The 113,039-nt window shown below is 74.0% G+C and carries 104 protein-coding genes, 1 tRNA gene and 1 pseudogene (2 of these 106 cut by a window edge); 67 read left to right on the top strand and 39 right to left on the bottom strand.

From position 1 onward, the window contains the following. The 8 genes from E7Z53_RS13160 to E7Z53_RS13125 form a co-directional block, all read left to right on the top strand. A protein-coding gene (locus E7Z53_RS13160) for an ABC transporter substrate-binding protein (protein WP_176337940.1) crosses the window boundary here: on the top strand, positions 1–1,164 show its 3' portion. It extends 153 nt beyond the left edge of the window; only the last 1,164 of its 1,317 coding nucleotides appear in the window; its start codon lies beyond the left edge, outside the window; it ends in the stop codon at positions 1,162–1,164. Between the two features lie 64 nt (positions 1,165–1,228). Then, positions 1,229–2,350, top strand: coding sequence for a carbohydrate ABC transporter permease (locus E7Z53_RS13155; RefSeq protein ID WP_017832100.1), 1,122 nt, complete (start codon positions 1,229–1,231; stop codon positions 2,348–2,350). Beyond that, complete coding sequence (locus E7Z53_RS13150) at positions 2,347–3,243, top strand: carbohydrate ABC transporter permease (RefSeq protein WP_017832099.1); 897 nt, start codon at positions 2,347–2,349, stop codon at positions 3,241–3,243. The genes E7Z53_RS13155 and E7Z53_RS13150 overlap by 4 nt, the downstream gene beginning before the upstream one ends. Next, on the top strand, positions 3,243–4,697 hold the full coding sequence (locus E7Z53_RS13145; RefSeq protein ID WP_095651043.1) for a GH1 family beta-glucosidase: 1,455 nt from the start codon (positions 3,243–3,245) through the stop codon (positions 4,695–4,697). The genes E7Z53_RS13150 and E7Z53_RS13145 overlap by 1 nt, the downstream gene beginning before the upstream one ends. A 41-nt stretch (positions 4,698–4,738) precedes the next feature. Next, on the top strand, positions 4,739–5,758 hold the full coding sequence (locus tag E7Z53_RS13140; RefSeq protein WP_176337939.1) for a LacI family DNA-binding transcriptional regulator: 1,020 nt from the start codon (positions 4,739–4,741) through the stop codon (positions 5,756–5,758). A gap of 73 nt (positions 5,759–5,831) precedes the next feature. Beyond that, a complete protein-coding gene (locus E7Z53_RS13135; RefSeq protein ID WP_217905755.1) occupies positions 5,832–6,893 on the top strand; it encodes a Gfo/Idh/MocA family protein in 1,062 nt (353 codons plus the stop codon). Positions 6,894–6,969: 76 nt separating this feature from the next. Further along, a complete protein-coding gene (locus E7Z53_RS13130) occupies positions 6,970–8,073 on the top strand; it encodes a CPBP family intramembrane glutamic endopeptidase (RefSeq protein ID WP_095651046.1) in 1,104 nt (367 codons plus the stop codon). A 9-nt stretch (positions 8,074–8,082) separates the two neighbouring features. Continuing rightward, a complete protein-coding gene (locus tag E7Z53_RS13125; RefSeq protein WP_176337938.1) occupies positions 8,083–9,402 on the top strand; it encodes a M18 family aminopeptidase in 1,320 nt (439 codons plus the stop codon). 136 nt (positions 9,403–9,538) lie between these two features. On the opposite strand, the gene E7Z53_RS13120 is transcribed toward E7Z53_RS13125, so the two are convergent. Continuing rightward, a complete protein-coding gene (locus E7Z53_RS13120; protein ID WP_126346537.1) occupies positions 9,539–10,996 on the bottom strand; it encodes a glyceraldehyde-3-phosphate dehydrogenase in 1,458 nt (485 codons plus the stop codon). 210 nt (positions 10,997–11,206) lie between these two features. Here E7Z53_RS13120 and E7Z53_RS13115 point away from each other — a divergent pair, with 210 nt between their 5' ends. Genes E7Z53_RS13115 through E7Z53_RS13095 form a run of 5 tightly spaced genes read left to right on the top strand, consistent with a single transcriptional unit; the run spans position 11,207 to position 15,508 of the window. Next, positions 11,207–12,136 carry a carbohydrate kinase family protein gene (locus E7Z53_RS13115; RefSeq protein ID WP_035925929.1) on the top strand — a complete coding sequence of 310 codons (930 nt, stop codon included), beginning with the start codon at positions 11,207–11,209 and terminating at the stop codon, positions 12,134–12,136. A 38-nt stretch (positions 12,137–12,174) separates the two neighbouring features. Next, positions 12,175–12,693 (top strand): YbhB/YbcL family Raf kinase inhibitor-like protein, encoded by a 519-nt coding sequence (locus tag E7Z53_RS13110; protein WP_035925930.1) that lies wholly within the window; start codon positions 12,175–12,177, stop codon positions 12,691–12,693. 14 nt (positions 12,694–12,707) lie between these two features. Beyond that, a complete protein-coding gene (locus E7Z53_RS13105; RefSeq protein WP_242630419.1) occupies positions 12,708–13,586 on the top strand; it encodes an HAD family hydrolase in 879 nt (292 codons plus the stop codon). Positions 13,587–13,596: 10 nt separating this feature from the next. After that, entirely contained in the window at positions 13,597–14,421 is an 825-nt protein-coding gene (locus E7Z53_RS13100) for a glycerophosphodiester phosphodiesterase family protein (protein WP_035925932.1), read from the top strand. 40 nt (positions 14,422–14,461) lie between these two features. Next, positions 14,462–15,508, top strand: a complete 1,047-nt coding sequence (locus E7Z53_RS13095; protein WP_035925933.1) for an enoyl-CoA hydratase/isomerase family protein — start codon at positions 14,462–14,464, stop codon at positions 15,506–15,508. A gap of 24 nt (positions 15,509–15,532) precedes the next feature. On the opposite strand, the gene E7Z53_RS13090 is transcribed toward E7Z53_RS13095, so the two are convergent. Next, positions 15,533–16,111 (bottom strand): hypothetical protein, encoded by a 579-nt coding sequence (locus E7Z53_RS13090; RefSeq protein ID WP_035925937.1) that lies wholly within the window; start codon positions 16,109–16,111, stop codon positions 15,533–15,535. A gap of 271 nt (positions 16,112–16,382) precedes the next feature. Between E7Z53_RS13090 and E7Z53_RS13085 the strand changes: the two genes are divergently transcribed. Both E7Z53_RS13085 and E7Z53_RS13080 read left to right on the top strand, forming a co-directional pair. Next, the gene (locus E7Z53_RS13085) at positions 16,383–17,738 is read left to right on the top strand and encodes a phosphoribosyltransferase (RefSeq protein WP_176337979.1); all 1,356 of its coding nucleotides are present in this window, start codon (positions 16,383–16,385) and stop codon (positions 17,736–17,738) included. Beyond that, positions 17,735–19,048, top strand: a complete 1,314-nt coding sequence (locus E7Z53_RS13080; RefSeq protein ID WP_176337937.1) for an erythromycin esterase family protein — start codon at positions 17,735–17,737, stop codon at positions 19,046–19,048. Before E7Z53_RS13085 ends, E7Z53_RS13080 begins: the two co-directional genes overlap by 4 nt. Before the next feature lie 20 nt (positions 19,049–19,068). On the opposite strand, the gene E7Z53_RS13075 is transcribed toward E7Z53_RS13080, so the two are convergent. Further along, positions 19,069–19,587, bottom strand: a complete 519-nt coding sequence (locus E7Z53_RS13075; protein ID WP_176337936.1) for a hypothetical protein — start codon at positions 19,585–19,587, stop codon at positions 19,069–19,071. Positions 19,588–19,871: 284 nt separating this feature from the next. Between E7Z53_RS13075 and E7Z53_RS13070 the strand changes: the two genes are divergently transcribed. From E7Z53_RS13070 to E7Z53_RS13055, 4 genes are all read left to right on the top strand, one after another. Continuing rightward, positions 19,872–20,288: an Hsp20/alpha crystallin family protein gene (locus E7Z53_RS13070; RefSeq protein ID WP_031282283.1), complete on the top strand. Its 417-nt coding sequence runs from the start codon at positions 19,872–19,874 to the stop codon at positions 20,286–20,288. A gap of 163 nt (positions 20,289–20,451) precedes the next feature. Beyond that, positions 20,452–20,883 carry a universal stress protein gene (locus E7Z53_RS13065; RefSeq protein ID WP_035925940.1) on the top strand — a complete coding sequence of 144 codons (432 nt, stop codon included), beginning with the start codon at positions 20,452–20,454 and terminating at the stop codon, positions 20,881–20,883. A 76-nt stretch (positions 20,884–20,959) separates the two neighbouring features. After that, positions 20,960–21,388 (top strand): universal stress protein, encoded by a 429-nt coding sequence (locus E7Z53_RS13060; protein WP_017832081.1) that lies wholly within the window; start codon positions 20,960–20,962, stop codon positions 21,386–21,388. A gap of 85 nt (positions 21,389–21,473) precedes the next feature. Further along, on the top strand, positions 21,474–21,902 hold the full coding sequence (locus tag E7Z53_RS13055) for a universal stress protein (RefSeq protein ID WP_017832080.1): 429 nt from the start codon (positions 21,474–21,476) through the stop codon (positions 21,900–21,902). Between the two features lie 9 nt (positions 21,903–21,911). On the opposite strand, the gene E7Z53_RS13050 is transcribed toward E7Z53_RS13055, so the two are convergent. The 5 genes from E7Z53_RS13050 to E7Z53_RS13030 form a co-directional block, all read right to left on the bottom strand. Continuing rightward, positions 21,912–23,801: a heavy metal translocating P-type ATPase gene (locus E7Z53_RS13050; RefSeq protein WP_126346531.1), complete on the bottom strand. Its 1,890-nt coding sequence runs from the start codon at positions 23,799–23,801 to the stop codon at positions 21,912–21,914. Next, positions 23,798–26,221 (bottom strand): phosphoenolpyruvate synthase, encoded by a 2,424-nt coding sequence (gene ppsA, locus E7Z53_RS13045; RefSeq protein ID WP_176337935.1) that lies wholly within the window; start codon positions 26,219–26,221, stop codon positions 23,798–23,800. The genes E7Z53_RS13050 and ppsA overlap by 4 nt, the downstream gene beginning before the upstream one ends. Before the next feature lies 1 nt (position 26,222). Continuing rightward, positions 26,223–26,648, bottom strand: a complete 426-nt coding sequence (locus E7Z53_RS13040; protein ID WP_176337934.1) for a four-helix bundle copper-binding protein — start codon at positions 26,646–26,648, stop codon at positions 26,223–26,225. Positions 26,649–26,685: 37 nt separating this feature from the next. After that, complete coding sequence (locus tag E7Z53_RS13035) at positions 26,686–27,087, bottom strand: hypothetical protein (RefSeq protein WP_017832076.1); 402 nt, start codon at positions 27,085–27,087, stop codon at positions 26,686–26,688. A gap of 149 nt (positions 27,088–27,236) precedes the next feature. Then, a complete protein-coding gene (locus tag E7Z53_RS13030; protein ID WP_017832075.1) occupies positions 27,237–28,595 on the bottom strand; it encodes a uracil-xanthine permease family protein in 1,359 nt (452 codons plus the stop codon). A gap of 182 nt (positions 28,596–28,777) precedes the next feature. Between E7Z53_RS13030 and E7Z53_RS13025 the strand changes: the two genes are divergently transcribed. Next, entirely contained in the window at positions 28,778–29,839 is a 1,062-nt protein-coding gene (locus tag E7Z53_RS13025) for an iron-containing redox enzyme family protein (protein WP_176337933.1), read from the top strand. Next, positions 29,836–30,147: a CDGSH iron-sulfur domain-containing protein gene (locus E7Z53_RS20815; protein ID WP_369597987.1), complete on the top strand. Its 312-nt coding sequence runs from the start codon at positions 29,836–29,838 to the stop codon at positions 30,145–30,147. The genes E7Z53_RS13025 and E7Z53_RS20815 overlap by 4 nt, the downstream gene beginning before the upstream one ends. A 3-nt stretch (positions 30,148–30,150) precedes the next feature. Here E7Z53_RS20815 and E7Z53_RS13015 read toward each other — a convergent pair whose 3' ends face one another. The 5 genes from E7Z53_RS13015 to E7Z53_RS12995 form a co-directional block, all read right to left on the bottom strand. Beyond that, positions 30,151–31,035 (bottom strand): ABC transporter permease, encoded by an 885-nt coding sequence (locus E7Z53_RS13015; RefSeq protein WP_081994338.1) that lies wholly within the window; start codon positions 31,033–31,035, stop codon positions 30,151–30,153. Then, complete coding sequence (locus E7Z53_RS13010; RefSeq protein ID WP_035925956.1) at positions 31,032–32,213, bottom strand: ABC transporter substrate-binding protein; 1,182 nt, start codon at positions 32,211–32,213, stop codon at positions 31,032–31,034. The genes E7Z53_RS13015 and E7Z53_RS13010 overlap by 4 nt, the downstream gene beginning before the upstream one ends. After that, positions 32,210–32,962 (bottom strand): ABC transporter ATP-binding protein, encoded by a 753-nt coding sequence (locus E7Z53_RS13005; RefSeq protein WP_369597986.1) that lies wholly within the window; start codon positions 32,960–32,962, stop codon positions 32,210–32,212. The genes E7Z53_RS13010 and E7Z53_RS13005 overlap by 4 nt, the downstream gene beginning before the upstream one ends. Further along, positions 32,938–34,029: an acyl-CoA dehydrogenase family protein gene (locus tag E7Z53_RS13000; protein ID WP_052132862.1), complete on the bottom strand. Its 1,092-nt coding sequence runs from the start codon at positions 34,027–34,029 to the stop codon at positions 32,938–32,940. Before E7Z53_RS13000 ends, E7Z53_RS13005 begins: the two co-directional genes overlap by 25 nt. Positions 34,030–34,154: 125 nt before the next feature. Continuing rightward, on the bottom strand, positions 34,155–34,688 hold the full coding sequence (locus E7Z53_RS12995) for a DUF4242 domain-containing protein (RefSeq protein ID WP_017832068.1): 534 nt from the start codon (positions 34,686–34,688) through the stop codon (positions 34,155–34,157). A 226-nt stretch (positions 34,689–34,914) separates the two neighbouring features. Here E7Z53_RS12995 and E7Z53_RS12990 point away from each other — a divergent pair, with 226 nt between their 5' ends. Beyond that, positions 34,915–35,613: a metal-dependent transcriptional regulator gene (locus E7Z53_RS12990; RefSeq protein WP_176337932.1), complete on the top strand. Its 699-nt coding sequence runs from the start codon at positions 34,915–34,917 to the stop codon at positions 35,611–35,613. On the opposite strand, the gene pgm is transcribed toward E7Z53_RS12990, so the two are convergent. After that, positions 35,603–37,237 (bottom strand): phosphoglucomutase (alpha-D-glucose-1,6-bisphosphate-dependent), encoded by a 1,635-nt coding sequence (gene pgm, locus E7Z53_RS12985; protein WP_095651057.1) that lies wholly within the window; start codon positions 37,235–37,237, stop codon positions 35,603–35,605. The genes E7Z53_RS12990 and pgm overlap by 11 nt on opposite strands. Before the next feature lie 174 nt (positions 37,238–37,411). Here pgm and E7Z53_RS12980 point away from each other — a divergent pair, with 174 nt between their 5' ends. Then, a complete protein-coding gene (locus E7Z53_RS12980; RefSeq protein ID WP_017832065.1) occupies positions 37,412–37,603 on the top strand; it encodes a hypothetical protein in 192 nt (63 codons plus the stop codon). Here the strand turns inward: E7Z53_RS12980 and E7Z53_RS12975 are convergent. Then, positions 37,600–39,111, bottom strand: a complete 1,512-nt coding sequence (locus tag E7Z53_RS12975; RefSeq protein ID WP_176337931.1) for an amidase — start codon at positions 39,109–39,111, stop codon at positions 37,600–37,602. The two genes, E7Z53_RS12980 and E7Z53_RS12975, sit on opposite strands and share 4 nt — an antisense overlap. 137 nt (positions 39,112–39,248) lie before the next feature. On the opposite strand from E7Z53_RS12975, the gene E7Z53_RS12970 reads away from it, so the two are divergent. Together E7Z53_RS12970 and E7Z53_RS12965 are read left to right on the top strand one after the other, a co-directional pair. Beyond that, a complete protein-coding gene (locus E7Z53_RS12970) occupies positions 39,249–39,671 on the top strand; it encodes a hypothetical protein (RefSeq protein WP_017832063.1) in 423 nt (140 codons plus the stop codon). Positions 39,672–39,940: 269 nt separating this feature from the next. After that, positions 39,941–40,894, top strand: coding sequence for a hypothetical protein (locus tag E7Z53_RS12965; RefSeq protein ID WP_176337930.1), 954 nt, complete (start codon positions 39,941–39,943; stop codon positions 40,892–40,894). Positions 40,895–41,044: 150 nt separating this feature from the next. Here the strand turns inward: E7Z53_RS12965 and gabT are convergent, their stop codons facing one another. The 4 genes from gabT to E7Z53_RS12945 all read right to left on the bottom strand — a co-directional run bounded on the left by gabT (position 41,045) and on the right by E7Z53_RS12945 (position 47,451). Then, positions 41,045–42,388, bottom strand: a complete 1,344-nt coding sequence (gabT, locus tag E7Z53_RS12960; protein ID WP_109222231.1) for a 4-aminobutyrate--2-oxoglutarate transaminase — start codon at positions 42,386–42,388, stop codon at positions 41,045–41,047. A 162-nt stretch (positions 42,389–42,550) separates the two neighbouring features. After that, positions 42,551–44,089 carry an NAD-dependent succinate-semialdehyde dehydrogenase gene (locus E7Z53_RS12955; RefSeq protein WP_017832060.1) on the bottom strand — a complete coding sequence of 513 codons (1,539 nt, stop codon included), beginning with the start codon at positions 44,087–44,089 and terminating at the stop codon, positions 42,551–42,553. A gap of 296 nt (positions 44,090–44,385) precedes the next feature. Beyond that, positions 44,386–45,927, bottom strand: coding sequence for a PucR family transcriptional regulator (locus tag E7Z53_RS12950; RefSeq protein WP_176337929.1), 1,542 nt, complete (start codon positions 45,925–45,927; stop codon positions 44,386–44,388). A 54-nt stretch (positions 45,928–45,981) separates the two neighbouring features. Next, positions 45,982–47,451: an APC family permease gene (locus tag E7Z53_RS12945; RefSeq protein ID WP_176337928.1), complete on the bottom strand. Its 1,470-nt coding sequence runs from the start codon at positions 47,449–47,451 to the stop codon at positions 45,982–45,984. 218 nt (positions 47,452–47,669) lie between these two features. Here E7Z53_RS12945 and E7Z53_RS12940 point away from each other — a divergent pair, with 218 nt between their 5' ends. From E7Z53_RS12940 to E7Z53_RS12930, 3 genes are all read left to right on the top strand, one after another. Beyond that, entirely contained in the window at positions 47,670–48,005 is a 336-nt protein-coding gene (locus E7Z53_RS12940; RefSeq protein WP_017832057.1) for a rhodanese-like domain-containing protein, read from the top strand. Continuing rightward, the gene (gene pheA, locus E7Z53_RS12935) at positions 48,002–49,003 is read left to right on the top strand and encodes a prephenate dehydratase (protein WP_176337927.1); all 1,002 of its coding nucleotides are present in this window, start codon (positions 48,002–48,004) and stop codon (positions 49,001–49,003) included. The genes E7Z53_RS12940 and pheA overlap by 4 nt, the downstream gene beginning before the upstream one ends. Positions 49,004–49,147: 144 nt before the next feature. Continuing rightward, on the top strand, positions 49,148–49,474 hold the full coding sequence (locus E7Z53_RS12930; RefSeq protein ID WP_144836452.1) for a hypothetical protein: 327 nt from the start codon (positions 49,148–49,150) through the stop codon (positions 49,472–49,474). A 27-nt stretch (positions 49,475–49,501) separates the two neighbouring features. Here the strand turns inward: E7Z53_RS12930 and E7Z53_RS12925 are convergent, their stop codons facing one another. Next, positions 49,502–50,443, bottom strand: coding sequence for a diacylglycerol/lipid kinase family protein (locus E7Z53_RS12925; protein WP_035925994.1), 942 nt, complete (start codon positions 50,441–50,443; stop codon positions 49,502–49,504). A 160-nt stretch (positions 50,444–50,603) separates the two neighbouring features. Between E7Z53_RS12925 and serS the strand changes: the two genes are divergently transcribed. Then, positions 50,604–51,908 carry a serine--tRNA ligase gene (gene serS, locus E7Z53_RS12920; RefSeq protein WP_017832053.1) on the top strand — a complete coding sequence of 435 codons (1,305 nt, stop codon included), beginning with the start codon at positions 50,604–50,606 and terminating at the stop codon, positions 51,906–51,908. Positions 51,909–51,982: 74 nt separating this feature from the next. Further along, on the top strand, positions 51,983–52,984 hold the full coding sequence (locus tag E7Z53_RS12915; protein ID WP_017832052.1) for an HAD family hydrolase: 1,002 nt from the start codon (positions 51,983–51,985) through the stop codon (positions 52,982–52,984). 10 nt (positions 52,985–52,994) lie between these two features. Here E7Z53_RS12915 and E7Z53_RS12910 read toward each other — a convergent pair whose 3' ends face one another. Then, positions 52,995–54,419 (bottom strand): dihydrolipoyl dehydrogenase family protein, encoded by a 1,425-nt coding sequence (locus tag E7Z53_RS12910; RefSeq protein ID WP_176337926.1) that lies wholly within the window; start codon positions 54,417–54,419, stop codon positions 52,995–52,997. 149 nt (positions 54,420–54,568) lie between these two features. Between E7Z53_RS12910 and E7Z53_RS12905 the strand changes: the two genes are divergently transcribed. From E7Z53_RS12905 to E7Z53_RS12890, 4 genes are read left to right on the top strand one after another with little or no spacing between them, the layout of a single operon-like run. After that, the gene (locus E7Z53_RS12905; protein WP_017832050.1) at positions 54,569–55,210 is read left to right on the top strand and encodes an ABC transporter permease; all 642 of its coding nucleotides are present in this window, start codon (positions 54,569–54,571) and stop codon (positions 55,208–55,210) included. A 4-nt stretch (positions 55,211–55,214) separates the two neighbouring features. After that, on the top strand, positions 55,215–56,444 hold the full coding sequence (locus tag E7Z53_RS12900; RefSeq protein WP_176337925.1) for an ABC transporter ATP-binding protein: 1,230 nt from the start codon (positions 55,215–55,217) through the stop codon (positions 56,442–56,444). Continuing rightward, complete coding sequence (locus E7Z53_RS12895; RefSeq protein WP_241482850.1) at positions 56,441–57,253, top strand: ABC transporter permease; 813 nt, start codon at positions 56,441–56,443, stop codon at positions 57,251–57,253. Before E7Z53_RS12900 ends, E7Z53_RS12895 begins: the two co-directional genes overlap by 4 nt. Beyond that, positions 57,250–58,230 carry a glycine betaine ABC transporter substrate-binding protein gene (locus tag E7Z53_RS12890; protein ID WP_035926006.1) on the top strand — a complete coding sequence of 327 codons (981 nt, stop codon included), beginning with the start codon at positions 57,250–57,252 and terminating at the stop codon, positions 58,228–58,230. The genes E7Z53_RS12895 and E7Z53_RS12890 overlap by 4 nt, the downstream gene beginning before the upstream one ends. On the opposite strand, the gene E7Z53_RS12885 is transcribed toward E7Z53_RS12890, so the two are convergent. The 4 genes from E7Z53_RS12885 to E7Z53_RS12870 all read right to left on the bottom strand — a co-directional run bounded on the left by E7Z53_RS12885 (position 58,188) and on the right by E7Z53_RS12870 (position 64,175). After that, complete coding sequence (locus tag E7Z53_RS12885) at positions 58,188–58,850, bottom strand: hypothetical protein (RefSeq protein ID WP_176337924.1); 663 nt, start codon at positions 58,848–58,850, stop codon at positions 58,188–58,190. The genes E7Z53_RS12890 and E7Z53_RS12885 overlap by 43 nt on opposite strands. Positions 58,851–58,902: 52 nt before the next feature. Next, positions 58,903–59,565 carry a hypothetical protein gene (locus tag E7Z53_RS12880; RefSeq protein ID WP_126349843.1) on the bottom strand — a complete coding sequence of 221 codons (663 nt, stop codon included), beginning with the start codon at positions 59,563–59,565 and terminating at the stop codon, positions 58,903–58,905. Further along, the gene (locus tag E7Z53_RS12875; RefSeq protein WP_035926015.1) at positions 59,562–63,191 is read right to left on the bottom strand and encodes a TM0106 family RecB-like putative nuclease; all 3,630 of its coding nucleotides are present in this window, start codon (positions 63,189–63,191) and stop codon (positions 59,562–59,564) included. The genes E7Z53_RS12880 and E7Z53_RS12875 overlap by 4 nt, the downstream gene beginning before the upstream one ends. A gap of 456 nt (positions 63,192–63,647) precedes the next feature. Beyond that, the gene (locus tag E7Z53_RS12870) at positions 63,648–64,175 is read right to left on the bottom strand and encodes an inorganic diphosphatase (RefSeq protein ID WP_017832043.1); all 528 of its coding nucleotides are present in this window, start codon (positions 64,173–64,175) and stop codon (positions 63,648–63,650) included. Between the two features lie 234 nt (positions 64,176–64,409). On the opposite strand from E7Z53_RS12870, the gene dacB reads away from it, so the two are divergent. From dacB to E7Z53_RS12770, 20 genes are all read left to right on the top strand, one after another. Beyond that, on the top strand, positions 64,410–65,864 hold the full coding sequence (gene dacB / locus E7Z53_RS12865; protein WP_176337923.1) for a D-alanyl-D-alanine carboxypeptidase/D-alanyl-D-alanine endopeptidase: 1,455 nt from the start codon (positions 64,410–64,412) through the stop codon (positions 65,862–65,864). A 45-nt stretch (positions 65,865–65,909) separates the two neighbouring features. Beyond that, a complete protein-coding gene (locus tag E7Z53_RS12860) occupies positions 65,910–67,091 on the top strand; it encodes a zinc-dependent metalloprotease (RefSeq protein WP_176337922.1) in 1,182 nt (393 codons plus the stop codon). A gap of 126 nt (positions 67,092–67,217) precedes the next feature. After that, positions 67,218–67,697, top strand: a complete 480-nt coding sequence (locus E7Z53_RS12855; RefSeq protein ID WP_035926022.1) for a hypothetical protein — start codon at positions 67,218–67,220, stop codon at positions 67,695–67,697. Then, on the top strand, positions 67,694–68,809 hold the full coding sequence (gene tilS, locus E7Z53_RS12850) for a tRNA lysidine(34) synthetase TilS (RefSeq protein WP_017832039.1): 1,116 nt from the start codon (positions 67,694–67,696) through the stop codon (positions 68,807–68,809). The genes E7Z53_RS12855 and tilS overlap by 4 nt, the downstream gene beginning before the upstream one ends. Further along, positions 68,799–69,350 carry a hypoxanthine phosphoribosyltransferase gene (hpt, locus tag E7Z53_RS12845; protein ID WP_017832038.1) on the top strand — a complete coding sequence of 184 codons (552 nt, stop codon included), beginning with the start codon at positions 68,799–68,801 and terminating at the stop codon, positions 69,348–69,350. The genes tilS and hpt overlap by 11 nt, the downstream gene beginning before the upstream one ends. Before the next feature lie 194 nt (positions 69,351–69,544). Continuing rightward, positions 69,545–71,665 carry an ATP-dependent zinc metalloprotease FtsH gene (gene ftsH, locus E7Z53_RS12840; protein ID WP_035926025.1) on the top strand — a complete coding sequence of 707 codons (2,121 nt, stop codon included), beginning with the start codon at positions 69,545–69,547 and terminating at the stop codon, positions 71,663–71,665. A gap of 12 nt (positions 71,666–71,677) precedes the next feature. Further along, positions 71,678–72,433, top strand: a complete 756-nt coding sequence (folE, locus tag E7Z53_RS12835; protein WP_176337921.1) for a GTP cyclohydrolase I FolE — start codon at positions 71,678–71,680, stop codon at positions 72,431–72,433. Positions 72,434–72,437: 4 nt separating this feature from the next. Beyond that, complete coding sequence (gene folP / locus E7Z53_RS12830) at positions 72,438–73,382, top strand: dihydropteroate synthase (protein ID WP_017832035.1); 945 nt, start codon at positions 72,438–72,440, stop codon at positions 73,380–73,382. Next, a complete protein-coding gene (gene folB / locus E7Z53_RS12825; RefSeq protein ID WP_017832034.1) occupies positions 73,379–73,840 on the top strand; it encodes a dihydroneopterin aldolase in 462 nt (153 codons plus the stop codon). Before folP ends, folB begins: the two co-directional genes overlap by 4 nt. Before the next feature lies 1 nt (position 73,841). Continuing rightward, positions 73,842–74,372: a 2-amino-4-hydroxy-6-hydroxymethyldihydropteridine diphosphokinase gene (gene folK / locus E7Z53_RS12820; RefSeq protein ID WP_017832033.1), complete on the top strand. Its 531-nt coding sequence runs from the start codon at positions 73,842–73,844 to the stop codon at positions 74,370–74,372. 12 nt (positions 74,373–74,384) lie between these two features. Beyond that, a complete protein-coding gene (locus E7Z53_RS12815) occupies positions 74,385–74,954 on the top strand; it encodes a DUF3180 domain-containing protein (protein WP_017832032.1) in 570 nt (189 codons plus the stop codon). A gap of 10 nt (positions 74,955–74,964) precedes the next feature. Further along, the gene (locus E7Z53_RS12810) at positions 74,965–75,477 is read left to right on the top strand and encodes a PH domain-containing protein (protein ID WP_031282261.1); all 513 of its coding nucleotides are present in this window, start codon (positions 74,965–74,967) and stop codon (positions 75,475–75,477) included. After that, on the top strand, positions 75,474–77,000 hold the full coding sequence (locus E7Z53_RS12805; RefSeq protein ID WP_176337920.1) for a PH domain-containing protein: 1,527 nt from the start codon (positions 75,474–75,476) through the stop codon (positions 76,998–77,000). The genes E7Z53_RS12810 and E7Z53_RS12805 overlap by 4 nt, the downstream gene beginning before the upstream one ends. After that, on the top strand, positions 76,997–77,953 hold the full coding sequence (locus E7Z53_RS12800; protein WP_035926031.1) for a Rossmann-like and DUF2520 domain-containing protein: 957 nt from the start codon (positions 76,997–76,999) through the stop codon (positions 77,951–77,953). Before E7Z53_RS12805 ends, E7Z53_RS12800 begins: the two co-directional genes overlap by 4 nt. Further along, positions 77,950–78,837 carry a pantoate--beta-alanine ligase gene (gene panC, locus E7Z53_RS12795; RefSeq protein WP_176337919.1) on the top strand — a complete coding sequence of 296 codons (888 nt, stop codon included), beginning with the start codon at positions 77,950–77,952 and terminating at the stop codon, positions 78,835–78,837. Before E7Z53_RS12800 ends, panC begins: the two co-directional genes overlap by 4 nt. A gap of 44 nt (positions 78,838–78,881) precedes the next feature. Next, positions 78,882–80,405, top strand: coding sequence for a lysine--tRNA ligase (lysS, locus tag E7Z53_RS12790; protein ID WP_176337918.1), 1,524 nt, complete (start codon positions 78,882–78,884; stop codon positions 80,403–80,405). A gap of 75 nt (positions 80,406–80,480) precedes the next feature. After that, complete coding sequence (locus E7Z53_RS12785; RefSeq protein WP_017832026.1) at positions 80,481–80,696, top strand: hypothetical protein; 216 nt, start codon at positions 80,481–80,483, stop codon at positions 80,694–80,696. Between the two features lie 261 nt (positions 80,697–80,957). After that, a complete protein-coding gene (locus tag E7Z53_RS12780) occupies positions 80,958–81,290 on the top strand; it encodes a histone-like nucleoid-structuring protein Lsr2 (protein ID WP_017832025.1) in 333 nt (110 codons plus the stop codon). A gap of 304 nt (positions 81,291–81,594) precedes the next feature. Beyond that, the gene (locus tag E7Z53_RS12775) at positions 81,595–84,159 is read left to right on the top strand and encodes an ATP-dependent Clp protease ATP-binding subunit (RefSeq protein ID WP_035926045.1); all 2,565 of its coding nucleotides are present in this window, start codon (positions 81,595–81,597) and stop codon (positions 84,157–84,159) included. Positions 84,160–84,291: 132 nt separating this feature from the next. Then, positions 84,292–84,819 (top strand): amino-acid N-acetyltransferase, encoded by a 528-nt coding sequence (locus E7Z53_RS12770; protein ID WP_035926048.1) that lies wholly within the window; start codon positions 84,292–84,294, stop codon positions 84,817–84,819. Here E7Z53_RS12770 and E7Z53_RS12765 read toward each other — a convergent pair. Next, the gene (locus E7Z53_RS12765; protein WP_176337917.1) at positions 84,803–85,780 is read right to left on the bottom strand and encodes an A/G-specific adenine glycosylase; all 978 of its coding nucleotides are present in this window, start codon (positions 85,778–85,780) and stop codon (positions 84,803–84,805) included. The two genes, E7Z53_RS12770 and E7Z53_RS12765, sit on opposite strands and share 17 nt — an antisense overlap. 120 nt (positions 85,781–85,900) lie before the next feature. Here E7Z53_RS12765 and E7Z53_RS12760 point away from each other — a divergent pair, with 120 nt between their 5' ends. Continuing rightward, complete coding sequence (locus E7Z53_RS12760) at positions 85,901–86,560, top strand: hypothetical protein (protein WP_167508911.1); 660 nt, start codon at positions 85,901–85,903, stop codon at positions 86,558–86,560. Positions 86,561–86,576: 16 nt separating this feature from the next. Here the strand turns inward: E7Z53_RS12760 and disA are convergent, their stop codons facing one another. Genes disA through E7Z53_RS12745 form a run of 3 tightly spaced genes read right to left on the bottom strand, consistent with a single transcriptional unit; the run spans position 86,577 to position 89,524 of the window. Beyond that, entirely contained in the window at positions 86,577–87,653 is a 1,077-nt protein-coding gene (gene disA / locus E7Z53_RS12755; RefSeq protein WP_031282255.1) for a DNA integrity scanning diadenylate cyclase DisA, read from the bottom strand. 7 nt (positions 87,654–87,660) lie between these two features. Beyond that, on the bottom strand, positions 87,661–89,088 hold the full coding sequence (gene radA, locus E7Z53_RS12750) for a DNA repair protein RadA (protein ID WP_035926054.1): 1,428 nt from the start codon (positions 89,086–89,088) through the stop codon (positions 87,661–87,663). 49 nt (positions 89,089–89,137) lie between these two features. Beyond that, entirely contained in the window at positions 89,138–89,524 is a 387-nt protein-coding gene (locus E7Z53_RS12745) for an ArsR/SmtB family transcription factor (RefSeq protein WP_017832018.1), read from the bottom strand. Between the two features lie 84 nt (positions 89,525–89,608). On the opposite strand from E7Z53_RS12745, the gene arsB reads away from it, so the two are divergent. The 3 genes and pseudogenes from arsB (at position 89,609) to E7Z53_RS20390 (ending at position 91,562) form a co-directional block, all read left to right on the top strand. Then, complete coding sequence (gene arsB / locus E7Z53_RS12740; RefSeq protein WP_109222215.1) at positions 89,609–90,700, top strand: ACR3 family arsenite efflux transporter; 1,092 nt, start codon at positions 89,609–89,611, stop codon at positions 90,698–90,700. Further along, positions 90,678–91,115: pseudogene (locus E7Z53_RS20395) on the top strand (arsenate-mycothiol transferase ArsC); the annotation flags it as partial. The gene arsB and the pseudogene E7Z53_RS20395, both read left to right, overlap by 23 nt. 18 nt (positions 91,116–91,133) lie before the next feature. Then, positions 91,134–91,562 (top strand): arsenate reductase ArsC, encoded by a 429-nt coding sequence (locus tag E7Z53_RS20390; protein ID WP_255219573.1) that lies wholly within the window; start codon positions 91,134–91,136, stop codon positions 91,560–91,562. Positions 91,563–91,590: 28 nt separating this feature from the next. On the opposite strand, the gene E7Z53_RS12730 is transcribed toward E7Z53_RS20390, so the two are convergent. Then, positions 91,591–92,739 (bottom strand): FUSC family protein, encoded by a 1,149-nt coding sequence (locus E7Z53_RS12730; protein WP_017832015.1) that lies wholly within the window; start codon positions 92,737–92,739, stop codon positions 91,591–91,593. 303 nt (positions 92,740–93,042) lie between these two features. Here E7Z53_RS12730 and pstS (E7Z53_RS12725) point away from each other — a divergent pair, with 303 nt between their 5' ends. The 4 genes from pstS (E7Z53_RS12725) (at position 93,043) to pstB (ending at position 97,239) form a co-directional block, all read left to right on the top strand. Further along, positions 93,043–94,158: a phosphate ABC transporter substrate-binding protein PstS gene (gene pstS / locus E7Z53_RS12725; protein WP_035926066.1), complete on the top strand. Its 1,116-nt coding sequence runs from the start codon at positions 93,043–93,045 to the stop codon at positions 94,156–94,158. 175 nt (positions 94,159–94,333) lie between these two features. Continuing rightward, the gene (pstC, locus tag E7Z53_RS12720; protein ID WP_017832013.1) at positions 94,334–95,269 is read left to right on the top strand and encodes a phosphate ABC transporter permease subunit PstC; all 936 of its coding nucleotides are present in this window, start codon (positions 94,334–94,336) and stop codon (positions 95,267–95,269) included. Next, on the top strand, positions 95,269–96,402 hold the full coding sequence (gene pstA / locus E7Z53_RS12715) for a phosphate ABC transporter permease PstA (protein ID WP_017832012.1): 1,134 nt from the start codon (positions 95,269–95,271) through the stop codon (positions 96,400–96,402). Before pstC ends, pstA begins: the two co-directional genes overlap by 1 nt. 57 nt (positions 96,403–96,459) lie before the next feature. Then, entirely contained in the window at positions 96,460–97,239 is a 780-nt protein-coding gene (gene pstB, locus E7Z53_RS12710; RefSeq protein WP_095650878.1) for a phosphate ABC transporter ATP-binding protein PstB, read from the top strand. A gap of 139 nt (positions 97,240–97,378) precedes the next feature. On the opposite strand, the gene E7Z53_RS12705 is transcribed toward pstB, so the two are convergent. From E7Z53_RS12705 to glsA, 4 genes are all read right to left on the bottom strand, one after another. Continuing rightward, positions 97,379–98,395: an inorganic phosphate transporter gene (locus E7Z53_RS12705; protein WP_176337915.1), complete on the bottom strand. Its 1,017-nt coding sequence runs from the start codon at positions 98,393–98,395 to the stop codon at positions 97,379–97,381. A gap of 4 nt (positions 98,396–98,399) precedes the next feature. After that, complete coding sequence (locus tag E7Z53_RS12700) at positions 98,400–99,014, bottom strand: DUF47 domain-containing protein (protein ID WP_095650880.1); 615 nt, start codon at positions 99,012–99,014, stop codon at positions 98,400–98,402. Between the two features lie 291 nt (positions 99,015–99,305). Next, positions 99,306–99,950, bottom strand: a complete 645-nt coding sequence (locus tag E7Z53_RS12695; RefSeq protein WP_017832008.1) for a hypothetical protein — start codon at positions 99,948–99,950, stop codon at positions 99,306–99,308. A gap of 43 nt (positions 99,951–99,993) precedes the next feature. Continuing rightward, the gene (gene glsA / locus E7Z53_RS20810; protein WP_017832007.1) at positions 99,994–101,865 is read right to left on the bottom strand and encodes a glutaminase A; all 1,872 of its coding nucleotides are present in this window, start codon (positions 101,863–101,865) and stop codon (positions 99,994–99,996) included. Positions 101,866–101,999: 134 nt separating this feature from the next. Here glsA and E7Z53_RS12685 point away from each other — a divergent pair. Then, positions 102,000–102,072 (top strand) — tRNA-Lys (locus E7Z53_RS12685). A gap of 108 nt (positions 102,073–102,180) precedes the next feature. Here E7Z53_RS12685 and E7Z53_RS12680 read toward each other — a convergent pair. Together E7Z53_RS12680 and E7Z53_RS12675 are read right to left on the bottom strand one after the other, a co-directional pair. Next, the gene (locus tag E7Z53_RS12680; protein ID WP_035926082.1) at positions 102,181–102,465 is read right to left on the bottom strand and encodes a hypothetical protein; all 285 of its coding nucleotides are present in this window, start codon (positions 102,463–102,465) and stop codon (positions 102,181–102,183) included. A 165-nt stretch (positions 102,466–102,630) separates the two neighbouring features. Next, positions 102,631–102,885 carry a hypothetical protein gene (locus E7Z53_RS12675; protein WP_017832005.1) on the bottom strand — a complete coding sequence of 85 codons (255 nt, stop codon included), beginning with the start codon at positions 102,883–102,885 and terminating at the stop codon, positions 102,631–102,633. A 162-nt stretch (positions 102,886–103,047) separates the two neighbouring features. On the opposite strand from E7Z53_RS12675, the gene E7Z53_RS12670 reads away from it, so the two are divergent. Beyond that, positions 103,048–103,272 carry a hypothetical protein gene (locus E7Z53_RS12670; RefSeq protein WP_017832004.1) on the top strand — a complete coding sequence of 75 codons (225 nt, stop codon included), beginning with the start codon at positions 103,048–103,050 and terminating at the stop codon, positions 103,270–103,272. Here the strand turns inward: E7Z53_RS12670 and E7Z53_RS12665 are convergent. Both E7Z53_RS12665 and pstS (E7Z53_RS12660) read right to left on the bottom strand, forming a co-directional pair. Then, complete coding sequence (locus E7Z53_RS12665; protein WP_176337914.1) at positions 103,269–104,351, bottom strand: ArsO family NAD(P)H-dependent flavin-containing monooxygenase; 1,083 nt, start codon at positions 104,349–104,351, stop codon at positions 103,269–103,271. The genes E7Z53_RS12670 and E7Z53_RS12665 overlap by 4 nt on opposite strands. A gap of 23 nt (positions 104,352–104,374) precedes the next feature. Further along, positions 104,375–105,523: a phosphate ABC transporter substrate-binding protein PstS gene (pstS, locus tag E7Z53_RS12660; protein ID WP_052132873.1), complete on the bottom strand. Its 1,149-nt coding sequence runs from the start codon at positions 105,521–105,523 to the stop codon at positions 104,375–104,377. 120 nt (positions 105,524–105,643) lie between these two features. Here pstS (E7Z53_RS12660) and E7Z53_RS12655 point away from each other — a divergent pair, with 120 nt between their 5' ends. Beyond that, entirely contained in the window at positions 105,644–106,936 is a 1,293-nt protein-coding gene (locus E7Z53_RS12655; protein WP_052132874.1) for a DUF2254 domain-containing protein, read from the top strand. A gap of 9 nt (positions 106,937–106,945) precedes the next feature. Here the strand turns inward: E7Z53_RS12655 and E7Z53_RS12650 are convergent, their stop codons facing one another. After that, positions 106,946–108,472: an MFS transporter gene (locus E7Z53_RS12650; RefSeq protein WP_176337913.1), complete on the bottom strand. Its 1,527-nt coding sequence runs from the start codon at positions 108,470–108,472 to the stop codon at positions 106,946–106,948. A 160-nt stretch (positions 108,473–108,632) separates the two neighbouring features. Here E7Z53_RS12650 and E7Z53_RS12645 point away from each other — a divergent pair, with 160 nt between their 5' ends. Together E7Z53_RS12645 and E7Z53_RS12640 are read left to right on the top strand one after the other, a co-directional pair. Beyond that, positions 108,633–110,429, top strand: a complete 1,797-nt coding sequence (locus tag E7Z53_RS12645; protein WP_109243844.1) for an AMP-binding protein — start codon at positions 108,633–108,635, stop codon at positions 110,427–110,429. Between the two features lie 577 nt (positions 110,430–111,006). Beyond that, positions 111,007–113,039, top strand: partial view of a RecQ family ATP-dependent DNA helicase gene (locus tag E7Z53_RS12640; protein WP_126346517.1) — the 5' portion only. It continues 154 nt past the right edge of the window; the window shows 2,033 of its 2,187 coding nt (coding positions 1–2,033); it begins with the start codon at positions 111,007–111,009; its stop codon lies off the right edge, out of view.

Below are 113,039 nucleotides of genomic sequence, written 5' to 3'. Positions count from 1 at the left end.
GACGACCTCTACGGCGAGTACGAGGAGCTGAACCCGGGCGTGACCATCAAGGCCACGAACATCGACCGCGGCTCGAACGCGCGCACGGACGCCTTCACCAAGATCGCCGCCGGGTCCGGGCTCAGCGACGTCACCGCCATCGAGGAGGGCTGGCTCGGCTCGATCATGGAGGTCTCCGACCAGTTCGTGGACCTCAACGAGCACGGCGCGGCCGACATCAAGGACAACTGGGTGCCGTGGAAGTTCGAGCAGGGGACCGACCCGGAGGGCCGCGTCATCGGGTACGGCACCGACATCGGCCCCCAGGGCCTCTGCTACAACGGAAAGCTCTTCGAGGAGGCCGGTCTGCCCAGCGACCGCGAGGAGGTCGCGGAGCTCTTCGGCGGCGACGACGCCACCTGGGAGACCTACTTCGAGCTCGGCCGCGAGTACCAGGAGACCACGGGCAAGGCCTGGTACGACCAGTCCGGCTTCGTGTGGAACTCGATGGTCAACCAGCTCGACGAGGGCTACTACACCGCCGACGGCGAGCTGAACGTGGAGGGCAACGAGCAGCTGCGCGAGCGCTTCGACCTGCTCGCCGCGGGCACGCTGGACGGCCTCTCCGCCAACCAGACCCAGTTCGACTGGGGCAACGGCCAGGCCTTCGTGGACGGCTCCTTCGCGACCTTCGTCTGCCCCGGCTGGATGCTCGGCACCATCGAGGGCCAGCTCGAGTCCGCCGGCGGCGGCGAGGGCAGCGGGTGGGACTTCGCCGACGTCTTCCCGGGCGGCGCCTCCAACTGGGACGGCGCGTTCCTCTCCGTCCCGGAGACCTCCGAGCACCCGGAGGAGGCGGCGAAGCTCGCGGCCTGGCTCACCGCGCCCGAGCAGCAGGTCAAGCAGTCGGCCAAGGCGAACAACTTCCCCAGCACCATCGAGGCCCAGGAGAAGCTGGTCGAGGACGCCGAACCGAACCCCGTGTTCAACGACGCACCCACCGGGGTGATCCTCGCGTCCCGCGCCGAGGGGGTCGTCGCCCAGTTCAAGGGCCCGCACGACTCCGTGATCCAGGAGAACGTCTTCCTGCCGCCGCTGAAGCGCCTCGACGCCGGGACCGCCACGGCCGACGAGGCCTGGGACGAGGCCCTCGCGCTTCTCGACGACCTGGTCGTCAACAACTAGCAGGACCCGGCCACGGGGCCTCCGGAATCCGCCGGAGGCCCCCTCACGGAAGCGCGAGACCCTCATGACCACGACAGCCCACCGCCCCGCCGCCGCGGCGCCCGCCGCGCCGGCGCCGAGTCCGCCCAGGCCGACCCGCAGACAGCGGCTCATCGTCCTGGACCTGAAAGCCTCCCCCTACCTGTACATCGCGCCCTTCTTCGTCCTCTTCGGAGTGGTGGGGCTCTTCCCGCTCGGGTACACGTTCTTCGTCTCGCTCTTCGACTGGCACCTGCTCACCGGCCGGGGCGAGTTCGTGGGGCTGGGCAACTTCACCGAGGTGCTGCGGGACCGGTTCTTCTGGAACTCGCTGTTCAACACGGTGAGCATCTTCCTGCTCTCGAGCATCCCGCAGCTGGCGGCCGCGGTGCTGATCGCGGCGGTCCTGGACCAGAACCTGCGCGCCAGGACGCTGTGGCAGATGAGCGTGCTGCTGCCCTACGTGGTCACCCCGGTGGCCGTGGCCATGATCTTCACGAACATGTTCGGCGAGCAGTACGGGCTCATCAACAACATCCTCGGCAGCTTCGGGGTCGACCCGATCCTGTGGAAGAACGAGACGCTGCCCAGCCACATCGCCATCGCCGCCATGGTCAACTGGCGCTGGACCGGCTACAACGCGCTGATCCTGCTCGCGGCGATGCAGGCGGTGCCCCGTGACCTGTACGACGCCGGCGCGATCGACGGCGCGGGCCCTCTCCGCCGGTTCTTCAGCATCACCCTGCCGAGCATCCGTCCCACGATGGTGTTCGTGGTCATCACGACCACCATCGGCGGCCTCCAGATCTTCACGGAGCCGAGGCTCTTCGACCCCGTGGCCGCGGGCGGCACGCAGCGCCAGTTCCAGACCACGGTCCTCTACCTCTGGGAGATGGCCTTCCAGCGGCAGAACTTCGGCAAGGCCGCGACCATCGCCTGGCTGCTATTCCTCCTCATCCTGCTCTTCGGCCTGGTCAACTACCTGGTCTCGCGCCGCATCGCGACGGCGTCCGACGGGGGGAGGCCGCCGCGCAGGACCGGGCGCGGGGCCGGTCGGCGGCGGAGGCCGCGTGCGGTGGACGCCGTCGTCCCCGACGCGGCGGCGAACACCGGCACCGGCGCGCCACGGGCGGCCGCAGCACCGACGACCACGAGGAGGACACGATGACCGTCACCGGCGCACCCACGAGGACCAGGACGCGGCGGCCGCGGGCGGTGCCCGTGCGCCGGCGGATCTTCGGGGACGGGCACCGCCCCGGCTTCCTCACCTACGGCCTGCTGTCCGCGTTCTTCCTGGCCAGCGCCTATCCGCTGTGGTGGTCGGTGATCATCGGCAGCCGCTCCAACGAGGCCCTCGGGCGCACCTGGCCGCCGCTGCTGCCGGGCGGCAACTTCTGGACGAACGTGGGCGAGGTCTTCGACACCATCCCCTTCTGGCTGGCCCTCGGCAACAGCGTGCTCATCTCGGGGATCATCACCGTCTCGGTGGTCACGTTCTCCACCCTCGCCGGGTACGCGTTCGCCAAGCTGCGGTTCAAGGGGCGCGACGGCCTCATGGTCGCGGTCGTCGCGACCATGGCCATCCCCACGCAGCTCGGCATCATCCCGCTGTTCATGCTCATGCGCGAGCTCGGCTGGACCGGCGAGATCGGGGCGGTCGTCGTGCCCACCCTCGTCACGGCGTTCGGCGTGTTCTTCATGCGCCAGTACCTCGTGGACGTCATCCCCGACGAGCTCATCGAGTCGGCCCGGATGGACGGGGCGTCGATGATCTCCACCTTCTGGCACGTCGCGCTCCCCGCGGCCCGCCCGGCCATGGCCATCCTCGGCCTGTTCACCTTCATGACGGCGTGGACCGACTTCCTGTGGCCGCTGCTCGTCCTCGACGCGAGCAACCCCACCCTGCAGACGGCGCTGAGCCAGCTGCAGTCGGCCCGCTACGTGGACTACTCGATCGTCCTCGCCGGCGCCGTCATGGCCACGCTTCCCCTCCTGGCGCTCTTCGCCGTCGCGGGCAGACAACTCATTTCCGGAATCATGCAAGGAGCAGTGAAGGGCTAATGCCGAACAACGCAGAAGACGCAGCCGTGCACCACCGCAGCTGGCCCGAGGGCTTCCTCTGGGGCTCGGCCACCGCCGCGGCCCAGGTGGAGGGCGCCGGGCACGAGGGCGGCAAGGAGGACTCCGTCTGGGACGCCTTCGCCCGTCTGCCGGGCGCCGTGGCCAACGGCGACACCCTGGAGGACGCCGTGCAGCACTACCACCGGATGCCCGAGGACGTGCGGATCATGAAGGAGCTCGGGCTCGGCTCCTACCGCTTCTCCACGAGCTGGGCGCGGGTGCGTCCCGGTGACCGGGCCCCGAACCCCGAGGGCCTGGACTTCTACTCCCGCCTGGTCGACGAGCTGCTCGAGGCCGGCATCCTGCCCTGGCTGACCCTGTACCACTGGGACCTGCCGCAGGCGCTCGAGGAGAAGGGCGGGTGGGCCCACCGGGACACCGCGCACCGTTTCGTCGAGTACGCCGACGACGTGCACTCGGTGCTCGGCGACCGGGTGCGGCACTGGACCACGTTCAACGAGCCCTTCTGCTCGTCGCTGCTCGGCTACGCGGCCGGGGTCCACGCGCCCGGCCGGCAGGACCCCCGGGCCGCCGTCGCCGCCGTGCACCACCAGCACCTGGCCCACGGCCTCGCGGTCGAGCACCTGCGGTCCCGCGGTGCCGAGCACCTGGGCATCACCCTCAACCTCAGCAACTCGATCCCCCGAGACCCCTCGGACCCGGTGGACCTCGACGCGGCCCGGCGGTTCGACTCCCTGCAGAACCGCCTCTTCCTGGACCCCATCCTGCGCGGCGCGTACCCCGAGGACACCCTCGCGGACCTGGACCGGTTCGGCCTCCGCGATCTCGTCCGGGACGGTGACCTCGCGACCATCGGGGCGCCCCTCGACTTCCTCGGCGTGAACCACTACCACGACGACCTCATCAGCGGGCACCCGGAGTCCTCCGGCGGCGACGGCCACTCCGGCGGCGCCAGCCGCCCCACGTCCTCGTGCTGGATCGGCTCCGAGGACATCGCGTTCCCGAGCCGCGGCCTGCCGCGCACGGCGATGGACTGGGAGGTGAACCCGGACGGGCTGCGGAAGCTCCTGGTGCGCCTGGGCGAGGAGTACCCCGCGCTCCCGCCCCTGTACGTCACCGAGAACGGCGCCGCCTACGACGACGTCGTCAGCGACGACGGCGCCGTCCACGACACGGAGCGCACCGAGTTCGTCCTCGGCCACATCGCGGCCGTGGGGGAGGCCATCGACCAGGGCGCGGACGTCCGCGGCTACTTCGTGTGGTCGCTGCTGGACAACTTCGAGTGGTCGTGGGGCTACGGCAAGCGCTTCGGCGTGGTCCGGGTGGACTACGGGACGTTCGAGCGCACGGTCAAGGACAGCGGTCGCGCCTACGCCGGGGTCATCGCCGCCGCCGCGGACCGCACGCCGGTGGCCCCGTCCACGGGCGCCTAGCATTGATGCCAGCCCACCCGCCGAGAGCACCGGAGATGATCATGACGCAGCGCGCAGGCGGCCCCCGGCCCGTGCCGACGCTCGAGATGGTGGCCGCGCTGGCCGGGGTCTCGCGGGCGACCGTGTCCCGGGTGGTGAACGACTCGCCCAGCGTCGACCCCGAGCTGGCGCAGTCGGTGCGGAAGGCCATCGAGGCCCTCGACTACACCCCGAACCGGGCGGCGCGTTCGCTGGCGAAGCGACGGGCCAACTCGGTCGCCCTGATCATCCCGGAGTCCACGTCCAGGGTGTTCGCGGACCCGTTCTTCACGACCGTGGTCCAGGGCATCGCGATGTACCTGACGGACACCGACTTCACCCTGAACATGGTCATCGCGTCCGAGGCGAAGCCCGAGAAGACCCGCAGCTTCCTGCTCGGCGGCAACGTGGACGGTGCCCTGGTGGTCTCGCACCACAGCGGCGACCACTCGTGGACCCACCTCTCGGGGTCGCTGCCCATGGTGTTCGCGGGTCGCCCGCTCGTCGGCGCCGAGGACGCCTACTACGTGGAGGTCGAGAACGAGGCCGCTGCCTGCAGCGCCACCCGGCTGCTCACCGCGAGCGGGCGGCGGAGCATCGCGACCATCGCCGGGCCGCAGGACATGCCCCCGGGCATCGACCGGCTGGCGGGCTGGCGGACCGCGGTGCGGGAGGCCGGGCTGGACGACCAGCTGGTGGAGGTGGGCGACTTCACGCTCGCCTCGGGGGCCCGGGCCATGCAGCGGCTGCTGGACCGCGGCCGGCCGGTCGACGCCGTGTTCGCCGCGAACGACCAGATGGCGGCCGGGGCGTACACCGTGATCCAGGGCCGCGGCCTGCGCATCCCGGAGGACATCGCCGTGGTGGGCTTCGACGACGACTCCTTCGCGACGTCGGTGACCCCGGCGCTGACCACGGTGAACCACCCGATCGTCGAGCTCGGCCGGAAGATGGCCGAGACCCTCGTCGACATGATCGAGGGCCGGCCGACGGACCGGGTGACCATCATGTCGACCTCGCTCGTGCTCCGGGACTCCGTCTAGTCCTTCCCGCCCCGAGCCGGGCGACGCCCCGGCGCCGTCGTCGGCGTCCCCGGATCCTCCCCGAAAGGCCACCATGCACCCTCCAGCCCTCCCCGCCCCGGTGGCGGGCGACGACCCCGCGACGGCGACCGGCCGTCCCATGCACTGGGGCGTCGTCGCCACCGGGTCGATCGCCGGCCGCGTGGTCCAGGACCTGGCGCTGCTCGACGACGCCGTGCTCTCGGCCGTCAGCTCCCGCTCCCGGTCCTCCGCCGAGGCGTTCGCCGAGCGCTTCGGCGCGGCCCGGAGCCACCACGACCACGACGGCACCACCGGCTGGGAGCGCCTCGTCGCGGACCCCGCCGTGGAGGTCGTCTACGTCGCCACGCCCCACGCCCAGCACCACGCGGTGGCCCGCGCGGCCCTCGAGGCCGGCAAGCACGTGCTCTGCGAGAAGCCGCTGACCATGAACGCCCGGGAGGCGGGGGAGCTGCGGGAGCTCGCCCGGGCGCGCGGGCTGTTCCTCATGGAGGCGGTGTGGACGCGCTTCCTGCCGAGCTTCGGGCGCGCCCTCGACATCGTCCGTTCCGGCGAGATCGGCCGGGTCCGCTGGCTCCAGGCGGACCTCGGCGCCCCGGTTCCGTACGACCCCGGGTCCCGGCTCTGGGATCCCGCGGCGGGCGGAGGGGCCCTGCTGGACCTCGCCGTGTACCCGCTCACCTGGGCGCTCGCGGCGCTCGGCGCACCGGCCGGCCTCACGGCCCACGGCGTCCTCCACGAGGACGGCGTGGACCTGCACAACGGCCTGACCCTCACCTGGGCGGACGGGGCGCACGCCCACCTCACCACGTCCATCGAGACGGACTGCCCGGGCACGGTGACCATCAGCGGGACGGACGGCTGGCTGCGCACCGGGGCGCCCCTCTACCACCCCGGTGAGCTCGTGGTCCGGTCCGGGGGAGCCGCGCCGCGGACCGAGCGCTTCCGGGCCGCCGGGCACGGCTTCGCCCACGAGCTGCGGGAGGTGAACCGGTGCCTCCAGGCCGGCCTGACCGAGAGCCCGCGCATGCCGCTCGCGGACACCGTGCTGGTGCTGGAGCTGCTCGACGACGCGCGCCGGCAGATGGGCCTGCGCTACCGCAGCGACCTGCCCTGACCGGCGGGCGCCACGACGGGGCGCCCCCGAACTGTCGCGTGTCCGGAAGGGACCGGCTGCGGATACCGTGGGAGGCATGACCACGCGCGCCGCCCCCTGGAGGCAGGGATCCCTCGACGACGACCCCTCGGGCCCCGGGCCCCGGCTCCTGCCGTACCACCGGCTCGGCCACGCCGACCCCGACCACCGGTGGTGGAAGCCGCTCGTGGAGCTGCTGCTCTTCGGCGCCTTCTACGGGGTGCTGGCCATCGTGTTCGGCATCGTGTGGGCCGTGGGGCTCGTGGCCGTGCGCGGCGAGGAGGCCCTGGACGAGGTCTTCCTCGGGGGCACGGAGCTGGACATGATGGACCCGGCGATCTTCTTCATGCTGTTCTTCTCCCTGGTCCTCATGATCCCGGCGCTCCTCGCGGCCCGGGCCATCACGGGCCCCCGCCCCCTCGGGCTGCTGCTGTCCGTGACGGGACGGCTGCGCTGGGGCCTCCTCGGCCGGTGCCTCCTCGTGGCCCTTGCCGTCTACGCGGTGGGCCAGGCGGCCGCCCTCCTCGTGGAGTACGCGCTGCTCGGCTCGCTGACCGCCCCGCAGCCGGTGGAGGGCTTCTGGTGGCTGATCGCCATGATCGTGCTGGTGGTCCCGCTGCAGTGCGCGGCGGAGGAGCTCGTCTTCCGGGGCTACCTGCTGCAGACCGTGGGACGGTGGCTGCGCCGGCCCGTGTTCGCGATCCTGCTGCCGGTGCCCCTGTTCACGTTCGGGCACCTGTACGACGCCTGGGGGCTGCTGGCGGTCGCGGTCATGGCGGTCGTCGCCGGCTGGCTGACCTGGCGCACCGGCGGGCTCGAGGCGGCGATCGCCCTGCACGTGGTCAACAACGTCATCGCCACGCTCTTCGGCGCGCTCGGCCTGGCCGACCCGGACGCCGAGGAGTCGTCCTGGGTGGCCCTCGCCCTCTCGGCGGGCCTGCAGCTGCTCTTCGCGTGGCTCGTGGTCCGCGGTGCGCGCCGGCGCGGCGTGGAGGTGACCCGGACCGTGCACCCGCCGGGGCCGGCCCTCCTCCTCGCGGCCGGCCCCGGACCCGGTGGGGAGGGCCGTGGGCCCGGAGCCTGGGTGTGCCCCGGCCCGCCCGCCTGTCCCGGCCACTGGGCGGGACAGGCGCCCGGGCGAGCGCCCCAGCACCTTTCGTAGACTGACGGCATGGAACCCCGCACCACAGTCGACCCCCGGTCCGCCGTCGAGGACCTCGGCCGCTACGTGATGGAGTCGCCGAGCTCCTTCCACGCCGCGCACGCCGCCGCCGCCCGGCTGGAGGAGGTGGGCTTCGTCCGCCTCGACGAGACGGAGGACTGGGCCCGGACCGGCGTCCGCGGGCGGCGCTACGTGCTCCGCGACGGGGCTGTCATCGCGTGGGCCACCCCGGCGGAGGTCCCGCCCGCGGCGGGGTTCCGGATCCTCGGCGCGCACACCGACTCGCCGGGCTTCAAGCTCAAGCCGAGGCCCACCACCACGGCCCACACCTGGCACCAGGCCGGGGTCGAGACCTACGGCGGGGCGCTGCTGAACTCGTGGCTGGACCGCGAGCTGCGCCTGGCGGGCCGGCTCGTGGTCCGCGGGACGGACGGCGCCCCGGTGGAGCACCTGACCGCCACCGGCCCCGTGGCCCGCATCCCGCAGCTCGCCATCCACCTGGACCGCGAGGCCAACAAGGGCCTGCAGCTCGACCGCCAGCAGCACGTGCAGCCGATCTGGGGAGTGGGGCAGCCGGAGGACGCGGACGTCCTCGCGCTGCTGGCCGAGCACGCGGACGGCGGGCCCGTGGACCCGGCCCGCATCGTCGGCTACGACGTGGTGCTGGCGGACGCCCAGCCCCCCGCCGTGTTCGGGCAGGGCGGGACGCTGTTCGCCTCCGGGCGGCTGGACAACCTGTCCTCCGTGCACGCCGGGCTGAGCGCGCTCGCCCGCGAGGCCGAGGCGGTCGAGCAGGGCCGGCACATCGCGGTGCTCGCCGCGTTCGACCACGAGGAGATCGGCTCCCGCACCCGCTCCGGCGCCGCGGGACCGTTCCTCGAGGACGTGCTGGTGCGCATCGGTGAGGGCCTGGGCCGCTCCGCCGCCGAGCACCGGCGCTCCCTGGCCGGGTCCGTGTGCCTGTCCGCCGACGCCGGGCACCTGGTGCACCCCAACTACCAGGGCCACCACGACCCCGTGAACCAGCCGGTGCCGGGGGCGGGGCCGCTGCTGAAGATCAATGCGGACCAGCACTACGCCACGGACGCCGTGGGCGCCGGGATCTGGGCCGAGGCCTGCGCGCGCGCCGGTGTGGGCTACCAGGAGTTCGTCTCCAACAACCGGGTGCCGTGCGGGTCCACGATCGGGCCCATCACCGCGGCCCGGCTGGGGGTGCGCACGATCGACGTCGGCATCGGCCTGCTGTCGATGCATTCGGCCCGGGAGCTGTGCCACGTGGACGACGTCGCGGCCCTCGGGGCGGTCGCGGGGGCCTTCTACACCGCCTGACCCGCCGCGCCGCCGTTCGAGGGGCGCCGTCTGCTCGACCTGCTGCGCGAGGGGTCGCCACTGAACGGTGCGAGTCGGTCGTTCCGTTCGGTGGCGACCCCTCGGCGCGGACGGTTCGCTGCCGGCGAGGGGCGGCTCAGCCGGGGATCGACGCCGTGCCGACCGCGACCCGCTCGGCCGGGAACTGCGGCATCGCGATGTCCGCCATCCGGGCGAGCACCCGCACGACCTGGCAGGAGTAGCCGAACTCGTTGTCGTACCAGACGTAGAGCACCAGCGAGCTCCCGTTGACGATCGTCGCGAGACCGTCGACGACGCCCGCGCGGCGGGAGCCCACGAAGTCGGTGGACACGATCTCGGGGGAGTCGGTGTAGTCGATCTGCTTGCGCAGGGACGAGTTCAGCGAGATGTCCTTCAGGTACTGGTTGACCGCGTCCTCGGACTCCGGGGCCTGCTCGAGCTGCAGGTTGAGGATGGCCATGGACACGTCCGGGGTGGGGACGCGGATCGCGTTGCCCGTCAGCTTGCCGGCCATCTCCGGCAGGGCCTTGGCCACGGCCTTCGCGGCGCCGGTCTCGGTGATGACCATGTTGAGGGCGGCGGAGCGGCCCCGGCGGTCGCCCTTGTGCCAGTTGTCGATGAGGTTCTGGTCGTTGGTGTAGGAGTGGACCGTCTCCACGTGGCCCTGCGCGATGCCGTACTTGTCGTGCAGGACCTTCACGACCGGGGTGATCGCGTTGGTGGTGCAGGACGCGGCGGACAGGATGGTGTCCTCCGCGGTGATGACGTCGTCGTTGACCCCGCACACGATGTTCTTCAGGTCGCCCTTGCCCGGTGCGGTGAGCAGCACCTTGGCCACGCCCTTGGCCTGCAGGTGCTTCGAGAGCCCGGCCTCGTCGCGCCACACGCCCGTGTTGTCCACGACGATCGCGTTGTCGATCCCATAGGCGGTGTAGTCGATCTCGGTGGGGTCGTTCGCGTAGATGAACTTGATGGCCACCCCGTTGGCCGTGATGACGTCGTTCTCCTCGTCGACGTGGATGGTCCCGTCGAACTTCCCGTGCACCGAGTCGCGGCGCAGGAGGGAGGCGCGCTTGACCAGGTCGTTGCCCGGCTTCTTGCGCACCACGACGGCGCGCAGGTTCAGGCCGGTGCCGTCGTTGCGGTTGATGAGGATGCGGGCGAGCAGGCGGCCGATGCGGCCGAACCCGTAGAGCACCACGTCCTGGGACTCCGGGGAGTTCTGGGCCCTGCGGTCCACCACGGGGGCGAGCTCCTCGCGCAGGAACGACTCGAGGTCCTGGTCCGACTCCTGGGCGAGCCGGTTGAGCTTGCCGAGGTCCACCGCGCAGGTGCCGAGGTTCAGCCCGGACATGGCCTCGAGCAGGCGGGTCGTGTCCTCGAGGGGCAGCTCCTCGCCGTCGATCCGGCGGGCGAAGCGGTGCGCCTTGATGATCTGGGTGACGGACTTGTGCACCAGGGAGCGGCCGTAGACCGTCGGCACGACCTTGTTCTCACGGTGCAGGCGTCCGACCAGGGGGACGATGCCCTCGGCGAGCGACTCGCGGTCGGCCCAGCTTTCAGGAGTGCTCAAGAATGACTCTCTTCCTCGGCCGGGGACGTCATCGTGTCCGGCCGTGACGTGCCGCGCCTCGTTGCGCGGTCGGGTGCGCGCCGCTGCGGTTCGCGCAGGACGCCGCCCTCCATTCTAGGGGCACCGGGGGCGGGAAGGGCTCCCGTTACGGGCCCGGCGGGCCGGTCCGGTGCCGGGGGCGGCGGGGCCGGCGGGTGCTACCGTGAGAGCATGCTGACGGTCATCGGTGAGGCGCTCGTGGACGTGGTCTCGAAGCGCGGCCAGGAGCCCCGCGCGCACGCCGGGGGAAGCCCCATGAACGTGGCCGTGGGCCTGGCCCGGCTCGGCCACGAGGTCCAGTTCCTCGGCCGCTACGGCGAGGACGAGTACGGCACGCAGGTCGAGGCGCACCTGCGGGACAACGGCGTGCTCCTGCCCTTCGACGCCGACACGCGGCCCACCTCCGTGGCCGAGGCCGTCATCGGGGAGGACGGCGCCGCGACCTACGACTTCCAGCTCGACTGGTCCCTGGACCTCTCGGACGAGCAGCTGGCCGAGCTGCTCCGGGACACCTCCCTGCTGCACGTCGGGTCGATCGGGGCGATGCTCGAGCCCGGCGCCTCGAAGGTCCTGCACGCCGTGGAGCAGGCCCACCGCTCGGCCCTGATCTCCTACGACCCCAACTGCCGGCCGTCCATCATCCCGGACTCCTCGGACGCCCGGGCCCGGGCCGAGCAGCTCGTGGCCCTCGCCGACGTCGTGAAGGCCTCGGACGAGGACCTCCTGTGGCTGTACCCCCACCGCAGCGTCGAGGAGAGCGCGGGCGCCTGGCTCAAGGCCGGCGCGGAGCTCGTCGTCGTCACCCGCGGGCCCCTGGGGCCCTGGGCCCGCACCCGCGCCACCGGGCCGCGCGGGGTGGAGGTGCCCGCCGCCCGCACCACGGTCGTGGACACCGTGGGGGCCGGGGACTCCTTCATGGCCGCGCTGCTCGGCTGGCTCACCGACCACGGCTACACGGGCGCGCCGGCCCGCGAGCGGATCGACAACCTGGACGAGCAGCAGGTCGGCGAGCTGCTGCGCTACGCCGCCGCGGCGGCCGGCGTCACGGTCTCCCGCGCCGGCGCGGACCTGCCCCGCAAGGACGAGCTGCCCGCGCCCTGACCCGCCCCGACCCCACCCGTCCCGTCCAAGGAGAGCCCGTGCCCGAGCGCGACCCGTACGCCGACCTGCCCGACCTGCCGAGCTTCACCCTCACCTCCGAGGACATCTCCGACGGCGGCCCGCTCGCCCCGGCCCAGCTCTCGGGCATCATGGGCGCCGGCGGCCAGGACGTGTCCCCGCAGCTGAGCTGGTCCGGGGCCCCGGAGGGCACGAAGAGCTACGTGGTCACGGTCTTCGACCCGGACGCCCCCACCCCCAGCGGCTTCTGGCACTGGTGCCTGTCCAACATCCCCGCCGACGTCACCTCCCTCGCGCGCGGCGCGGCGTCCGACCCTCCGGCCGGGGCGGTCAAGCACCGCAACGACGGCGGCACCGACGAGTACGTGGGCGCCGCCCCGCCCCCCGGCCACGGGCCGCACCGCTACATCGTGTGCGTGACCGCGGTGGGCGAGGAGCAGATCGACGTCGACGAGAGCGCCAGCCCCGCCGTCGTCAACTTCCAGCTCTTCAGCTCCGGGATCGCCCGCGCCTGCCTCACCGGGACGCACGAGGCCTAGGTGGCAGAACACCCGTGAGCCCTGATCCGGAGGTCCCCGGGACGGCGCCGATCCGGATGATCGCCAGCGACCTCGACGGCACCGTCCTGGGGCACGACTTCCGCTTCCGCCCGCGCACCGTCGACGCGATCCACGCCGCCCAGGACAGCGGCATCCACGTGGTGTTCGTGACGGGCCGGCCCATGCGCTGGCTCGACCCGCTGCGCGAGCAGCTCGGCCACGAGGGCGTGGTCATCTGCTCGAACGGGGCGGTGGTCTACGACCTCAGCGCCGACCTGGTCGTGGAGTCGAGCCTGTTCCCGGCCCGGGACGCCTTCGCGGTCATGGACGAGGTCGCGGCCCGGCACCCCGGCACGCTGTTCGCGGCGGAGACCCTCGAGGGGGTCTTCACGGACCACGGGTGGGCCAGGACCGACCGGATGGAGGTCGGCGCCCCCCTGGTCGGGGCGCTGCGGGACCGGCTGCCGGAGGACCAGGGGCTGGTGAAGTTCCTGGCCAAGCTGGACACCGCCGAGCCGCAGGAGTACTTCCGGGCGCTCGCCGAGCTCGTGGCCGGCCGGCTGTCCGTGACGCACTCCGTGGCGGCGGCCCCGCTCGTGGAGATGGGGCAGAAGGGGCTCACCAAGGCGCGCACCCTCGAGCAGTACGCGGCCGAGCGCGGCATCCGCCCGCACGAGGTGATGGCCTTCGGCGACATGCCCAACGACCTCGAGATGCTCACGTGGGCCGCCCACGGCTACGCCATGGCGAGCGGGCACCCCGCGGTCGCGCGGGCCGTGGGCCGCACGGCCCCGCCGTTCGAGGAGGACGGGGTGGCCCAGGTGATCGAGGCCCTGCTGCGCGGCGGCCGACCTGGCGCGTCATGGGCGGGACAATCCGCTACCACGGGGTAACAATAGGGGGGTGACCCCTCCAGCGCACCGGCGCGACGCCCCCGCAGCCCTGGCCCACCGCGGTTTCTGCCGGGACGGTGCCGAGAACACCCTCGACGCCTTCCGGGCGGCCCGGGACCTCGGCTACGAGTGGATCGAGACGGACGTCAACACGACGGCCGACGGGGTGGTCCTGTCCTTCCACGACGAGACCCTCGACCGCGTCACCGGCGGCAGCGGGAAGGTCTCCGCCCTGACCTGGGCGCAGATCAGGGCCGAGCGCGTCGCCGGCGTCGGGCGCATCCCCCGCTTCGCCGACCTGCTGACGGAGCTCCCCGAGCTGAAGTTCAACGTGGACGTCAAGGACGAGGCGTCCGTGGCGGCCCTGCCGGCGCTGCTCCACGAGCTCGGCGCCGTGGACCGGGTGCGGGTGACCTCCTTCTCCGAGAGCCGCCGGCGCCGCACGCTGCGGCGGATCCGCGAGCTGGACGGCCGGACCGTGCCCACGTCCTCCGGCAAGGAGGGGATGCGCCTGCTGCTCGTGTGCTCGTGGCTGGGCGGGCCCACCTGGCGTCTCGCGCGGCGGGCGGCCGCCCGGTGGATCGAGCCGTTCGACACCGTGCAGATCCCCCGCCGGTACCGGGTGCGGGGCGGGGCCGAGGTCCAGCTCGTGACCCCCCGCTTCCTGGACTTCGCCCACCGGCACGGCATCGACGTGCACGTGTGGACCGTCAACGAGACGGCCGAGATGGCGGAGCTGCTCGAGCTCGGGGTCGACGGGATCGTCACCGACCGGGCCGACCTGCTCGCCTCCCTCCTGGCGCAGCGTGGACAGTGGCCGCCCTCCGGCGTGTGAGCCGTGGCACGACGGCGCGGCCCGTGGCAGGGTGGGAGCCATGACCGACACCGCCACGACCGGCACCGCGCAGCACGTCCTGACCGAGGTCCGCAACGGCACCGGACACATCGTGCTCAACCGGCCCCGTCAGCTCAACGCCCTCACCGCACAGATGTACCGGGACCTCAAGGCCGCGCTCGACGCGTGGCGGGACGACGACGCCGTGCGCCACGTGCTCGTCACCTCGGCCTCCCCGCGGGCGTGGTGCGCCGGCGGCGACATCCGGGAGGTCCGCGACGCCGTGCTCGCCGGGCGGACGGAGGAGGCCACGGGGGTGTTCGCCGTCGAGTACGCCCTCGACTGCCTGATCGCGGACTACCCCAAGCCCTACGTGGCGCTCATGAACGGGATCTGCATGGGCGGCGGCATGGGCATCTCCGTGCACGGTTCCCACCGCGTGGTGGGTCCCTCCACGGTCATGGCGATGCCCGAGACGAAGATCGGCTTCTTCACCGACATCGGCGCCTCCTGGTTCCTGCCGCGCGTCTCCCGGCCGGACCACCGCGGCGAACCGGGCCTGGCCGTGGGCCGCTGGCTCGCCCTCGGCGGGCAGCGGCTCGGCGGCGCGGACGCCGTCGCCCTCGGGCTGGCCGACGTCCTCGTGGCGGACGAGGACTTCGAGGCCCTCGCCGGGGCCGTGGTGGAGGAGGGCCCGGAGGACGCCCTCTCCCGCTTCGCGCGCGAGCCCGAGCCGTCCTCCGTGGTGGCGCGGTGGGAGGAGATCGAGGAGCGCTACGGCGCCCCGACCCTCGAGCAGATCGTCGCCGCCGCGCCGGAGGACCTCGCGGGGATGAGCCCCTCCTCGCTGGTGCGCACCTTCGAGCTGCTGGAGCGCGGCGCGGCCGACGACAGCGTGCGCTCCTGCCTCGAGCGGGAGCTGCGCCTCGCCGCGGACACGATCGCCCGCCCCGACTTCGCCGAGGGCGTGCGGGCGGTCCTCGTGGACAAGGACAACCGGCCGGCCTGGGAGCACGCCTCCGTCACGGACGTCGACGTCGCGGCCGTCCGGGCCGTGCTCGACGAGAAGCTGCCGCTGCCCCGCTGACCGGCCGGCACCGGCCCGGCGCGCTCAGCGGCGGGACGGGTGCTTCCCGTTGTCGCTGACCACCGGCCGGGGAGGACCCCACCGGTCACCGGCCGGGGTGGGGCGGTCCACGAACCGGCGGTAGCCGAGGTACAGCACCACGGCCAGCGCCACGGTGACCACGGCGAACGAGGCGACGGTGTCCTGCGAGACCAGGCTGCGGACCACGCTGTGCAGCAGCGTGAACAGACCGCCGAGCAGCACGCCGTGGGCGAGCACCGGCCGGCGCCGCTCCACCGCCAGGCTCGCCCCCAGCAGCACGACGGACGCGACCAGGGCGATCACGCCGACGTCGCGGCTGTACCGCATGTGCTCGACCTCCCACGCCCCCCGTTCGCGCTCGTAGGCCGCCCACTGCTGCTGCTCCTCCGGGGCGAGCTCGCGGGTCTCCCGCGCCATCGCGACCGCCGGGGGCGGCGCGGGCTCCTCCGGGCCGGGGTGGACCGTGGCGACGCCGAGACCCACGAACAGGGCCAGCAGCAGCCCCAGGAAGAACGTGTAGACCGTCCGCATGACCCTGCCGTCCGTGCGGTCCTCGGCGCTGTCCTGCGTGCGGTCCTTCATGCGGCGTGCTCCGTCTCCCCCGCCGGTGCGGGACGTCCGTCCAGGGCGCCCGGGTCCGCGGCCGGCCGGCCGCCGGGGCGTGCTCACATTGTGGGGCGGGCCTGCTCCGTTGTCCACGTCCGTCACCTGGCCCGCGGGCCTTCCACCGTGTTCCCCGCCTGCCTACGCTGGAGTCCTCCGCGGCGGCCCACGGGACCCGGGGGCGCGAACGGAGCCGGGCGAGCACCGGAGGGCGGTGGGCCGCGCGCCCGCCGGAGAGGCGGTGGGGACCATGGTGGTCTTCGAGAACAGGGTCGAGGCCGGGCGGCAGCTGGGGAAGCGGCTGAGGTCCCTGCGCGGGCAGGACGTGGTGGTGCTGGGGCTGCCCCGCGGCGGGGTGCCCGTGGCCCACGAGGTGGCCCGCATCCTGGACGCGCCGCTGGACGTCATCGTGGTGCGGAAACTGGGGGTCCCCTCCCAGCCCGAGCTGGCCATGGGCGCCATCGGGGAGAAGGGCGCCCGCGTGCTCGACGAGCGGACCCTCCAGTACTTCGGGGTGACGGACGCGCAGCTCGAGCAGATCGAGGCGCGGGAGCGGGCCGTGCTCGAGGCGCGGACGGCGCGCTTCCGGGAGGGCCGGGAGCGGGTCGATCTCACCGGGCGGACCGCCCTGGTCGTCGACGACGGCATCGCCACCGGCTCCACGGCCCGCGTGGCCTGCCGGATCGCCCGCCAGCTGGGCGCCGCGCGCGTGGTGCTGGCCGTCCCGGTGGCCCCGCAGGAGGCCCTGGGCCGGGTGGTGGAGGCGGACGAGGTGATCTGCCTCGCGACCCCGCCGTACTTCACGGCCGTCGGCTACCACTACCGGGACTTCTCCGCCACCGAGGACGACGAGGTGGTGGCCCTGCTGGACGCCGCCCGGCGCCGCCACCAGCCGGAGCTGCCCGCGCCGCCCCGGGCGGGGCCGGCCGCGCACGGCTATCCGGTCGACGCCGACGTGCGCATCCCGGCCGGGAGGGAGCAGCTCGAGGCGCACCTGCACCTGCCGGCGCCCGGCGCCGGGGTGGTGGTCTTCGCCCACGGCAGCGGCAGCAGCCGGCGCAGCCCGCGGAACCAGTACGTGGCCTCCGTCCTGCAGCAGGCGGGGCTCGGCACCCTGCTGCTCGACCTGCTCACCCCCGGGGAGGAGACGGACCGCGGCAACGTCTTCGACATCGGCCTGCTCGCCGAGCGGCTGCTCCTGGCCACGGCGTGGCTGCGCGAGCAGCCCGGTTCCGCGGCGTCCCCGGTCGGGTACTTCGGGGCGAGCACCGGCGCCGGCGCCGCCCTGTGGGCCGCTGCCGAGCCCGGCGCGTCCATCGCGGCCGTGGTCTCCCGCGGCGGCCGGCCGGACCTCGCGGACGAGCGGCTGCGCTCGGTGCAGGCACCCACCCTGCTGATCGTCGGCAGCGAGGACTCCGAGGTGCTCGGCCTCAACCGGTGGGCGCAGGAGTCGATGCGCTGCCCCACCCGGCTGGCCGTGGTGGAGGGCGCCACGCACCTCTTCGAGGAGCCCGGCACGCTCGCCGAGGCCGCCGCGCTGGCCCGGGACTGGTTCCTGCGCCACCTCTCCCCGGCCGGGGAGCACGGCGACGGGACGTCCCGGTGAGCCCGCTCGGGCGCGGCCCCTCCCGGGAGGCCGGGGTCCTCGCGGAGATCCGCTCCCTCGCCCAGCCGCTGGAGACGGCGCAGGACCTCGACCCGCTCGTGGAGCGCTGCGCCGGCGCCCGGTTCGTGTGCGTGGGGGAGGCGTCCCACGGCACGCACGAGTACTACCGGTGGCGGGCCCTGCTCAGCCGCCGGCTCATCGAGGAGCACGGCTTCACCTGGATCGGGGTCGAGGGGGACTGGCCGGACTGCTGGCGGATCGACCGGTGGGTGCGCGGCGAGGCGGACCAGGACCTCGACGCCCACGGCGTCCTCGCGGGCTTCGAGCGCTGGCCCACGTGGATGTGGGCGAACGAGGAGGTCGCCGAGTTCCTCGACTGGCTCCGGGAGGAGAACGCCCGCCGGGCCGGCCACGAGCAGGTCGGCTTCTACGGCCTGGACGTCTACTCGCTGTGGGACTCGCTGCGGGAGATCATCGGCTGGCTCGGGACGAGCGCCCCCGAGGCGCTGCCCGCCGCGCTGCAGGCGTGGCAGTGCTTCGTCCCCTTCCACGAGGACCCGCACCGCTACGCGTGGCGGACGCGGATCGTGCCCGAGAGCTGCGAGGCCGACGTCGTCGCCCTCCTCGCCGAGGTGCGCCGGCGCACCATGGACCGGACGGCCGGGGACCCCGCCGCGTTCGACGCCGCCCTCAACGCCATGGTGGCGGTCGACGCCGAGCGCTACTACCGGACCATGGTGCGCGGCGACCGGCAGTCCTGGAACGTGCGGGACGAGCACATGGCGGACACCGCGGACCTGCTCTCCCGCCACCACGGGCCCGGTGCCAAGGGCCTGGTGTGGGAGCACAACTCCCACGTGGGGGACGCCCGGGCCACCGACATGTTCGACGCCGGGCTGGTCAACGTGGGTCAGCTGCTGCGCGAGCGCCACCCCGCGCACGAGGTGGTGCTGGTCGGCCTCGCCTCCTGGACCGGCACGGTGGTCGCGGCGGAGGCGTGGGGCGCGGCCGAGGAGGTGCTCGCCGTCCCGCAGGCACGTGCCGGCAGCCACGAGGACCTCCTGCACCGGGCGCTGGAGGAGGACGCGGTGCTCGTCTTCGGCCGCGACCGCTCCGGGCCCTGGCTCTCCGGGAGGTTCGGCCACCGGGCCGTCGGGGTGGTGTACCACCCGTGGCGCGAGGCCGGCAACTACGTCCCCACCCGCATGGGGGAGCGCTACGACGCGCTGCTGTGGTTCGGGACGACCGCCGCCCTGCGGCCCCTGCACCACGAGGCCCCGCCCGAGGAGCCCGAGCCGACGGGCTTCTAGAGGCGTCCCGGCGGAGCGGCTCAGACGCCGCTCTGCTCCCGGTGCGCCTCCTCGGGCGCGCCAGCCGGGGGACGGTCCTGGAAGAAGCGCCGGTGGCCGAGGACCAGCACCACCGCCAGGCCCACGCTCACGGCGACGAACGTCATGGTGGTCTCGCTGGAGGCGAAGCTGCGGCCGATGGCGTAGATCAGGGTGAACAGCCCGCCCAGCATCACCCCGTTGGTCAGCACCCTGTTGCGATTCTCCAGCACGAGGCTGAGACCGAGCAGCACCACGGAGGCGCCCAGGGCCACGACCGCCACGTCGCGGCTGTAGCTCTGCTGCTCCTCCTGCCACTGCCGCCACTGCCGGTCGTTCTCCTCCAACTCCGCGCGCTGCTCCTCGGTCGGAGCGCCCCCCTCGGGCACGAACTCCATCCCCGCGGTCGACTCCGGCATCTCCGGCCCCGGATAGAACGTCTGGATCCCCAGGCCCACGAACAGGGCCAGCAGGGCCCCCAGGAAGAACGTGTAGACGATCTTCATCACGTTGTTGTCCACCGCGGACACCCCGCTCTCTCCCGGTCCCCGGGGTGGCCGCCGGACGGCGACAGAACCCGTGGGGATGCCCCGATTATCGCCCTGTCGCAGCTGCGAATCCAGTGTCCCCGGGGGCCGGTGGAGCGGGCCCCCGTCATCATGCGTCCCGGACCCCGCGGCCCTTACGCGCCCGGTCGGCGGTGTCTACGCTTGAAGGGTCGAGGCGGACCGCACCGGTCCCGCCGGCCGTCCGGGACGACGTCCCGGACGGCCGCGGCACCGGTGCCACGGGAAGGAGTCAGGTCATGGCCGGATTGATGCGCAGGGAGGGGCTGGAGATGCTCGAGCCCCTCCGACGCCTCCTGGAGGGGGACGTCGAGGCCTCCTGGCCCCGTGTGGAGGAGTACCGGGACGGCGACACCGTGGTGATCCGGGCGGAGCTGCCCGGCATCGACCCCGAGCAGGACGTGGAGCTCACGGTGGCCGACGACGTGCTCCACCTGCGGGCCGAGCGCAGGGAGCGGACCGAGCACAAGGACAAGGGCGGTTACCGCTCGGAGTTCCGCTACGGCTCGTTCTCCCGCGCCCTGCCGCTGCCCGCCGGGTGCCGGGACGAGGACATCAGCGCCGCGTACCGCGACGGCGTGCTGGAGGTGCGCGTGCCCGTCGCCGGGCACGTCGAGCCGCCCGCGACCCGGAAGATCCAGGTCACCCGCGGCTGAGGACGCCGCGCGCCGCCCGTGCGACGGCAGGCGGGACGGGGCGGTGCCGCCCGTCGGCCGTCATGCGGGCCCCGGGACCGGGGATCCGTTGTGACGGACCTCACCGGGTCCTATCGTGGAGACAGGCGGACCGGCCGGCCCGCCGGGAACAAGGGGGAACACCATGGGCGAGCCGTCGTCCGGAGGCCGGATCGTCGTGGGAGTCGACGGGTCCGGGTCGTCCAAGGCCGCGCTCCGGGAGGGAGTGCGGCTCGCCGAGGCCCTGGGCGCACCGCTCGAGGCCGTCATGTGCTGGGAGGACCCGCTGCTCTACGAGAGCTACCGCGTGGTGGACCCCGAGGAGTTCCGCCGCGGCAGCGAGCAGCTGTTCGAGAGCACCCTCGAGGAGGTGTTCGGGGAGCAGCGCCCGGCGAACCTGACCACCCGGCTCCTGCGCGGCCAGCCCGCCGCCCGGCTCATCGAGGAGAGCGAGGAGGCCCGGATGCTCGTGGTGGGCCGGCGGGGAACGGGCGGGGTGCTGGGGATGATCCTCGGCTCCGTCTCCTCGGCCCTCGTCTCCCACGCCAAGTGCCCCGTCCTCGTGGTGCGGCACTGAGCGGTCCGCCAGGTTCCTGGCGGCCGGAGCGCGCCCCGGGCACGGACCGCGGGCGCCGGAACGAAGGAGCTCGGCCATGGAGACACCGTCACAGCAGCGGATCCTCGTCGGCATCGACGGATCGGACTCCTCGAAGGAGGCCCTCCGGGCGGGGGACAGGATCGCCCGCGCCCTGGGCGTCCCGCTGACCGCCCTCATGTTCTGGGAGGGGCCGCCCCTCTACGAGGGCTGGGAGACCGTCGACCCGGACCGGCCGCCGGCCGGCAGCGTGGAGCTGCTCCGCTCGACGGTCGCCGACGTGTTCGGCGCGGACCCCCCGGAGCACGTGCGCGCCGAGCTGCTCCACGGACGGGCCGCGGCCCGCCTGGTCGAGGAGAGCGAGAACGCCCTGATGCTGGTGCTCGGGCGCCGCGGCCACGGAGGCCTGCGGGGCTCGGCCCTGGGCTCCGTCTCCAACGCGTGCATCGACCACGCCCACTGCCCGGTGCTGGTCGTCCGGCACTGACCGGCCGGCGCCGGCCACCCGGCGCGGGCCACGCGGCACCGACAGGCCGGCTCCCGGCAGCCGGCCCGGACAAGGAGGTTCGGTCATGAACGCACCGACGGACCAGCGGATCCTCGTGGGGATCGACGGCTCGGAGTCCTCGATGGAGGCCCTGCGGCTCGCCGCGAGGCTCGCGGAGGCCCTCGACGCCCCGCTCGAGGCGATCGCGTGCGCGGGGGACCCCACCGTGCTGGACGCCGAGCTCCTCGTCGACGAGGAGGCGCTGCGCGCCAACCACGAGCGGATCCTTGCGCGCACGGTCGCGGCCGTCTTCGGGGAGGACGTCCCCGGCCGCCTGACCACCACGGTGACGCACGGCCGCCCGGCGGGCCGGCTCATCACGGAGAGCGAGACCGCGCAGCTGCTCGTGCTCGGCCGGCGCGGCCGCGGCGGGCTGCTCGGCTCCTCCCTGGGCTCGGTCTCCCACGCGTGCGTCTCCTACGCCCACTGCCCGGTGCTCGTCGTCCGGCACTGAGCCGGCCGGTCACCGTTCGCCGCGGGGCCCGCGGAGGGCGCGCAGGGCGTTGAGGATGGCCAGGAGGTCCACGACCTCCTGGCTGAGGGCGCCGAAGATCGCGGGGATCGCCCCGGTGGCGGCCACGAGCATGAGCACCACGGACAGGGCGATGCCCAGCCAGATGCTCTGCAGTGCCACCTGCATGGTGCGCCGGCCGATCCGCACCGCCGTCGCGGTCCTGGCGAGGTCCTCGGTGAGGATCACGACGTCGGCGGACTCACTGGCGGCGGTCGCGCCCCGGGCGCCCATCGCGACGCCGACGTCGGCGGCGGCGAGCACGGGGGCGTCGTTGACGCCGTCGCCGACCATGAGCACCGGACGGTGCGGGGCGCTGCGGACGGTGCGGACCTTGTCCTCGGGCAGGCACTCGGGCAGCACCCGGGTGATGCCCAGCGCCGCGGCGACGTGCTCCACGGTGGCGCGGGCGTCGCCGCTGAGCACGAGGATCTCCCGGACCCCGAGCGCGGTCAGCTCGGCCATCGTGGCCGCCGCGTCCTCGCGCACCTGGTCGCTCATCACCAGGGTGCCGGCGAAGCGGCCGTCCACGGCCACGTAGACGGCCAGCTCGCCCGGCCCGAGCGCCTGCTCGACCACGTCCGGGGCGGAGCGGGCCACGTGGGCGCGCTTGCCGACCACCACCCGGCGTCCCTCCACGGTGGCGGTGACCCCGTGGGTCGCCTCCTCGTGGGCCTCCTCGGCCGGGGCCGGCGCGAGCCCCCGGGCGAGCGCGGCGTCCCGCACCGAGGCGGAGAGCACGTGGGAGGAGTACTGCTCGGCGGACGCCGTCAGGCGCAGCAGCTCCTCCTCCGGGAACGGGGGGCGGGCGTGGACGGCCAGCAGCTCGGGGCGGCCGTAGGTGATCGTCCCGGTCTTGTCGAAGGCCACGGTGCGCACCGCGGCGAGCCGCTCGAGGGTCCCGGCGTTCTTGATGATGACGCCGTTGCGCGCCGCCCGGCTCATCCCGCCCAGGAACGCCACGGGGGCGGCGATCAGCAGCGGGCAGGGGGTGGCCACCACGAGCACCTCCGCGAAGACCACCGGGTCCCCGTGGTACCACCACGCCAGCCCGGCCACGAGGAGGGCGAACGCGGTGAAGGGCACGGCGTAGCGGTCGGCCAGGCGCACCACCGGCGCTCGGGACTCCGCGGCCTCCCGCACCATCGCCACGATCTGGGAGTACTGGCTGTCCGCCGCGGTGGCGGTGGCCCGCAGCACCACGGCCTGCTGCTCGTTGAGGACGCCCGAGAGCACCGGCTCCCCGGCGCGGCGGGTCACGGGCAGGCTCTCCCCGGTGATGGAGGACTCGTCGAAGTCGGCCTCCGCGCCGACCAGGCACCCGTCCACGGGGACGACCTCGGCGGGGCGGACCAGCAGCTCGTCCCCGGGGCGGACCTCCTCGACCGGGACGTCCTCGACGGACCCGTCCGGGTGCCGCCGGTGGGCCAGCACCGGAGCCCGCTCGAGCAGCGCGTTGAGCTCCTTGCGGGCCCGGTTCGCCGCGTAGTCCTCGAGGGCCTGGCCACCGGTGAGCATGAGGACCACCACGAGGGACGCCAGGTACTCGCCGACCGCCACGGTCGAGCTGATCGCCGTGACGGCCAGCAGGTCCACGCCCCAGTGCCCGGCGACGACGTCCGCGACCATGCCCCACGCCACCCGGGCGGCCACGACCAGGGCCCACCCGGAGCCCAGCCACTGCGCCGGCCCCGGCTGCCCGGCGACCAGCAGCCCCACGACCACGGCGCCCACGGCCAGGGTCACGGCCACGAGCGGATAGCGCCGCGGGAACCCGAGCAGCCGCCCCGCGCGGCCGGGCTCGACGTCCAGGTCGGGGCGTGCGCCCACCGAGAGGCTCATGCGTCCATTGTGCTCCCGGGCCCGGGCCCGGCCGCGAGGCGCCGCTCGGTCTCGGCGATCCGCCGCGCGGTGCGCAGGAAGCTGTCCGGGTTCAGGGAGATCGAGTCGATCCCCTCCCGCACCAGGAACTCGGCGAAGTCGGGGTGGTTGCTGGGCCCCTGGCCGCAGATGCCGATGGGGATGCCCGCGGCGTGGGCCTTGCGGATCGCCTCGCTGATCATCCGGGTCACGGCCTCGTCCCGCTCGTCGAACAGCGCCCGCAGGGCCTCCGCGTCCCGGTCCACCCCCAGGACGAGCTGCGTGAGGTCGTTGGAGCCGATGGAGAAGCCGTCGAACCGAGTGGCGAACTGCTCGGCCAGGACCACGTTGGAGGGGATCTCGCACATCATGTACACCTTCAGGCCGTGCCGCCCGCGCTCGAGGCCGTGCTCGGCCATCGTGGCCAGGACCCGGTCCGCCTCGCCCACGGTGCGGCAGAAGGGGACCATGACCACCACGTTGTCGAAGCCGATGCGCTCGCGCACCCGCCGCAGCGCCCGGCACTCGAGGGCGAAGCCCTCGCGGTACCGGGGGTCGTAGTAGCGGGAGGCCCCCCGGAAGCCGAGCATCGGGTTCTCCTCGGGCTCCTCGAAGGCCGCCCCGCCCACGAGGTGGGCGTACTCGTTGGACTTGAAGTCGCTGAGCCGCACGATCACCGGCCGGGGGTGGTACGGGGCGGCGAGCTTCGCCAGGCCCAGCGCCAGCGTCTGCACGAAGTACTCCTGGCCGTCCGGGAAGCCCGCCGTCAGCTCCGCGATCCGCCGGCGGTCCGCCTCGTCCCGGACCCGCTCCGGGTGCACGAGGGCCATGGGGTGGACCTCGACGATGTTGTTGACGACGAACTCCATCCGGGCCAGACCCACCCCGTCGGCCGGCAGCCGCCACCAGCGGAAGGCCGCGGCGGGGCTCGCCACGTTGACCATGATCGCGGTGCGCGACTCCGGCAGCTCCCCGAGGACGACCTCCTCGACGTCGAACGGGAGGGTGCCCTCGTAGACCGTGCCCCGGTCGCCCGCCGCGCAGGAGACCGTCAGCTCCTGGCCCTCCGGGATCGTCCGCGAGGCGTCCCCGGTCCCGACGACGGCGGGCAGGCCCAGCTCCCGGCTGACGATCGCCGCGTGGCTGGTGGTCCCGCCGTGGTCGGTGACGATCGCGGCGGCGCGCTTCATCACCGGGACCCAGTCCGGGTCCGTCATCTCGGTGACGAGCACCGACCCGTCCCGGAAGGACTCGATGTCCGCCGCGGTGCGGACCACGCAGGCCGGGCCGGTGGCCACGGCGTCCCCGACCGCGGCGCCCACCGCGAGCACGCGCCCCTCGCCCCGGAGGTGGTGGATCGTGAAGCGGGTCCCGCTGCGACCGGCCTGGACGGTCTCCGGCCGGGCCTGCAGCAGGAACAGCTCTCCCGTCAGCCCGTCCTTCGCCCACTCCAGGTCCATGGGGCGGCCGTAGTGGTCCTCGACGAGCACGGCCCAGCGGCCGAGCCGCAGGACGTCGTCGTCGCCGAGCACCCACGCCTGCCGCTCCGCGGGGGAGGTCTGCACGAGCCGGGTGGCGGCGGCCCCGGCAGGGGCGTCGTCGTCGTGGACGAGCTTGTGCAGCTTGGCCCCCCGGGTCCGCTCCACGATCGGGGCCTCCGCCACGTCGAGGAGGGGCTTGAACACGAGGTACTTGTCCGGGTCCACGGTGCCCTGCACGACCGTCTCGCCCAGGCCCCAGGTCGCGCTGACCACGGCCACGCGCGGGAAGCCGCTCTCGGTGTCGATCGAGAACATCACCCCGGAGCAGCCGAGGTCCGCCCGGACCATCTCCTGCACGCCGACGGACAGGGCGACCGCGAGGTGGTCGAACCCCTTGAGCTCCCGGTAGGTGATGGCCCGGTCCGTGAACAGGGACGCGTAGCACCGCCGGCACGCCTCCAGCAGCTCGTCCTCGCCGACCACGTTGAGGAACGTCTCCTGCTGGCCGGCGAAGCTCGCGTCCGGGAGGTCCTCGGCGGTCGCGCTGCTGCGCACGGCCACGGACAGCCCGGCGCGGCCCGTGCGCGCGGAGAGCTCCCGGTAGAACTGCCGGATCTGCCGTGCCGTCCCCGCGGGGAACTCGCCGCGCAGGAACAGCTCGCGCACGGCGGCGCCGGTCTCCCGCAGCGTGGCACGGCCCGCGCGGTGGTCCTCGAGCCGGTCCCGGAGGGCGGGCCCGATCCCGTTGGCCTCCACGTAGGACCGGTACGCGTCCGCGGTGGTCGCGAAGCCCCCCGGCACGCGCACCCCCCGCGAGGCCAGCTCCCGGACCATCTCCCCGAGGGAGGCGTTCTTGCCGCCCACCCGGGGGACGTCCGCGATCCCGAGCTCCTCGAACCAGTGGACCTCGGGGGCGGCCACGTCAGCTCCTCGGGCTCAGCAGGTCCGCGCAGGCCTCGTCGCACCGCTCGCACGCCTCGGCCACGAGGGCGCAGTGCTCGTAGACCTCGGCGTGCCGCCGGCACACGTCCCGGCACGCCCGGGCCGCGGCCCCGCACGCCTCGAGCAGCGGCACCAGCACGGCCCGGCCGTCCCCGGGCTCCGGGAAGCCGAGGCGGGCCAGCACCTGGGCGGTGGCCGAGCCGATCACCGCGCAGTCCTGCTCGGCGCGCAGGCAGTCGCGGAGGTCCGCGACGGCGTCCTCCTCCACGCAGGCGTCGGCGCCGATCCGGCAGATCTGGGCGGCCTCGAGGCACGCCTCGATGCACCGGACCTCCGCCGCCCGCTCCTCGCGCGCGAGCTCGGGGGCGGCGGGGTGCGCCATCAGGGCGCGGCTGATCGTGCTCACGGGGTGTCCTCCCTCTGGTGGGACGGTACGGGCCGGTTCAGCCCGCGAGGCGGGACCGCGGGGCGGCTCCGCTCCGTGCCCCCCGGCGCGCGGGCTCCGGGGCCCCGGGGCGGCGGCGGGCGTTCGCCCACCCGGCGAGCCGGGTCACGGTGCCGTGGCCGGGGAGCTCGGCGGGGAGGACGAAGTCGACGGCGGGCGTGCCGCGCACCGCGTCCTCGTGCTCCGCGGCCCAGCGCAGCAGGTCCACGGCGACCGGTTCGACGTGGTGGGCGGTGGTGAGGTCCACGACCACGGCGATGTCCGGGGCGAGGGTGCGGGCACGGCGGACGAGGGGGCACAGGGCCCGGTGGTTGAGCTCGGTGACGCACCCGCTGACGACGAGCCGGATGTGCCGGCCGTCGAGGTCGACCTGGACGAGAACGGACGGTTTGTGGTGCATGGTCTCTCCCCTGCAGCTCGTGGTGCGCGGCCGGCTGCTCGGCCCTCCCGCACTCCACGCTAGGGGAAAGGAGACCTGGGTCACCAAGAAAGGCGGCCCCTCACCGGCACATTTCGTCTACCGACGAGTAGAGGGGTGTCCGGCGCAGCTCAGCCCAGGGGGGAGGGCAGCCGCGTGGTGTCGGGGGCGAGCGGGTCGCTGCCCACCGTCCCCCGCACGCGGGCCAGGAACGACATGAGGTGGTAGACCACGAGCGTGGCCGCCGTGCCGAGGGCGATGCCCGCGAACTGCAGCCCTGAGGCCTCCCACGTGTAGTCGGCGATCCCGATGATCATGGCCACCGCGGCGGTGGTGAGGTTGACCGGGTTCGAGAAGTCCACGCGGTTCTGCACCCAGATCCGCACGCCGAGCATGCCGATCATCCCGTACAGCACCGTGGCGGCCCCGCCCAGGACCCCTGCGGGGACCGTGGCCACCGCGGCGCCGAAGACCGGGAAGACGCTCAGCAGGATCGCCACCACGGCGGCGACCCAGTAGGCCGCCGTCGAGTAGACGCGCGTGGCCGCCATGACGCCGATGTTCTCGGCGTAGGTCGTGGTGCCCGAGCCGCCGCCCGAGCCGGCGATCATGGTGGCGAGCCCGTCGGACATGATCGCCCGCCCCATGTACGGGTCGAGGTCGTCGCCGGTCATGAGCGCCACGGACTTCACGTGCCCGATGTTCTCGGCGACCAGCACGAGGATGACGGGGACGAACAGGCCCATCAGGGGCAGGTGGAACTCGGGGGTCTGGAACGGGGGCAGCCCGAAGAGGCCCTGCTGCTGCCAGGCGGTGTCGATCCGGCTGAAGTCCACCTCGTCGCGCAGCACCGCGGTGACGTACCCGATGGCCACGCCCAGCAGGATCGACAGGCGCCCGGGCAGGCCGCGGAAGAGCACCGAGACGAGGATGATGGAGGACAGCGTCACCAGCGCGGTGACGGGGGCCTCCATGAAGTTGTCCTTCGCGGACGGCGCCAGGTTGAACCCGATGAGCGCCACGATGGTGCCCGTGACCAGCGGCGGCATGAGCTTCTGGAGCCAGGCGGTGCCCGCGAACTGCACCACCAGGCCGATGAGGAACAGCGCCGCGCCGGCCATGAGGACCCCGCCCAGCGCGCCGCCGGGACCGTACTGGTTCATCGAGGCGGTGATGGGGGCGATGAATGCGAAGGACGAGCCGAGGTAGGAGGGGACCCGGCCGGCGGTGACCACCAGGAACAGGATCGTGCCCACGCCGGAGAAGAACAGCGTGGTGGACGGCGGGAAGCCCGTGATCAGCGGCACCAGGAACGTGGCGCCGAACATGGCGACCACGTGCTGCGCGCCGATGGTGACCGTCCGGGGCCAGGTGAGCCGCTCGCGCGGCCTGACGACCTCCCCGGCAGTGACGGTGCGGCCGTCGCCGTGGAGGCGCCAGCCCAGGCCGAGGCGGGTGGCGATGGTGCGTCCGGGCACGGGGGAACTCATGCGGGTCTCCTCGACGGCGGGGTGGGAGCCCGGATCCGGGCCTCCACCACTGTACTCGGTGCCCCGCCGGGCGGAGCGGCGGGCCGGACCCGGCGCTGTCGGAGGCCGTCCATATGATCAGCACGGTGATGGAAACTATGATGGTGGGCGATCACCCCCCGCACCCGGACAGGAGTCGACACATGCGTCAGCCACAGCCACGAGGGCCGCTCGGCGAGGACCTCCTCGCGGTGCTCCGGGAGGAGCCCGGCACCCCCGGGGCCGAGGCCCGGGCCGGGGCGCTGCCGGCGACCGCCCGCGCCGCCGTGTCCCGCGCGGACGGCGTGCTCGCCGACGACGACGTCCAGCTCAGCCTGTTCGTCCTGCACGCCCTGCACTACCAGGGCGTCGACGGGGTCGACGACCGCTGGGAGAGCGACCCCGAGCTGCTGCGCGCGCGGGAGGTCCTCTCCGGCGCGCTCGAGGCCGAGCTGCGCGCGGAGCTGCCCGCCGACACCGTGCCCGGCACGCCGCAGGCGGTCGCCGACGCCCTGTTCGCCATCGCCGCCGACGACGACGGGCCGAGCCTCGCGCGCCACCTCTCCGGCCGGGCGGACGCCGAGCAGGCCCGGGAGTTCCTGCAGCTGAAGTCCGTCTACCAGCTCATGGAGGGCGACCCGCACACCTGGGGCATCCCCCGGCTGAGCGGCCGGGCGAAGGCCGGCCTGATCGAGATCCAGGTCGACGAGTACGGCGGCGGCGACGCCGCGCGCATGCACTCGGCCCTGTTCGCGGCCGGGATGCGCGAGGCCGGCCTCGACGACTCCTACGGCAGCGCCGTGGACCGGGTGCCCGCCGAGTGGCTCGCCGGGGTCAACACCGTCACGATGTTCGGTCTGCACCGCCGGCTGCGCGGCGCGGTGGTGGGGCACCTGGCGATGTACGAGATGACGTCGTCGGTGCCCTCCAAGTTCCTGGCGCGCGGCTTCCACCGCCTGGGACTGCCCGCCGCGGCGGCGTTCTACGACGAGCACGTCGAGGCCGACGCCGCCCACGAGCAGATCGCGGCCCGGGACATGGCCGGCGGCCTCGTGGTCGACGAGCCCGCCGTCGCGGCGGACGTCTTCTTCGGCGCGCGCTGCGTCCTGCACCTGGACGCGCTCGCCGCCCGCCACGCGCTCGCGCGGTGGGAGGCGGGGGAGTCCGCGCTGCGCCCGGCCGCGGCGGAGCCGTCCCGGCGCGGCGCCGCGGAGCTCGTCCGGTGAGCGCGGCGCACCGCCCCGAGGACGTCCGGGCGGTCCTGGGCCCCGCCCCGGCCGCCGAGCCCGTGCCCGAGTCTGCGCCGGTGCCCGACCCCGGACCGGCCGCTGTTGCCGGGTCCGGCGCGGCGGCGACGATCACCGTGTGCCCCGACGGCCCGCTGCTGGTGCGCGGGGGCTACGAGCTGCTGGACGGCGACGACCGGCCCATCGACCCCGGGCGCGCCACCGTGGCGCTGTGCCGCTGCGGGGCGTCGTCCATCAAGCCGTTCTGCGACGGCTCGCACAAGCGGGCCCGGTTCCGGGCCCGCTGAGGCTCAGCGGCGCGGTCCCGGCTCGCGCAGCAACCACTGGGCGAGCTGGTCCAGCGCCATGCCCAGCAGGCCGATGACGAGGATCACCACGAGCATCTCGTCGTAGGCCAGCCGGTCCCGGGCGTTGAGGATCTCGTAGCCCAGGCCGCTGCTGACCCCGAGCATCTCGGCCGGCACGATGACCACCCACGAGATCCCCAGGGCCAGCCGCACCCCGGTCATGACGAACGGCCGGATGCTGGGCAGCACCACGGTGCGCAGCCGCTCGACCGGGGTGGCCCCGAGCGTCTCGGCGACCCGCAGGTGCAGCGGGTCCAGGGCCTTGACGCCGGCGGCCGTGTTCATGGTGATCGGCCAGACCGCGGCGGCGGCCACGAGGAAGACGACGGGGGCGTTGCCCACCCCCAGCAGCGCCACGGCCACCGGCGCCCAGGACAGCGGGGAGACCATGCGCAGGAACTGCACCACCGGGGCGCTGGTCCACCGGAAGCGGCGGTAGGAGCCGATGAGCAGGCCCAGCGGCACGCCCAGGCCCGTGGCCACGGCCAGCCCGCACAGCAGGCGCCACAGGCTGGTCAGGCCGTCCTGGACCACCACCCCCCGCTCGGCCAGCGAGGCCACCGCACCGGGCATGCGCTCGGGCTGGAAGGAGGCGATCATGGTGTTCGCCCCGGCCGCGGCGTGCGTGAACGCCCACCACACGGCGATCGTGACCAGCACCCCGAAGGCCCCCCAGGCCGGGCCGGTCCAGCGGGACCCGGTGCGCCGGGGCGTCCGCGCCGGGGCGGGGCCCGCCGGACCGGTCCCGGCCGGAGCGCCGCGGGCGGCGTCGTCGAGGTCGGTGGGGGACGCCGGGGTGTCGTGCGGGGCGGGGTGCGGCGCGCTCATGCGCTGATCTCCTCGGTCCGGGTGGTGCCGGTCATGCCGAAGGCGGCGAGTCCGCCTGCCTTCTCGATGCTGCGGGTCACGAGCGTGTCGTCGACGAGCTCGCGGTGCACGAGCGCCGGGTCCAGTCCGTCGAGGAACCCCGCCGGGGCGTCGACGACGGTGTCCTGCATGGCGCGGACCAGCTCCTCGGTGAAGCTCGCGTACGGGTATGGCCGGAAGTCCAGGCGCTCGCCGTGCCAGTCCGGGTGGTGCAGGGCGTCCCCGTGCGCGGCGGCGGAGTAGGTCAGGGCCTGCTCGATCACGGGCCGGGGCTGGGGGAGGTAGCCGGCGGCCAGCAGCGCCGCGGTCTCGGGGCGGTTCTGCCGGGCCCAGGCCTGGGCCCGGACGAGGGCGTCCATGAACCCGGCGGCGTGCGCGGGGCGGTTGCGCAGGAGCTCGCCGCGCATCATGGTCACGCAGCACGCGTGGTCGCGCCACACATCGCCGAGGAAGCGGTGGATGTGCCCCACCTGCCGCGCCTCCGCGGCGGCGTTGAACGGGTCGGCCACCACGTATCCGCCGATCACGCCGTTGTTCAGCGCGGGGAGCATGTCCGAGGGCGCCATGGGCAGCAGGGCCACCGTGCGCCGCGCCCGGGACGGGTTCTCGCGCATCACCGGGGTCAGGCCCGCGGACCGCAGCAGCTTCTGGACCACCACGTTGTGCACGGACCACCACGCCGGGATCGCCACGGACTCCCCGGCCAGGTCGGCGATCTCCGCCACGTCCGGGCGGACCGTGAGGGCGGAGCCGTTGGTGTGGTTCCACGCGGTGATCCGCACGTCGGCCCGCAGCCCGTAGCGCATGTACAGGGCCATGGGCATCAGCAGGTGGATCGCGTCCACCTTGCCCGCCACGAACGCCTCGGACAGCGAGGACCAGCTGCGGAAGAGCACGGGGTCGGCCACGGGGACGGCGGCGTCCTCGTAGTACCCGTTGGCGTGGGCGACCAGCAGGGGGGAGGCGTCCGTGATCGGGAGGTACCCGATCCGCACCGGGCGCTCCGGGTCGGCCGCGCCGCGCGCCTCCTGCTGGCTGTCCGCGTAGAGGGAGCCCGCGCCCCAGCCGAGCCCGGTGAGGGCCGCGGCCCCTGCCCCGGCCCGCAGCAGGACCCGCCGGCTCGGCCCGCCGGCGCTCATATGACCCAGTTCCCGGAGCCGTCGTCGGCCCCGCGGTAGTGGGCGAGGATCTGCTCGGCCGTCGTGCCGTCCTGCGCCGGGACCCACTGCTGCCGGAACCCGCGCGGACCGGCGAAGAAGCCGATCCGGTCGCCGAGGGTGATGGCCTCGTCGACGTCGTGGGTGACGAGGAAGACCGTCAGGTCGAGCTCCGTCGCGAGCCCGCGCAGCCACAGCTGGAGGTCCTTGCGGGTCGCCGGGTCCAGGGCGCTGAACGGCTCGTCGAGCAGCAGCACGTCGGGGCGCACCGCGAGCGCGCGGCCCACCGAGACCCGCTGGGCCTGCCCGCCGGAGAGCTCCTGGACGGGGGTGTGCGCGAGCGGGACCAGGCCGAGGATCTCGAGCAGGTCGTCCACGCGGGCGTCCTCGAAGCGGTCCCGGTTGCGCCGGTACCGCCCGCCGAGGGCGATGTTCTGGCGCACCGACAGCCAGGGGAACAGCCCGGGGTCCTGGAAGACGACGGCGAAGCGCTCGTCGGCCCTGCCGAACTCGATGCTGCCCCCGTCCAGGGGCTCGAGCCCCGCGATCGCCCGCAGCAGCGTGGACTTCCCGGACCCGCTGGGCCCCAGCACCGCGAACGTCTCGCCGTTGCGCAGGGTCAGGTCCACCCCGTCGAGGGCGGGCGCGGAGGCCCCCGGGTAGCTCTTGCGCAGCCCGCGGACGGTGAGCGCCGGCGCGGCGCGGCTCAGGCCAGGTTCTGCAGCACCCACCGCAGGTGACCTTCCGTGGGGGACTGCACGGGCAGGAACGCGGCCTCGCGGGCCCGGCGGGCGGTGGGGGAGGACATGGCGTAGCCGCGCCCGCCCACGACCTTCCCCTCGATCCGGGTCGCCCGGCCCGTGAGCAGCGCGGCGTCCAGCCGGAGGGAGAACAGCTCCCGGGGGGAGGTCTCCCGGGGCGCCTCCGCCAGGCGCAGGAGGTCGGCGCGCAGGCGGCGGTACTCGGCGGTCGCCTCCTCGAGCTCCTCCCGGAACACCTCGGCGACGCCCTGCAGGGCCTCGTGCGCGGCGGTCAGCGCGGCGGCCGAGAGGCCGAGGCAGAAGGCGGTCTGCAGCAGCAGGAACGGGCCGCGGACGGCGGCGAGGAAGGCCGGGACGTCCTCGCTCAGCAGGTCCTCGGCGGGGTCGACGGCCACGCCCTCGAGGACGAGCACGCCCGAGGCCGTCGCGTTGAGCGCCATCAGGTTCTCGAGCAGGCGCACCGTCACCCCCGGTGCCGAGACCCGGGTCCGGACCACCACGCGGGTGCCGTCCTCCCGGACGGCGGGCAGGACCACGACGCCCTCGGGGTACAGGTTGGAGGCCCACGGCACGGTGCCGTCGAGGACCGGTCCCGCCGCGCCGGCGGTCAGCGTCACGGGGATCTCGCCGATGCCGGCGGCGTCCTTGAAGGCCGGCGCCATCGCCGAGCAGCCGGGCACGGCCCCGGAGCGCACGTCCGCGGGGATCTCCGTCCCGGTGGCGGCGAGGTACTCGACGGTCGCCCGGTGGGCCCACAGGGAGAACGCCGTGGCGGTGCACTCGGTGGCGAGGTCGAACACGACGGCCGCCTGCGGGGCCAGCGACCCGGTCAGGCCGAGGTCCAGGAGCCCCCGGGCGCCCAGCTCGCGCAGGGTCCCCAGCGGGGAGGCGGCGGCCGTGTCGACGTCGCGGGCCCGCGCCGCGGCGGTGCGGCGGACGAACTCGTGCTCGGGGTAGTCGACGAGCGGCGCGAGCAGGGGCCGGCTCTCGGGGTCCGGCCCGCCGGCCGTGGACGGGGAGCGCGTGGACTGGGTCATGGTCTTCCGTTCTGCCGGGGAGTGCGGGGCGGGGCTCGTCCGCTCGGCGGGCGGGCCCGGGCGTCGAAGCACCACGGCGGCCCCCGGCTCGCGGGGACCGCCGTGTCGTCGTGTGCTGCGGCCCGTCAGACGTTGAGCTTGAACAGCCGGTCGAACGGGGTGCCCACGGCCTGGCGGGCCCGCTCCACGGCCGCCTCGTCGGGGGCGTTGTAGAAGCACAGGCACTTGGCGGTGTCCTCGCGCACGTAGGTGCGCAGGAAGGAGACCTCGGGGACCTCGGCGTACTTCGGGGAGTTGGCCTTCTTGCGCGCCAGGTACTGCTCCATGGTGATCTCGGCGGGGATGTCCCACTCCACCAGGTACTGCGCGTCGCCCTTGAGCTTCTTGATGTCGTCGAGCTCGGCGCCCACGAGGCGGACGGCGTCGGGGCCGGTGACCTCCGCGGCGGCGTCCCCGGCGGCGGTGCGCACGGTCTGGGCGAGGCCCTCGGCGCTGTCGGCCTCCACGATCACGAACACCCGTCCGTGGTCTGCCGTGACCTGGGACTCGATGAACTCGGCGCCCGCCGCGGAGACGGCCTCGGAGACCGTGGCGATGAGCTGGGTCACGGCGTCCTTGGACGCGGAGGCGGGAACGATCTCGAGCAGGTGGAGCGACATGGGGGTTCCTTCCGTCGGGTCGGGGCGGCGTCGTCGCCGCTCGGGCACTCCTGCCAGGCTAGGCTCCTGCCCCCGGAAGGTCCCGGGATCCGTCACACTTCGCAACACGGGGCGTCCGGGCGGGTTCTCCTCGTGCCGGGGGCTCGCAGGGTGCACAATGCGCCCCGGTCCGCCCGCCCGGGGTCGGCGCCGGGCGGCGCCGCCTGCGGGTCGCTAGCCTGGGGGAGTGCGCGCGGAAGAACTGAACCGGTCCGTCCAGGACTGCCTGAAGACGGTCTGGCTGGCCCAGGAGTGGTCCTCGGACGCCGTGACCACCACCGGGCTGGCCCAGCGGTTGGGCCTGTCCCCGTCCACCGTGTCGGAGGCCGTCAAGAAGCTCACCGCGCAGGGGCTGCTGAGCCGGCCCGCCCACGGCGGGATCGTCCTCACCGACCGCGGTCGGGACGTCGCCGTCCAGATGGTGCGGCGCCACCGGATCCTCGAGGCGTTCCTCACCGGCCACCTGGGCTACTCCTGGGACGAGGTGCACGAGGAGGCCGAGGTCCTCGAGCACGCGGTGAGCGAGAAGTTCGTCGCCCGGCTGGACGCCCTCCTGGGCCATCCGGAGCGGGACCCGCACGGCGACCCGATCCCGCGGCGGGACGGCACCGTGCCGTCCGCCCCGGCCGTGCTCCTCGCCGACGTCGCCCCGGGCAGTCCCGTGGTGGTGGCCCGGGTCTCGGACGCGGATCCGGCCGTGCTGCGCCGGCTCGGAACCGCCGGCATCCGGCCGGGCACCGAGCTCGTGCTCGGCGAGCACCGGTTTCGCGCGGTGCCCGTGGTGCTGGACGGGGACGTCGTCGAGGTGGACGTCCTCGCCGCGGAGGCGGTCTGGGTCCGGCCCCGGGACCGGCCCGGACCGCCTCCGGGGCCCGTCAGGAGATGACGCCGTCCACCAGCGCCTTGGCCTCCCGCTGGACCTGCTGCAGGTGCTCCTCGCCGAGGAACGACTCCGCGTAGATCTTGTAGACGTCCTCCGTGCCGGACGGCCGGGCCGCGAACCACGCGTTCTTCGTGGTGACCTTCAGCCCGCCGATCGCCGCGCCGTTGCCGGGGGCGTTCGTGAGCTTCGCCGTGATCTGCTCGCCGGCCAGGGTGTCCGCCTCGACCTGGGCCGGGGAGAGCTTCTTCAGGGCGGCCTTCTGCTCCCGGCTCGCCGGGGCGTCGATGCGCTGGTAGACCGGGGCGCCGAACTCCTCGGTGAGCTCCGTGTAGCGCTGGGACGGGGTCTTGCCGGTGCGGGCCGTGATCTCCGAGGCCAGCAGGGCCAGGATGATCCCGTCCTTGTCGGTGGACCACACGGAGCCGTCCCGGCGCAGGAAGGACGCGCCCGCGGACTCCTCGCCGCCGAAGCCGATCGAGCCGTCCATCAGGCCGGGCACGAACCACTTGAAGCCCACCGGTACCTCCACGAGCTCGCGGCCCAGCGAGGCCGCCACCCGGTCGATGATCGAGGAGGACACCAGGGTCTTGCCGACCCCGGCGTCCGGGGACCAGCCGGTGCGCTCGCGGAAGAGGTAGTCGATCGCCACCGCCAGGTAGTGGTTCGGGTTCATCAGCCCCGCGTCCGGGGTCACGATGCCGTGGCGGTCGGTGTCGGCGTCGTTGCCGGTGGCGATGTCGTACTTGTCCCGGTTGCCGATGAGGGAGGCCATGGCGTTCGGGGAGGAGCAGTCCATCCGGATCTTCTCGTCCCAGTCGAGGGTCATGAACGCCCACTGCGGGTCCACCTGCGGGTTCACCACGGTCATGTTCAGCCCGAAGCGCTGGGCGATCTCGCCCCAGTAGGCCACGGAGGCCGAGCCCATGGGGTCCGCGCCGATGTGCAGGCCGGAGTCCCGGACCACGTCGAGGTCGACGACCTCCGGCAGCGTCCGCACGTACTCCTCGAGGAAGTCGTAGGCGCCCGTGGTCTCCGCCGCCCGCGCCCGCTCCAGGGAGACCCGGCGGACCCCGGACATGCCGTTCTCGAGGAACTGGTTGGCCCGCTGGGCGATCCACTCGGTGGCGTCGGAGTCCGCGGGGCCGCCGTTGGGCGGGTTGTACTTGAAGCCGCCGTCACCGGGCGGGTTGTGCGAGGGGGTGATGACGATGCCGTCGGCCACCGCCTCCGCCCGGCCCGCGTTGTGGGTCAGGATCGCGTGGGACAGCGCCGGGGTGGGCACGTAGCCGTCCCGGGAGTCCAGCAGGACGGTGACCTCGTTGGCGGCCAGCACCTCGAGCGCGGTGTCCTGCGCGGGCCCGGACAGGGCGTGGGTGTCCTTGCCCATGAACAGCGGGCCCGTGATCCGCTGGCCGGCGCGGTACTCCACGATGGCCTGCGTGATCGCCGCGATGTGCTGCTCGTTGAACGAGGCCTTGAGGGACGAGCCGCGGTGCCCGGACGTGCCGAACGCCACGCGCTGGTCCGGGTCCGAGGGGTCGGGCACGACGTCGGTGTAGGCGTCGAGGAGCTTGCCGAGGTCGACGAGGTCACTGGGTTGGGCGACGGTGCCCGCACGATTGGTCATGGCGCCCAACCTACCGCCGGGCGGCGGGCCCGCGGAGGCTGGCACGCGATCGGGTCGCCAGGTTTCGTGCTCCGTGCCGCGCGGGAGGCCCGCGCGGGGGTGGAGGAATCGCGGCCGGTGGGACAGGATGAGGGCACCAGACAGGGCAGGACCGAACGAGGAGGCAGGGACACCATGAGCGACGCACCCGGCGGGACGACCGAGGGCTCGGGCAAGGGCCCGGAGGGCACCGTCCCGGACAACGAGCAGGGCGTCGGGCTGACCACCGACGAGAACGCGACCGGCTTCGAGCCGGAGGAGGATCCCCAGGCGGCCACCGATCCGGACGACCCCGACTCGGAGGAGGAGGCCCTGGGCCACTCCTAGGCGGTGGCGCGGGGGCCGGGGCGGCCCTGGTCCTCGAGCTGGGCGACGACGGCGAGCAGCTGCGCCTCCGCGCTCGGGCGGCCGATGAGCTGGACGCCCATGGGCACGACCGGCCCGTCGTCGTCGCCCGCCGCGCGGGTCCACAGCGTCGGGACGGTCACGGCGGGCAGGCCCACGACGTTCACGACCGAGGTCCACGGCGTGTACGCGCACTGGCGCCGGTAGTCCTGGTCCGCGCCCGCGGGGTCCGCGAGGTCGTAGCCCTCCCAGTACCAGCCCAGCGGCCGCGGTGTCATGGCGAGCGCGGGCGTCAGGACCACGTCCCAGGCGCCGTAGGCCCGGACCACGTCCTGCTCGATCCGGCGCAGGACGCCCACGGCCTGCGCCAGCTCGACCGCCGACCGGCGCAGGGCGCGGGCGCGGAAGGCCCCCGCGAGGCCGGTGAGCCTCCCCGCCTGCTCGTCGTCCAGCGGGGCGGTGCCCATCGAGGTGGTCCACACGTCGAAGAAGGCCCCCGGGTACTCGGGGTCGTAGGACAGCTCGGCCTCCTCGACCTCGTGCCCGGCGGCCCGCAGCAGGGCGACGCCCGCGTCGAGAGCGGCGCGGGCCTCCGGGGAGACCTCGATGTCCTGGACGGCGTCGAACGGGGAGGCGGTGCTCACCCCGATCCGCAGCGGCCGGTCCCCCCACGGGAGGTCGCCCCGCCGGGCCGCGCGCACACCGTCCAGGAAGGACCCCTGCGGGGCGGCACGGACCGCCCGCCGCACCACGTTGCCGTGCGCCGGGCCGGGCGCGGGGGCGCACAGGACGTCGAGCAGCAGCGCCGCGTCCTCGGCCGTGCGGGCGAGAGGCCCGTTCACCACGAGCTGGGCGGCGTCCGACTGCGCGTCCGCGGTGGGCACCCGGCCGCGGTTGGGCTTGAGCCCGACCAGCCCGCACACCGCCGCCGGGATGCGCACCGACCCTCCGCCGTCGGAGCCCGGCGCCACCGGGAGCAGACCCGCCGCCACGGCCGCCGCCTGGCCGCCCGAGGAGCCGCCGGCCCCCGTGGACGTGTCGTGCGGGTTCCGGGCGGGCGGGGCCACGAGGTTCTCGGAGTAGCAGTTGAGGCCGAACTCGGGCACCTGGGTCTTGCCCAGGCACACCGCCCCGGACGCGCCGAGCAGGGCCGCGAGGTCGTCGTCGTCCTCCGCCACGGGCGCGCCGCCGCGCCGCCCGGTCACGGCGGCGGAACCGTAGGTGGTGGGCATCCCGGCGACGTCGTGCAGGTCCTTCACCGCGAGCGGCACGCCGTGCAGCGCTCCGCGGGCGGCCCCGGCGGGCAGGGCGTCGAGCGCGCGCGCCCGGTCGAGGGCGAGGTCCGCAGCGACGTGGACGAACGCCCCCAGCGCCGGATTGCGCGCCTCGATCCGGGCCAGGAAGTGCTCGGCGGTCTCCACCGCGCCCAGCTCGCCGCGCGCGAGCGCGTCCCGCAGCTGCACGGCGCTGAGGTCCCCGATCGAGGTCACGGCAGGCTCCTGTCCGACGGTCGCGCGGTCCCCCCGGGGCTCCGCAGGGCGCTGAGCCCAGGCTAGTAGGCTGGCGGCTGTCCGGACGTGCCCGCGCGCCCCGGTTCCCGATCTTCCCCGACCCGCAGGAGTCCCCCGTGCCCACCGCCTGTGCGCCCCGTCCCGCGGCGATCCGCGCGGCGACGGCGTCCGTCCTGCTCCTGGCCCTCGCCGGCTGCTCGTCCTCCGCCGAGGGGGACGGCGCGGCCGGCAGCGGTCCGGACTCGACGGCGTCCGCCGCCGCGAGCGCCCCCACGGCCTCCGGCGGAGCCTCGCCGGCCACCGTCCAGGAGACGTGCGCCCGCGTGCTCGAGACCGTGCGCACCGCGCCGCAGCAGCTGCGGGACGATCCCGCCGGGCTGTTCACCGAGGTCGACGAGCTCGCGGCCACCGCCCCGGACGAGCTGTCCGGGCAGCTCACCTCGGTCCGTGAGGCCGTCGCCGGCTTCCGGCAGGGCGAGCGCTCCTTCATCAGCGTGGTCCAGGAGGTCAGAGGCCTGCAGGAGCGCTGCTCCGGCTGACCTCCCGCCGTGCGCGAGGGGTCGCGTTCGGCGCTCCCGGGGGCGCGAGGGGTCGCGTTCGGTGGGAAACAGCGCCGCGGAGGGTCCGGCAGCGACCCGTCGGTGATGGCGACGTGCAGAACCCGCCCCCTCGCCCTGGAGGGGCCGCAGAATGCCGGGCGGCGCAATCGCACTCCACCGGGGCACGATGACGGTCCGGGAGAGCAGGACTGCGCCACTCCGTGTGCTCGCGCCCTCCTCCGCCCGTCCCCGGCGGTCATGCTCCCGGCATGAGACACCCCGCACCCCTGCCGCCCGAACTCCGTGGCATCGGCTTCTCACGTCGGGAGGCCCTCGCCCTGGGCGTCGCGGAGCACCGGCTCCGGGACGCCGACCTCACCAGCCCCGTCGGCAGGGGAGTGCGGGTCCCCGCCGGCTGTCCCGCTCCGCTGCTGGAAGCGGCACGGGCACTGACCCGCCGGTATCCGGGGACGGTGATCAGCCACCGCTCCGCGGCGCTGCTCCACCGGATGCGGGTTCCTGACCCCTGGCAGCGGTCCTCGGAGCTGTGGCTCACGCGCGCCGACGACTCGAGGGCCCTGAGGCGGCCCGGCGTCGTCTGCCGGAGGGGACGCCTCGGTCCGCACGAGGTGGTCCGCGTCCACGGGGTGGCCGTCACGTCACCGGTGCGCACGTTCCTTGACGTCTGCGCCGAGCTCACGGTGACGGAGGCAGTGGTGCTCGCCGACGGACTGGTCGACGCCCACCGCCACGGGATCCGCCGGGCCGTGGCCGCGGTGTGCCGGCCGGACGAGCTCGAGACCGGGGTGCGGGCGCACGCCGGGCGGCGTGGCATCCGCACGGCCCGCGCCGCGGTCGAGCGGATGCGGGTGGGGTCGGACTCGCCCGGCGAGACACGGCTGCGGCTGCTGCTCGAGGACCACGGGATCCGGGGCCTGGTGCTCGACCATCCCCTGCTGGGGCCCGACGGGACGCTGCTGGCGCAGCCCGACCTCGCCCTGGAGAGCCACCGGCTCAGCCTGCAGTACGAGGGCGGCCACCACGACCGGGCGGAGCAGCGAGTGCTGGACATCAGGCGGTTGCGGGCCACGGAGTCGGCGGGGTGGCGGGAGCTCCGGATCTGCGCTCACGACCTGCACCGGCACACGACGACGACGCGGGGCCGGGTGCCGGTGGCGGTCGCCCTGGTGTGGGAGGCCATGGGGGTCGCGCACCGCCGGTGACGGGGCCGAGCCGGGGTGCGCGGGGCGAGGGGTCGCGACCGGCCGCCCGCCGCGCCGAGGGGGCCCGTCCGGACGGAATGTGACTGACTGACCGTGCGAACGAGACCCCTCGGCGTGAGGGGGATGCTGAACGAGACTCCTCGAGCTGGCCTAGGCCGCCGCGTTGCGGACGGCCTGGGCGAGCACCTGCAGGCCGTCGCGCAGCAGCTCCTCACCGATGACGAGCGGGGGCAGCAGGCGCACGATGTTGCCGAAGGTCCCGCAGGTCAGGATGATGACGCCCTGCGCGAGGCACTCCGCGGCGATCGCCTTGGCGGCGTCGGCGTCGGGCTCCGTGCCGCCGGGCCGGACGAACTCCAGGGCCATCATGGCCCCGCGGCCGCGGATCTCGCCCACGGTGCCGGTCTCCTCGGCCACCGGGGCCAGCTCCTCGCGGATGATCTCCTCGATCCGGCGGGCGCGGGCCACGAGGTCCCACTCCTCGATGGTCTGCAGCGCGCCGAGGGCGGCGGCGCAGGCCACGGGGTTGCCGCCGTAGGTGCCGCCGAGGCCGCCCGCGTGGACGGAGTCCATGATCTCGGCGCGGCCGACCACGCCGGACAGCGGCATGCCGCCGGCCACGCCCTTGGCCACGGTGATCAGGTCGGGGACGACGCCCTCGTGGTCCACGGCGAACCACTCGCCGGTGCGCGCGATGCCGGACTGGACCTCGTCGACGACGAACACGGCGCCGTTGTCGGTGCACCACTCGGACAGCGCGGGCAGGAAGCCGTCGGCCGGCACGATGAACCCGCCCTCGCCCTGGATGGGCTCGATCACGACGGCGGCCACGTTCTCGGCGCCGACCTGCTTCTCCACCTGGAGCAGCGCGCGGCGGGCGGCCTCGGCGCCGGTCATGCCCTCCGGGTCCCGGAACGGGTAGGACACGGGCACGCGGTAGACCTCGCCGGCGAACGGGCCGAAGCCCTGCTTGTAGGGCATCACCTTGGCGGTCATCGCGAGGGTCATGTTCGTGCGCCCGTGGTAGGCGTGGTCGAACACGACCACGGCCTGGCGGCCGGTGTGCACGCGGGAGATCTTCACGGCGTTCTCGACGGCCTCGGAGCCCGAGTTGAACAGCGCCGCCTTCTTCTGGTGGTCGCCGGGGGAGAGCTCGGCGAGCTTCTCCGCGACGGCCACGTAGCCTTCGTACGGGGTGACCATGAAGCAGGTGTGGGTGAAGTGCGCCACGGCCTCCTGCACCTTGGCGACCACGGCGGGGGCGGAGGCGCCCACGCTGGTCACGGCGATGCCGGACCCGAGGTCGACGAGCTGGTTGCCGTCGACGTCGAGCACGATCCCGCCGTCCACGTCCGCGGCGTAGGCGGGCACGGAGGAGGCGACTCCGGAGGCGACGGTCGCGGCGCGCCGCTCGGACAGCTCGCGGGACTTGGGGCCCGGGAGGGCGCCGTCGAGGCGACGGACCTGCTCGAGCCGGTACTGGATCTCGGTCACGACGAGATCTCCTTTCGGTGGGGACGGGACGGTGGGGACGGGACGGTGGGGACGGGACGGAACGGTCGGGGGCGCCGGGCGGGAGTGCCCCGGCACGGGACGGCGGCCGCCGCAGCTGCCTGCGACGACCGCCGTCCCGGTGCGGGAACGCGGGTCAGGACCTCAGGCGGGGGTGCCGGTGCCGGGGTTCGGGACGTTGGCCCAGGGGTTCTCCACGCCGATGTACTGGGTGGTGGTGTACTCGTGGAGGCCCTCGGCCCCGCCCTCGCGGCCCAGGCCGGACTGCTTGACGCCGCCGAACGGGGCGGCCGCGTTGGAGATCACCCCGACGTTGAGGCCCATGAGGCCGAACTCGATGCGGTCGCCGATGCGCAGGCCGCGGGAGATGTTCTCGGTGAACACGTAGGAGGCCAGGCCGTACTCGGTGGAGTTCGCCAGGGCCACGGCCTCGTCCTCGTCCTTGAAGGTGACGACCGGGGCCACGGGGCCGAAGATCTCCTCGGTCACCGCGCGGGCGTCGACGGGGACGTCGCGCAGCAGGGTGGGCTGGAAGAAGTAGCCGGGCCCGTCCACGCGCGCCCCGCCGACGACGACCTTCGCCCCGCGCTCGACGGCGTCGGTGACGAACTCCTCGACGGAGTCCCGGGCCTTGGCCTCGACCATCGGGCCCACGCTCACGCCGTCGTCCACGCCGTTGCCCACGGTGAGCGCGGCCATCTTCGCGGCCATCTTCTCGACGAACTCGTCCACGACCGACTCGTGCACCAGCAGCCGGTTGGCGGCCGTGCAGGCCTCGCCCATGTTGCGCATCTTCGCGGCCATGGCGCCGGCCACGGCCTTGTCGATGTCGGCGTCCTCGAAGACGATCAGCGGCCCGTTGCCGCCGAGCTCCATGGAGGTGCGCAGCACGTTGTCCGTGGCCAGCTTCATCAGCTGCTTGCCCACCGGGGTGGAGCCGGTGAAGGAGACCTTGCGCAGGCGCGGGTCGGCCATGATCGGCTCGGAGACCGCCGCGGCGGACTTGGAGGAGACGACGTTGAGCACCCCGGCCGGCAGGCCCGCGTCCAGCATGAGCTGGGCGAAGTACTGGGAGGTGAGCGGGGTCAGCCGGGCGGGCTTGAGCACCATGGTGCAGCCGGCGGCCACGGCCGGGGCGACCTTGCGGGTGGCCATCGCCAGCGGGAAGTTCCACGGGGTGATCAGCAGGCACGGGCCCACGGGCTTGTGCGTGACCAGCATGCGCAGGTTGCCCTCGGGGGTGTCGAGGTAGCGGCCGTAGTCGCGCACGGCCTCCTCGGCGAACCAGCGCAGGAACTCCCCGCCGTACTTGACCTCCCCGGCGGCCTCGGCCAGCGGCTTGCCCATCTCCAGGGTCATCAGCAGCGCGAGGTCCTCGGCGCGCTCCTGCACGAGGTCGAACGCGCGCCGCAGGATCTCCGAGCGCTCCCGGGCGGGGGTGCGGGCCCAGGACTCCTGGGCGTCGGCGGCGGCGTCCATCGCGGCCTGGGAGTCCTCGCGGGTGGCCGAGGCCATGGTCGCGATGACCTCGCCGGTGGCCGGGTTCTCCACCTCGAAGGTCCCCCCGTCCGAGGCGTCGCGCCACTGACCGTTGATCAGCAGTCCCGTGGGGGTCTTGGCGAGGACCGCCTCGATGCGGTCCTTCATGCCGGTGGCCGCGGGGGCCTTGTCCGTGGTGCTCATGTATCAGCCTCTCTTCTCGACGCGCGCCGGGCCACCGGGCACCGGTGGCGCTGCGCTGCGTCAGGGGGTTCGTCGGACGGGCGGGCGACAGCACTGGGCCCGCCCGTCCATCGTAGGACTCCGGACGGGCTCCCCCGCGGGGACGTCGTCACCGGGTGACGCCGAGCCGGGGCGGAGCCGGCGCCGAGGGGCCGCCACGGTCCCCCGACTGCTCCAGGCTAGCGCCGGGGCGACCCAGCAGGATGCTGAATCTTCGTGACGTCGTCGTGCACAGTGCACAGAGGAACGACGGCGGGCTACGACGTCGACCGGTCGGGCCGGTCGGACAGCCGCAGGGCGATCCACAGCTCCGCGCGCAGCTGCGGGTCGTCCACGGACCGGCCGAGCGCCTCCTCGATTTCCTGCAGCCGCTGCTGCAGGGTGTTGCGGTGGATCCCCAGGGCCTCGGCCGTCCCGCTCCGGTTGCCGTTGTGGGCGAGGAACGTGCGCAGCAGGGACAGCCGCCCGGCCCCGTCGAGGGGGCCCAGCAGCTGCCGCGCCCAGGCCCGGGCGGTCTCGGGCGGGAGGAGCCCGGCGACGCCGCCCGCCACGAGGTCGTCCCACGTGCCGACGCGCTGGCGGTCCGTGGTGCGCTCCAGCGCCTCGCGGGCCTCCCGGTCGCTCGCGTCCGTCTCGTGCACGGCCGCCGGGCCGCCGATGCCGGCCCGCAGCCCGGAGGCCTCGGCGGCGGCACGCACCTCGGCGAGCCGCTCCGGGAGGTCCTCCAGCAGCACCGCGACGGTCTGCTCGCCGCCGGGCTCCGTGGCCGGCGCCCCGACGAGCACCGGTCTCGCGCCGTGGGCGGCTTGCGCCTCGAGGCGCCGCACGCCGTCCCGCAGCTCCTCGGCGCCGCCGCGCAGGCGGGCCACCCGCACCCGGGGCGCCGTCGACCACGTCGTGTCGTCCGCCACCCCCAGCAGGGCGTCCGCCGAGCGCACCTCGCCGTTGAGCAGGAGGGCGAGGGCCCCCGCGCGGACCCGGCGGCGGAACAGCGCCTGCTCCGCCGCGCGCTCCGCGTGCAGCGAGAGCAGGGCCACGGCGGTGGCGATGACGCCGGTCCGGACGGGGTCGACCGGGCCGGGCAGGACCACCACGAGGTAGCTCTGGGGGGCGCCGTCCACCCCGAGGGGGTGGACGACCACCGCGCCGGCCGGGCCGGACTCGCTCAGGGACCCGCGCAGCCCGGCCGGCCGCAGCCGGTCGAGGAGCTCGGGGAGCGTCCGGCCCGCGGGCAGCTCGGGCAGCCCGGGGCCGGAGCGCTCCACGATCCGGGCGTCCGCCGCGCAGACGCCGGCCCACCCGCCGCCGAGCACCGACACCAGCGTGCGCACCACCCGGGCCGGGCCGTTCCGCCCCACCGCGGCCCGGGTCAGGCGCCGCTGCTCGGAGAGCATCGTCTCGAGGGCGGTGCGCGCCTCCGCCGCGCGCATCTCGGCCGCGGCGCGGATGATGCCCAGGAAGGGGGTGCGCTCGGGCACCCGGAACAGGGTCAGCCCGGCGTCCCGGCACGCCGCGGCGAGCGCGTCGGGCACGCGGAGGTAGGACAGCCGTCCGCCCACGCCCAGGCCCAGCGCCACCACGCCCCGGTCCGTGAGCCGGCGGACGTACTCCGTCCAGGAGTGCGCCCGGGCAGAGGTGTGGAGGCCCGTCAGCAGGAGGACCTCTCCGCCCTCGAGGTACGGGGTGGGGTCGGCGAGCTCGCTGGTCACCACCCAGCTCACCGGCAGGTCGGTGGCCGCCTCGACGACGGGCTCCAGCCCGAGCCCGGGCAGGCCGAGCACCTGGGCGACCGTGACCATGGGCAGTCCTCCTCTTCCGCAGTCCTCGCTGTCCTTCCCGGCGCGGCGGCCGTCTCAGCTCCGCTGCCTGCGGCGCTCGACCTCGGCGACGAGCCGGTGCTCGGCGTCGGCGCCCGGCCGGATCCCGGTGGGGATGCGCAGCAGGAACACGAGCCCGAGCAGCCACCACAGCCCGAAGATGGTCCAGGCGGGCGCGCTGAGGAAGGCGGGCATCCCGGGCAGGTACAGGCTGATCAGGGCGAGGCACAGCACGACCGAGAGGACGCCGATCGCCGTTCCGCCGTGGCCGTGGCCGCCGATCCGGAAGGGGCGTTCCATGCCGGGCTCGGTCCGGCGCAGGATCACGAAGACCACGGAGACCAGGGCGTAGGCGATCACGATGGACGGGGAGCCGGAGTCCACGAGCCAGCCCAGCATCTCGGCGCCGAAGAACGGGGCCACGAAGGAGAGGGCGCCCACGAAGAGCAGGGCGTTGGCCGGGGTGCCGTACTTCGGGTGGAGGCGGCCGAACCACTGCGGCACCATCCGGGAGTTGCCGAGCGCCCAGAGCAGGCGGGACGCCCCCATGAGGAGCGAGTTCCAGGACGTCAGGATGCCGGCGAGGCCGCCGGCGATGAGCAGGTTGGCCACGGCCGTGCTGGAGAACATGGCTCCCATGGCGTCCGCGACCGCGATGTCCGCGCCGGCGATGTCCGCGCCGGACATCGCCGAGGACGTGGTGAGCACGACCATGACGTACCAGGCCGCGGCGAGCAGCACGGAGACGATGATGGTCCCGCCCAGCTGCTTGGCCGGCAGGTGCATCTCCTCGGAGACCTGGGGGATGACGTCGAAGCCGACGAACAGGAACGGGACGGTGACGAGCACGAGGAAGAAGCCGGCCGTGCCGCTCGTGAAGAACGGCTCCATGGTGTCGACCGAGCCGCGGGTGAACGCCCCGAAGATCATCATGAGTCCCACGATCAGCAGGAAGAGGATCACGAAGATCTGCACCATGGAGGCGTGCTTCACGCCGCGGATGTTGATCGCGGTGATGATGACGGCGGTCAGCGACCCCACCAGCGCCCAGGTCAGGTTCACCTCGAAGCCGGCCACCGTCCACAGCGGGATCTGGCTCAGGCCCGGGAAGATGTACTGCAGGGTGCGAGGGACCGCCACGGCCTCGAAGGCCACGATGGTGATGTAGCCGCCGGTGATGGCCCAGGACCCGACGAAGGCCCACCGGGCGCCCATGCCGCGCAGGAGGTAGTTGTGCTCCCCGCCCGCGTACGGCATGGCGGCGACGAGCTCGCCGTAGACGAGTCCGACGACGGCCATGATGAGCCCGCCGGTGACGAGGGCCAGCACGGAGCCCATGGTCCCGGCCTCGGCCAGCCAGTCGCCGGTGAGGATGACCCAGCCGAAGCCGATCATCGCGCCGAAGCCGAGGGCGATGGCGTCGAGGCGGCCGAGGACCTTCTTGAAGCCGTGGTCCTCGCGGTCCGGGGCGTCGGGCCCCGCGCTGCGGGGTTCGCTGGTGCTCATGGGAGTTCTTCCTTCTGTCGAGGACACCCGGACGAGGTGCCTGGTCGTACCCGCCGCACGGCACTCCCGGCGGCGAGGGCACAATTTATACAGGGATTGTTTCGTCCCTGTGTGCCGCCTGGAAGCCCCCGTCCGCCCGCGGGGTGGACGCACCGGCCCCCGCGCCCGCGGACTAGGCTGGTCCGGGACAGCCCGTTCCCGACGAGAGGACCCGGACGATGGACAACCTGGACAGCCTGCCGAGCGCCTCGGTGGAGGAGATCCCCGAGGGCGCACGCGTCCTGGACGTGCGCGAGGACGAGGAGTGGGAGGCCGGGCACATCGCCGGTGCCCAGCACATCCCGCTCCGGCAGCTCCCGGAGCGCTACGGCGAGGTGCCGGTGGACGAGGACGTGTACGTGATCTGCCGCTCCGGCGGCCGGTCCCTCAAGGCCACGGCGTACCTCCAGCAGTACGGCTTCGACCCCATCAACGTCCTGGGCGGCATGGGGGCGTGGATGGACGCCGAGAAGCCCATGGTGTCCGAGACGGGCGAGACCCCGAACGTCCGTTGAGGTACGCCTACCTGGGCCCCGCCGGCACCTTCACCGAGGCCGCGCTGCTGAGCGTGGCGGGCGCCCGTGAGGCGGAGCGCCTCCCCGTGTCCTCCGTGCCCGTGGCGCTCGCGGCCGTCCGCTCCGGCGAGGTCGACGCCGCCATGGTGCCCATCGAGAACTCCGTGGAGGGCGGCGTGACCGCGACCCTCGACGCGGTGGCCACCGGCAGCGAGCTGCGCATCGTCCGTGAGGCGCTGGTGCCCATCAGCTTCGTCCTCGTGGCCCCGCCGGGCACGGCGCTCGCCGACGTCCGCACGGTCTCCACGCACTCCCACGCCTGGGCCCAGGTGCGGGGCTGGATGGACGAGCGGCTGCCGGGCGTGGACTACGTCCCGGCGTCCTCCACGGCCGCCGCGGCGCTCGCGCTGCTCCCCGGCGGGGCGGGGCGCGAGGGGCCGGCGTCCCGGGCGGGCTTCGACGCCGCGGTCTGCTCGCCCGTGGTCGTCGAGCAGCACCCCGAGCTCGAGGTGCTGGCGGAGGACATCGGGGACAACAGGGCCGCTGTCACCCGGTTCGTGCTCGTGGCCCGGCCCGGGGCGCCCCTGCCGCCGCGCACGGGCGCGGACCGCACCACGCTCGTCATTCCCCTGTGGGAGGACCGCGCCGGGGCCCTCATGGAGATCCTCGAGCAGTTCGCGACCCGGGGGGTCAACCTCTCGCGGATCGAGTCGCGGCCCACGGGCAACTTCCTCGGGGAGTACTTCTTCAGCGTGGACGTCGACGGTCACATCCTCGACGCCCGGGTGGCGGACGCCGTCGAGGGTTTGCGCCGCGTCTGTCCCAGCACGCGCTTCCTCGGCTCCTATCCGCGGGCCGACCACAAGGTGGCGACCGTGGCCCCGCACCACTCCGACGACGCCTTCCGCGAGGCGGCCGCCTGGGTCGCCGCCCTCCAGGGCCGCGACCGCCGGGCCCCGGAGACCCCGCCCGTGCAGGGCGCGCCGGGCGGCGCGTAACGCGAGGACGCGCACCGCACCCCCGCTTGTTAGCAATTGCGAATACATGCACCATGGGGAGTGCGGGCGCGTCCGTGCCCGCGATCTTCAGCCGGTGTCGATCGACCCCCCGGGTCGGGACCGAGCCCGACCGGAGGTGCCACCATGCCTGCTCCCGCCGTCCGCCGCCTCGCCCTCGCCGCCGCCCCGGCCCTCCTGGTCTGCGCGCTCGCCGCTCCGCCGGCCGCGGCGGCCGCGCCGCCCGAGCCGAGTCAGGTGGTCCGCGTCGAGATCGGCCCGAGCCCCGTCGTCGGGGACCCCCGGACCGCCGACGCCCTCGACCTCGTGCCGGCCTCCCGGGTCGTCCCGGAGCCGGTCGCCTCGGTCACGGACCGCGGGCAGGGCCCGCTCGTGGCCGTGGGACTGGCCGTGCTCGCCCTCGTGGCCGCGTTCGTGGCGGGCCTGAGCCGCCGGCCCGATCCCGCCGACTGACCCGCGGGGCCCGGGCGCCCGTGCGGGTCAGTCGCCCTGGGAGGGCGGAACCCGCACGGAGAGCGCGCCCGGGAGGATCTCGGACTCGAACCCGTTGATCAGCCCGGTGCCGTCCCCGTCCATCTGGGACTCGATGGGCTCGTGGAACTCCACGCGCACCTTCTTCGCGGCGAAGAACTCGATCACGGGCAGGTCGCGCCGCTGCCGGAACACGACCTTGGCGGCCATCAGCGCCCACTCCAGCGTGCTGCGCGGGGACATCACCACGAGGTCCAGCAGGCCGTCGTTGATCTTCGCCTGCGGCACCAGGATCAGGCCCGCGGTGAGGATCCCGCAGTTGGCGGCCATCACGGAGCGGACGCGGCGGCTCTGCCACTCGCCGTCGTCGATCCGGAAGCGGGCCCACCGCGGGGGCGCGATCAGGTGCCGGACCCCGGCCTCCCCGTAGGCCGCCCAGCCGACCAGCTTCTTCAGCTCGTCCCGGGTGTCCGTCATGATCTGGGCGTCGAAGCCCGCCCCGCCCATGACGCAGAACGCGTGGTCCCCCACGGTCCCGTCCTCGAGCTCCACGCGGAACGTGGCCATGTCGATGGCCCGCTCCGCGCCGAAGAGCGCGATGTCCACGTTGCGGTGGGGATCGCCCAGGTCGGCGCCCAGGTTGCGGGCCAGGAGGTTGCCGGTGCCCAGCGGGATGAGGCCCAGCGGGGTGTCGTGGCCGACCAGCGCCTCCGCCACGGCCCGGACGGTGCCGTCGCCGCCGGCGGCGATGACGAGGTCGGCGCCCTGCTCGAGCGCCTCGCGGGTCATCGAGGAGCCCGGGTCGTCCTCCGCGGTCTCGTAGAACACGGGGTCGGGGAACCCGCCCTTGCGGCACCCGATGATCACGGCGTCGCGGGCGACGTCCGCGTCGGCCTTGATGGGGTTGATGACGACGGCGACCCGTTTGGGGGCCACGGGAGTGGCGGTCACGGAAGGACTCCTCGGTTCTGCGGCGCCGGGGACCGGTGGCGCCGTGCGGTGGGGCGGTGGCGCCGCGGCACGGGGCCGCGGGCCCGCGGCGCCGGGCGGATCGCGACGGGCCTCCACCCTAACCCCCGTCGCGTCCGGAGGACTTGGGTACCCTGTCAGGGTGATCGACATCAACCAGCTCCGTGAGAACCCCGACGTCTTCCGCGCCTCGCAGCGTGCCCGCGGGGCGGACGACACCCTGATCGACCGGATCCTGGAGGCGGACGTCGAGCGCCGCCGGCTGATCACCGAGTACGAGTCCCTGCGGGCCGAGCAGAACGCCTTCGGCAAGCAGGTGGCCCGGGCCCAGGGCGAGCAGAAGCAGGCGCTGCTCGCCGAGGTCAAGGAGCTGGCCGCCCGGGTCAAGGAGGCGCAGGCGGCCGCGGAGGCCGCCCGTGCCGGTCAGGACGAGCTCGTCGCGGTCGTCGACAACCTCGTCCTCGACGGCGTCCCCACGGGCGGGGAGGACGACTTCGTCCTGCTCCGGACCGTCGGGGAGCCCCGCGACTTCGCCGCGGAGGGCGTCGAGCCCAGGGACCACCTGGAGATCGGCGAGCTCGTGGACGGCATCGACATGGAGCGGGGGTCCAAGGTCTCCGGCGCCCGGTTCTACTTCCTCAAGCGCGACGTCGCCCGGCTCGAGACCGCCCTGCTGCTCATGGGCCAGGACCAGGCGCTGGACAACGGCTTCGTCCCCATGACCACCCCGAACCTCGTGCGCCCCGAGATCATGAGCGGCACGGGCTTCGACGTCGCCCACTCCGACGAGATCTACCACGTGGGCAAGGACGAGCTGTACCTCGTGGGCACCTCCGAGGTCCCCCTGGCGGGCTACCACGCCGACGAGATCCTCGACCTCTCCGACGGCCCGCTGCGCTACGCCGGCTGGTCCTCCTGCTACCGCCGCGAGGCCGGCTCCGGGGGCAGGGACACCCGGGGCATCATCCGCGTGCACCAGTTCAACAAGCTCGAGATGTTCGTCTACTGCTCCCCGGAGGACGCGGAGGCGGAGCACGCGCGGCTGCTCGCGTGGGAGGAGGAGATGCTCGCCAAGTGCGAGCTCGCCTACCGGGTGATCGACACCGCCGCCGGGGACCTCGGCACCTCCGCGGCCCGCAAGTTCGACTGCGAGGCCTGGGTCCCCACCCAGGGCAAGTACCGGGAACTGACCTCCACGTCGAACTGCACCACCTACCAGGCGCGGCGGCTCAACATCCGGGAACGGCTGCCCGAGACCACGGACGCCGCCGGCAAGGTCCGCAAGGGCGGCACCCGCACGGTGGCCACCCTCAACGGGACGCTGGCGACCACCCGCTGGCTGGCCGCCATCCTCGAGACCCACCAGCAGGCGGACGGGTCGGTGCGCGTCCCCGAGGCGCTGCGGCCCTACCTGCGCGGCCAGGAGACCATCCCCGTCCGGCGCTGAGCCGCCGGGAGGCGTTCGGCTCCCGTTCATCTCACATCGACATCTCGGCCATCCTGTCGGTGTGATGTGGCACCATGTCCCGCATGACAAAAGAAAAGACCGCTGGCACCGAGGACCAGCACGAACTCGTCGGCATCAACTCCACCGTCCCGCTGAAGGTCGAGCACTCGGAAGACCTCAGCGACACGGCCGGCGGCACCACCGCGCCCGCGCGCTCCGCCGCCGACGTCCGGATCCCCCTCAAGGTCCAGCCTCCCCGCTCGAACGGGTGGAAGAAGGAGGCGGGCGTCCAGTACCTGGTGGCCCTCGACGTCGACGGCACGCTCGTCGACCACGACGGCCACATGTCCCGGCCGGTGCGCGAGGCGGCCCAGGCCGTGCTGGCGGCCGGCCACCACGTGGTCATCTCCACCGGCCGCTCCAAGGGGGCGACCCTGCCCGTGGTGGAGCTCATCGGCCAGGAGCGCGGCTACGCCGTGTGCTCCAACGGCGGCATGACGCTCGAGCTGGACCCGGAGCTGCCGGCGTACCACCGGGTGCTCGAGTGCGTCTCCTTCGACCCCGGCCAGGCCCTCGAGGCCCTCGAGCAGCGCCTGCCCACCGCGAAGTTCGCCCTCGAGACCGAGGACGGGTCCTTCTACTCCACGGAGCGCTTCCAGGACGCGTCCTTCGGCATCGAGGCGATCGGCGTGGACCTGCACCAGCTGGCGCGGATGAAGGCCGTGCGCATGGTGGTGTACAGCACGGAGCACACCCCGGAGGAGTTCGCCCGGGCGATCGACGAGGCCGGGCTGCACGGCGTCACGTACTCCGTGGGCTGGAGCGCCTGGCTCGACATCGCCGCCAACGGCGTCTCCAAGGCCAGCGCCCTGGAGCAGATCCGCCGCCGGCTCGGCGTGGACCCGTCCCACACGGTCGCCGTCGGCGACGGCCGCAACGACATCGAGATGCTCGACTGGGCCGCCCGCGGCGTGGCCATGGGCCAGTCCCCGGACGAGGTCGCGGCCGCGTGCCACGAGGTGACGCACACGGTCTACGAGGACGGCGTCGCCCGGATCCTGCGCTCCCTGCTCTGAGCCCGGCGGCTCAGAGCCCGTACTCCTCGAGCAGCCGCAGCCAGACCTCGCTGATGGTGGGGAAGACGGGCACCGCGTGCCAGAGCCGCTCCAGCGGCACCTCGCCGACCACGGCGACGGTCGCCGCGTGCAGCAGCTCCGTCACGTCCGGGCCGGCGAAGGTCGCGCCCACGAGGGTCCGGCGCCGGCGGTCGACCACGAGCTGGGCCCAGCCCCGGTAGTCGTCGCGGTGCAGGAGCGCCCCGGCCACGTCGATGGCGTGCTCCACGACGTCCACCTCGAGGCCGTCCGTGCGGGCCTGCTCGGCGGAGCGGCCCACGGAGGCCACCGCGGGGTCGGTGAAGACCACCTGCGGGACGGCGCACCCGTCGGCCGTGGACGCGTACGGGGACCACGGGGGCGCGGACGCCCCCAGCCGGCCGGCCGCGCGCGCCACGACCGCGTCCGCGACGGCGCGCGCCTGGTACTTCCCCTGGTGGGTCAGCAGGGGCCCGCCCGCCGCGTCCCCGGCGGCGTAGAGCCAGCCGCCCTCCGCACCCGCCACGAGGCCCGAGCCGTCGACCCGCAGCGCGGAGGGGTCCAGGCCGAGCTCCTCGAGGCCCAGGTCCGCGAGCGCGGGCCGCCGCCCCGTGCTCACCAGCAGCCGCTCCGCGGACACGGTCCCGCCGCCCTCGAGGTCGAGCTCGACACCGCCGCCGGCGGACCGGACCCGCTCCGTGGCCCGCCCCTCGACGACCGTGACGCCCTCGGCGTCGAGGGCCTCGGCGACCAGCCGCGCGGCGGTGGACGGGAAGGCGCTCAGCAGCCGGCTGCGGGCGACCACCGTGACCCGGGAGCCCAGGCGGGCGAAGGCCTGCGCGAGCTCCGTGCCGGCCACGCCCCCGCCGAGCACCGCCAGGGACCCGGGGACATCCTGGGCGGCGGTGGCGTCGCGCGTGCCCCAGAACGGCACGTCCCCGAGACCCGGGACCGGGGGCACGACCGGCCGCGAGCCCGTGGCCAGCACCACGGCGTGCCGGGCCTCGAGCACCCGGACGCCGCCGTCCTCGGCGGTGACCCGGACCCGCCGGGGCCCGGCCAGCGCGCCCCGGCCCCGGACCAGGTCCACGCCGGCCCCGGCCAGCCACTCCGCCTGGCCGGTGTCGTCCCAGTGCGCCGCGAACCCGTCCCGGCGGCGCAGCACCGCCGCCGCGTCCGGCGGGCCGGTGACGGCCTCGGCCGCCCCGGCCACTCCGCGGGCGGCCTCGAGGGCCGCGCCCGGGCGCAGCAGCGCCTTCGAGGGCGTGCACGCCCAGTAGGAGCACTCCCCGCCCACGAGCTCCGCCTCGACGAGCGCGGCGCTCAGCCCGCCCCGCACCACGCGGTCGGCCGCGTTTTCGCCGACCGGACCACCGCCGATCACCACCACGTCGTACCTGTCCCGGGGCTCTGTCATGCCCCGAGTCTGCCAACGGGCGCGCCGCCCGACAACAGCCCCGACGGCGCTCGGGCAGGTGTGATCCGGGCCATCTCCATGAGAACGGAGTGCTAGCCTTCTTGCCAGGCCGGGTGACCACGTCATCGACGACGACCGAAGGGTGTGCCGTGATCGAGTACGTCTCCGACCGGTGGGAACAGATCCTCTTCGCCAGCTGGCAGCACTTCTCCCTGGTGGTCCAGTGCCTGGTCCTGGCCACGGTCCTGGCGGTGGCCCTCGCGGCGCTGTGCTACCGCTCGCCCCGGCTCACGACCGTGGCCAACAACGTCTCGGCCGTGGGGCTGACCATCCCGTCCTTCGCGCTCATCGGCCTGCTGATCGCCCCGCTGGGGTTCGGGGTGGCCCCCGCCGTCGTCGTCGTCACCTTCTTCGCCGTCCTCCCCGTCCTGCGCAACGCGCTCGTGGGGCTCGCCGGGGTCCCGCAGGCCACCGTTGAGGCGGCGCGCGGGCTCGGCATGAGCAGGGCGGCGACCTTCCTGCGCGTGGAGCTGCCGATGGCGTGGCCGGTCATCCAGGCCGGCATGCGGGTCTCGGCGCAGATGGTGATGGGCGTGGCCGCCATTGCCGCCTACGTGCTCGGCCCCGGCCTGGGCGGCTTCATCTTCTCGGGCCTGTCGCGGCTCGGGGGCGCCAACTCCTTCGCGTCGGTCGTCACCGGCGTCGTGGCCGTCATCGTCGTCGCACTCATCCTGGACGGGCTGCTCGTGCTGCTCGGCCGGCTCACCACATCGCGAGGTATCCGTGTCTGACTCCATGACCACCCCCCGCACAGACTCCTCCGTCACCGGGGCCCGGATCCTGCTGGAGAACGTCTCCAAGCGCTACCCCGGGCAGGCCAAGGCCGCGGTCGACGGCCTGACGCTCGAGATCCCCGCGGGCAGCATCGTCATGTTCGTGGGCCCCTCCGGCTGCGGCAAGACCACCACGCTGAAGATGATCAACCGGCTCATCGAACCCACCGAGGGCCGGATCGTCATCGACGGCCAGGACGTGACCTCGATGAACGGCGACGAGCTGCGCCGCGGCATCGGCTACGTGATCCAGGCCGGCGGGCTGTTCCCGCACATGAGCGTGGCCACCAACATCGGCATGGTCCCGAAGATGCTCGGCTGGGACAAGCAGCGCATCGCCGCCCGCGTGGACGAGCTGCTCGAGCTCGTCTCCCTCGACCCGGCCGTCTACCGCGACCGGTACCCGAGAGAGCTCTCCGGGGGTCAGCAGCAGCGCGTCGGGGTGGCCCGCGCCCTGGCCGCGGACCCGCCCGTGCTGCTCATGGACGAGCCGTTCGGGGCCGTGGACCCCATCACCCGCCAGCGGCTCCAGGACGAGCTCATCAACATCCAGCACGAGCTGCAGAAGACCATCGTGTGCGTGACCCACGACTTCGACGAGGCGGTCAAGCTCGGCGACTGGATCGCGGTCTTCGACGAGGGCGCCCGGATCGTCCAGTACGACGCCCCGGAGCGCGTCCTGGCGGAACCGGCGGACGAGTTCGTGGAGGACTTCATCGGCTCGGGCGCGGGGCTCAAGCAGCTCACCCTCACCCGGGTCCGGGAGGTCGACCTCGTCCCCGCCGTGACGACCCGCCCCGGCGAGGACGTCCGGGCGGTGCTCGGGCGGGTCGACGAGGCGGGCACCCGGGACGTCGTCGTGGTCGACGACCGCGGCCGGCCGCTGTCCTGGCCCTCCCGCCGTCAGCTCGAGCGCTTCGGGACCGTCCCCGGGGAGCACAACGACCGCCTGCCCCTGGTCGGCACGAGTTCCACGCTCAACGACGCGCTGGACACCATGCTCGTCTCCAGCACGGGGGCGGCGCTCGTGGTGGGGCCGCGGGACCGGTTCGAGGGCGTCATCTACGTCGAGACCGTCATGGCCGCGATCACCGAGGCCCGCCGGGCCGTGGCCGCGGAGGACGCGCCCCTCGGCCACAACACGGGTGAGATGCCCGCGGTCAGCGCGAGCCCGGGAGGCGGGGACCGATGAGCGCACAGACCGAGCGCCCCGCCGCCGCGGAGCCGGAGCCCGCCGACGACCCCGTGTCACGCCCGGCCGCGGCCGACCCGGACCAGCGCACCTGGAAGGGCCTGCTCCTGCAGCCCGTGGCGATCCTCGCGGCGCTGGGCCTGCTCGTGCTCTGGCTGACCACGGCGGAGCTCACCGAGACGGAGGCCGTGACCCTGAGCCCCGCATCGCTGTGGGCCCTGACCCTGGAGCACCTGCAGCTGACGGTCGTGGCCACGGTGGTGGTCCTGCTCATCGCGATCCCGGTCGGCATCCTCCTGACCCGCAGACCGTTGCGCTTCCTCACGGGCCCGGTCATCGCGCTGGCGAACATCGGCCAGGCCGCCCCGGCGGTGGGCCTCGTCGTCCTGTTCGCCTTCTGGTTCGGCTTCGGCTTCCGGGCGGCCGTGGTCGCCCTGATCGTCTACGCGATCCTGCCCGTCCTGAAGAACACGATGGTGGGCCTCGACGGGGTGGACCGCAGCCTCGTCGAGGCGGGCCGGGGCATGGGGATGAGCGCCGCCGCGGTCCTGTTCCGGGTCGAGCTGCCCCTGGCCGTGCCCGTCATGCTGGCCGGCGTGCGCACCGCCCTGATCCTGGTGGTCGGCACCGCGACCCTCGCCACGTTCATCAACGGTGGCGGGCTCGGGCTGCTGATCACCACCGGGGTCAACCTCAACCTCGTGCGGGTGCTGATCGCCGGCTCGATCCTCGTGGCGCTGCTCGCCCTCGCCATCGACTGGGTCGGCCGTGTCGTGGAGCACGTCGCGCGGCCGAAGGGACTGCGATGAGAACCTCCCGCGCCGCCGGCGGCGCCCTGCTGCTCTCCTGCGCCGGCCTGCTGCTGACCGGTTGCGGGCTCGAGCCGTCCACGGCCTACGTGCCCGACGCCGCGCCCGGCTCCATCCGGCCCGTCGAGGGCGCGGAGGGGACCGAGGTGCGGGTGACGTCCAAGAACTTCACCGAGCAGCTGATCCTCGGCAAGATCGGGGTGCTCGCGGTGCAGGCCGCCGGCTTCGAGACCGAGGACATCACCAACGTGCCCGGGTCCCAGCCGGTGCGCGAGCTCATGCTCTCCGGGGACGCCGATCTCACCTTCGAGTACACCGGCACGGCCTGGCTGACCTACCTCGGGCGGGCGGAGGGCATCCCGGACCAGCAGGAGCAGTGGCGGGCCGTGTACGAGGAGGACCTCGGCAACGGGCTGACGTGGGGCGCCCCGGCGGCCCTCAACAACACCTACGCCATGGCCGTGCGCTCCGAGTACGCCGAGGCCAACGACCTGGCGACCGTCTCGGACATCGCGGACCTGCCGGTGGCCGAGCGGACGTTCTGCGTGGAGTCGGAGTTCAACTCCCGCAGCGACGGGATGACCCCCCTGCTGGCCCACTACGGCCTGGACCGCGGCAGCGAGGTGCCCGAGGGCAACATCGGCATCTACGACACCGGCGCGATCTACTCGGCGACCGACGACGGGGAGTGCAACTTCGGGGAGGTCTTCTCCACGGACGGCCGCATCCCGGCCCTGGACCTGACCGTGCTCGAGGACGACCGGCAGTTCTTCCCCGCCTACAACGCCGCCCCCGTCTTCAGCACGGAGCTGCTGGACGAGTTCCCAGCGCTCGAGCAGGTCCTGGAGCCGATCGCCGCGGCGCTCACCGACGACGTGATGCAGGAGCTCAACCGGCAGGTGGACGTCGAGGGGCGGGACCCGGCCGACGTCGCCTACGAGTGGATGATCTCCGAGGGGTTCATCGTCGAGCCCTGAGCCCCGCCCGCCGGGCCGCCCCGGGCCGGCTCGCACAGGCCCAGCAGCCGGGCCGCCGCGGGCCGGGCGTCCTGCTCCTCCTGCCACAGGGAGCGGGCCACCGCCTTGGAGACCGCCTGCGGGGAGATGCCGAGCTCGGCGGCCACGGCCTTCTGCTGGCCGCGGGCCCCCGGCACGAGCAGGTCGACCACGCGCCACTCCGCGTCGCTGCGCTCCGCCACGATCCGGCCCAGCAGCCGCAGCACGGCCTGCGCCTGCGCCGCGGCGGGCGCGTCCTCGGCGACCACGCGCACCGGCACCCGGCCCGCGGCGGCCTCGGCGGCGGCGCGCGCGTGCGCCGTCCCGGGGCCGTCGGCGCGCAGGCCCGTCCGGCCCTCCGGGTCGGTCGCCGTCTCCAGCCGGACCGGCCCCACCCCGACCCCCACGCTCCAGGCCGATCCGCGCAGACCGGCGAGCGCGGCCGCGACCGCGGCGCCGGAATCGGCGGTGATGCCCTGCACCGCGTGCGCCCGGGCGCGCTGGAACGGCACCACGGTCTCGAGGTCCGCGAGGCGGCGCAGGAGGCCCGGCACGAGGTCGCCCGCCTCGCGGCGGCGCTGGTCCAGGGTCACGACGTACACGGTCCCAGTATCGGGCACGGGGGCCGCGGGGGAGGGGGGGCGCGGCGGGGACTCACTCCCAGAACCGCGGCTCGATGTCGACCCCCTGCACGATGAGCTCGTCCTCGAGGGGCTCCCGGCACACCACGGGCAGGCGCAGGCAGCCGATGCGGTCGTCGGGGCCGAAGTAGGCGGTGAGCCGGTCGAAGCCCTGCCGGAACGAGGCCAGCTCCTTGGCCGTGGCGGCGACCTCCGCCAGGTCGGCGTCGGAGCCGAGCACCCAGAAGGAGTCCGGGTCGGTCAGCTGGAGCAGTCCCACGGCCGCCCCGGCGTCGTTGTTCTCGGTCCCGGCCCAGCCCGGGACCCGCAGCCACCCGCCCGGTGCCGCCGCGCCCAGGGCCGGCGCCAGGGGGTCGTACTCCCACGCCCGGGCCTGCTGCAGCCACGCGGGCGGCGCCGGGAGGTAGAGCGGGCCGTCGAGGTCCACGGGCCACCGGGCGGCGGCGAACGCCCCGGCGTCCACGCGGTCCCAGAACTGCTCCGCGGTGAGGTCGGTGCCCACGCTGTTGAGCGCCGCCCCGGGATCGTCCTGGTGCATGCCGTGCCAGTAGGTGGGGCGGGTCCGGACGTCGGCGCGCCGCAGCAGGGCGTCCAGCTCCTCCAGGTGGGCCGGCTCGCCGAGCACCACCGTCCTGGACTCGAAGTGCAGGACGTAGGGCACGCGCTCGGTGCTCACGGCAGCCCCGCGGGCCGTCCGCGGCGGCACAGCCGCGTGAAGCGGCCGAGCACCTGCAGCGCCTCCGGGGTGGCGGGCAGGTAGTCCGTCAGGGCGGGGGAGCGCACCACCACGGCGCACCACTGCCCCCGGGAGACCGCCACGTTGAGCCGGTTGGGGGAGAGCAGGAACTCCATCCCTCGGGGGCCGTCGGCCGCGGAGGCGGCCATCGACACGATCACGACGGGGGCCTCCTGGCCCTGGAACCGGTCGACGGTGCCCACCCGGACCCCGCCGCCGTCCTCGTCCCGCAGGCCCGCGGCGGCGAGCTCCCGGCCGATCAAATCGACCTGGGCGTTGTACGCGGCCACCACGAGCACGTCCTCGGGCGCCAGCGGCACGGGGGGTGCCCCCGGACCGGAGCGCCACGGCGTCCCGGCGAACTCGTGCACCAGCTCCACGACGCGCCGGGCCTCCTCGGGGGAGGCCGTGCGGTTGCCGGTGTGCTCGACGTAGCAGGTGCGCAGGCCCGGGGCCACGCCGGTGAGCTCTCGGCGGCCCGCGGCCGGGGCGGACCCGAGCCGCCCGGCGTAGGAGAGCTCGGAGACCGGTTCGCACAGGGCCGGGTGCATCCGCCAGGTGCGGTCCAGGAAGTAGCCGTGCTCGGCGGGCAGGGTGGGCGAGCCGTGGGAGAGCCAGCCCAGCGCCGACTCGTCCACGGGCAGGGGGTGGGTGCCCTGCGAGACCTGCGGCAGCTGCTGCGGGTCGCCCAGCAGCAGCAGGCGCCGCGCGGCCCGGGACACGGCCAGGGTGTTGGCCAGCGAGTACTGCCCGGCCTCGTCGACCACGAGCAGGTCCAGGGCCTCGTCCTCGAGGTGCTTGGCGTTGGAGAAGTCCCACGCGGTGCCGCCCACCACGGCGCCGCCGTCCGCCAGGAACGCGGCGAAGTCCTTCCCCGGGACGTCGCGCCACGGCGTCTCCCGGTCCGCGGGCCGGCCCGAGGGCGGCTTCTTGCCGACGCGCTCGGGGGCGACCCCGCCCTTCTCGAGCACCCCGGTGAGGAGGTTCTCGACGACGGCGTGGGACTGCGCCACCACGCCGATTCGCCAGCCGGCCTCCACGAGCCGGCCGATCACGTGGGAGCCGAGGAACGTCTTGCCGCTGCCCGGGGGCCCCTGGACGGCGAGGAAGCTGCGGTCGAGCGAGCGCAGGGCACGCACCACGGCGTCGATCGTGCCGTCGGGGCCGTCGTGCGGGCGGGGCAGGGGGCTGCCGTCCGCGGGCCGCGGCGCCCGGCGCTGCAGCAGCTCGAGGCCGGGCTGCCGCGGGAGCTCCGGCAGGGCGTCGGCCGTGCGGGCGGCGAGGGTCTGCAGGGACTCCTCGAGGGAGCGGGTGGCGATCGGCTGGGCCGGGCCCAGCGCGATCGGCAGCTCCGCCCAGGGCTCGGGGGCCGGGGCGTCCCGCGGCTTCTTCAGCCGTTCGCGCACGGTGAGCACCGCCGTGCCGTCCTCGTGCTCCTCGACGTGCTCGAGGGCGGCGGTCCAGTCCCCGGCGCGGCCGCTGCCGCGCGGGGCGGCGTCCTCGGCCAGGTGCGCGGGCACGGGGGCCCCGTACATCAGGAACAGCCCGGCGGTGCCGGGTCTGGGGGTGGAGCCCTCGCCGAACCGGCCCGCGAGGCGCAGGAGCCGGGTGGGTGCGGCGCTGCTGCGCTTGCCCGGGTCCTTCGCCCAGTCCTCCAGGACCTCCGCGCGCCGGACCACGAACACGTCGCGGGTGTCCTCCCAGTCCTCCACGGGGCCCTCGAGGCGGTCGAAGTGGGACCACCAGTACTGCTTGCGCTCGCGCCGGTGGTAGCCGGTGGCGGAGGCGACCATCGCGACGGCCGTGCGCTGCTCCTCGGTCAGGACGTCCCGCGCGGACGGGTCGTCCAGGTGCTCGTGCAGGCGCTGCTCGGCACCGGTCATCCCGGCGTCCGGCAGCTCCTCGGGCAGCTCGAGCCGCTCCTGGGCGGGGCGCGGCGGGTGGTCCGCCGGGTCCGGGGAGATCCCGGCGAGGCCCAGCAGCCAGTCCCGCAGCCGCAGGGTCGAGAGGCAGTCGTAGGCGTTGTAGTCGGCGATCCCGGCCAGCAGCCGCGCCGCGTCCTCCTCCCGCCCGGCCGCCCGGGCCGTGCACCAGTCGGCGTAGGCGACCACCGACGCACCGGCGTCCACGACGTCCCCGGTGCGCAGGTGCTCGCCCATGTAGAGCGGCTCCAGCTTCTTGATGGAGTACGAGCTCTCCGACAGCCGCAGGCTTCCCCGCACCGTGTCGTAGAGGTCCACCAGCACGTTCTCGCGCAGCAGCTCGTCCACGGCGTCCTCGCCCACCGCGTGCACGAGCGAGAGCCGGCGCAGGGCCGCCTTCTCGTAGTTGGCGTAGTGGTAGACGTGCATGCCGGGGAAGCGCCGGCGCCGTTCGGCCACGTAGTCGAGGAACGCCCGGAGCGCGTCCCGCTCCTGGGCCCGGGAGTGCGCCCAGAACGGCCGGAAGACGGGGGCGGCGCCGGGCTCCGGGGGCTGCTCCACGACGCCGAACAGGTACTCGAGCCCCCAGGACGTCGGGTCCCCCGGGTCCTGCCACAGCGGGTCGCCCTCGAAGTCGAAGAACACGTCCCCGGCGTCCGGGGCGGGCAGCCGCCGCACGGGGTCCGTGGCCGTGACCCGGTAGGCGATCCGGCGGGTCCCCCCGTCCTTCCGGTACTCGACCGAGCCGTCCTCCCCGCCCCGGCCGGTCTGCATGGCCGCCTGGTCCCGCAGCCGCCGCAGCGCGGCGGGGAGCCGCCGGTCCTCCAGCAGCGCGAGCTCGTCGACGGTGCGCACGCCGTGCCGGTCGCGCAGCGTGCGGCGCACCCGCACGGACAGCCCCGCCGTCAGCAGCAGGTCCCGGTGCTCGGCGACGGCCCGGGCGCAGTGCTCGCACCGGCCGCAGCGGGCGACGTCGTCGTCCTGCCAGTCCACGGGCCCGGGCCGCGCCCGGTGCGCGGCGGCGGCCGCGACGAAGCGCTCCCGGCGCTCGCGGTAGACCGCCAGGTGCTCGGAGACGGGGAAGACCGCCTCCCGCTGGTCGCCGAGGACCAGGGTGACCTCGGGGGCCACGTCCACCCCGGCCCGCTCGAGCTGGTCGGCGTAGGCGGCGAGCTGGAGCAGGGCGGTGACCTTGGCGTGCCGGGCGAGCTTGGTGTCGTGCACCGCGTACGCGCCGTCCGGGCGGCGGACGAGGAAGTCGGCGCGGCCGTGGAAGGCACCGTCGAAGAAGGAGGCCTGGAAGACCACGTCGGCGCCCGCGCGCAGGGCGTCCAGGGACTCGGCGTGCTTGGCGGTCAGCTCGTCCCGGTCCATCCGCCGGGCCGGCTCGACCTCGTGCACCCCCCGTCCGGTCGCCGCGTCCCACGGGCCGAACGCCGCCAGGTGCGCGGCCAGGACCCGGTGCTCGTGGGCGTCGCCCAGCTCGGCCGTGCGGGCGAGCATCGCGTCCCGCTCCGGGGCCCGGCGCGGCGCCCGCCCCAGCTTCTCGTCCAGGACGCACAGGCTCGCGTAGGGGCACTCGGCCGCGCGCACCAGGTCGCTCGCGGAGAAGACGAGGTCCGCCTCGGGGCCCAGCAGGAACATGCGCATCCTTCCGACGGCGCCGGGTCCGTCCCGGGTCCGCGTCCATCGAACCACAGGGACCGGACGTCACAAGGAGGGCGGGACCGGCAGCGCAGGACGGGGATCGACCGGCAGGTCCTCGGACCTGCCGGCCGACTCCCGGGGGCCGGTGACCGGCCCGCCGGGATGGACCGGGAGAGATCGATGGGATGCGGCGCGGGTGGGGGGACCCCCGCCGCCACCGGGCACCTCGCGGGTGCGCTCCGGCGACCTCGATCCCGGTCGGCGGCCCGGATGCCGATGGGGGGATGCATCCTGGGGCCGTCGGGCCGGCTGAGCCGGCCGATCCCAATATAACGAAATTCATGGAATCCCTGTAGGGCGCACGTCACGCGCCGACCCGGGTCGGGCCCGGGGCCCCGGACGCGCGGGGGCCGGGGACCCTCCGGTCCCCGGCCCCCGCGCGTGCCCGTCCGCTCAGTCGGTGGACGGGGCCTTCTCCTCGGCCTCGGCGGCCGAGTCGTAGTGGGACTGCTCGAAGCGCTCGCGGGCCTCCTCGACGAGGCGCTCGGCGGTCTCCCGGCCCTCCCAGCCCTCGCCCTTGACCCACTTGTTGGGCTCGAGGTCCTTGTAGCGCTCGAAGAAGTGCTGGATCTCCTTGAGCTTGTACTCGTCGATGTCGTCGAGACCCTGGATGTGGTCGTAGCGCTTGTCCGTGGACACGCACAGGATCTTCGCGTCCCCGCCGGCCTCGTCGTTCATGTTGAACACGGCGATGGGGCGCGACTCCACGAGCACGCCCGGGACGATCTCGAAGTCCAGGAGCACGAGGGCGTCCAGGGGGTCGCCGTCCTCGCCCAGGCTGTCCTCGAAGTAGCCGTAGTGCGCGGGGTACTGCATCGACGTGAACAGGACGCGGTCCAGGCGGAGGCGGCCGGTCTCGTGGTCGATCTCGTACTTGACGCGCGATCCCCGGGGGATCTCGATGGTGACGTCCAACTCCATGGTGCTTCTCCTCGTGCTGGATGGGCCCGGAAGGGCCGGAAAGGGCTGACAGCGGCCGAGCGCGGCCGCACCACCCGGGCGGGGTGGGGCAGATCCGAGACCCACGATAGCGGCGGCCCCGCGGGCGGCGGTAACCGTCCGGCCCGCCACGGGGCCGCGCCCGGCCCGCCGCGGCGCCGCTCCGGGGCCGGCGCCGGTCCGCCGCGGCGCCGCGGACCGGGCCACAATGGGGGCATGAGCAGTCCCCGACGCCACGGTCCCCCCGCCGGGCGACGGCGGCCGCGGGCCCGTCCGGGCCCCGGTCACCGCGCCCTGACGGCGCTGCTCGCCGCCGGCTGCGTGGGCGTGGCGGGCTGGCTGCACCCCCACTGGGCCCCCGCGCTGGGCCTGGCCGGGAACGACCTCCCGGCGGCCCGAGTCCTCCCCGCGGAGGCGCCCGCCCCCGCCGGGGCCGTTCCCCCCGACCCGGCCGCCCCCGTGCCCGGCGCCGCCGAGGTGGCCGCGGCGGTGGAGCCCGTGCTCGCAGGCACCGCCGGACGGCGCTCCGTCCTCGTGGCCGACGCCCTCACCGGGGAGCCGCTGCTCGAGCGGGACGCGGACGCGCCCCTGGTCCCGGCCTCCAACCAGAAGCTCGTCACGGCGCTGTCCCTGCTCACCCACGCCGACCCCGGCCGGCGCCTGCGCACCACGGTGGTCGAGGGGCCGGAGCCGGGCACGGTGGTGCTGGTGGCCGGCGGGGACACCCTGCTGAGCCCGGGCGGCTCCGACCCGGACGCCGTGCTGGGCCGGGCCGGGATCCGGACCCTGGCGCAGGAGACGGCCGAGGCGCTCGCCGAGCGCGGGGCGGCCGGGCCCACCGCCGTGCGGTGGGACGCGAGCCTGTTCGCCGGACCGGACGTCAACGAGGACTGGGCCTCGGGGGACGTCGCGGCGGGGCAGATCGGGCCGGTCGCGCCCATGGCGTTCTGGTCCCACCGCGTGCCCGCGGGGGAGGGCCCGTCGGCGGAGCGGCCCGTGGACGCGGCGCAGGACGTCGCCGAGGTCTTCGCGGCCGAGCTCGCGGCCCGGCTCCCCGGGGGCGGGGCGCCCTCCGTCCCCGCGGTCGCGCCCGGCCGGGCGCCCGAGGGTGCGGCCGAGCTGGCCGTCGTCGAGTCCGCGACCCTCGCCGAGCAGGCCGAGCTCATGCTGCAGGACTCCGACAACCACCTCGCCGAGGTCCTCTCGCGGCTCGCGGCCCGGGCCGCGGACCGGCCCGCGAGCATCGCCGGCGGCCGTGCCGCCGCGGCCGCGGCGCTCGAGGCGCACGGTGTCCCGGCGCCGGGCGCCGTGCTCTCCGACGCGTCCGGGATGTCCCTGCGCAACCGCATCCCCGCCCGCGCGCTCGAGCAGGTCGTGCGGGCCATGGTCACCGACCCCACGGGGGCGCTGACCCCCGGCGCCCGGGCGCTCCCGGTGGCCGGCGGCAGCGGGACCCTCGCCGGCCGGTTCGACGACGACGCCGAGCGCCCCGGGCGAGGCCTGGCGCGGGCGAAGACGGGCACGCTGAACTCCGTGGTCGCCCTCAGCGGGCACGTCAGCACGGACGGGGGGCGGCTGCTGACGTTCTCCGTGGTGCTCAACGAGGTCGCCGACCCCGCCGCCGCCCGGGACGCCGTGGACCGCGCGGTGGCGGCCCTGGCCCTCCTGTGACGGCCCGCGCCGGGCGCTCCCAGGCGCGTGTGGTTGCATGAGGCCATGAGCGCAGCACAACGACCGCCGGAGACGGACGCGCCCGGGATCGTCCGGTGGGACCTCGCGGCCTCAGCCGCCGCCCGGCTCACGCCCCCGGGGCCGAGGATGTCCGCCCGGGCCATGCAGGCGGCGGTGGCCTCCATGCGCCGCCACGCCGAGGCGTCCGTGGACCACGTCCACCGGATCACCGGGCTCGAGGCGGCGCGGGACCTGCGGGACTCCACCGTGCTGGTCGTGGACCGCGCCGGGTGGTCGAAGGCCAACGCCCAGGCCTTCGAGGTGCTCATGGAGCCGGCGGTCGAGGCCCTGCGCCGGCGCCGCCCGGAGCAGTTCGGCGCGGCCGCCACCGCCCTCGGCGGCACGGCCACCGCCATGGAGATGGCGGCGGTGCTCGGGTTCCTCTCCGCGAAGGTCCTGGGCCAGTACGACCCGTACGCCGGGCTGGTCTCCGCCGTGGCCGCGCAGCGGCACCCCGGCGGGCGGCTGATGCTCGTCGCGCCCAACATCCTCACGGTCGAGCGGGAGCTCAACGTCGAGCCGGAGGACTTCCGGCTGTGGGTCTGCCTGCACGAGCAGACCCACCGCGTCCAGTTCGCCGCGGCCCCGTGGCTGCGCGAGCACATGATCGAGCAGATCAACGAGCTCGCCGACTCCCTCATGGGGCACGCCGAGACCCTCGGGGCGCGGCTCACGGAGGCGGTCCGCGCCCTGCCCGGGCGCGGCGCGGGGGCGGAGGAGCCCCGGGCCTCCCTCGGCGTGGTGGGCCTGCTCATGGGGCGGCGGGAGCGGGAGGTGCTCTCCCACCTCACCGCCGTGATGAGCCTGCTCGAGGGGCACGCGAACTTCGTGATGGACGGGGTGGACGCCTCCGTGGTGCCCTCCGTGAAGACGATCCGGCGGCGCTTCGAGCGGCGCTCCGAGCTCCAGGGCAGCCTCGACCGCTTCGTCCGGCGCCTGCTCGGGATGGACGCGAAGATGCGCCAGTACAGCGACGGCCAGCGGTTCGTCACGACCGTGGTGGGGACCGTGGGGCTGGAGTCGTTCAACCGGATCTGGGAGGCCCCGGAGCACCTGCCCACGGAGGCCGAGATCCACGCCCCGGAGCGCTGGATCGAGCGCGTGCTGGGCCCGGGCGCACCGCCGCGCCGGCCCCTCCCCGCCCCGGAGCCGCCGGGAATGTGGTAGACACCACGCACCCCCGTTTGACATGCAGATTCATACACATTAGGGGTGGGGCGTCCCGCCTCGGAGACCTCGGTCACGGCGCGACACGCGGTAGGTCGGATCACCTTTGTGTGACAAAATCTTTACGTGAGCACAGAGAATATCGAACAGCAGGTCAAGCTGTACGGCCAGCCCCTGTCGGAGCGCTTCGGCACGGTCGTCCAGGCCTACGGCATCACGCAGCGGCGACTGGCCGAGGTCCTCGGCCTCTCCGCCCCCATGCTGTCGCAGCTCAACAGCGGCCGCCGGATCAAGATCGGCAACCCGGCGGTCTACGAGCGCCTGGTGATGCTGGAGCAGCGCATCGGCACCCCGGACATCGAGGAGGTCCTCGCCGCGGTCGAGGCCTCGCAGCCCGTGCTGTCGACCACGCAGATCCAGGCCGGCATCCACAGCGAGACCAACGCCGTGGCGGCCCTCGCCCACGTGGTCCCGCGGCAGGAGCTCGAGGCCGCCCTGGACCTGCTCGGCGAGACCGCCCCGACCCTCGCCAAGGTCGTGCGCCTGGCCGTGCGGGAGTCGCAGAACCAGCAGGCCGCGAGCGACCGCGAGGACGCCCGCCGGTGACCCAGTTCGCCCGCCGCGGCCGACTGTCCCCGGACGTCGCCGCGGGGCGGCGCCGTGTGCTCGACTCCGTCCGGCAGCACGTCCCCCGGACCTCCGCGGAGCCCCCGCTCGTGCTGGTGGCCTGCAGCGGCGGCCCCGACTCCCTCGCGCTGGCCGCCGCCGCGGCCCACTTCGCCCGGCGCGGCACGCTGCGCGTGGGCGCCGTGGTGGTCGACCACGGCCTCCAGGAGGACTCCGCGGCGGTCGCGGCCCGCGCCGCCCGCACGCTCGAGCAGACCGGGCTGGCGCCCGTCGTCGTCACGGCCGTGACCGTGCGCCGGGACGCGGGCGGCCCCGAGATGGCGGCCCGCACCGCCCGCTACGCGGGCATCGCGGAGGTCGTGGGGCGCACGGGCGCCGACGCCGTGCTGCTCGGGCACACCCTGGACGACCAGGCGGAGTCCGTCCTGCTGGGCCTCGCCCGCGGCTCCGGCACCCGCTCGCTGGCCGGGATGCCCCCCGTGCGCGAGCTCGACGGCGTCACCTACCTCCGCCCGTTCCTCGACCTCTCCCGCGCGCAGACCCTGGAGATCTGCGCCGCCGAGCAGCTCGAGCCCTGGCACGACCCCACGAACCGGGACACCACCCTGATGCGCTCCCGGGTCCGCCACCGCGTGCTCCCGCTGCTGGAGGACGAGCTCGGCCCCGGTCTGGCCCGTGCCCTGGCCCGGTCCGCCGCGATCCTCGGCCCCGACGCGGACTGCCTCGACGGCGCCGCGGGGGAGCTGCTCGAGCGCGCCCGCGCCGCCGCCCCGGAGCTGCCCGGCTCCCTGGCCCTGGACCTCGCCACGGTGCGGGCCGCGCACCCCGCGCTGCGCCGCCGCGCCCTGTCGGCGGCCGTGGTCGCCGCCGGCGGACAGACCCCGGCCTACGAGCGGCTCGGCGCGCTGGACGAGTTCGCCGCGGGACACGGGGCCGCGGGGCCCGTGCAGATGGCGGGTAAGGTGTCGGTGTGGCGCCGCCGCCCGACGGCGGGCACCCGTGGCCCGGGGCACCTGGAGCTCGTCCGCCCGCGGCCCGCGAGCGCCACCCGACCCGCATCCGCATCACCCGAGGAGCGCCGTGAAGGCTGAGGACGTCCAGGGGGATCTCACCGAGGTCCTGTACAGCAAGGAAGACATCGACACGAGGATCGCCGAGCTGGCGGCCGCCGTGGACGCCGACTACCGGGGCCGGGACGTCCTGCTCGTGGGCGTGCTCAAGGGTGCGGTGATGGTCATGGCCGACCTGTGCCGGGCGCTCCAGGGCCAGTACCCCATGGACTGGATGGCCGTGTCCTCCTACGGCTCCGGGACCAAGTCCTCGGGCGTGGTCCGCATCCTGAAGGACCTGGACACGGACCTCACGGGGCGGGACGTGCTCATCGTGGAGGACATCATCGACTCGGGCCTGACCCTGTCCTGGCTGCGCGCCAACCTCGAGTCCCGCGGCACGGCCTCGGTGGAGATCTGCGCCCTGCTGCGCAAGCCCGAGGCCGCGAAGACCTCCATCGACGTCAAGTACGTGGGCTGGGACATCCCCAACGAGTTCGTGGTGGGCTACGGGCTCGACTACGCCGAGAAGTACCGCAACCTCGACTGCATCGCGACCCTGGCGCCGCACGTCTACGAGTGAGCCGGCGCCCCCGGCGGGCGTGCGCCGCGGCGGTTCCCGGGCCGGGTGTCCGCTGACAGGGAACTCCCGGCCCGTCCGGGGCCCGACCCCGAGTCCGGGCTGTACATTGTAGGTCTGCGTCCCCTGGACCTCCGGCCCTGGGCGGGCACGGGCTCGAGGGGGCCCGGACAACCATCCACGGGAGGATCAGCGGCTTGGCCACGGCGAAAAAACCCAACAACTTCTTCAGAGGACCCTGGTTCTGGGTCCTGCTGGCCGCTCTGATCCTCTTCCCCCTGGTGGGCACGCTCACCACGGGCTCCTCCGGGCGCGTGGACACCAACGTCGGCCTGCAGCTGCTCCGCGAGGGCCAGGTCGCCGAGGCGAAGATCTACGACGGCCAGCAGAAGGTCGAGCTCCAGCTGGAGGAGGACCTCTCCCTCGACGGCCGCGACCTCGGGCGCAGCGTCGAGTTCTACTACGTCACCCCGCGCGGGGAAGAGGTCGTCGACGCGATGAACGCGGCGGACCTCCAGGGGTTCACGGACCAGCCCGTCGAGTCGAACTGGTTCACCAGCCTCCTCGGCTTCATGCTGCCGTTCCTGATCATCCTCGCCATCTTCTGGTTCGTGTTCTCCCGGATGCAGGGGGGCGGGTCCCAGGTCATGCGCTTCGGCCGCTCGCGGGCCAAGATGTTCGACAAGGACAACCCCACGGTGACCTTCGCCGACGTCGCCGGCGCGGACGAGGCCGTGCAGGAGCTCGACGAGATCAAGCAGTTCCTGGTGGAGCGGGAGCGCTTCACCGCCCTCGGCGCGAAGGTGCCCAAGGGCGTGCTGCTCTACGGCCCTCCCGGCACCGGCAAGACCCTGCTCGCGCGGGCGGTGGCCGGCGAGGCCGGCGTGCCCTTTTTCTCGATCTCCGGCTCCGACTTCGTCGAGATGTTCGTGGGCGTGGGCGCCTCCCGGGTCCGCGACCTGTTCCAGCAGGCCAAGGAGAACGCGCCGGCCATCATCTTCGTGGACGAGATCGACGCCGTGGGCCGCCAGCGCGGCGCGGGCATGGGCGGCGGCAACGACGAGCGCGAGCAGACCCTCAACCAGCTGCTCGTCGAGATGGACGGCTTCGACGCCACCACCAACGTCATCCTGATCGCCGCGACCAACCGCCCCGACGTCCTGGACCCGGCGCTGCTGCGCCCGGGCCGCTTCGACCGCCAGATCGGCGTGGAGGCCCCCGACATGAAGGGCCGCCTGCAGATCCTCCGGGTGCACTCGCAGGGCAAGCCGCTCGCGGACAACGTGGACCTCGCCGCCGTGGCCAAGCGCACCCCCGGCTTCACGGGCGCCGAGCTCGCCAACGTGATGAACGAGGCCGCGCTGCTGACGGCCCGCTCCCACGCCCAGCTCATCGACGACCGCGCCGTGGACGAGGCGATCGACCGGGTCATCGCCGGTCCGCAGAAGCGCAGCCGGATCATGAAGGAGCTCGAGCGCAAGGTCACCGCCTACCACGAGGGCGGGCACGCGCTCGTGGCCGCGGCCCTGCGCAACACGGACCCGGTCACGAAGATCACCATCCTGCCCCGCGGCCGGGCCCTGGGCTACACCATGGTCATGCCCATGGACGACAAGTACTCGACCACCCGCAACGAGCTGCTCGACCAGATGGCCTACGCCATGGGCGGGCGCGCGGCGGAGGAGATCGTGTTCCGGGACCCGTCCACCGGCGCGTCCAACGACATCCAGAAGGCCACCGACACGGCCCGCAAGATGGTCACCCAGTACGGCATGAGCGCCCGCGTGGGCTCGATCAAGCTGGGCGGGGACAGCTCCGAGCCGTTCCTCGGCCGGGACGCCGCCGGCTCGGGCCGGGAGTACTCCGAGCGCACCGCCGCGATCGTCGACGAGGAGGTGCGGGCCCTGCTGGACCAGGCCCACGACGAGGCGCACGCGATCCTCATGGACAACCGTCCCGTCCTCGACCGGCTCGCCCTCGAGCTGCTCGAGAAGGAGACGCTCAACGAGGCGCAGATCGCGGACCTCTTCCACGACATCCGCAAGCGGGACCTGCGGCCCGTGTGGCTGTCCAAGGACACCCGGCCGCTCTCCGAGGACCCGCCCGTGGTCACGCAGGCCGAGCGCGAGGAGGCCCGGCGGCTGCACGCCCAGGACCCCGCGACCCTGGCCCCGCAGGACCAGGCGGCCGCCGCGAAGCCGGAGCACCCCCTCGAGGTCCCGGAGCGCGGGCACTCGGTGCCCCCGGGGGAGGGGGCGGGCTCCTCGAGCACCACCGGACCCTCCGCGGAGCGCGCCCCGGGGGCCGGCACGGACTGAGCCGGGCCTAGGATGGAGCGACAGCCGGTCGCGTCCGCCGACTCCCGTCCCGTCCGGCAGACCCCGCCGCACCGGCAGATCCCGAAGGAGGGCGCGTTGCCCCACGAGGCCCGCACGAAGCAGACGAGCGCGCACGACCTGCGCGCGGAGGCGTTCGACCCGCCGTACCCCGACCCCGCCCCCGCGCTGGAGGCCGGCGCCGGGGCGGTCGACCAGCCGCGCGTCGCGGCGGCCGTGCGCGAGCTGCTGCTGGCGATCGGCGATGACCCGGACCGGGACGGCCTGCAGGGCACCCCGGGGCGCGTGGCGCGGGCGTACGCGGAGATGTTCGCGGGCCTGCACCAGGACCCCGCCGAGATCCTCGGGACGACCTTCGACATCGGCCACTCCGAGATGGTCCTCGTCAAGGACATCCCCTTCTACTCGACCTGCGAGCACCACCTCGTCCCGTTCCACGGGCACGCCCACGTGGGCTACATCCCCGGCCACGACGGGATGGTCACCGGCCTGAGCAAGCTCGCCCGCCTCGTGGACCTCTTCGCCCGCCGGCCCCAGGTCCAGGAGCGGCTGACCACCCAGGTGGTGGAGGCGATCGTGGAGCACCTCCAGCCGGCCGGGGTGATCGTGGTGGTCGAGTGCGAGCACCTGTGCATGTCCATGCGCGGGGTGCGCAAGCCGGGCGCCAAGACCGTCACCTCGGCCGTGCGCGGACAGCTGCGCGAGCCCGCCACCCGCGCCGAGGCGATGAGCCTCATCCTGGGGCGCTGAGCACATGACGCCCCCCCTCCGCACCGACCCCGCGCACCGGCCCTCCGGCTGGGGCTCCTTCGAGAACCTGCCCACCGGGCGCACGCTGGTCATGGGCATCCTCAACGTCACCCCCGACTCCTTCAGCGACGGCGGCGAGCACGCCGGGCACGAGGCCGCGATCGCGCACGGGCTGCGCATGCTCGCCGAGGGCGCCGACATCGTCGACGTCGGGGGCGAGTCCACCCGGCCCGGCTCCGAGCGGATCGACCCCGCCGAGGAGCGGCGCCGGATCCTGCCCGTGGTCGAGGCCCTCGCCGCCGCGGGCGCGGTGCTCAGCGTCGACACCCTCCACGCCGGGACCGCCGAGGCCGTCCTGGACGCCGGGGCGCACATCGTCAACGACGTCTCGGGGCTGCGCGCGAGCCAGGACATGATCGACCTGGTCGCCGAGCGGCAGGCCCCCTACGTCCTCATGCACGCCCGCGGCCTGCCCGACGTGCAGGACTCCCGGGCCGTCTACCACGACGTGGCCGGGGAGGTGCTCGGGGAGCTCGAGGCGCTGACGGAGCGCTGCCTGGCCGCCGGCCTGGCCCCCGAGAAGCTGGTCCTGGACCCCGGGCTGGGCTTCGACAAGCGCGGGGCGCAGAACTGGGAGCTGCTCCGGGCGCTGCCGCGCTTCACGGCCACCGGCCACAAGGTGCTCGTCGCGGCGTCCCGCAAGCGCTTCCTCGGCACCCTGCTCGAGCAGGACGGCGCACCGCGCCCCGCGGCCGGGCGGGACGCGGCGACGGCCGCGATCAGCGCGCTGTCCGCCCACGCGGGCGCGTGGTGCGTGCGCGTCCACGCCGTGCGCCCGAGCGCCGACGCCGTGGCCGCCGCGCACGCCTGGCGCGGCGTGGAGCCGGCCCTGCTGCGCCCCGCCGCCGACGCCGGCGTGCTGCCGGCGTCCTCCGGAGCGGACCGGTGAACCGCGTGCCGCGCGAGGACGCGGACGCCGCCCGGATGCGCGCCGGGGACCGGGCCGGCCGCCAGCACGTCCCGGTGTCCACCACCAGGGCCCCCGACCGCCGGGACCGGATCAACCTCCTGGGCATCGGCGCGGTGGGCTACCACGGCGTCTTCGACCAGGAGAAGCGCAGCGGCCAGCCCTTCTTCGTGGACCTCGTCATGTACCTGGACCTGGCCGCGGCGGGGGCCTCGGACGACGTCGCCCTGACCGCCCACTACGGCGAGGTCGCCGAGGAGGTGCGGGACATCGTCATCGGCCCCAGCGTCAACCTGCTCGAGACCCTCGCCGACCAGGTCGCCCGGCGGCTGCTCGCCCGCTTCCCGCTCGACGCGGTGGAGGTCACCGTGCACAAGCCCAAGGCGCCCATCGAGGTGACGTTCTCCGACGTCTCCGTCACGATCTACCGGGAGCGCTGAGGTGGGCACCCGGGCCGTCCTCGCCCTCGGCGCCAACCTCGGCGACCGGGAGGCCACCCTCCGCGGCGCCGCCCTCGAGCTGGCCGCCCACCCGCGGATCACGCTGGTCCGCGCCTCGCCCATCGTGCGCTCCCGGCCGGTCGGCGGACCGGCCGGCCAGGGGGACTACCTGAACGCGGTCGTCGAGGTGGAGACCGAGCTGAGCCCCTTCGGGCTGCTGCGGGCGTGCCAGGAGGTGGAGGAGCGCCACCACCGGACCCGGACGCAGCGCTGGGGCCCGCGCACCCTCGACGTCGACATCGTGGTCTACGGGGACCTGCGCCTGGACGAGCCGGACCTCACCGTGCCCCACCTGCGCGCCGGCACCCGCGCGTTCGTGCTCGTGCCCTGGGCCCTCATGGACCCCGGCGCGACGCTCGAGGGGCGCAGCGTCGCCGAGCTGGCCCGCCGGGCGGAGGACCTCGGCGGCCTGGGGCCGGACACGATCCCCCTGCTGCCCGAGGACCCCGCTCCCGGCGGGGACGGGGACTGAGGGGGAGCCGCCGTGCACGTGCTCACGGTCCCGGCGCTGCTGATGTGCGCCGCCGCCGCCGGCGCCGTCGGCTGGACCGCCAACCGGCTGTCCACGGGCGCGGGCGGGCCGCTGCTGATCCTGCCGTGGGCCTCGCTCGCGGCCCTCGCCGCCGTGGCCGCGGCCCTGCTGGTGCTGGGCGTGCGGGTCAAGCGGCACCAGGACGGAGCGCGCCCGGAGCGTTTCGACCCGCTCGTGGCCGCCCGCACCGCGGCCGGCGCGCAGGCGGTGGCCTGGGCGGGGGCGATGCTGACCGGCTGGCACGCCGCCGTGGCCGTCGAGCAGCTCGCGCTGGTCTCCGTGCGCTCCGAGCAGGGCCCGCTGTGGGCCAGCCTGGTGCACGCCGGGGCCGGGCTCGTGCTCGTGGTGGTGGGCTGGATCGTGGAGGGCTTCTGCAAGCTGCCGCCGGACGATCCCGACGCGGAGGAGGGCGCCGAGTACCGTAGGGGGCGGCAGAAGGAGCTTCCCGAGGGAGAAGGTGGTTATGCCCGAGAGATCCGCCCACGGGCCCGTCGGCGGCCCCGTGGCGGGGACGCCCGGTGACCGGGTGCCCCTGAGCAACCCCGCGATCGACCCCGAGGGCCTGGCCTGGACCCGGGTCTCGCCCAAGCACCTCTCCGTGGTGGTGCTCTCCACCCTCCTCAGCACCCTCTTCTGGCTCGCCGCCCTCGGCTGGCCGGCGGTGCTGGCGGCCACGGGCGTCTGGTCCGGCGCCCCCCTGGGCCTGCTGCTGCTGCCGCCCGCGGCCGTCCTGGCGGCCGGGCTGCTCTCCGTGCTCCTGGCCCCGCGGCGGGTCCGGGCGATCGGCTACGCCGAGCGCGGCGAGGACCTGCTCGTGCGGCGCGGCCTGCTCTACCAGCGGGTCACGGTGATCCCCTACGGCCGGATGCAGTACGTGGACGTGTCGGTCTCCCCGCTGCAGCGCAGCTTCGGCCTGGCCACCGTGAAGCTGCACACCGCCGCCGTGGGCAGCCACGCCGAGATCCCGGGGGTGGAGCACGCCGAGGCGTCCCGGCTGCGCGAGCGGCTCACCGCGCGCGGCGAGGCCCTCCTGGCGGGCCTGTGAGCGCTGCCCCCGCCCCCGCGCCGGCCCCGCAGTGGCACCGTGTCCACCCGCTGACCCCGGTGGTCAAGGGGTGGCTCGCGATGGTCGTGATCGCGGGCGCCTTCGTCAACATCCTCCTCGACGACTTCCTCAACGCCTTCCTCGGCCGCGGGGACGCCGTGCCGCCCCAGGACTTCGACCCGGCCCGGATGGGCGCCGTCTTCTGGTGGGTGCTGGCCGGGCTCGTGGCGTTCGTGCTCCTCGTGTTCGCCGCGGCCGTGCTGGTCTCCTGGTGGTTCACCCGCTACCAGGTGACCCCGGAGCACGTGCGGATCCGCTCCGGGGTGCTCTTCCGGCAGGAGCGCCAGGCCCGGCTGGACCGGGTGCAGGCCATCGACATCCACCGCCCGTTCCTGCCCCGGCTGCTGGGGCTGGCGGAGCTGAAGTTCGAGGTGGCCGACGCCGGGCAGTCCGCGGTGTCCCTGTCCTACCTCACCCACCCCCAGGCGCGCGTGCTGCGCGGGGAGCTGCTGGGCCGGCTCGGCCTGGCCGCCCCGGGCCAGGACCGCGCCGCCCCGGCGCCCGGCGCGGCGCCCGGCGCGCCCGTGCAGCGACCGGCCCCCTGGGCGGTCACCGGGGACCAGGAGCGCCCGGTGCTCGGCGTGCCGGTGCCGCGGCTGATCGGCTCCGTGCTCGCCTCGGGCTCGTCGGTCGCCCTGGCCGTGCTGCTGGCCGCCGCACCGGCCGCCCTGCTGGTGGACGCCCGTGCCGCCCCGGCGATGCTCGCCGCCTGGCTGCCCGGGCTGATCAGCTTCGGGGCCGTCTCCTACCGCCGGGTCGAGCAGGGCTACCACTTCCGGCTGCTGCGCGTCCCCGAGGGCATGCGCGTGCGCTACGGCCTGTTCAGCGTCCGCTCCCAGACCGTCCCGGCGGGGCGGATCCAGGCGGTGGGCGTGGACCAGCCGCTGCTCTGGCGGCCCTTCGGCTGGTACCGGGTGCGGGTCAACGTGGCCGGCTACGGGCCCGCGGCGGGGGAGGGCGAGGCCATGCGCTCGACCCTGCTGCCCGTCGGCACCCTGCCCCAGGTGCACCAGGTCCTGCACCTCGCGCTGCCCGGCGCCCGGGACGGTGACCTCGCCGCGCTGCTGCGGGAGGGCCTGCACGGCCTGGGCGCGCAGGGCCGGTTCACCACCTCTCCGCGCCGGGCCCGGTGGCTCGACCCCCTCGTGCACCGCCGGACGGGCTTCGCCGCGACCGAGGACGTCCTCGCGGTCCGGTCCGGGCGGCTGAGCCGGCGCACCGCCGTGCTGCCGCACGAGAAGACCCAGTCGGTGGCCGTGAGCCAGGGCCCGCTCGAGCGGGCCCTGGGGCTCGCCGACGTCCAGCTGCACTCCACGCCGGGGCCCGTGAGCGTCATGGTCCCGCATCTCGACGCCGGGGACGCCCGGGCGCTCGCCGCGGCCCAGGCGGTGCACGCGGCCGGGGCCCGTAGACTGGCCGACGGCCCGAGCCACCCCCACACCCCCCGCCAGGAGAGACCATGAGCCACCCGTCCGACCGCCCGGGACGCCTCGGGGTCGGGGTCGTCAGCGCCGGGAAGGTGGGCGCCGTCCTGGGCGCCGCGCTGCGCGCCGCCGGCCACGCCGTCGTCGGCGTCAACGCCGTCTCCGAGGCCAGCCGGGACCGCGCCGAGGCCCTCCTGCCCGGCGTGCCCGTCCTCGAGGTCCCGTCCGTGCTCGAGCGCGCCGAGCTCGTGCTGCTCGCCGTGCCCGACGACGAGCTGCCCGGGCTCGTGCAGGGCCTCGCCGACGCCGGGCTGTGGCAGGCCGGGCAGCTCGTGGTGCACACCGCGGGCCGCTGGGGCACCCGCGTCCTGGACCCGGCCCGCCGGCTCGGGGCGATCCCGCTCGCGATCCACCCGGCCATGACCTTCACGGGCATGAGCCTGGACCTTGCCCGGCTGAGCGACTGTTCGTTCGGGATCACGGCCCCGGGACCGGTGCTGCCCATCGCCCAGGCGCTGGTGGTCGAGATGGGCGCCGAGCCGGTGGTCGTCGCGGAGGCCGACCGCCCGCTCTACCACGCGGCCCTCGCCCACGGCGCCAACCACCTGATGACCGTCGCCGGACAGTCCATGCAGGTGCTCCGCGACATCGGCGTCGAGCGCCCCGACCGGATGGTGGGGCCCCTGCTGCGCGCGACCTTGGACAACGCCCTGGCCGCGGGGGAGTCGGCGCTCACAGGACCCGTGGCCCGCGGCGACGCCGGGACCGTGGCCGCCCACCGGGACGCCCTCGACGAGTACGCCCACGGCCACGGGAGCGACGACGTCCTGCTCGCCTACCTGGACCTCGCCCGCGTCACCGCCCGCCGTGCCCTGGACCGCGGCCTGCTCGACCGCCCGCGCTACGACGCCGTGCTCGCCGCCCTCGAGCTCACCCGGGACACCGACGGCACCGAGGGCACCCGCGGCACCGGCGGAGAGGACACCCTGTGAGAGACCCCACCGGCGCCCCCACCGGCGTCCCCCGCGTCTGCCGGGGCATCGAGGAGTTCCGGGCCGCGCTGGCCGACCGGCTCGGCGCGGCCCGGGACGGGGCGCCCGGTGAGCGGGCGTCCCTGGGCCTCGTGCCCACCATGGGCGCCCTGCACGAGGGGCACGGCCACCTGGTGCGCCTCGCCCGGCAGGAGAACACCGTGGTCGCGGTCTCGGTCTTCGTGAACCCGCTGCAGTTCGGCCCCGACGAGGACTTCGAGCGCTATCCGCGCACCCTCGAGGCAGACGTCGAGCTGCTCGGCCGGTTCGGCGCCGATCTCGTCTTCGCCCCGTCGACGGCGGAGATGTACCCGGACGGGGAGCCCCTCGTGCGCGTCACCTCCGGCCGGCTCGGCGCCGTGCTCGACGGCGCGAGCCGCCCCGGCCACTTCGACGGCGCCCTGACCGTGGTCAACAAGCTGCTCAACATCACCGCCCCGCCCGGGCCGGCCGCGTTCCGGGCGTACTTCGGGGAGAAGGACGCCCAGCAGCTGCTCCTCGTGCGCCGGATGGTCGCCGACTTCGACCTGCCCGTCACCGTCCGGCCCGTGCCCATCGTGCGCGACGAGGACGGGCTGGCCCTGTCCTCCCGCAACCGCTACCTCGACGCCGCGCAGCGCCGCTCCGCGCTCGTGCTCCCGCGCACCCTGCGGGCGCTCGCCGCCGGGGAGCTGGAGCTCGAGGCCGCCCGGCGGCGGATCGCCGCCGAGGACGGGGTCCGGCTCGACTACCTCGTCGTCGTCGACCCCCGCACCCTGGCGCCGGTCGAGCCGGCGCCCGGCGCCCTTGCCCTCGTGGCCGCCCACGTGGGCGGCACCCGGCTGATCGACAACCTCGTGCTGTGAGGGCCCCGGCCGGGATTTGACCCTCCCCGTTATCCTGGACAACTGTGACCAACGCGCAGAACACCTCCCCGACCGCCCAGGCAGAGGCCGAGCAGGCCGAGCTCTCGGACCAGATGCAGTTCCGCCTCGCCAAGCGCGCCCGGCTCCTCGAGTCGGGCCGGGAGGCCTACCCCGTGGGCGTGGAGCGCACGCACACCCTCGCCGAGGTGCGGGAGGCCCACGGCCACCTCGAGCCCGGCGAGGAGACCGGGCAGTTCGTCGGCGTGGCCGGGCGCGTGGTCTTCGTGCGCAACACCGGCAAGCTGTGCTTCGCCACCCTCCAGGAGGGGGACGGCACCCGCCTGCAGGTGATGCTCTCCCTGGCGAAGGTGGGGGAGGAGCCCCTGGGCGAGTGGAAGTCCCTCGTGGACCTCGGCGACTTCGTCGCCGTGCACGGCGAGGTGATCGCCTCCCGCCGCGGCGAACTCTCCGTGATGGCCGACGCCTGGACCATGGCGTCCAAGGCGCTCCGGCCTCTGCCCACGCTGCACAACGAGCTCAGCGAGGAGACCCGGGTGCGCCGGCGCTACCTCGACCTCATCGTCCGGCCCGAGGCCCGCGACGTCGTCGTGCAGCGGGCGCGGATCATCCAGACGGTGCGCAACGTCCTGGTGGAGCGCGGCTACGTGGAGATCGAGACGCCGATCCTGCAGCTCGTGCACGGCGGGGCCACGGCACGGCCGTTCGAGACGCACCTCAACGCGTTCGACCAGGACATGACCCTGCGCATCGCCACGGAGCTCTACCTCAAGCGCGCCGTGGTCGGCGGGATCGAGCGGGTCTTCGAGATCGGGCGGGTCTTCCGCAACGAGGGCGTCGACTCCTCGCACAGCCCCGAGTTCACCACCCTGGAGGCCTACGAGGCCTACGCCGACCAGTTCACGATGGCCGAGCGGATCAAGGAGATCATCCTCGCGTGCGCCGACGCCCTGGGCGTCGACACCATCGAGACGGACAAGGGCACGATCGACCTGCGCGGGGAGTGGCGCTGGCTGTCCGTCTACCCCGCCCTCTCCGAGGCCGTGGGGCAGCGGATCACCCCGGAGACCCCCGTGGAGACCCTGCACCGGATCGCCGAGGAGCACGAGGTCCCCGTCGGCCCGATGTGGGACGCGGAGAAGTACGTGCTCGAGCTGTTCGGCGAGATCGTGGAGCCCACCCTGGTCCAGCCGACCTTCGTGTGCGACTACCCGCCCTCGGCGCAGCCGCTCGCCCGCCAGCACCGCTCCGAGCACGGCCTGATCGAGGCGTGGGACCTGATCATCGGGGGGATGGAGCGCGGCACGGCGTTCTCCGAGCTGATCGACCCCGTGGTCCAGCGCGAGCGGCTCACCGAGCAGTCCCACCGGGCCGCGGCCGGCGACGACGAGGCCATGCGGCTGGACGAGGACTTCCTGCGCGCCCTCGAGCACGGCGCCCCGCCCATGGGCGGCCTGGGCCTGGGCCTGGACCGGCTCATCATGCTCTTCACCGACCTGGGGATCCGGGAGACCATCCTGTTCCCCCTCATGAAGCCCGAGCAGGACTGAGCCCGGGCCGCGGCCGTGCCGCGGCCCCTCGCCGTCCCCAGCCTCCGCCCAGATCTCCCCGGGAGAATCGCACCCATGGAATACATCGCTGTCCTGCTGCCCTCGATCAGCATCGGCATCATCTTCTGGTTCATCCTCCGCTGGATCTTCCGCGGCGACCGCACGGAGCGCGCCGTCGAGTCCCGCTCGCAGGAGGACGCCGAGCGCTGGTACGAGGAGCTCAAGCAGCGCGACGGCGAGGACCTGCCGTTCGGCCACTCCCCGCGCCGCGGCCGCCGGACGGAGCGCTGAGCTCCCGGCCCCCGCCGCACCGTCTTTCGAATGAATTCGAATTGGCGCCCTGTTTGTCCGCCTTTTCGTGCTGTTGAATTCCGCCCGGTAATTGTAGGATAAACTCGACGACGCCGGGTGTTCGGGTCCGTCGGAGTTCTCCGGAATTCACGATCAGGATCATCCGGTATCACACGGGGGAATCAGCACCGCCTCAGGAAGCGCCGCTCTCGGCGCGGCCGGGCAGAGACGAGCGCCGAAAGGCGGAGGAGAGTTCCAGTTATGGCACAGACCGTGCAGATCATTCTCGAGGACGACCTCGACGGCGGGCCCGCGGAGGAGACCGTGCGCTTCGGCCTCGACGGCGCGCAGTACGAGATCGACCTCTCCGAGGAGAACGCCGCCAAGCTGCGCGACGCCGTGCGGCCCTTCATCGCCAAGGCCCGGCGCGCCCAGCAGGGCAAGCAGACGTCCAAGCAGGCCCGGCCCACCGGCAAGTCCAATCCGGACACCGCCGCCATCCGACAGTGGGCCCGAGAGAACGGCCACCCGGTCTCCGACCGCGGCCGTATTCACCAGGACGTGCAGAAGGCGTACTACGACGCCCACAAATAAGAGCGCGCGTTCCGCGTCCGGCGGAATAGAGGAGGGGCCGGTCCGCCGGTCCCTCCTTTCCCTTTTCCTTCCGCCGGGCTCGTGCCCCTATCGGCCGCCGCGGGGCCCGGGCACGAAATGCCCCGGCATTCTTTTGATGACCTGCGCCTTTGCTGGTGCGGACGCGAACACCGGCATTTCCCCCGGGCTGTTCCGGGGACGGCCCGCGCCCCGGCCGTCCGGTCTTCTCGCCGGTGGCGAACAGCCCCCCGATCACCCCCTCGGGTGCGTAGCATCGGGTGCAGACATCGACTGAGGAGTATCCATGTTCGAACGCTTCACCGACCGCGCCCGCCGGGTCGTGGTGCTGGCCCAGGAAGAGGCCAGGATGCTCAACCACAACTACATCGGCACCGAGCACCTGCTGCTCGGGCTGATCCACGAGGGCGAGGGAGTGGCCGCCAAGGCGCTCGACTCGATGGGCATCACCCTCACCGGCGCCCGCGAGCAGGTCCAGGACATCATCGGACCGGGCCAGCAGGCCCCGTCCGGGCACATCCCCTTCACCCCCCGGGCCAAGAAGGTCCTCGAGCTCTCGCTGCGCGAGGCCCTCCAGCTCGGCCACAACTACATCGGTACCGAGCACATCCTGCTGGGCATCATCCGCGCGGGCGAGGGCGTGGCGGCGCAGGTGCTGACCAAGCTCGGCGCGGAGCCCCAGAAGGTGCGCTCCACCGTGCTGGAGCTGATCTCCGGCTACCAGGGCGGGGGCACCCCCGAGAAGGAGGGCGCCGGTGTGCGCTCGGCCGGCCAGTCCGAGGGCACGCCCGCGGGCTCGGCCGTGCTGGACCAGTTCGGCCGCAACCTCACCGCGGCCGCCCGCGAGGGCAAGCTGGACCCCGTCATCGGGCGGTTCCGCGAGATGGAGCGGGTCATGCAGATCCTCTCCCGGCGCACCAAGAACAACCCGGTGCTGATCGGCGAGCCCGGCGTGGGCAAGACCGCGGTGGTCGAGGGCCTGGCCCAGGCCATCGTGCGCGGCGACGTCCCGGAGACGCTCAAGGACAAGCACCTCTACACCCTGGACCTCGGGTCCCTGGTGGCGGGCTCCCGCTACCGCGGCGACTTCGAGGAGCGGCTCAAGAAGGTGCTCAAGGAGATCCGCACCCGCGGGGACATCATCCTGTTCATCGACGAGATCCACACCCTCGTGGGCGCCGGCGCGGCCGAGGGCGCGATCGACGCCGCCTCGATCCTCAAGCCCATGCTGGCCCGGGGCGAGCTGCAGACGATCGGCGCCACGACCCTCGACGAGTACCGCAAGCACATCGAGAAGGACGCGGCTCTCGAGCGCCGCTTCCAGCCGATCCAGGTGGACGAGCCCTCCGAGGCGCACGCCGTGGAGATCCTCAAGGGCCTGCGCGACAAGTACGAGGCGCACCACCGCGTCTCGATCTCGGACGACGCCCTCGAGGCGGCGGTGCACCTGGCCGCCCGGTACGTCTCCGACCGGTTCCTGCCGGACAAGGCGATCGACCTGATCGACGAGGCCGGTGCGCGCCTGCGCATCAAGCGGATGACCGCCCCGCCGGAGATCAAGGAGCTCGACGACCGCATCGTCGAGGTCAAGCGGCTCAAGGAGGCCGCGATCGACGGTCAGGACTACGAGAAGGCCGCCTCGCTGCGCGACACGGAGCAGAAGCTCATCGCGGAGCGGGACGACAAGGACCGTGCCTGGCGCGAGGGCGGCGACGAGCTCGCCGAGGTGACCCCCGAGGTCATCTCCGACGTCCTCTCCGCCTCCACGGGAGTGCCCGTCTACAAGCTCACCGAGGAGGAGACGGGCCGTCTCCTGCACATGGAGGACGAGCTGCACAAGCGCATCATCGGCCAGGACGACGCCATCAAGGCGCTCTCCCGGTCGATGCGCCGCACCCGGGCGGGCCTGAAGGACCCCAAGCGCCCGGGCGGGTCGTTCATCTTCGCCGGGCCCACGGGCGTCGGCAAGACCGAGCTCGCGAAGGCGCTGGCGGAGTTCCTGTTCGGGGACGAGGACGCCCTCATCACCCTGGACATGTCCGAGTACCAGGAGAAGCACACCGTCTCCCGGCTCTTCGGCGCCCCTCCGGGCTACGTGGGCTACGAGGAGGGCGGCCAGCTCACCGAGAAGGTGCGCCGCAAGCCGTTCTCGGTGGTGCTCTTCGACGAGGTCGAGAAGGCGCACCAGGACCTGTTCAACTCGCTGCTGCAGATCCTCGAGGACGGTCGCCTGACCGACTCGCAGGGCCGGGTGGTGGACTTCAAGAACACTGTGATCATCATGACCACGAACCTGGGCACCAAGGACATCTCCCGTGCCGTCCCGGTCGGCTTCCAGACCGGCGTGGACCCCGCGTCCAACTACGAGCGCATGCAGGCGAAGGTGCAGGACGAGCTCAAGGAGCACTTCCGGCCCGAGTTCCTCAACCGCGTGGACGAGATCATCGTCTTCCCGCAGCTCACCGAGAACGAGATCGTGCAGATCGTGGACCTGTTCGTGGCCCGGCTGCAGGAGCGGCTGCGCGACCAGGGCATGTCGATCGAGCTCTCCGACGCCGCGAAGCGGTGGGTCAGCCGCAAGGGCTACGACCCGTCCATGGGCGCCCGCCCGCTGCGCCGCACCATGCAGCGGGAGATCGAGGACCAGCTGTCCGAGAAGATCCTCTTCGGGGAGATCAGCACCGGGGAGAAGATCTTCGTGGACACCGAGGGCGAGGGGGACGCGGAGAAGCTGACCTTCTCCTCCACCCCGATGTCCGACCTCACCGGCGACGGCATGGTCGACCCGATGGGCGGCCTCGAGGACGTCGACGTCGCCCGCGGCGACGGTGAGAACCGCTCCGAGGGCTGAGCCGGCCCGGTGCCCGCCGAGGGGCCCGTCGCGCAACCGCGCGGCGGGCCCCTCGGCGTCCGCCCAAGTGGGGACGGTCACGGAGAGAGGCTCCGGCGGGCCGGCGGAGTTCGCAAGCGTACACTGGGGGTCGTGACCGACCTGCGCCTCCGACCCGCCCGCACCTCCGACGTCCCCGCCATCAAGGACCTCGTGGCCCCCCTGGCGCGCGCCGGGGTGCTGATCAACAAGGACACGGTCGCCTACTACGAGGGCATCCAGGAGTTCCTGGTGGTGGAGGCGGTCGGGGACGAGCAGGCCGGTCTCGTCGGCTGCGGCGCCCTCCACGTGATGTGGGAGGACCTGGGCGAGGTCCGCACCCTGGCGACCTCCGACGAGTGGCGGGGCCGTGGGGTGGGACGCACCCTGCTGGCCGGGCTGATCGAGCGGGCCCGCGCCGTGGGGGTCTCGCGCGTGTTCTGCCTGACCTTCGAGGTCGACTTCTTCAGCCGGCACGGCTTCGCGGTCATGCCCAACCAGAACCAGGTGCACCCCGACGTGTTCGCCGAGCTGCTGCGCTCGCACGACGAGGGCGTCGCCGAGTACCTGGACCTCGCCCGGGTGAAGCCCAATACCCTCGGCAACACCCGGATGCTGCTCCAGCTCAGCCCGGAAGACTGACCCCGGACGGTCCCGCGGCGGCCAGCCCGTCCCGCAGCAGCCCGTCCAGGGCGCGCCGGCGCTGCTCCTCCGGGGCGCCCAGCCCGTGCAGGGCGTCCAGGGCCCGCAGGGCCTCCGGCGCCAGTCCCGCGCCCGTGGCGACGTCCACGGGGCCCGTGAGGGAGGGCGCCGGCACCGGCGCGGACCCGGCCCGCAGCACGGCCATGATCGCCCCGCGGACCTGGCGGTCCGTGCCGTGCCAGGCCTGGCCGCGGGGCGCCTCGACGGGCTCGGGCCGGCCCGCGGCGACCCACGCGCACGCGTCCCGCACCGGGCACTGCTCGCAGCGGGGGGAGCGGGCCGTGCAGACGAGGGCGCCGAGCTCCATCACGGCCTGGTTCCAGCGCACGGCCAGGGCGTCGTCGGCGGGCATCAGCTCCTCCGCGAGGCGCAGCTCCGCGGCGGTCAGCGACCGCGAGGGCAGGGCCCGCCCCGTGACCACCCGGGCGTGCACGCGGCGGATGTTCGTGTCCACCACGGTCTGCCGGTCGCCGAAGGCGAAGACCGCGATCGCGGCGGCCGTGTAGGCGCCCACCCCGGGCAGGGCCAGCAGCAGCTCGTGCGCGGCCGGCACTCGGCCCCCGTGGTGCTCGGTGATCTCGACGGCGGCCGCGTGCAGCCGCAGGGCCCGCCGCGGATAGCCGAGCCGGCCCCAGGCGCGCACGGCCTCCCCGGTGCTCTCCGCCGCGAGGTCCGCGGGCCGCGGCCAGCGCTGCATCCACGCCCGCCACACGGGCAGCACGCGCACCACGGGCGTCTGCTGGAGCATGAACTCGCTGACCATGACCCCCCACGGGGAGCAGGACGGGTCCCGCCACGGCAGGTCCCGGGCGGCGTCGTCGAACCAGTCGGTCACGGCCCGGTGCAGGCCCGGCGGAGCGGGCTCCGCGGCGGCGGTCGGGGCAGTGTGCGGGGAGCTCATCGCAGTCCACTGTAGCCTGGGAGCATGGCGCAGAAGGGTTCCGGGAGCACCCCCCACGGACGGTCGGGGAACGGTCACGACGACGACGGACGAGCTCCCCGCGACCCCGGATCCCGGCGCTTGAGCCCCGAGGTGTACCGGCGCCGCCGGCTCGTGGCGGCCCTCGCGGCGGGCGTGCTGCTGGTGCTCGTGGCGGTGGGACTGGTCTCCGCGGTCGCGGGCATGCTCGGCTCCGGGGAGACGGAGGACGTCCCGGCGCCGGAGGCCGCCACCGCCTCGGCCGCCGCGGCCTCGGAGGAGCCCTTCGCGGACTTCACTCCGCGGCCGGACGAGAGCGCGTCGGCGTCCGGGTCCGCGTCCGGGTCCGCGTCCGCGCCCGCCACGGAGGGGCCGGTCGAGGAGTGCGGCCCCGACCTCGCCGTGCGGGCGTCGACGGACCGGGAGAGCTACCCGGAGGACGTCGAGCCGGTCCTCGAGCTGACCCTGGAGAACACCGGGGAGGACCCCTGCCGCGTCAACGCGGGCACGTCCCAGATGGTCTACGAGGTGACCTCGGGGGCGGACACCGTCTTCGACAGCAGGCACTGCCAGGCCGGCTCCGAGGACGCGGAGGTGACGGTCGAGCCCGGACAGGAGAAGGTTGCCCGGCTGACGTGGAACCGCCTGCGCACCGCCGAGGGCTGCGCGGAGGCGGGGGGCGAGGCCCAGGCCGGGTACTACCGTCTCGTGACGTCCCTCGGGGAGCGCACCGCGGAGCCGGTGCCGTTCGTCCTGGAGTGAGCGCGCCGCGCGCGGCTCACATGAAGCGTTCGAGCAGGCTGGTCTCGGCCATCCGGGAGAGGGACTCGCGCACCGTGCGGGCCCGCTGCTCGCCGATGCCCTCGACCGCCTTGAGGTCCTCCAGGTTGGCGGCCATCAGGGACTGCAGGCCGTCGAACTGGCGCACCAGCCGGTTGGCGACCGCCCGGGGCATCGACTTGATGCCCTCCAGCAGCCGGTAGCCATGCGGATGCAGGTCGGTCTCGAGGCTGCCCTGCGGCTCGACGAGACCCACCGACACCGCGATCCGCTGCAGGTCGATGAGCTCCGTGGGCGTGAGCTCGGCCAGCCGCCCCAGCCCCTCCTCGATGCCCTCCGCGGGGGTGCCGTCGGGCAGGTAGTCGCGCAGCACCACGTCCGGCCCCGGGCCGGTGCCCGCGGTGAGCTCCTCGAGCTGCAGCGCGATGAGCCGCCCGTCCACGCCGAGCTCGAGCACGTACCAGCCGATCTCGGAGGAGATCCGCCGGACCATCTCCATGCGCTGGAGCGTCAGGGCCACGTCCCGCACCGTCACGGACGCCTCGATCTCGAGCGAGGACAGGTTGCCGAGCACCTGCTCCATCCGGTGGCTGTAGTGCTCGAGGGTCTGCAGGGCCTGGTTGGCGCGGGCCATGATCGACTGGGAGCCCTCGATGGCGTACCGGGTCTCACCCACGTAGATCGTGATGACGCTCATGGACTGGCTCACGGAGATCACCGGCACCCCGGTCTCCTTGGCGGTGCGCTCGGCGGAGCGGTGCCGGGTGCCGGACTCCGTGGTGCCGATCGAGGCGTCGGGGACGAGCTGCACCCCGGCCTTGAGGATGCGGGTGGCGTCCCGGTCGCAGATGATGGCGCCGTCCATCTTGGCCAGCTCCCGCAGCCTGGGCGCGGTGAAGTCGGTGTCGATGTCGAAGCCGCCGGAGCAGATGGCCTCGACGGAGCGGTCGAAGCCGAGCACGAGCAGCCCGCCCGTGCGCCCGCGCAGGATCCGCTCGAGACCGGTGCGCAGTTCCGTGCCGGGTGCGATGCGGGCCAGCGTCTTGCGCAGTGCGTTCTCAGGGGTCTTCGCCACGGTCACATCATACGGCCGCGGCGGTCTGCCGGTTCCGTGCGGGCGCGGCGGCGGACCGGGGGAAGAGCAGCTCCATGGCATCGCTGATGGTGGTCACCTCCCGGACGGTGAACCCCGCCGGGACCGGGCCCGGGCCGGTGGGGCTCGCGGGCACGACCGCGTGGGTGAAGCCCAGCCGGGCGACCTCCTGGATGCGGCGCCCGATGCCCGGGACGGGCCGCACCTCGCCGGCCAGGCCCACCTCCCCGAAGCACACCAGGCGCTGCGGCAGGGGCCGGTCCTGCGCGGCCGAGGCCAGCGCCATGGCCACGGCGAGGTCGGTGGACGGCTCCGTGAGCCTCACCCCGCCGACCGTGGAGACGTAGCAGTCCAGCCCGGCCAGGTTCACGCCGGCCCGCCGCTGCAGCACGGCGAGCAGCATGGCGACCCGCTGGGAGTCCAGGCCGGCGGTGGCCCGCCGGGGCTGGGCGGTGGAGGAGCGGTCCAGCAGCGCCTGCACCTCGGCGAGCAGGGGCCGGCGGCCCTCCAGGGTCACCGTGAGGCATGTGCCGGAGACGGGCAGGGCCGTGCGGGAGACGAACAGGCCCGAGGGGTCCTCCACGCTCGTGATCCCGGTCTCGGTGAGGTCGAAGCAGCCGACCTCGTCCGTGGGGCCGTAGCGGTTCTTGACCGCCCGCAGCAGCCGGATCCGGGAGTGCTTCTCGCCCTCGAACTGGCACACGACGTCCACCAGGTGCTCGAGCAGCCGCGGCCCGGCGATGGAGCCGTCCTTGGTCACGTGCCCCACGAGCAGCGTGGTCATGTTCCGCTTCTTGGCCGCGGCGATCAGGGAGGCGGCGACCTCCCGGACCTGCGTCACCCCGCCCGCGGAGCCCTCGACCTCGGCGCTGGCCAGCGTCTGCACGGAGTCGACCACGAGCAGGCGGGGGGAGATCTTCTCGATGTGGCCCAGCGCCGTGGCCAGGTCCGTCTCGGCGGTGAGGTACAGGGTGGGCGCCACGGCGTCGATCCGGTCCGCGCGCAGCTTCACCTGCGCCGCGGACTCCTCGCCGGTGACGTAGAGGACGTCGCGGGTGCCCTCGCCCGCGCCCTCCGCGAAGCGTGCGGCGACGTCGAGCAGCAGCGTCGACTTCCCGACCCCGGGCTCGCCCGCCATCAGCACGACCGCGCCGGGGACCAGTCCGCCGCCGAGGACCCGGTCCAGCTCGGGCACCCCGGTGGGCGCGGAGGCCGCCACCGTGGCGTCCACCTGGGCGATGGGACGGGCGGGCTCGGCGATCGACCGGGCGGCCGTGGTGCGGGCCTTGTGCTCGCCGATCTCCTCGACCGTGCCCCACGCCTGGCACTCCCCGCAGCGGCCCACCCACTTGGCGGTGCTCCAGCCGCACTCGGTGCAGCGGTAGGCGGGGGAGTTGCGGCGGGTGCGGGTGCTCATGGCGTCCAGGCTAGCCGCCGCCTCGGACGGCCCAAGCGCCGCGGCCGGCTCAGCGCAGGTCGAGGAAGGCGCGCAGCTCCGCGAACGCCCCGGGCACCACGGAGTAGTGCGCCCACTTGCCGCGCTGCTCGCGGGTGAGCAGGCCGGCCTCGACCAGCTTCTTCATGTGGTGGCTGACCGTGGGCTGGCTGATGCCGAGGTCGTCCGTGAGGCTGCAGACGCACACGGTGTCGCAGCCCTGGGCGGCCACGTGGGAGAGCAGGCGCAGCCGGGTGGGGTCGGCCAGGGCCTTGAGCAGGCCCGCCACGCGCCGGGCGTCGTCGTGACCCATGGGCCCGCCCGAGAGCGAGCAGCACTCCGTGGCCGGCGCGCCGGGGGCGCACCGGTCGGCGGTCCCGGCGTCGGCCGTGCTGTCGAGGTCCGGAGCGGGAGTCATCCCCCCATCCTACATTGACGGGCGTCGATGTGACCCGTACTGTGCGGGATAGATGCCCGTCGATGTGAAGAGGTTCGCCCGCCCATGAGCACCACCACCGCCTCCGCTGCCTCCCACGGGGTGATGAAGGACCTGTCCTTCCTCGACCGCTGGCTGCCCGCCTGGATCATCGCGGCCATGGTCGCCGGCCTGCTGCTCGGTCGCTTCGTCCCGGGCTTGAACACCGCCCTGGAGGCCGTGCGGATCGGCGAGGTGTCGCTGCCCATCGCGATCGGGCTGCTGGTGATGATGTACCCGGTGCTGGCCAAGGTCCGCTACGACGAGACCCACCGCGTGGCCGGCGACAAGCGCCTGATGGGGGCGTCCCTGGTGCTGAACTGGATCGTCGGGCCGGCGCTGATGTTCGCCCTGGCCTGGATCTTCCTGCCTGACCTGCCCGAGTACCGCACGGGGCTGATCATCGTGGGCCTGGCCCGCTGCATCGCGATGGTGCTGATCTGGAACGACCTCGCCTGCGGGGACCGGGAGGCCGCCGCCGTGCTGGTGGCGGTCAACTCCGTGTTCCAGGTCATCGCCTTCGGCGCCCTGGGCTGGTTCTACCTCCAGGTCCTCCCGGCCTGGCTGGGCCTGGCCACCACCTCGGCCGAGTTCTCGGTGTGGTCGATCGTGCTGAGCGTCCTGGTGTTCCTCGGGATCCCGCTGGTCGCCGGGTTCCTCACCCGCACCCTGGGCGAGAAGGCCAGGGGCCGGGAGTGGTACGAGACCACGTTCCTGCCCAAGCTCGGTCCCTGGGCCCTGTACGGGCTGCTGTTCACCATCGTGCTGCTCTTCGCCCTGCAGGGTGACGCCATCACCTCCAACCCCTGGGACGTGGCCCGGATCGCCCTGCCCCTGGTCGTCTACTTCTTCCTCATGTTCGGGGTGGCCCTGCTGGCCTCCCGGGCGCTGGGACTGAACTACGCGAAGTCCACCACCGTGGCGTTCACCGCCGCCGGCAACAACTTCGAGCTCGCCATCGCCGTGGCCATCGGCACCTTCGGAGTCACCTCCGGACAGGCCCTGGCGGGCGTGGTCGGCCCCCTCATCGAGGTGCCCGTGCTCGTCGCGCTGGTCTACGTGTCCCTGTGGGTGGGCCGGAAGCTCTTCCCCGGCGATGCCACCGTCCCCACCCGCTGACCCCCAGATCCAGGAGCAACCGTTGAGCGAGACCACCCAGCCCTCCGTCCTGTTCGTGTGCGCCAAGAACGGCGGCAAGTCCCAGATGGCCGCCGCCCTCATGGAACACCACGCCCGTGGGGCGGTAGAGGTCCACTCCGCCGGCACGAAGCCCGGCAGCAAGATCAACGCCCTGTCCGCCGAGGTGGTCGCCGAGGTCGGTGCGGACATGTCCTCCGGAACGCCGAAGCTCATCGACCCCGAGCTGCTGCGCCGGGTCGACCGGGTGGTCGTACTGGGCGATGAGGCGAGGGTCGAGCCGGTCGAGGGGATGACCGGAACGATCGAGACCTGGCACACCGACGAGCCCTCCGTCCGCGGCATCGAGGGCGCGGAGCGGATGCGCCTGGTCCGCGACGACATCGACACCCGGGTCCGGCGGCTGCTGGACGAGCTGACCGCGGAGCGCACGGACCGGCCCAGTGTCCTGTTCGTGTGCGTGCACAACGCCGGGCGCTCGCAGATGGCCGCCGCCTACCTCAGCCACCTCTCCCGGGGGCGCATCGAGGTGCGCTCGGCCGGCTCCGCGCCGGCGGACTCCGTGAACCCGGCCGCCGTGGCGGCGATGGCCGAGGAGGGCATCGAGATGAGCGCCGAGACCCCCAAGGTCCTCACCGACGAGGCCGTGCAGGACTCCGACGTGGTCATCACCATGGGCTGCGGGGACGCGTGCCCGTTCTACCCGGGCAAGCGGTACGAGGACTGGGCGCTGGCGGACCCGGCGGGGAAGGGCGTGGAGTCCGTGCGCCCCATCCGGGACGAGATCAGGGCCCGGATCCAGCAGCTGATCGCGGAGCTCCTGCCCGGCGAGACCGCCGGCTGAGGGGCCTCGGGGCCGAGACCGTCCCGGCTCAGGCGCGGTCCCAGCCCTCGAGCCGGGGGAGCTGGTCCCGCGCCTCGTCGTGGGTCATCCCGGCCGCCTCCAGCAGGTCCACGACCATCGGGCGCATGTCCAGCACCAGGGTCTCGCCCTCCATGGTGCGCACCCCCATCTGCCCGGGGTGCAGGCGCCCGGCCACGTTCGCCAGCTCGTTGCGGGCCTGGCGAAGGTAGCTCTCCCGGGAGCCGGGGGAGGCCACCGCGAGCGCGTTGCCCAGGGTGACGACGGCGTCCGCGAGGTCCTCGAGGGCGGCGCTCATGGCGGCCACGGCCTCGTCGGAGAGCGTCACGTGGTTGAGCACGGAGGCGAGGCGGCGGGTGAGCACCCGGGCGTTGCGCACGGCGAGGTCCAGGTAGCGGATGGAGTGGGCGATCCCCTCGACCTCCGCGCGGCGGCCGCGGTAGAGCGGCGAGGCCGTGGCGATCTCGAGGGCCGACTTCAGTCCGGACGTCACCGAGTCCACCAGCGGCTGGGTCTGCCGGGCACGCACGAGGGCGTGCCAGGCGGCGGTGGCGTCGTAGTCCTCCATGGCCCGGCTCGCCTCCCGGAGCACCCCGGAGAACTCGTCGACGAGCGCCCGCAGGCCCTGGCGCGGCTGGCTCCGCGGGTCCGTGGGCACGAAGTAGGCCATGGCCAGGGCGCACAGCCCGCCCACGACCGCGTCCGTGGACCGCGCGAAGACCCCGTCCTGGGACGGCGGCAGCAGGACCACGAGCACCGACTGCAGCCCCATCTGGGTGGTGAACAGCGTGCCGTTGTCCAGGAAGCGGGCGAGCAGGATCGAGGTCATCAGGACCACGCCGGCCTGCCAGACGCCCGTGCCCAGGACGTGGATCAGCGTGTCCCCCACGGCGATGCCGAGGGTGCAGCCGATCGAGACCTCGAGGACCCGCCGGTAGCGCAGCCCGTCCTTCGCGAAGCCCAGGGCCACGAGGGCCGCGGTGGCCGCGAAGATGGGCCCGGAGTGGCCCAGCAGCTGCTCCGCGATCACGTAGGCGCCGACGCTGGCGACCGTGATCTGGAAGCTCTGGAGCAGCCCCGTCCGGACCCGCGTCACACCGATCCGGGTGCGGCTGCGCACCGCGCGGGCCGCGGCTCGCGCACGGTTGCCTGGCTGCATGGGGCCATCCTAGGCGAGCAGCACGGGACCGCCGGTGCGGGGGGCCGGAGCCCCCGCACCGGGCCGGGATCGGGTGGGCGCGGTGTGAGATGTGCAACGACGGCACGGCTGCGGGGGGCGGTGTTCACCCTCCGTTCACCTTCACGGGCCAATCTGGCCACCTGCGCTCCCTAGCGTCTCTCGGTGAGAGGTCCGCGGCCCGCCCGCAGATCCACCTCTCGCACCGGCCCGGAACTCTGCCGGCGCCACATCGAACGACGGCCCCTCGACGGGGCACCACTGTGATCTGAAGGGGCTACTCAAGTGAAGGTTTCCCACCTCGGCCGTTCCGCAGCCGTTCTCGCCATCGGCTCGCTGGCGCTCACCGCGTGCGGTTCGGACAACGCCACGGGCGAAGGCTCCGGCTCCACCGAGACCTCGGCCGCCGGCGCCGGCGTCTCCGGCACGCTGACGGGTATCGGCGCGTCCTCGCAGCAGGCGGCCATGACCGCGTGGCAGAACGGCTTCCAGGAGGCCAACCCCGAGGCCACGGTGCAGTACTCCCCGGACGGCTCGGGTGCCGGCCGCGAGGCCTTCACCGCCGGCGGGGCGGACTTCGCGGGCTCCGACGCCTACCTCGACGACGAGGAGTACGAGGCGTCGAAGGAGGTCTGCGGCCCCGACGGCGGCTTCCACGTCCCGGCCTACATCTCCCCGATCGCGGTGGCCTTCAACCTGCCCGGCGTCGACACCGTGAACATGGACGGCGAGACCATCGCCCAGGTCTTCACCGGCGAGATCACCGAGTGGAACGACCCGGCGATCGCCGAGCAGAACCCCGACGCGGAGCTGCCGGAGACCCCGATCACCGTGGTGCACCGCAACGACGAGTCCGGCACCACCGAGAACTTCCAGGAGTACCTGGCCGCGGCCGCCCCCGGGGTGTGGACCGAGGAGGTCTCCGGCAACTGGCCGTCCCAGTGGGCCGCGGAGAACAACAAGGGCACCGCCGGAGTGGTCCAGTCCACCACCGCCACCGAGGGCGCCATCACCTACGCGGACGCCTCCGCCGTGGGCGACCTCGGCACCGTGGCCGTGGGCGTCGGCGAGGAGTATGTGAACTACTCCCCGGAGGCCGCCTCCGCCGCCGTCGAGAACTCCTCCCCGGTCGAGGGCCGCGCCGAGTACGACATGGCGATGGACCTGGAGCGCGACACCACCGAGTCCGGGACCTACCCGATCGTGCTCGTGTCCTACGAGATCTTCTGCCCGCAGTACGATTCCCAGGAGACCGCTGACCTCGCGAAGGCGTTCGGCGAGTACGTCATCAGCGAGGAGGGGCAGCAGGCGGCGTCCGAGGCCGCCGGTTCCGCTCCCATGTCCGAGAGCCTGCGCACCGCCGCGCAGGAGGCGATCGACCAGATCACGGTCGCCGGCTGATCCAGTTCTGCTGGTCCCGTTCGGTGCGGGCCCGGGCCCTTCCGCCCGTGCCCGCGCCGAACGGGACATTCGTGTGTGAGGCGCCTTCCCCGTGAGGCGCGTCACCGGACCCACGCGCCGGGGCACCACCCCGTCCCGGCGCCATCCGTGTCAGGCAATCGAAGGGGCACCCGACATGTCCACCACCGTCACCACCAGGAAGACCGCCGCCGGCGGCAAGGCGGGCGACTCGATCTTCTCCGGGCTCAGCCTCGGGGCCGGCGTGCTGATCCTCGCCGTCCTGGCGGCCGTGGCGCTGTTCCTGTTCCTGCAGGCGCTGCCCACCTTCCAGGCCCCGGCCGAGGAGATCTCCGGCGGGGCCGGCTTCTGGTCCTACATCTGGCCGATGGTCATCGGCACGGTGATCGCGGCCGTGATCGCCCTGGTGATCGCCACCCCGATCGGCGTGCTGGTGGCCCTGTACATCTCGCACTACGCGCCGGCACGGATCGCCAAGCCCGTGGGCTACGTCATCGACCTGCTGGCGGCGATCCCGTCGGTGATCTACGGAGCCTGGGGCACCACGGTCCTGGCCTCCTCGGTGGTGCCCTTCTACGACTGGCTCTCGACCAACCTCGGGTTCGTCCCGATCTTCGGCGGCCCCGCGTCCCAGACCGGCAAGACCATGCTCACGGCCGGGATCGTGCTGGCCATCATGATCCTGCCGATCATCACGGCGATGTCCCGGGAGCTGTTCGTGCAGACCCCGAAGCTCCACGAGGAGGCGGCGCTGGCCCTCGGCGCCACCCGGTGGGAGATGATCCGGATGACGGTGCTGCCCTTCGCCCGCCCCGGCATCATCTCCGCGGTGATGCTCGCCCTGGGGCGCGCGCTGGGTGAGACCATGGCGGTGGCCCTGGTGCTCTCGAGCGGACCGCTCACCGCGTCCCTCGTTCAGTCCGGCAACCAGACCATCGCGGCGGAGATCGCCCTCAACTTCCCGGAGGCCTACGGCCTGCGGCTGTCCGAGCTCATCGCCGCCGGACTGATCCTCTTCGTGATCACCCTGGTCGTGAACATGATCGCCCGCGCCATCGTCGCCCGCTACAAGGAATTCTCGGGAGCCAACTGATGTCCTCCACCGCCTTCCGCAGTCCCACGCCCGTGCGCCCGTCCTCGCCCCGCCGGTCGATGCTCACCCGCAACCAGAAGCCGAAGTGGCTGGTGCCCGTGATCGGTGCCGGCGCCGTGGTGGTGGGCGCCGCCCTCGCGGCGCTCCTGGGCTTCTCCACGGCCCTCTGGGCCGTTCTCGCCGCCGCGGTCTTCCTGGTCGCCGCGCCGATCGTCGTCTCGATGATCGAGGGCGGGCGCAAGGGCGCGGACTCCCTGATGACCTACCTCGTCTACACGGCCTTCGTCCTCGCGGTGATCCCGCTGATCTCCGTGATCTGGACGGTGCTCGCCAACGGGCTCCCCGGGCTGACCTCCAACCTGCTGCTGACGTCCATGAACGGTGTCACCGGCGCCACGGACAACGCCGCGGCCGCCGGGGACGGCCCGGTGCTGGGCGGTGCGTACCACGCGATCGTGGGCACCGTGTCCATCACCTTCTGGGCCACCCTGCTGTCGGTCCCGATCGGCCTGCTGACGGCCATCTACCTCGTGGAGTACTCGCGGGGCGGCTGGCTGGGGCGGGGCATCACGTTCTTCGTGGACGTCATGACGGGCATCCCCTCCATCGTGGCCGGCCTGTTCGCCGCGGCCCTCTTCGGCCTCCTGTTCGGCCCGTCCACCCGCTTCGGCTTCGTCGCGGCGGTCGCGCTGACCGTGCTGATGATCCCCACGGTCGTGAAGAACACCGAGGAGATGCTGAAGATCGTCCCCAACGAGCTCCGCGAGGCCGCCTACGCCCTGGGCGTGCGCAAGTGGCGGACGATCCTCAAGGTGGTCATCCCCACGGCGATCTCCGGGATCGCCTCCGGCGTGACCCTGGCGATCGCCCGGGTCATCGGGGAGACCGCTCCGCTGCTCGTCACCGCCGGCTTCGCGACCGCCATCAACTGGAACTCGTTCTCCGGGTGGATGACCACGCTGCCCACGTTCATCTACTACCAGATCATGACGCCCACGTCCCCGACGAGCCCGGACCCCTCGCAGCAGCGGGCGTGGGCCGCGGCGCTGCTGCTGATCCTGATCGTGATGCTGCTCAACCTCGTCGCCCGACTGGTCGCGAGGGCGTTCGCCCCCAAGGTCGCCGGCCGCTGACGCGCCCCGCACCCCGATCCCGCACGCACCCCTGCGAGAAAGAAGCAAGGAACACACATGTCCAAGCGAATCGACGTCGACCACCTCAATGTCTACTACGGCGACTTCCTGGCCGTCGAGGACGTCGGCATGGGGATCGACGCCCGGTCGGTGACCGCGTTCATCGGCCCGTCCGGCTGCGGCAAGTCGACCTTCCTGCGCACCCTCAACCGCATGCACGAGGTCATTCCCGGCGCCCGCGCCGAGGGCCAGGTGCTCCTCGACGGGGAGGACCTCTACGGCCCCGGCGTGGACCCCGTGGTGGTGCGCTCCATGATCGGGATGGTCTTCCAGCGCCCCAACCCGTTCCCCACCATGTCCATCCGCGACAACGTGCTCGCGGGCGTGAAGCTCAACAGCAAGCGGATCTCGCGCGGTGACGCCGACGCGCTCGTGGAGAGCTCCCTGCAGGGCGCCAACCTGTGGAACGAGGTCAAGGACCGCCTCGACAAGCCCGGCTCGAGCCTCTCCGGCGGCCAGCAGCAGCGCCTGTGCATCGCCCGGGCGATCGCGGTCAAGCCGGACGTGATCCTCATGGACGAGCCGGCCTCCGCCCTGGACCCGATCTCCACGCTCGCGATCGAGGACCTGATCAACGAGCTCAAGCAGGACTACACCGTGGTGATCGTGACCCACAACATGCAGCAGGCCGCGCGGATCTCGGACCGGACCGCGTTCTTCAACATCCAGGGCACCGGCAAGCCGGGCAAGCTCATCGAGTACGGCCCCACCTCCGAGATCTTCAGCAACCCCCGGGAGAAGCAGACGGAGGACTACGTCTCCGGCCGCTTCGGCTGAGCCGCCCCGGCACCGACGACGACGGGCGCCGGTCACCTCCGCGGAGGCGCCCGGCGCCCGTCGTCGTCGGTGCGTCCGCCCCGGCAGGCAATGCTCCGGGGCCGGCGGCCCGGGGCCCGCGGCGGCGCCGCCGCGGCGTCTAGAGCAGCGGTGAGAGGGCGAGCAGGAGCGTCCCGGAGAGCACGCCGCAGGCCGGGACGGTGAGGACCCACACCACCAGGACCCGCCGCACCACCCGGACGTTGACCGTGTGGAAGCGCTGCTGCCGTCCCGCGCCCAGGATCGCGGCGGCCGTGGTCTGGGACGTGGACATCGGCACGGGGATCAGCGTCCCGCCCAGGAACAGCAGGGACCCGGCCACGCCCTGGGCCACCGCGCCGCGGAACGGGTCGATCGTGATCATCCGGGAGGACAGGGTGTAGGCGATCCGCCAGGCCCCGAACAGGGTGCCCACGGCCAGTCCGGTCGCCACGAGCAGGAACAGCCAGGGGCCGGCCCCGCCCGCCAGCGGGTCCTGGAGGCCGGCGCACAGCAGCAGCGTGGCGAGGACCCAGACGGCTCGGCGGCCGTGGTGGATGCCGTGCCCGAAGGAGACGGCCGCCGCCCCGATGGCCAGGACGAGCCGGGAGCGGAACGTGGTGGCGTCCGGCTCCGAGTGCCGCAGCAGGTGCAGCAGGGGGACCACGAGCACCCAGGCCGCGGCGTAGGCGACCAGCGGCGCCAGCACCAGGGGCACGACGACCTGGTAGAAGGCCGTGGCCGTGAGCGGGTCCACCGCCGGGAGCCCCACGGCGCGGGCGCCCAGCAGGGCGCCGAGCAGCCCGCCGGCCAGTGCCGTGGTCGAGGAGCTGGGCATGCCCCACCGCCACGTGAGCAGGTTCCAGCCGATCGTGGTCACCAGGGCGCAGACGATCGTCGCGGAGCCCACCACGCTGTGCGGCACGGGGACGCCCGTGATGACCCAGTCCGCGAGCAGGTACGCGGCGGCCCACACGCCGGCGACGTTGACGAGGGCGGTGAACACCAGGCCCACCCGGGGCGTGAGCGCGCGGAAGCGCACCGGCAGGGCGAGGGCGTTGGGGGCGTCGTGGAAACCGTTGACGACGGTGTGGGTTACGGCCAGGGCGATCCCGAGGACGGTCAGGGCCGTCAGCACGGGCTCAGGACTCCGCCACGACGATGCGGCCCACCTCGGTCGAGACCCGCACCAGGGCCCGGGCGGCCCCGGCGAAGCGCCGGACGGCGCGCTCGCGCCGCATCGCGGGGATCGCCTTGTGGTTCTCGAGCAGGTGGCCCATGTGCAGCTGGTAGATGCGCTCGGACTGCTTGCCCAGCCGGAGCATCTCGTACCAGTAGTCGTCCAGGCCCTGGAGGCTGCCGAGGTCGCGCATCGCCCGGGTGGTCAGCTCGGACATCCGCTCGATCACCCCGAGCTGGTCCGTGGCGTAGGAGGGCGGCCGGCTGAGGGCGTAGGCGACGTGCGCCTCCGCGACCGCCAGCAGCTCCTCCGCGGCCTTGTTGAGCCAGTGGCCCAGGATGTAGACGTCCTGCCGGGGGATGGGGATCACGAACGTGGAGCGCACCGTGGTCATCACGGAGAAGTACAGGTCGGTGGAGCGGGCCTCGCACTCGCGGATCGCGTCGAGGGTCGCGGTGTCCGTCTCGGGGGAGCCCATCAGCTCGGACAGGAGCCGCACGGTCTCCGTCACCTGTCCCGACATGTCGGCCAGCAGGTCCAGGACCAGCTCGTCCTCCGGGAAGATGCGAAGCGCCATGTGTTGACCGTCCTGGGCGTCGTGACCTGCGCCGCGGAGCACGGCGGATCCCACTGTACATGGGGCCGCCGGGCGGCCCGGGGGCGGCCCGTGGTCCCGGAAGGAGGAGGGGGCGGTGCCGGACCGGGAGCGCCTCTCGGCGGAAGGCCGCTCGTGGCGGCTATGTGATGGAGCCCGGGGCTGCCGCGGCCCGGCACCTGGGTTCCATGGTAGTCGACGTGCTCGTGGGGCCAAGTCCTGCGGCTGTGGGCTCCCGCACGGCGGGACCTCCGCACGCCCGGACGGCGGGGCTCAGTCGAGGTGGCCGCGGCGCCACTGGTGCGCCGCGGCCTCGAGCTCCTCCGCGGTCCGCTCGAGCCGCTGGGTGAGGGCCACGGTGCTCGGCGCCCGGGCCGCGTCCGGGTCCACGACCGGCATCTGCCCGGTGTCCGCCAGCCGGATCCGGCCGAGGGCGATCACGCGGCAGAAGGCCGCGAACCGGTCCAGGGCGACGTCGAACTCCCCGTTGAACGCGCCGGAGAGGATCGCGTCCGCCATCGAGGTGATCTCGTCCGCCCCGGGGGGCTCCGCGACGCCGGCCACCACGTGCGAGACCTGCGCGGTGCCCCGTCCCGCCGTGAAGTAGCGGCCCATCCGCACCGGGTCCTTGCGCACCCCCGCCCGCAGGGCGTAGAGCCGCCAGAGGGCCCCGGGCAGGGACACCGCCGGGGCCTCGGCCCACATCTCGGCGATCCCCTCCAGGCCCTGCTCGTCGGTCAGCTCGATGAGCCGCCGGCTGATCTCGGGATCGTCGCTGGCGCGCCCGCGGGAGACCAGGGCGTGGGCGGCGAGGTGGGCCGCCTCGGACACGCGGGCCGGGTCGGGGCCGCCCTCGTGCGCTTCGAACTGCTCCGGGGAGAACTTCACCGGCTTGTGGTGGCGGGGCGCGTCGCTCATGCGTCCAGCGTACGGCCGTGGCCCGCGGCGGGCCACGGAGCGCTCACCAGTCGCTGGTCGAGGCGTGCACCGCCGCGTCCCGCCACTGCTGGTCGGTCTGCTCGAAGCCGTCCCGGGCCAGCGCCTTCCACAGCCGCAGCCCCAGGGCGGGCTCCTCCTGCTCGAGCTCCGCGAGAGCCTGCGGGAGCAGCACCCGCGCGGTGACGTCGGTGACGGCGCTCAGGGTCGCGTGCTGCTTGTTCCCGGTGCCGAGGGCCAGCTCCCCGAAGCTCATCCCCGGGCCGAGGACCTGCAGCTCGATCCGCTCGCCGGTGGGCGTGCGCAGGGACATCGACACGCTGCCGCTGACGATGAGGTGGATGCCGGCGAAGTTCTGCCCCGTGCGCAGGATGTTCTCCCCGGCCGCCCACGTCCGCTCGACGGTCCGGGCGCGGAGGTCCCGGGCGTCCTCGGGGTCCAGCCGGGAGAACAGCTCGGACTCCACGGGCTTCACCCGGGACGGGGTGCACTCCGGGCCGCCGTGCTCCTCGAGCAGCCGGTCCTCGACCCACTTGATGGCCGCGGCCCGGCTGGGGAACACCTCGAGCGGCGGTTCGCCCCCGAAGGAGCCGGCGAAGCCCGGGTCCGTGGCCACCGCCACCACGGTGCGGCCCGCCGCCTGCAGCTCGGCCCGGGTCTTGGCCAGGAGCGGCATCGCGTACTCCGCGATCACGTCCACCCGGCGCATGTCCACCACCACGTACGAGGCCTCGTAGGCGACGTCGCGGACGGTGCGGATCGCGGTCTCCGTGCCCGTGAACAGCAGGTCGCCCTGGAGCTCCACGACGACGGCGTCCTTGCCGTGGTCGGCCAGCACCGCCTCGGCCTCGGCGTTGCGGCGGACCAGGGAGGGGGACTGGTCGATCGGGTAGCTGGCGCGCACCGTGGAGCGGGCCACGCGGGCGGTGTGGGTGAAGTGCAGGTCGAGGTCCTGGGAGAGCCGCTCGCAGGCGAGCACCCCGCGCACGCTGTTGCCGTGCCGGTCCAGCGCAGGGGAGAAGGTCGCCACGGCCAGCTCCCCGGGCAGGACGGCGATGATGCCGCCGCCCACCCCTGACTTCGCGGGCAGGCCCACCCGGACCATCCACTCGCCGGCGTCGTCGTACATGCCGCAGGAGCTCATCACGGACAGCACCCGGGAGACCGTGTCGACGTCGAAGACCTCGTCCCCGGTCAGCGGGTTGGTGCCGCCGTTGGCGAGGGTCGCGCCCATCAGGGCGAGGTCGCGGCACGTGATCAGCACCGAGCACTGGGCGAAGTAGTCCTCGAGGGCCTGGGTCGGGTCCCCCTCGATGATCCCGGCGGAGGCCAGGAGGTAGCCGAGGGCGCGGTTGCGGTCCCCGGCGGCGTGCTCCTGGGCGAGGACCTCGGGACTGATCGCCAGGTCCCGGCCCGCGCACCGCGAGTAGGCCTCGCGGATCCGGTCCCGGCGCAGGTCGCGGTCGCTGTCGGGGACGAGCCACGTGGAGGCGATCGCACCGGCGTTGATCATCGGGTTGGCGGGGCGCCCCGTGCCGGGCTGGAGGGAGATCTCGTTGTAGGCGTCCCCGCTCGGCTCCACGTCCATCTTCGCGTGCACCGCCTCCGCCCCGAGGTCGGACACGGCGAGCGCGTAGGTGAACGCCTTGGAGATCGACTGGATGCTGAACTCGTCCCGGGTGCTGCCGGCCTCGTACACGTGGCCGTCCGCGGTGGCGATGACGACGCCGAAGCGCTCGGTGTCGGCCTGGGCCAGGGCGGGGATGGAGGAGCTGGGCTCGCCGCCGCGGACGTCCCGCAGCTGCTCCACCACCTGCTCGAGGTACTCGGTGACGGCCGACGGACCGAAGAGCTCCGTCTCCGTGCGTGCTTCTTCCTCGGTGCTCGGGTGCGGCACGGTCGGTCCTCCGGTCGAATCGGCATGGGTGGCACGGGACTGCCCACCACTCTAGGCGTCCGGCTCCCGGGGGGACCGTGCGGTAGAGTGGTGCCCGCTCCGGACCGGCCGCCCCGCGCTCGCCGGTGGAGCACGGGCCTCTAGCTCAGCTGGTAGAGCAGTGGACTTTTAATCCATGGGTCGTGGGTTCGAGCCCCACGGGGCCCACCCGCGACAGAACCCCATCGCTCCCGGTGCGCCCGGGGCCGGTGGGGTTCTCTGCTCCCCCGCGGCGGGCGACCCGGTGCGCGGGGGCGCCCGGCGGCGCCGGTGGTGCTACCGGTCGAGCAGGGCGAGGGCCTCGCCGATGCGGTCGTGCAGGGCCCTGGCCTGCTCCACGGTCCACGCCTCGTGGCCGATGTGCAGGACGAGCCCGTCACGGTGGGCGTAGGAGCCGTCCGCGGTGGTGATGACCTCCCAGGTCTCCAGGAGCGCGACCGCCGACGGGCCGGCGAGGGACCGGGCGGGCAGCTCCCGCGAGTTGGTGACCGTCTCGGGGTCGGTCAGCTCCTGATGGGTGGCCCAGCGGGGGCGGGGAACGAGAGCGGTGTTCTCGTACATGGGGGAACCTTCCAGGGAGAGGGGGTATGCCCATGTTTATGCATGTGAGAGCCCGGGGGCACCCGTGGCCCGCGCGTGTCGCCGAGGGATCGAGGTGTGGACATCCGTCGGCATCCCCTGCACTTTTGTCCGGCCGGACGCCGGCGTCCTCCCGCCCGGGCCGTGCTACGGCCCGTCGAGCTGCTCGGAGGGAGTGGGGACCGACTCGGGGCCGGGCGGGTCCGGGGCCGGAGCCGCGGACCCGGTGCCCGGATCCGTGGGCAGGCCGTCGGGCGTCGGGGTCGGCGTGGCGGTGACCGGGGGAGGAGGACTGAAGGAGGTGGGGGAGGCACCGGGGGTGCTCGCCACCTCCTCCGGCCGGTCGTCGCACCCGGTCAGCGTCAGCGCGAGCAGGGCCACGGCGGGAACGGTGCGGCGCATCGGGGGAGCCTCTCTGTCGGGGACCTCTCCACGGTAGCCCGACGGCCCGCAGTGTCGGGGGAAGGGCGGCGGATGACGTTCCCGGACCGGAGCCCCGCAGGACGCACCCGTCCGGGATGTGCGAGGATCCGGGGACCAGGACGCCGACCGGCAGGAGCCGCCATGTCCGAGCGAAGCAGCGAGCGCACCGCGCTGATCCTGCTCTCCGCGACCGCGGTGCTGCTGCTCGCGGGCCAGCTGCTCACCTGGTCCTCGGAGGACGGGGTGTTCAGCGCCTTCGTGTTCGTGCTACTGCTGCTCTGGGCCGGGGTGATCGCCGTCCGGGTGGTCCGCTTCGTCCGGCGCGACCGGCGACCGGAGGACCTCGGACCCGACGACCCGGTCTAGGGGGCGGCCGCGCGCTGGTCCCGGCCGCCGGCGAGCCGCTTCCGCACCGCCGCGACCGTGTCCCGCGCCGAGCGGCCGACACCGACGAGGGTTGCCGATCCCGGACCCGTCCAGTCCCCGTACCCCACGAGGTACAGGCCGGGCACCCGGGTGGAGGCCGTTCCCTCGGTGCGGATCCGCCCGTCGTCCTCCCGCAGGTGCAGGGGCCGCAGGTGCCGGAGGGCCGGGCGGAACCCGGTGCACCACACGACGGCGTCCACGGGCTGCTCCCGGCCGTCCGTCATGACCACGCCGTGCGCGGTGAAGCGCGTGAACATCGGCCGGGGGTCGAGCACCCCGGCGTCGCGGGCGCGGCGCACGGAGGGAACGGCCACCACGTCGCCGAGGCTCGCCACCCCGCCGGGATCCGGCCGGCCCGCGGCGAGGGCCTGCGCGCGCAGCGTGGCCACGCGGAACAGCTCGCGCCCGTCGACCTCGTCGGGGAGGTAGCGGGGCGGGGCGTTGGTGCACCACGTCAGCTCGCACACCTCGGCGAGCTCGGCGGCGATCTGCGCCCCCGAGTTCGCCCCGCCGACCACGAGCACGCGGCGGCCGCGGTACCGCGCCGGCCCCTCGTAGTGGGCGCTGTGCACCTGCTCGCCGCGGTACTCCCGCTGCCCGGGGAGGGCAGGCCGGAACGGCTGCGACCACGTGCCGGTGGCGCTCACGACGGCGCGCGCCCGCAGCTCGCCGTCGTCCGTCACCAGGCGGAACCCCGCCCCGTCACGGTGCACGGCCCGCACCCGGACCGGTCGCCGGACGGGCAGCCCGTAGCGCTCCTCGTACCGGTACAGGTAGTCGACCACGTGCGCGGCGTCCGGGGCCGCCCCGGCCGTGTCCGGCATCGGGTGCCCGGGCAGGGACGAGTACGCGGCGGGGGAGAACAGCCGCAGCGACGGCCAGACGTGCCGCCACGCCCCGCCCGGCGCCTCCTGCTCGTCGAGGAGCGCGAAGGACAGGCCGGTGCGCCGGAGGTGGTAGCCCACGGCCAGTCCGGCCTGCCCGGCGCCCACCACGGCGACGTCGAGGACCTCGCCCACGTCCGTGCTCCCGTCCCGGCCGGTCAGCGGAGGGTGATCGAGTCGAGGGCGGCCTGTGCCTCGGCGGTCAGGTTCTCCGGCAGCGGGGCGCTCTTGACGGCCTCCGAGGAGGCCTGCTGGCCCTCCTCGCTGACCACGTAGTGCCCGAACTCCTTGGCCAGCTCGAGGACCTCCGGGTCCCCGTAGCTGCTGCAGTAGATGTGGTAGGAGACGAGGACCACCGGATAGGCCCCGGGCGCGTCCGGCTCGCGGTCCAGCTCGAGGGCGATGTCGTGCCGGCCGGTGCCCTCCACCCGGGAGGCCTCGCCGACCGCGGTGCCGGCCGCCTCGCCGGACACGGCCACGTACTCGGAGCCCACCTTCACCCGGGCCTTGCCGAGGGAGTCGTCCACGAGCGAGTCGTCCGCGTAGGTGACGGCGCCCTCGGTCTCGGCCGTGAGGCTCACCACCCCGGCGTTGCCCTGGGAGCGCTCCGTGGGCAGCCCCGCCGGCCAGCCGCCGTCCTCCTCGTCCGTCCACACCTCGGGGACCACCGAGTGCAGGTAGTCGGTGAAGTTCTCGGTCGTCCCCGAGTCGTCCGCGCGGGCGATGGGCGTGATCGGCAGGTCGGGCAGCTCCACGCCGGAGTTCTGGGCGGCGATGGCCGGGTCGTCCCACCGGGTGATCTCGTGGCGGAAGATGCCCGCGATGGTCGCGGCGTCGAGGTCGAGCTCCTGGATGCCGGGGAGGTTGAAGGCCACGCTGATCGGGGAGATGTAGACGGGGATGTTCAGGGCGCCACCGGGGCCGCAGAAGTCCCGGACCTCGGCCTGCTCCTCCTCGTCCAGGTAGGCGTCCGAGCCGGCGAAGTCGGTGCCGCCCCCCACGAGCGCGCTGCGCCCCGCCCCGGAACCCGCGGAGAGGTACTGCACCTGCGCGTCCGGGTGCATCGACTCGAAGCCGCTCCGCCACGTCAGCATGGCGGCGTTCTGCGCCGAGGAGCCCACCCCGGTGAGGATCCCGGACAGGTCCGAGCCGCCCTCCTCCGCGGCGCGGCGCTGCTCCTCGCCGAGGGGGTAGTCCGAGCCGCACCCGGTCAGCGCCGCCAGGGCCAGGACCAGGGCCGGGGCCGCGCCGGCCCGCAGCGCACGGCCGGTCCTGTTCCGTCGGCGCGGTCGCGAAGCGTTGAGCATGGGGAGGTCTCCTCGAGGGCGGTCAGGTGGGGCGTCAGGGAGGTGGCGCGTCCGCGGGTGCGCGGGTCCGGGCGCCCAGCCTACCGCCACCGCCGGGAGGGGCAGGTCTAGGGTGGGCGCATGGACAAGCTCTCCGGCTCGTGGCGCCGGGTGTTCGACAGGTTCTGGTTCGTGCCCGCCGTGTGCGTTCTCGCCGCCGTCGTCCTGGCCCAGTCCGTGGTGGCCGTCGACCGGTGGCTGCCCGAGGACCTGGACTCCCCGTGGATCGCGTGGGTCTACGCCGTCGGCATCGACGGGTCCCGGTCAATGCTCTCCGCGATCGGCGGATCGATGCTGGGCGTGGCCGCCACCGCCTTCTCCATCACCATCTCGGTGATCGCCACGGCCAGCTCCACGTACGGGCCCCGGCTGGTGCGCAACTTCATGGCGGACCGCGGCAACCAGGTGGTGCTGGGCGTGCTCGTGTCCACCTTCATCTACGCGCTGCTGGTCCTGCGCACGATCCGCTCGGCCTCCGACGACCTCGCCCAGCCGTTCGTCCCGCACCTGGCGGTCAACCTCGGCGTGCTGCTGGCGGTCGCGGACGTCGCCCTGATCGTCTACTTCATCCACCACATCGCGGACTCCGTGCAGGTGGACACCCTCGTCCACGGCGCGCGCCGGCGCCTGCTGGACGTGATCGAGCGGTGGCACCCGGAGGAGACGCCGGAGGAGCTGGTCCGGACCGCGGGGCGCCGCAGCGGCGGGGGAGAGGTCCGTGCGGGCAGCGTGGGCTACGTCGTCGGCGTCGACTACGAGCGGCTCCGGGACCACGCCGCGGCCGGTGACGTCGTCCTCGAGCTCGTGCCGCGGGTGGGCGACCACGTCCTGGCGGAGGAGCCGCTGGTCCGGGTGTGGCCCGCGCACCGGGCCGGGGAGCTGGCGGACCGGCTGCGGCGCTGCGTGCGGGTGGGCGACTCGCGCTCGGCGCTCCAGGACGTCCGCTTCGCGGAGCAGCAGGTCGTGGAGCTCGCCGTGCGCGCCCTCTCCCCGAGCACCAACGACCCCTACACCGCGGTCAACGCCGTCGAGGAGGTCGCGTCCGGGATCGTCGCCGCCGTGGCCCGCCCCCTGCCGGGGAACACGGTGGTGGTCGACGGCGTGCACCGGCTGCGCTACGGGACGGTGGGGGTCGAGGAGATCGTGGACATGCCGTTCGACCAGATCGGCCCGCACGCCACCGGGCACGTCAGCGTCCTGCTGGCCCTCGTGGACCTCGCCGCCCGGATCGAGGCGGCCAGCGTCCACCCGTCCGTGCGGCGGCAGGCGCGCGAGCACGTCGACGTCCTGCTCGCCCGCTTCCGCGAGGGCGCACCCCACCCCCGGGACCTCGCCCGGGTGGAGCAGCACGTCAGGCTGCGCTCGGCCGACTGAGCGGGTCCGCTACCGGCGCCGGAGCCGAGGGACCCGGCGCAGCAGCAGGCCCACGGCCACGGCGGTCCCGGCCAGCAGGGCGGCGCCGATCCCGGCGGACAGGTGCACACCGGCCTCGAAGGCCGCCACGGACGAGGCCAGCAGCTCCCCGGACGCGTCCGGGCCGAGGGCCGCGGCGACGTCGACCGCCCCGCCGAGGGTCTCGGACGCGGTGGCGGCCTGCCCGGGGTCCAGGCCCGGCGGGACCTCCACCCGGGCGGCGTAGGTCGCGGTCACGGCCGTGCCCAGGACGGCCACGCCCAGCCCGGCCCCCAGCTCGTAGGCGGTCTCCGAGATCGCGGAGGCGGCGCCGGCCTGCTCGGGGGCCACCTCGGTGAGGATCAGGTCCCCCGCGATCGTCTGAGCCGCGCCGGAGCCCAGCCCGATGACCACGAGGGCCACCACGAGCACGGCCCCGCCGGAGAGGTCCCCGAGCAGGACGAGCAGGAAGCCCGAGGCCATGACCAGCAGCCCGCCGCCGAGCACGAGCGCGGGGGGCACGACGCCGACCACGTGCACCACCAGCAGCCCCGAGACGATCGTGACCACGGCCCCCGGCAGCAGGGCCAGGCCCGCCTCCAGGGGCGGCAGGCCCTCCACCAGCTGCAGGTACTGGGAGACGAAGAACAGGAAGCCGATGAAGGTGGTCGAGGCCACCAGGTTGTTCAGCAGCCCGCCGGTGAACGGGGCGTGGCGGAACAGCCGCAGGTCCAGCATCGGCACCGGGCTGCGCAGCTGGCGGCGCACGAACAGCGTCCCGGCGGTCACGGCCAGCACCGCGGCCGCCAGCACGCCGGCGGACGGGCCGTGGCCGCCGAGGTCCTTGATGCCGTGGACCAGCGCCACCATGGCGGTCATGATCAGCGCGGCGCTGGGCACGTCCACCGGGCCCGGGGCCGGGTTGCGGGACTCCGGCACCAGCACCGGCGCCAGGACCAGGAGCGGCAGCAGCACCGGGACCGCGAGGAGGAACACGGAGCCCCACCAGAAGTGCTGGAGCAGGAACCCGCCCACGACCGGCCCCAGGATCCCGCCCGCCGAGAAGCCCGTGGCCCACACCGCGATGGCCGCCCGCCGCTGCGTCGGGTCGTGGAAGATGTTGCGCAGCAGGGACAGGGTCGCGGGCATCAGCATCGAGCCGAAGAGTCCCAGCAGCGCCCGCGCGGCGACGAGGGCCTCCCCGGTCGGGGCGAACGCGGCGAGTGCGGACACCGCCGCGAAGCCCGTGCTGCCCACGAGCAGCAGCCGGCGGCGGCCCACCCGGTCCCCGAGGGCGCCCATGGGCACGAGCAGCCCGGCGAGCACCAGCGGATAGGCGTCCACCATCCACAGCAGCTGCGTGCCGGTGGGGCGCAGCTCGCGGGAGATCTCCGGCAGCGCGAAGTTCAGCACCGTGTTGTCCACCGAGATCAGCAGCACCGGCAGCATCAGGACCACGAGGGCGGCCCACTCGCGGGCGCCGGCGCGGACCGGGACGTCGGGTGCCGGGGACAGCATGGCGGGACGGGCTCCTTCCGGGCGGGGGTGCGGCCCCCATCCTTCCAGAGCCGGCACCGGGCCCGCCCCCGGGACGGGGGAGGGGCGCCGCACTAGACTGCACGGGATGGCCCGCCGGACGGTTCCGTCCGGCCCGCAGCGACAACCATGGAGGTCCCCGATGGCCGAGCCGGTCCCCACCAGTGCGACGTCCGACGCCGCCCCCGGCGTCTCCGAGCAGTACGAGGCGGCACGGGACCGCGTCCTGGCGCTGCGCGAGGACTACGACCGGGCCCGCGAGGAGTTCCGCTGGCCCCGGATGGAGCACTTCAACTACGCCCTGGACTGGTTCGACCACGTCGCCCGGGACCCGGAGCGCGGGGCCCGGGACGCGCTGTGGATCGTCGAGGAGGACGGCACGGAGCTCCGGCGGACCTTCCGGGAGCTCGCCGGGTCCTCGGCGCGCACCGCGAACTGGCTGCGGGGCCTGGGGGTGCGGCGCGGCGACCGCGTGCTGCTCATGCTCGGCAACCAGCTCGAGCTGTGGGAGACCCAGCTCGCCGGCATGAAGCTGGGCGCGCCCCTGATCCCGACCGCCGTGATGATGCCGCCGGCCGACCTGCTGGACCGGGTGCAGCGCGGCAAGGTCTCGTGGGTCGTCACGGACGCCGCCAACGCCCCCAAGTTCGCGGGCGTCGACGGCGACTACGAGCTCGTCGTCGTCGGTGCCGCCGCGGAGGTGGAGGCGGCGCGCGCACAGCTGCCCGGCCGTCCCGTGCACCCGTACGAGCAGGCCGCGGACGCGGACGCCGTCTTCGTCCCGGAGGGCGTCACGCGCTCCCGCGACCCCCTGCTGCTGTACTTCACCTCCGGCACCACGTCCCAGGCCAAGCTCGTGGAGCACACCCACGCCTCCTACTCCTTCGGGCACCTGTCCACGGTCTACTGGATGGGCCTGCGCCCCGGGGACGTCCACCTGAACATCGCCTCGCCGGGGTGGGGCAAGCACTCGTGGTCCAACTTCTTCGCCCCGTGGATCGCGGAGGCCACCGTGTTCGTCCACAACCAGTCCCGCTTCGACGCGGCGGGTCTCCTGGAGCAGATGGGCCGGGCCGGGGTGACGAGCTTCTGCGCGCCGCCCACGGTGTGGCGGATGCTCATCCAGGCGGACCTGCACCGCGTGCAGGACCCGCCGACGTCCGCCGTCTCCGCCGGCGAGCCGCTCAACCCCGAGGTGATCCGCCGGGTGCAGGACGCCTGGGGCGTGACCATCCGGGACGGCTACGGGCAGACGGAGACCACGCTGCAGATCGCCAACACCCCCGGGCAGCCGGTGGTGCCGGGGGCCATGGGCCGGCCCCTGCCGGGCTTCGTCGTCGACCTCTTCGACCCGCAGACGGGCGCACCCGCCGAGGAGGGGGAGATCTGCCTGAAGGTCGACGACGACCCGCCCGGGATCATGGCCGGCTACATCGACGAGCCCGAGCGCACGGCCGAGGTCGTCAAGGACGGCTGGTACCACACGCGCGACATCGCCCGCCGCGACGAGCACGGCGTCTACACGTACGTGGGCCGCACCGACGACGTGTTCAAGGCCTCCGACTACCGGATCTCCCCGTTCGAGCTGGAGTCCGTGCTCATCGAGCACCCCGCGGTGGCCGAGGCCGCCGTGGTCCCGGCGCCGGACCCGGTCCGGCACGCCGTGCCGAAGGCCTACCTGGTGCTCGCCGCCGGCGCGGAGCCCACCCGGGAGCTCGCCGGGGAGATCCTGCGCTTCGCCCGGGAGAACCTCGCCCCCTACAAGCGGGTGCGCCGGGTGGAGTTCACGGACCTGCCCAAGACCATCTCCGGCAAGATACGCCGGGTGGTGCTGCGCGAGCGGGAGGAGGCCGCGGACCGCTCCGGTCCCGCGGCGCCCGGGGCCGACGGGTACGGCGTCGAGTACACGGAGGCCGACTTCCCGGGGCTGCGCGGCTGAGCGCCCGCAATGTGACGCCGCGCACGGCGCCCGGCGTGCGCCCAACGGGGGACGCCGAGGGCCCCGGATGTCCCCACTTCGTGCCACGCCCGCCGCCCCCCGAATACCCACCGGTAGCGAAAAGCCGCCACAGAACCCTCTGTTGACTAGTGCAAACAGATGAATCTGTCTGGATGTCCCCCGGATCGAATGTGACTTCACGGTCCGTGACAGGTCGCAGAAACCCTGCCACCATGGTGCCAATTGGTTCACCCGATGGGGCGGAACCAACCGATCCGCCGGGGGGCGGATCGACTGCGGTTCATCGGGGGATGGGCCGCGTGCACGCAGGCATCGGGGGGTGCCGGTGCAACCGGTTCATCGGGGGGTGAACCGAATGGGAGCACCGCTGGGGGCGGTACTCCCGCGAGGCGAGTCTCTGCTCGCCACCGGCCGTCAGGCCGGTCGATGCGCCCGCTGCGGGGGCCATCCGTTCGACGGATGGGCAGCGGGCGCATCGCTCTGTCCGGGCCCCGTCGCCACTGCACGCCCCGCCCTCCGGTCGGGCGGCGTCGGGGGGCCCTGGAAGACTTGGGCCATGACGACTTCCCCGGCCCACGACATCGCCGCCCACGACACCGCGCCGGACCCGGCCCTGCACGAGGACGCGCTCCACCTGCTGCGCGCGCTCACCGGCCGGCCGGACGCCGCCTTCCACCCCGGGCAGTTCGAGGCGGTCGAGGCCCTCGTGGGGCGCGGCCGGCGGGCCCTGGTGGTGCAGCGGACCGGCTGGGGCAAGTCCGCGGTCTACTTCCTCTCCGCCCTGCTCCTGCGGGCCCGGGGCCGCGGGCCCACCCTGATCGTCTCCCCGCTGCTGGCCCTCATGCGGGACCAGGTCTCCGCCGCCGCCCGTGCGGGGGTCCGGGCGGCGGCCATCAACTCCGCCAACGCCACCGAGTGGGGGCAGATCGCCGCGCAGCTGGAGGCCGACGAGCTCGACGTCCTGCTGGTCTCCCCGGAGCGGCTCAACAACCCCGTGTTCCGCGAGCAGCAGCTGCCGCAGCTGGTCGCCCGGCTCGGGCTGCTCGTGGTGGACGAGGCGCACTGCATCTCCGACTGGGGCCACGACTTCCGCCCCGACTACCGGCGCATCCGCGACCTCATCGCCCGGCTCCCGGAGCAGGTCCCCGTCCTGGCCACGACCGCCACCGCGAACGAGCGCGTGGTCGCCGACGTCGAGGAGCAGCTGGGCGTGCGGCCCGGCGGCAGCAGCACGGGGGAGGTCTTCACCCTCCGCGGCCCGCTCTCCCGGGCGTCCCTGCGCCTCGGCGTGCTGGACCTGCCCTCGGCCACGGCCCGCCTCGCCTGGCTGCTCGAGCACGTCGGGTCCCTCCCGGGCAGCGGGATCATCTACGCGCTGACCGTGGGGGCCGCCGAGGACACGGCCCAGGCGCTCGCCGACGCCGGGATCCCCGTGCGCGCCTACACCGGGCGCACCGACCAGGGCGAGCGCGAGGAGCTCGAGGCCGCCCTCAAGGAGAACAGGGTCAAGGCCCTCGTGGCCACCTCCGCGCTCGGCATGGGCTTCGACAAGCCGGACCTCGGCTTCGTGGTGCACCTGGGGGCGCCGTCCTCGCCCGTGGCCTACTACCAGCAGGTGGGCCGTGCGGGCCGCGCCACGGACAACGCGGACGTCCTGCTGCTGCCGGGCACCGAGGACCGCCGGATCTGGGAGTACTTCGCCACCTCGTCGATGCCCACCGAGCAGAAGGCCGCCGCCGTCCTGGACGAGCTGGGGGCCGCGGGCGGCGCCCTGTCCGTGGCCGTCCTGGAGTCCCGCGTGGACGTCCGGCGCAGCCCGCTCGAGCTGCTCCTGAAGGTGCTCGCCGTCGAGGGCGCGGTGGAGCGCGTGCAAGGTGGCTGGCAGAGCACGGGCGTGCCGTGGCGCTACGACGCCGAGCGCTACGGCCGGATCGCCGCGGCACGGGTGGCCGAGCAGAACGCCATGCTCGAGTACGAGCGCACCACCGGGTGCCGCATGGAGTTCCTCGCCCGGCAGCTCGACGACGCCACGGCCGAGCCCTGCGGGCGCTGCGACAGCTGCGCCGGCCCCTGGTACCCCACGACCGTCGACGAGTCCGCCACCGACTCCGCGGGCGCCGCCCTGACCCGCGTGGGCGTCGTGGTGGAGCCGCGCGCCCAGTGGCCCACCGGGATGCCGCGCCTCGGGGTCGAGGTCAAGGGCCGGATCCCCGAGGAGGAGCGCTGCGCCGAGGGCCGGGCACTCGCCCGGCTCACGGACCTCGGCTGGGGCAACCGGCTGCGCGAGGTGTTCCGCACCGACGAGGAGGGCGCGCCGGTCGACGGGCCGGTGGACCCCGCCCTCGGCCGGGCGTGCGTCCAGGTGCTCGCCGAGTGGCGCTGGTCGGACCGGCCCGCGGCCGTCGTCTCGATCCCGTCCCGCTCGCGCCCCCGGCTCGTGCACTCCCTGGCGGAGGGCATGGCCGAGGTCGGGCACCTGCCCTATCTGGGGGAGCTCGAGGTCCCCGAGGGATTCCCGTCCGGCGGGCACGGCGGCAACAGCGCGTACCGCCTCGCAGCCCTGTGGGAGAAGTTCCGGGTGCCCCCCGA

Origin of the sequence: Kocuria salina (assembly GCF_013368965.1) — a bacterium.
GTDB classification, from domain to species: Bacteria; Actinomycetota; Actinomycetes; order Actinomycetales; family Micrococcaceae; genus Kocuria; species Kocuria rosea.
This window is presented reverse-complemented; position numbering and strand designations above follow the sequence as displayed.

Bases quoted from the DNA above. Each gene is read 5' to 3' on its own strand.
- E7Z53_RS13155 (WP_017832100.1), top strand. From the start codon at position 1,229: ATGACCACGACAGCCCACCGCCCCGCCGCCGCGGCGCCCGCCGCGCCG.
- E7Z53_RS13150 (WP_017832099.1), top strand. From the start codon at position 2,347: ATGACCGTCACCGGCGCACCCACGAGGACCAGGACGCGGCGGCCGCGG.
- E7Z53_RS13145 (WP_095651043.1), top strand. From the start codon at position 3,243: ATGCCGAACAACGCAGAAGACGCAGCCGTGCACCACCGCAGCTGGCCC.
- E7Z53_RS13140 (WP_176337939.1), top strand. From the start codon at position 4,739: ATGACGCAGCGCGCAGGCGGCCCCCGGCCCGTGCCGACGCTCGAGATG.
- E7Z53_RS13135 (WP_217905755.1), top strand. From the start codon at position 5,832: ATGCACCCTCCAGCCCTCCCCGCCCCGGTGGCGGGCGACGACCCCGCG.
- E7Z53_RS13130 (WP_095651046.1), top strand. From the start codon at position 6,970: ATGACCACGCGCGCCGCCCCCTGGAGGCAGGGATCCCTCGACGACGAC.
- E7Z53_RS13125 (WP_176337938.1), top strand. From the start codon at position 8,083: ATGGAACCCCGCACCACAGTCGACCCCCGGTCCGCCGTCGAGGACCTC.
- E7Z53_RS13115 (WP_035925929.1), top strand. From the start codon at position 11,207: ATGCTGACGGTCATCGGTGAGGCGCTCGTGGACGTGGTCTCGAAGCGC.
- E7Z53_RS13095 (WP_035925933.1), top strand. From the start codon at position 14,462: ATGACCGACACCGCCACGACCGGCACCGCGCAGCACGTCCTGACCGAG.
- E7Z53_RS13090 (WP_035925937.1), bottom strand. From the start codon at position 16,111: ATGAAGGACCGCACGCAGGACAGCGCCGAGGACCGCACGGACGGCAGG.
- E7Z53_RS13085 (WP_176337979.1), top strand. From the start codon at position 16,383: ATGGTGGTCTTCGAGAACAGGGTCGAGGCCGGGCGGCAGCTGGGGAAG.
- E7Z53_RS13070 (WP_031282283.1), top strand. From the start codon at position 19,872: ATGGCCGGATTGATGCGCAGGGAGGGGCTGGAGATGCTCGAGCCCCTC.
- E7Z53_RS13065 (WP_035925940.1), top strand. From the start codon at position 20,452: ATGGGCGAGCCGTCGTCCGGAGGCCGGATCGTCGTGGGAGTCGACGGG.
- E7Z53_RS13060 (WP_017832081.1), top strand. From the start codon at position 20,960: ATGGAGACACCGTCACAGCAGCGGATCCTCGTCGGCATCGACGGATCG.
- E7Z53_RS13055 (WP_017832080.1), top strand. From the start codon at position 21,474: ATGAACGCACCGACGGACCAGCGGATCCTCGTGGGGATCGACGGCTCG.
- E7Z53_RS13050 (WP_126346531.1), bottom strand. From the start codon at position 23,801: ATGAGCCTCTCGGTGGGCGCACGCCCCGACCTGGACGTCGAGCCCGGC.
- E7Z53_RS13035 (WP_017832076.1), bottom strand. From the start codon at position 27,087: ATGCACCACAAACCGTCCGTTCTCGTCCAGGTCGACCTCGACGGCCGG.
- E7Z53_RS13030 (WP_017832075.1), bottom strand. From the start codon at position 28,595: ATGAGTTCCCCCGTGCCCGGACGCACCATCGCCACCCGCCTCGGCCTG.
- E7Z53_RS13025 (WP_176337933.1), top strand. From the start codon at position 28,778: ATGCGTCAGCCACAGCCACGAGGGCCGCTCGGCGAGGACCTCCTCGCG.
- E7Z53_RS13015 (WP_081994338.1), bottom strand. From the start codon at position 31,035: ATGAGCGCGCCGCACCCCGCCCCGCACGACACCCCGGCGTCCCCCACC.
- E7Z53_RS13010 (WP_035925956.1), bottom strand. From the start codon at position 32,213: ATGAGCGCCGGCGGGCCGAGCCGGCGGGTCCTGCTGCGGGCCGGGGCA.
- E7Z53_RS13000 (WP_052132862.1), bottom strand. From the start codon at position 34,029: ATGACCCAGTCCACGCGCTCCCCGTCCACGGCCGGCGGGCCGGACCCC.
- E7Z53_RS12995 (WP_017832068.1), bottom strand. From the start codon at position 34,688: ATGTCGCTCCACCTGCTCGAGATCGTTCCCGCCTCCGCGTCCAAGGAC.
- pgm (WP_095651057.1), bottom strand. From the start codon at position 37,237: ATGACCAATCGTGCGGGCACCGTCGCCCAACCCAGTGACCTCGTCGAC.
- E7Z53_RS12980 (WP_017832065.1), top strand. From the start codon at position 37,412: ATGAGCGACGCACCCGGCGGGACGACCGAGGGCTCGGGCAAGGGCCCG.
- E7Z53_RS12965 (WP_176337930.1), top strand. From the start codon at position 39,941: ATGAGACACCCCGCACCCCTGCCGCCCGAACTCCGTGGCATCGGCTTC.
- E7Z53_RS12955 (WP_017832060.1), bottom strand. From the start codon at position 44,089: ATGAGCACCACGGACAAGGCCCCCGCGGCCACCGGCATGAAGGACCGC.
- E7Z53_RS12950 (WP_176337929.1), bottom strand. From the start codon at position 45,927: ATGGTCACGGTCGCCCAGGTGCTCGGCCTGCCCGGGCTCGGGCTGGAG.
- E7Z53_RS12945 (WP_176337928.1), bottom strand. From the start codon at position 47,451: ATGAGCACCAGCGAACCCCGCAGCGCGGGGCCCGACGCCCCGGACCGC.
- E7Z53_RS12940 (WP_017832057.1), top strand. From the start codon at position 47,670: ATGGACAACCTGGACAGCCTGCCGAGCGCCTCGGTGGAGGAGATCCCC.
- E7Z53_RS12930 (WP_144836452.1), top strand. From the start codon at position 49,148: ATGCCTGCTCCCGCCGTCCGCCGCCTCGCCCTCGCCGCCGCCCCGGCC.
- E7Z53_RS12915 (WP_017832052.1), top strand. From the start codon at position 51,983: ATGTCCCGCATGACAAAAGAAAAGACCGCTGGCACCGAGGACCAGCAC.
- E7Z53_RS12910 (WP_176337926.1), bottom strand. From the start codon at position 54,419: ATGACAGAGCCCCGGGACAGGTACGACGTGGTGGTGATCGGCGGTGGT.
- E7Z53_RS12900 (WP_176337925.1), top strand. From the start codon at position 55,215: ATGACCACCCCCCGCACAGACTCCTCCGTCACCGGGGCCCGGATCCTG.
- E7Z53_RS12895 (WP_241482850.1), top strand. From the start codon at position 56,441: ATGAGCGCACAGACCGAGCGCCCCGCCGCCGCGGAGCCGGAGCCCGCC.
- E7Z53_RS12890 (WP_035926006.1), top strand. From the start codon at position 57,250: ATGAGAACCTCCCGCGCCGCCGGCGGCGCCCTGCTGCTCTCCTGCGCC.
- E7Z53_RS12875 (WP_035926015.1), bottom strand. From the start codon at position 63,191: ATGTTCCTGCTGGGCCCCGAGGCGGACCTCGTCTTCTCCGCGAGCGAC.
- E7Z53_RS12870 (WP_017832043.1), bottom strand. From the start codon at position 64,175: ATGGAGTTGGACGTCACCATCGAGATCCCCCGGGGATCGCGCGTCAAG.
- dacB (WP_176337923.1), top strand. From the start codon at position 64,410: ATGAGCAGTCCCCGACGCCACGGTCCCCCCGCCGGGCGACGGCGGCCG.
- E7Z53_RS12860 (WP_176337922.1), top strand. From the start codon at position 65,910: ATGAGCGCAGCACAACGACCGCCGGAGACGGACGCGCCCGGGATCGTC.
- folE (WP_176337921.1), top strand. From the start codon at position 71,678: ATGGAGCGACAGCCGGTCGCGTCCGCCGACTCCCGTCCCGTCCGGCAG.
- folP (WP_017832035.1), top strand. From the start codon at position 72,438: ATGACGCCCCCCCTCCGCACCGACCCCGCGCACCGGCCCTCCGGCTGG.
- E7Z53_RS12800 (WP_035926031.1), top strand. From the start codon at position 76,997: ATGAGCCACCCGTCCGACCGCCCGGGACGCCTCGGGGTCGGGGTCGTC.
- E7Z53_RS12785 (WP_017832026.1), top strand. From the start codon at position 80,481: ATGGAATACATCGCTGTCCTGCTGCCCTCGATCAGCATCGGCATCATC.
- E7Z53_RS12780 (WP_017832025.1), top strand. From the start codon at position 80,958: ATGGCACAGACCGTGCAGATCATTCTCGAGGACGACCTCGACGGCGGG.
- E7Z53_RS12775 (WP_035926045.1), top strand. From the start codon at position 81,595: ATGTTCGAACGCTTCACCGACCGCGCCCGCCGGGTCGTGGTGCTGGCC.
- E7Z53_RS12765 (WP_176337917.1), bottom strand. From the start codon at position 85,780: ATGAGCTCCCCGCACACTGCCCCGACCGCCGCCGCGGAGCCCGCTCCG.
- radA (WP_035926054.1), bottom strand. From the start codon at position 89,088: ATGAGCACCCGCACCCGCCGCAACTCCCCCGCCTACCGCTGCACCGAG.
- E7Z53_RS12745 (WP_017832018.1), bottom strand. From the start codon at position 89,524: ATGACTCCCGCTCCGGACCTCGACAGCACGGCCGACGCCGGGACCGCC.
- arsB (WP_109222215.1), top strand. From the start codon at position 89,609: ATGAGCACCACCACCGCCTCCGCTGCCTCCCACGGGGTGATGAAGGAC.
- E7Z53_RS12730 (WP_017832015.1), bottom strand. From the start codon at position 92,739: ATGCAGCCAGGCAACCGTGCGCGAGCCGCGGCCCGCGCGGTGCGCAGC.
- pstC (WP_017832013.1), top strand. From the start codon at position 94,334: ATGTCCACCACCGTCACCACCAGGAAGACCGCCGCCGGCGGCAAGGCG.
- pstA (WP_017832012.1), top strand. From the start codon at position 95,269: ATGTCCTCCACCGCCTTCCGCAGTCCCACGCCCGTGCGCCCGTCCTCG.
- pstB (WP_095650878.1), top strand. From the start codon at position 96,460: ATGTCCAAGCGAATCGACGTCGACCACCTCAATGTCTACTACGGCGAC.
- E7Z53_RS12700 (WP_095650880.1), bottom strand. From the start codon at position 99,014: ATGGCGCTTCGCATCTTCCCGGAGGACGAGCTGGTCCTGGACCTGCTG.
- E7Z53_RS12695 (WP_017832008.1), bottom strand. From the start codon at position 99,950: ATGAGCGACGCGCCCCGCCACCACAAGCCGGTGAAGTTCTCCCCGGAG.
- E7Z53_RS12680 (WP_035926082.1), bottom strand. From the start codon at position 102,465: ATGTACGAGAACACCGCTCTCGTTCCCCGCCCCCGCTGGGCCACCCAT.
- E7Z53_RS12675 (WP_017832005.1), bottom strand. From the start codon at position 102,885: ATGCGCCGCACCGTTCCCGCCGTGGCCCTGCTCGCGCTGACGCTGACC.
- E7Z53_RS12670 (WP_017832004.1), top strand. From the start codon at position 103,048: ATGTCCGAGCGAAGCAGCGAGCGCACCGCGCTGATCCTGCTCTCCGCG.
- pstS (WP_052132873.1), bottom strand. From the start codon at position 105,523: ATGCTCAACGCTTCGCGACCGCGCCGACGGAACAGGACCGGCCGTGCG.
- E7Z53_RS12655 (WP_052132874.1), top strand. From the start codon at position 105,644: ATGGACAAGCTCTCCGGCTCGTGGCGCCGGGTGTTCGACAGGTTCTGG.
- E7Z53_RS12650 (WP_176337913.1), bottom strand. From the start codon at position 108,472: ATGCTGTCCCCGGCACCCGACGTCCCGGTCCGCGCCGGCGCCCGCGAG.
- E7Z53_RS12645 (WP_109243844.1), top strand. From the start codon at position 108,633: ATGGCCGAGCCGGTCCCCACCAGTGCGACGTCCGACGCCGCCCCCGGC.